We start from the raw sequence: 115343 nt of genomic DNA on the forward strand, positions 1-115343 counted from the left end.
TTTGCATGTTCATCGCATGTACTTCCAAAAAACCCAACAGATTAAGGCGGAGATCCAAGATACGAATCCGAAAATAATGACGATCTTATTCTCGCTCCAGCCATATTTCAAACTGAAATGGTAGTGAATCGGAGCCATCCGGAACAATCTCTTTTTCGTTCGCTTGTAATACCAGACCTGCAGAATGACCGATAGTTGTTCCGCTATATAGACTGAAAATAATATCGGAATAAGAATTTCAACCTTTTCAATAACAGCTAGGAAGGTTAGCGATCCGCCAATCGCAAGCGAGCCGGTATCTCCCATAAAAGCCTTGGCCGGATAAATATTGTATAGGAATAACCCCAGCAGGCAGCCAATCATCACTAACGAAAAAGTCTTAATTTCTGTTTTGTCCGAGATCATAAAGAAGAAAAAATAAGTTGGGATTGAGACGTTAATCAGCAATCCGTCGAGCCCATCGGTAAAGTTAATCGCATTCGCGGAGCCGACAATAAACAGCATCATGAGAATCAAGTATACCCACACCGGCAGGTGAATTGCTAAATGATGAAGCAGCAGAATATCGGAGCTCAAATGAAATTGAGTCAACAGAATATACAGCAATAGAATCGTAAACGCAAACTGGAATACCAGCTTTGTCTTCCCCGAAATGCCCGAAGGATCCTGAAAGGCCGCCTTCTTCATATCATCCATAAAGCCTACCAGGCTGAATAGGACAAACGTTGCTCCCAGAAAAAGCACAAGCGGACTGGGATGGAAATAAACCGAGGTAAACACGCCGGTAAGCAAAATAAGACCGGCCATCAGCGGCGTGCCGCGCTTGGCCTGATGATCCGCCGGCAGCTCAACCCGAATAGGCTGAAGCAGCTTCAGGCTGCGCAGCCCCCATATCAAGACAGGAGTAAACAAGGTCACAATAACAAATGAAATACTTAACGCAACAAGTAACGAAGTATCCACCTCAGCCGCTCTCCCCCAACCGCTAACCTGCTTTTCTCCTACTATGCTTATCCAATATTTTACTGCGGTATGATTCCATCTACAATGACTCATCAATGATAATTGCATTATAAATCTTCAAGAAAAGGAAAAAGGGAAGAACAGGACGCGCCTGTTGCTTCCCTTTTCATTTGCTTGCATCAGCCAAGATCCAACGCGCTGTTCAGCAGCTGGACATCGTCGACGAATAAGTCTACCGAATTGGCCAGCGAACCGTTCATAATGAAGATTTGAGCTATAGTCCCTCCCGAAAAGGCAGGCTCCACGTGAAAGTAGGCGGTCTTCCAGTTGTTCGCCGTGCCATCCGGCAGACGGGAAGGTATCGTAGCCAAAAGACCCGTATTCTGAAAGACAAGCCCGGTCGTAAAGTAAAAGACTCCGATAATGACCGACGGTCCAAGCCCGGAGCCGTTCTTCGACAACGAAACCATCAGCTCGAAGCTGTTGCCGTCAGGTACGCTCACGAGCTTATAGATATAGGAGCCGGACGTCCCTCCTGCAACTTGGGCGGAGTTCGAGCCTGTCGGACTGTAAGTCGAGTTGAGAGTGACAGTCCCGGAGGTTACCCATCCCGTCAGCCCCGATTCGAATCCGCTATTCGTGACATAATTAACGATACTCATCGCATGTTTCCCCCTCATAAATGGATGGTGAAGCTATCTCATTTTATGAAGGCTTGTACGGCTTGGTTCTTCCAATGGCCTGTCTTGAAGCCTATTTCATAGATTCGCTTATTCGTTAACAAACTGGCTTCCTGCTATGTTTTTGCCGCGTGCGAGCCAGACCTTAAATCCGGGATTCTTCTCCGGAATGACTCTCGCTTCGGTAGAGAAGTACCGCATGGTATAGCCGCATCTGCGAAAGGGACTGGTGTTCGCTGCTGCTCCATGAATAATTCTCGAATCATGCAAGGAGCACTCTCCAGGCTCCAGTTCGAAGTATACAGCCTCCGAATCATTCACTTTCTTAATCTGACTGTTGAAAATATTGCTGTCTTCGCTTACAGACTCATATTCAGAAAAGCCGTTGTTGTGAGTCCCCGGAATGACTCTCATGCAGCCGTTTTCCTTATTGCTTCGATCGATTGCCAGCCAGACGGTTACAATCTTGTCCATTCTGTCGATTCTGCCTTTCCAATAGGCCGAATCCTCATGCCACGGAGTCTGTTTACCCACAAACGGCTCCTTGGCTATAAAATGGCTGGACCAAAGTCCGATATTAGGGCCAATTAACGGCTCCACCAGGTCCAGCACCTCTTCGCTGAGCAAAAACTTTAACAAGCGTTCATCGCGGAAGTGCGGAGTGTCCAGCTCGCTATTCAGCTTTTTTCCTACCGCAGCCCATTGCTCTTCGAATATTTCGGATAGCTCTTGCATTTTTTCAGGTGAAAACAAAGGCTTTTTTTGAAGAAGGTACCCATTCTTCGCATAATAGGATACATCGTCATTCGTAAGCAATAAATTTGACATCATTTTCTCACTCCTTCAAATGATTCTCTGCATTCTCATCATAAATTTCTTCGTGTTTATTCAGCTACTTATCCATTCGGAGAAACGATGCATATTTTAGGATTCAGCAAAATCAACTTTATATCTACCAGGAAATCCGATATAGTCATATCAAAAAAGGTGAGATTTTATGACTGTCGAGTGGACTCCCGAAAGGTTATTGAATGAAAATTACTTAGACGCTTCCTCGCCATTTCGCATATACGAGCATTCGATTACCAACAAAATTGAGACGCATTGGCATGAATTTTTCGAAATTGCCTTTGTTCTTTCGGGCAGTGGCGTACATACGCTTAATGGCGTATCGAGGAGATTGGAGCGCGGCTTGCTGTTTCTGCTGACTCCGGCTGATTTCCATGAAATCGCACCTGACCCCGGGGAGACCATCCGCTTATACGATTTAATTTTTCTGGAATCCTTTATTAAGTACGACCTCTTAGAGCTCATCTACGCAAACTCTCCCTATTCGTATCCATTCGAGCCGAAGGAAGCCGATCAATTGGAGGAACTTTGCCGAAGAATATGGGATGAAACCCGGAACGCCGACATCGGTCACTCCATCCTTATTCAAGGAGCGCTTGAACGATTATTAATAGACCTGGCAAGGGCTTGCAGAAAATCTACTCCGGCAGCTCGTGAGGGTTCTTCCGCCCCCCATCTCCTTCATCCTTCGCTTCGCCGAGGCTTGGTCTATATGCATCATCATTTTAGAGAGCCGCTCACTCTTGCCAAGGTAGCTAATTATGCGGGTCTATCCGCCACTTATTTCAGCGAATGCTTCAGCAAGCAAGTCGGCCTGTCCTATCAGAATTACCTGCAGCAATTAAGACTGAAGTTCGCCAAATCGCTTCTGGCCTCCACAGAGCTGACGATTACCGAGGTATGCTTTGCAGCAGGCTTCAACACCGTGCCGCATTTCGAGAGAGTCTTTAAACAAACGTATCATCAAACGCCAAGCGGTTATGCAAAACAAAAGCTTAACTAGCCCCCGATTATGGGAGAAATAATCGTTCTTCATTCCAGCCAGCCACAATAAAAAGCCTCGCTTCGGCTATCCCGAAGCGAGGCTTTCAGCTTTTGCCTAGTAGCCCAAAGCTGTTTTTGCGTCTTTCCATTTTTTATTTAATTTATCGAATGCAGCTTTGAGATCATCGGCTACAATATACTCTTGAACGTAATCGCCAGTTCCGATGCCGATTTGCGCTTTGTTCGCGATTTCATTGTATTTAGGATCCGTTGCTTCGCTTTCGATTAGCGTCGGGTTCAGCGCTTGGAACTCCGCCAACTGCGGAATAGAGGATTGCGCCGACTTGTCGATTGGCATAAAGCCGGAATCTTCAACGTAGCCGGATTCTTTTACGAAGAACTCTACCCATGCTTTAGCGAGATCCTTGTTTTTGCTGTCTTTGCTTACGGCTACGAAATAGTCGGAACCAAGCGGTGCGTTGTATTTGCCGCTGTTATCGTATGGAAGAGGGAAGAAGCCGATATCCTCCGATGCTGCGCCCGCACCGATAATTTGAGGGATTACCCAGTTGCCAAGGAAATACATGGCCGCTTTGCCGCTTGCTACTTCGCCTTTGGACATTTCCCAGTTGTTCGTGTACAAGTCTTTCTCTACATAACCTTTTTCAACGAATGTACGGCCGATGGTTGCGAGCGTGCCCCAGGCGTTATCCAATTGGAACGGCGCATCGTCGGATACTTGCTTCGTAGCGAATTGCGGGTCGCCGTTTACGTACCAAGCGGAGCCATCTCCCCAATTGCCCATCGGCCATTGCGCGCCATAGTTCATGTACAGCGGCGTGATCTTCGCAGCTTTCAGCTTTTCGGCATCGGCATAAAGCTCATCGAGCGTTGTTGGCACTTTATCAATGCCCGCAGCCGCGAATGCTTTCTTGTTGTATACGATACCTTGCGTGTTAACGCCGGTCGATAGACCGTAACGCTTGCCGTCAAACAACGTGTTGTCCGCGAAATAAACGTTGTTGAACCATTCATCCGGAAGCGGCTCGAAATATTTGCCGTATTCCGATGTAGCCAGGCCTGCCGGGATCATCAATACGTCGCCGGCTTCCCCGGTCGTCAACCGGACTTGAATGTCCGTTGCATAGTTCGTAAGGCCTTCGAATTCGATCTTCGCGTTTGGATATTTTTCCTTGAACTTTGCCGCATACCGGTCGAACGTTCCATCGTTTACGTAGTCCGTTCTTTGCGTAAGTACTTTAATCGTGCCGCTCAGATCGCTTGGAGCATCCGTCGTTTCAGCATCTTTCAAACCGGCGTCGTTAGAAGCTGCAGCATTGTTAGTGCCGGAATTCGTAGCCGTTCCCGCATTGTTATTACCTGCATTGTTGCCTCCGCAGGCTGCCGTGAGGACGACTGTTAAAGCAAGAACCAACGAGACCGCAAATCTTTTTTCCATCGAAAGTTACCCCCTGCAATTCGAATTTAACAACTTCCATTTGCTTTGTTCCACGCTTTGGTATCGCTTACATCATCATCATAGCTTCTGGAAAAACAAATTCATATGAAGTTTTTTTGTTTTTATTGTCATCAATTATGCTAACATTTTTTGTTTTGTTAGGTTAGAAGACAATAGAAGACTACGATTAGGGCGTATCTCCATCAGTTCCTTCGCCCATAATGCTCGCTTATGACTGCAGCTGCGATTTTGCCATACATGCAGTAATCGTCATTGTTTGCAGCTTCCTCACTCTTATACAATCGTGCCGGCCAATCCCACAGCATATACCCCTGCATCCATTCGCGCTTCGAGCAAGCTGCGAACATGGCTTCGTAATAACGCTTTTGTTCGAGCTCGGAAGGACCTCCGGGAAGCGACCAATCATTGGGCTTCGCTGGCGAACCCTCACGGCTTGGACAACCGGCCTCCATGAAGAAGAACGGTTTGTCCCAAGACTTCACGGCCGCTTCGATCCGATCGAGCTGAGCTTCCCATTGATCAATGGGATAATAGCCGCTGGAGGAAATAATATCGACGGCATCCCACCAGGTGACCCGCTCCTCCTGATACTTGTCGCAATTATAGGTAATAAGCCCGCTGTAGATTTCACGAACCTCCGCAATTAAAGCGCGCCATTCCTTATCGCGTTTGTCGGTCTGCACCATTTCGCAGCCGATACAGAGCATCTCGCAGCCTTCCGCTTCCGCAATAGCGGCATAATGCTTAATGAAAGAACGATAAGAACGGAACCACTCCGCCCAGCTCGGTTCGCCGGGCACCTCATCATCGAAGAAATTAATGTGAGCCCGCCAAGTCCCGTTTGCACAGTTAACGACCGGCTTCAAGCATACTTTTAATCCATGCCGCTTGGCTTCCCGGATCGCCCACAACACTTCATCGTCCGTTACGGTTGGTTCATTCCAATAAGGAATCACGGTGGACTGCGGAGTTTCTTGATTGGCGGCAAGAGCGATCGCCACCCAGTTTACATTCAGCTTCGTCATCTCCGACATGGAGTGCGCAGCTTCGGGACTTGCCCAAGTGCCGCGCACGCCGGTCCACCCCCACGTCATTCCGTTCACAAATTCATTCCATGGTTTCAACGTTGATGCACTCCCTCATGAATTCCTTTTGTAGGATATTTCTTTTATTGAATAACTTAGTTCATCCCGCTACTTAACCGCGCCATTCGTAACTCCCGCAAAAATATAACGCTGGAGGAACAGGAACAGCAGCAGCGTCGGAATGAAAATTATAAGAATGCCGGCGGATATGACGTTTAATTGGGCAGCATTTGGTCCGACAAAGGAATAAATGGCTGTCGATACGACCTTCAGCTTCTGGCTCGGCATATATAAGTACGGGGTATAGAAATCGTTATAAATCGAAATGGTTTTCAGGATAACAAGCGTTGCCGTGGCAGGTCCGAGCAGCGGGAAAATAATAGAACGGTAAATCCGGAACAGAGAAGCCCCTTCCATCATCGCGCTTTCGTCCAAGTCCTTCGGAATGCTATTCACAAACTGCAAATAAATAACGATCTGAAGCACGTCTGCGCCCAAATACAAAATGATCGGACCGCCCATCGTATTGTACAGATGCAGCGATTTAATAACGCTGAACGTAGCAACCTGGGTCGTTACCATCGGAATAACTTGGGCAATCAGATACATCCCCATAATCGGCTTTTTCAGCTTGAAATCGAATCTTCCGACCGCATAAGCGACCATCGTTCCGAACAAAACATTGCCGGCAACCGCAATAACGAGAATGATTAGAATATTTTTAAAGCCCAGCCCAAGCTTGCCGATCTCGATAACCTTGCTGAAGTTCTCAAAGTTGAATAAATCAGCTGGCATTCGGAGCCCGGACTGGTAATATTCCCGCTGCGTCTTGAAGGCGCCGATAAATACGGAATACAAGGGAAAGAACACGACGAACAAGGCCATGGCCAGCGTCACGTATTTGAATATCGTAAAGGAGAATGACTCTTCTCGTTTCATCCCGTTACCTCTCCTCTCTGAACAGCAGCTTGCGTTGAATTACGATGAATACAAGCACCATGATGAGTAGTATCACTGCCATTGCGGAAGCTAGACCGAAGTTCTGGTACTTGAACGCCGTGTCCACGGTCTTAATGACGAAGGTCGATGTATCATTCGCGCCTAGCAGCATGACATATGGAATATCGAAAGCTTCGAGCGCTCCGGTCAAGGTCAGGATTAACATCAGCTCCGTTACTTTGCGGATGCTCGGCAGCGTAATGAACCGGAACTTCTGTCTGCCGTTAGCCCCGTCGATGGATGCTGCTTCGTACAAGTCGCTTGGAATGGATTGAAGCGCTCCGATAAAAATAACCATGTTGAGCCCCATGTACTTCCACATCGAGATAAAAGCAAGCGAGAAATTAACGAGATGCTTGTTGCCAAGCCAGCTCTGCTGCCAGGATTCCAATCCGATCGAGCCAAGCAGCACGTTAAGCGACCCGTATTCCATGTGATACAAGTTTTTGAACATGATCACGGTTGCAACGCTATGAAGGACGTAAGGGATGAACAACATGGCTCGGAATCCGTTGCGGCCGCGCAGCTTGCCCGTTAGGATAACGGCGAAATAGAGCGATAACGCAACCTGGATAAGTCCTCCGATAAAATAATAGAGGTTATTCTTCAGCGCGCCGAACACTTCCGGCTTCGTGAAAATTTCCTTGTAATTGTCGAGGCCGATGAAATTCATATCCCAGCTTAATCCACTCCAATCGGTCAAGCTGTAATAGACCAAGGAGATGGCTGGATAATAAGAGAAGGTCAGCGACAGCAGAACGGGAATCGTTAAAAACCCGAATAAAATAAGATAACGCTGCGTTTTATAACTGAAATTAAACAATAGGCTCCCTCGCTTTCTGTTTGATGACTGCAGGCTGAGTTGTTAACGCTTACATCATATTATAAGAGAAAGGCTCTATTAATTTAATGGACTCCGTTATTTTTTATTGTCTTCAATTTTGCTAACTTTCGCCTAACAACAACTACCTAACAATGTCACGGTATTCCTTGGGTGTTTTACCGGTCATTTTTTTGAACACTTTCGTAAAATACGCTGGATCCGCATAACCTACCATCTCTCCAATCATGTAGGTTTTCAGGCCATACTCATCGCGAAGCAGACGCTTGGCCTGTTCGATTCTCTCCGAAGTCAAATAGTCGGTTATCGTCTCGCCCGTCTCGGTTTTAAACAGCTTACTCAGATAGCTGGGCGTCAAATAGACAAGATCAGCCAGACGCTGCAGCTCGATTTCTTCCGTATAGTGCTTCTGGAGATAGGCTTTAATGGTTTCAACCGCTTTATTCTCGGAACGCCCCTGCTCAAGCGTATGGAAACGGTCGCTCATATCCGAGCGCAGTTGAGCGGCAAAGGCTCGCCAATCCTCGAAGCTCTCGGGAGCAATGTTCTTGCCGGGCTCTCCGCCAACCGACGGCTGCCGGTCAAGCCTTTGCTTTATTTCCTCGCTTATAAGCACATGCATGTCCGAGCATACTTCCCTCAGCTCATCCCAATGGAAACGGTATTGGGCACACTCCGTCAGCCAGCTCTCGAAAGCGCGGCTTGCCAGAGCAACGTCGCATACCTGAAGGGCTGGCAAAACCTCCTTATCGATAATGCGGAGCAAGCGATATCTCTCTTCCTTATGCGCCGTTTGGTTACTAACTCCCGAGCATCCGCGAAGCTCATTATTATACCAAGCCTGTTGAAAAGCGGCCGAAGCCTCGCGATAAGCCTGCCCAAGGCGGCTGCTGCCGCTAAAAACACTGCTGTATCCGATCTTTGCTTTCGTAAAGCCAGGCAATCGCTGCAGCAGCGTTACCGCCAGATCCCGCACCGTATTGGCGTGATCATTCTGTCCAATTGCGATAATGAGAGCCTGTCGCAAACTCTCGTTCCTTACGATTTTGCGTTCACGCTGCCAATCGCTAGTCCATTTCTCAAGATGCTCATCGGTTATAGCCGGATCACCGCCTACAAGCAATACGGCGTAATGCTCAGCAAACAACCGGCTGCGGTCAAGCTCGCCGCTTACTTCCTCTTTTAATAAAGCAGGCAGTTGCCTGTCTTCAGCAAAAAGCAGCAGACTGACCAAATCTTCCGATTCCAGACGTCTGCGGTTATTCTCCTGCCTGACTTCCGTCTCCACCTTCGCAAGCATACGGTTCAGTTCGTCCAAATTAACGGGTTTAAGCAAATAATCCTTAACCTCATAGCGCAGCGCCTCGCGCACGTATTCGAAATCATTGAAGCCGCTCAGGACGGCGAATTTCGCCTTTTTCCGCATGCCGTTCACTTTTGAAATAAGCTGAATTCCGGTCATTTGCGGCATTTTAATATCCGTAATAATTAAATCCGGCTCCAGATGCTCGATTTCGTCCAGAAGCTCCTGACCGCTGCCGTAAGAGCCGATAATGACGTAGTTCTCTCCTGCCTGTTCGATCAGCTTGCACAATCCGAGTCTAATTCGTTCTTCGTCATCGACTACGATAATGTTCATAAGGTCATTCCCCCCTGTTTAGATTGAATAGGAAGTTTAATGGACACCGTTGTTCCTTCGCCTGGCACGCTGTCCACCGTAATGCCGTAAGCAGCGCCATAGCGTAATTTTAGCCGCTCGTTCACATTTCTCAGACCGATGCCGCGGCCTTCCCATACCGGCATTTGCTCCGCATCGAGCATGCTTCGCAGCCGCTGCAGCGCTTTCTGATCCATGCCGCTGCCCTCGTCTTTGACGATAAAATATTGATCTCCGCCGGCTTGCCTATAACCGATTGAAATAACTAAGTCTCCCGTCTGTTCGTCGTACGCATGATTAATCGCATTCTCAACGATTGGCTGGAAAAGCAGCTTCATGACTTCGATTTTCCCAACCGCGGGATCCTCCGGCAGCTTTAAGGAATACCGCGTTCCGTAACGATAGCTTAAAAGCTGCATATACATTCTTAAATGCTCCCATTCCTGCTCGGCCTGCACGGTCTCGCTTCCGGCATGAATGCTGTAGCGGAGCTGCTGCCCGAGCAGCTGCACCATCTGCCCTACTTCCGGATCATCATTAATGACCGCAGTCATCCGAATCGATTCAAGCGTGTTATAAATGAAATGAGGATTGATCTGACGCTGCAGACTCTCCAGCTCGATTTGTTTCTTGCGCTGCTCGATCCGGTAAATATCGTCAATTAAAGAGACGATACGCGCCATCATCCGGTTAAACGCGTTGCCCACCATCCCTACTTCATCGCGCCGCTTGATGGGGAACATCACATCCAGCTTCCCGGATTGAACCTGCTTCATCAGCTTAACGAGCGAGCGCAGCGGTTTGGTTAACGCGAAAATAGTGATAAGAGAGATGACAAGGGCCAGACACATCGTGGAAATGGCAGCCGCCGTTGTATAATTGCGTGTTCGCAATGCCTCGGACTTGAGCTGCTTCTCCGGGATTGAGATCAGCATCAGCCAACCGGATACCTCCGATTTGCGGTATATGACCAACTGCGAATGATCCTTGTCTCCGATATGGAAGCTGCCTTCTTTGCCGGTTACCTGCTTAAGCAGCTCATTATCCGATAGATTTTGCAGCAAGTATTTTTGCTCACTGTCGTAAATGACGTTCTTCTGCTCATCCAGGATGAGCGTTGTTCCATGCGTCGTCGCATCCAAATCTCGCACAATATTCGTAATGACCGAAATGTTCGCATCAACGGCGATGAGTCCGATAGGGTTATAGGATTTATCAATGATTTCGCGGACAACCGTAAATACATACTGCTTGCGGTTAACCGTGGTCACTTCCTGCGTGCTGACCAGCACAGGCTTGCCATGCGCTTCATCCGCAATTTGCTGCCAGTTCCCATAATAGTCGCTTAGATTCGATCGTACGCCCCCGCTCTTTATCACATAATAGGAATTGCCGTAACGGTCGAACAAATAGATATTGCTTGTACCCTCTTTAATATTGTTCATGAAATAGATGCTGCTCTCGATCTTGCGCTGAATCTTAAGCCTGACCGTATCATCCGCTGCCGATTTGTCCGTTAGTGTCCCTTTCGCTTCAAGCTCCTTCGCGTAATAGTCGTTGGACTGTTTCAACCCGGCTTGGATCTCATCCAAATAAGACGGGATTATCGAAATTTTTTTCATATCCACCGTGTAATCGTCCAGCTTGCCGATCATCTTATCGGTGAGCTCCGATGCATAAGATACCGTGTTCCTTTCAATCGTTTGCGTGTATCGCTGCGCGGACAATAAAGTAAGCAAAGCTATGGGAACCAGAATAAGCAGCACAAAAACGATTAACAGCTTCGCTTCCATCCGCGTAGACGGCCATTCGGTCCATATTCGCAAACGGGAACTCCATTTACTCAAATTGTCATCTCCTTTAAACGGCTGACCGGTTAGCCGCCCACCGGAAGCGCTGTCGACTCGCGTATGATGAATTCTCCCGCAAGCAATATTTTTTCCTGAAGACTATCCGGATGCTCCAATCTTCTAAGAAGCATCTCCACGGCCCGGCGGCCGATTGCTTCCTTCTGGACATTAACGGTGCTCAGCGTAGGCTTAGCCCATGCGGCATCCTCGATGTTATCAAAGCCCGTAACGGAGCATTGTCCGGGAACCTGTACCGACAGCTTGCCCAGCACGGTCATCATGCAAATGGCAATGGAATCGTTCGCGCAGACAAAGGCGGTTGGAAGCCGATGCTCGTTAACCAGCTCTTTCACAATGACTTCCAGAGCCTCGGTAATTTCACTCCGATTCCCGCCTTCAAAGGTAAGAAGTCCTTCCTCCTGATTAAGCGGCAGCCCATGCTCCTCCATCATTGTTCGGTAACCGATATAGCGGTCAACGAAGCTGCGCGAATAGCGGGTATTGCCAACGAATTGCAGCTTGGTGTGACCGCAGCCAATCAAATAATTGGTGACGCGTCTCGTGCATTCCATATTATTCATGAATAGAACATCCGAAGGAATAAGCGGGTCCTCGTGATCGACGAGAACAAACGGAATGCCGAGATTCCGAATTTCGAGCAGCATTTTGGAAGCAATATAACCGACGCCAATGATGCCCAGAACGCCATTCGGATTAATGAGATTCGAGAAGTTGTCCTTGAAATTCTCGGTAACGACCAGGGCGCTTATATCGCGGTCTGCGAGCTCCTCCGTAACGCCGTCAATAATCCGTCCCCAGAAATAGGAATCCCGCGTCTGGAACCTAACTTTCGGTACGAGTAAAATGACCGTATCCCGAGTATTGGTTATGAAGGGTGACGGTTTATTCCGTTTCGCGGCGGTATTCGTTTGTTTATTGACAAAATAGCCAAGCTGGGTGGCAACGCTTACAATTTTGTCCCTCGTTTCCGCGCTAACGCCCGGCTTCCCCGAAAGCGCTTTGGATACCGCGAATTTCGAAACGCCAAGATGATCGGCGATTTGCTGCATCGTAACTTTGATGACCATGGGTTTGAGCACATCCTTTTGGCTGAATTAGCTGTATAAGCGTTATCATAACACAACTTTTGTTAGGTAAAAATGAATTTGTTTGTGCTAACAAACAAGAAAAATGCACGTACAGATGTACGTGCCTGGTTTTAGTTCACTATAGTGATTTCGTAAGCACCGATAAGATGGTCGCTCAAAAATCGAGTCCACACTTCTATTTCCTGCCCATTAGTTAAATCATCAACGGCTGCGAGTTCCCTTTTTCCATCGCTTTTCTTTTTGAAAACAAGCGTATCCTTTGTAACGACGAACCCTTTGGGTGCTTCTAAGGTCTTGTCCACGGACTCCCCTTGAAAAGTGATAGATCCTTCAAAATCGACAAAATCGATTTCTTTTTTAGACATTCGCAATTCGCTTATCGATCCAACTGACAACCAATGTTCGTCATCAGGCGCTGGGGTCCTCTTATCTTGGTAATAGAGAAAACCATATACGGACAACCCCGCTGCCAGCACAATGATGATTAGTGTAATTTTAGCTTTTGAATTTAATCCTCTCTGAGGATAACCCATTTTCCGTCCTCCCGTACCGTGGCATAGTTCGGATCAATTATGGAACCGTCCTTCATAAAGTAGAACACTTTTATCAATTTCATAGTAGAATTGTTGATTTGTAACCACTCTTTTACGGCTTCGGCTCTATTGTCGGGATCGTTTTGTATCCATAAGATTTTGTCAACCTTATCCCGCTGCTTGTAAAATGAAGTTAGAACGCCCTTCCTGTCCAACTCAGCGAATTTTGCCTCATCGTTCTTCTGCATAGCCTCAAACAAGCCCGTAATAGTCGATGCTATTTCTAATGGAACGGAACTATCAACAACAGGCGTTTGATCTCCAAACAACTGCGTTACATTAGTGGAAACCATTGCATCCGCATGTTGTAATTGTTCGTTTAACACCTTATTTTTTTCTTCATAGGCCTTTCTTTCCAATTCTAAATTGTAAGTTACCTTCAGAATCTCTTTCTTCTTAATATCCATTTCGCTTTTGGTTGAGCTGATTTCCTCTTCTTTCTCTTTTAATTCCCGATTCGTTTCATTTAATTGTAATCGGAGGATTTCGATTTTTTTGTTCTGTGCCAAGAAAATGGAGATTAGCACGGCAGCAAGCGAAACAGTGATCAACCAAGCTTTTTTAGTTATTTCCATCACACCCTTAGGCTCACGAATATTTATTATCGATTGGGCGGAATCCCCAAATTTGGCATAGCTGCTTAAACCCCAGAACTGAATAATATTAATCATTTTGTTGTAGATAGACGCAAAGCGAACGCAATATGTTTCCAAAAATGTTTAAAAATATATGATATATAATTACTGTTATAGCCAAAGAATTGCGATATGTTTCCTAATGAAACAAAACCGTAGACAGTCATAAAAACTGCCTACGGTTTTCTTTAGTTTTTTAGGAGGTAAATCTTACTCACCAATGTATGCTTAGTTATTCTTGCTCGTATTCTTATCTCTCAAAGAACCAACAATTCCAGTAATAAGTCCAGCAATGCCAATAGTAAGTCCATACCCGCCAGCTTCATTATAAGCTAGTAAAATAACTGCTCCGAACATGGTTAGTTGAATACCGAGCAGTTGAATTTGAAGAACAGTGGGACTGATGAGAGTTAAGAATATTCCTGATAAATAGACAAGCATTAGTAAAATAATTATTAAGGTTAGAATCATTAAACCAAGATGCAAGCCATTCACCCCTTTACTGAACTATCCATTGGTAGCTTAATCATTAGTTACTTTTGCGTTTATTGCAATGCGCTTTAGATGATTTAATAACCGATCACTATAAGAGTAGAGTATTATATTTTCATTTCCTTTATATACGTAGATAGTTGTTCGGTCCCATCGTTTAGTTCTTGTAATTAGAGATATCTCTTCAATTCTCCATCTTTTAGTCCTTTTAAAATAAGTATGATACATCAAGTAATCATTAGTTAACTCTACATATGATAATTTGCCTAACCCAAATAGTATAAATGCCATGCCACCGATGATGGATGAAATGCCGGCTATGACCCCAACGATTGTATGCTCGGTTATAGGTAATATTGCTAAGCAAATGAATAGAAATCCCAAAAGGACATTTTTTTTGCTTGGAGTATAAATTTCCACAGCCTTCTCCTTATCTCTTCGTCGGATTAATTTTATCATGAATTATTGAGCTGAATCCGGTATATCCAAATGATCGGAGTTGGTCAAATCCTAATTCCTTTTAGATCTCATTGTAACATTTATCCATTACAACTGCCCAGTATCGAATGAAAAGCTGCCGATCTTATACCGGCAGCTTCTTAATGATTTAATCGTCGAAGCACAGAAGCACCCTCCACGATTTTGCTTGCGATGATGATATGGTTCGGGTAATCGCCTTCGATGCTGCCAAGCTTATGCATGAGCAGCTTGACGGACTGCGCTCCCAACTCAGACGGCTGTAAATCCATTCCGGTCAAAGGAGGTACGGTCTGATGCATCATCGAAAGATCGACGCAAATGACGAATAGGGAAATATCTTCGGGAATCCGGAGGCCCAAATCCTGGATTGCGTTCATGGCGTTAAACGCCGCACGGTCGTCGTCCGCAATAATCGCTGTAACCTTCTCTTCGCTCTCCCGCAATACGCGGATTGTCTCTGCATAGCCGTAACGCAAATATTGTTCCGATTGAATTCTTGGCTTGTAATGGTGCATAGCATCCCGAACCGCTATTCGATGTTTTGCCAGTGCCTCGATAAACGCCGCTTTTCTCTCGACTGAAACGGTCATCCCTTCCGTCGCGTTCAGAAACATCAAATTCACATGCCCTCTTGCGATTAAGTAATCGCAAATATCATGTACAATCTGAACGTTATCGTTGTTTACCGTTGGCGCTTCCTTTACTTGCCCATTCAAAATTTTTCCAACCGTAACAAAGGGCATGCCGTTCATATGGAGTAAGCGAATACGCTCATCCTCTTCCGTGGGTCCGAGCACGATCGCCCCGTCTATGGGATAACTGGTCAAAGAAGGTGTTTTCACCTCCAGTACCGGAAGCATATCGAGCAGCACTCTGTAGCCGTACCTTGAGGCCTCCAGCACGACACCGTTGATGAATTGGTTATGAAAGGCGCTGAAAAAGAAATTGCCATGAGGGATGGTCAGCCCAATTGCCATCGTCTTTTTCGTCACCAAGCTTCTCGCGATGTGATTCGGGACGTAATTCAGTTCCTTGGATGCCTTGAGAACTCTTTCCGTTACTTTCTTGCTAGTCGACCGTTTTTGACTGAACACGTTGGAGACGGTTCCTTTGGATACGCCGGCAAGACGCGCCACATCGTCGATTTTCGCCATAGACAGCTTTCGCTCCTGTTCAAGCCTTAATCCGCTTGTTCGAGGCAAGTTGTTCATTCAAGCGTTCCGCCAGCTCCACAAGCGCAAGCGGCTCTTCAATTATGTAATCCGGCCGTTCCGCGGGATCGAGCGATGTTTTCGGATAGCGCGAGGTCCAGTTTAAATGCACGCTTGTAATCCCTTCCTGATTAGCTCCCCTGACGTCCCGCGACAGATTATTGCCAACCATAATAATCCTCTCCTTGTCCTGCTCGCCAAGCTCCATTGCGCCCATAGCCGCTCTAAACATGCGCGGACTCGGCTTCTCTACCTTCAACTGCTCGGAGTAGATCAGTACTTCGAAGTAATCGTATAGTCCGTTTACCGAGAGCAAATTTTTGAACGATTGGGCTAAACCGTCAGCTACGATCGCCAGTCGATAACCACGCTCTGCCAATAATCTAACCATCTCATCGGCACCGGGAATAACTTTTCCCTCTATGACCGTGCCATTCTCATCGCGTACCTCCGTACCTTCATCGATAATCGTATCCCCGCAGTCTAGAAAAATAATAAGTTCCTTCACTTCATTGTTTTTCGTCTGTTCCCCGTTCATGCCCTTGCTCCCCTCAATGTCAATTGTTCCGCGTAATGGCAAGCCGCCATATGGTTGTCTCCGATTTCCCGCAATGCGGGCACTTCTTTCATGCATCTTTCCGTCTTGTATGTGCAGCGAGGATGAAAGTGGCAGCCGCTTGGCGGATTCGCCGGATTCGGCACCTCCCCTTCCAGGACAATCCTCTCCTTCTTCCTATCCGGATCCGGCTGCGGCACGGCGGAGAGAAGCGCTTCGGTATACGGGTGTCTGGGCTGCTTGAACATGGATTCAACGCCCGCCATCTCCACCACCTTGCCCAAGTGCATGACGGCCACGCGGTCAGAAATATTCTCCACGATCGACAGATCATGCGAGATGAATATATAAGTGATTTTATATTGCTCCTGCAGATCCTTCAACAGATTAATGATTTGGGCTTGAATCGACACGTCAAGCGCAGATACGGCTTCATCGCATACGATCAGCCTCGGTTGGGTAATAAGCGCCCGTGCAATAGCGATCCGCTGCCGCTGCCCGCCGGAAAAAGCATGCGGATAACGTTTAAGATAGCTGACGTTTAAGCCCGTTTTCTCCGCGATTTCCGACACTTTCCGTTCCACCTCCGACTTAGGCAATTTAAAGTTGGCGATTAGCGGCTCGGATATAATATCGAATACACTCATCCGCGGGCTTAGCGAAGAGTACGGATCCTGGAATATCATCTGAATGTCTTTTCTGAACTTCTTCGCTTCGGCCCCCTTCAGCTTCAGGAAATCAACAGAATCGCCATTTTCCGTTCGGTAGACGACTTCCCCGGAAGAGGCATTCATCCCCCTCACGATGCATCGGCCAAGCGTAGTCTTGCCGCAGCCCGACTCGCCTACGATGCTTAGCGTCTCGCCTTCCTGCAGCTTGAATGAAATATCCTGCAGCACGCGCACGGGTATCGGTCTGCCAAACAGCGCTTTCCTGGACTTTACTTTGAATTCTTTATTGAGATTTTTAATTTCCAATAGGGGTTTGGCCATCGTCATTTTCCTCCCTGCTGCTCCGAATACAGGAAGCACCTAACCGTATGACTGTCGGATATTTGCGTGCTTGGCACGGACTGCTTATTGCACACGCCTTCGATCCGGTCTTTGCAGCGATCGTAGAAGCCGCACATTGGCGGCATATTGACTGGAACAGGTACCGAGCCTTCAATGGATTCCAGCCGTTTGGCCTTATTGCCGCCTAGTCTCGGCATGGATCGCATAAGCCCTTTTGTATACGGATGCTTCGGATTTCGGAAAATCTCCCTCATCGGAGCCTGCTCGACGATTTTGCCGAGATACATGACAGCCACTTCGTCACACATTTCCGCGATAATTCCCAAATCATGCGTCACCAATAGAATCGCCATCCCGAATTCCTGCTGCAGCCGCTTCATTAACTCCAGTACCTGGGCTTGAATCGTCACGTCAAGCGCTGTCGTCGGCTCGTCAGCAATCAGAATTTCCGGATTGCATGACAAGGCCATGGAAATCATAGCCCGCTGGCGCATCCCCCCGGAGAATTCATGCGGATATTGATCAAACCTCTTTTCCTGGTCCGATATACCGACCTTGCTCAACATCTCAAGAGCGATTCTCTTCGCTTCCTTCTTGTTCTTGGTTCGGTGGATTAGGATCGCTTCCATAATTTGATTCCCGATCGTATACATCGGCGAGAAAGCCGTCATCGGTTCTTGAAAGATCATGGCGATCTTGCGGCCGCGAATGGAGCGGATCTTGCGACCGTTTGGATCCAGCGAGAGCAAATCCAACGCACCATCCTTCGTATCTTCCGAAGAAAGGTAATCGATTGTCCCCGAAGTCTCGCACTCCTTCGGATTAATGCCGATTAACGCCCGGCTGGTCAAGCTTTTCCCGCAGCCGGACTCGCCTACGAGACCTAACGTCCTGCCCTTTCGGATTTCGAAATCTACCCCGTCAACAGCATTCATCACTCCGTTATCCATTTTAATTCGAATCTTCAAATCTTGAACACGGAGAAGCGGATGCTGCGGTTGAGCGGTCTCTGCCGTCATAAATATCCCCTCGCTATAATTTTGTTTTTGAGCTTACCGTTTATATGGATCCGCAGCGTCGCGCAAGCCGTCGCCAAGAAAGTTGAACGTTAAGACGGTGAGAATAACCGTTCCGAGCGGAATGATCTTCCACGGATACAAAGCGATATTATCAATCTTCTGCGCTTCCTGAAGCAGTACGCCCCAGCTGGTAGCAGGAGAACGAATGCCAAGGCCAAGGAAACTCATGGCCGTCTCGGCTAGAATCATGCCGGGAATCGCCAGCGTTGTTGCTACGACCAGATAGCTGATGAAGCCGGGCAGCAAATGCCTGGCGATAATTTTCGCGTCGCTGACGCCCGCGATTTTGGCGGCAACGACGTAGTCTTCGTTCCTAAGGGATATAAATTTGCCTCGTACGACCCTCGCCAGTCCCGTCCATTCAATAAACGCAAAGATGATAACGATATAGAAGTACATCCTGACGACTGGAATACGCGGAGGAATAGCCGCCGACAACGCCATCCATAACGGCAGCGTCGGGAAAGAACGTATAATCTCAATAACTCGCTGAATAACGGCATCCAGCCAGCCTCCGAAATAGCCGGACGCCCCGCCGATAATCAACCCCAAGACAAAGCTGATACCCACTCCCACTAAAGGAATGCTTAATGAAACTTGACTGCCTAGCAAAATGCGGGAAAATAAGTCTCTTCCAAGAGAGTCCGTACCCAGCAGGAAAAGGCGGCCGGGCTCCTTGACTCCGATAAGATGCGTGGAAGAAGGAATCAGACCTAGAAACTTATAGCGCTCGCCTTTCACGAAAAATTGAAGCGGATATTTCTTCGTATCGTTCGTAAACATTTTGCGCATGGTCTCCGGATCGCGCCCAGACTTCAACCCGTACACGAAAGGCCGGATATGAAACTTTCCTTCCGTATCAACGAACCGCAACTTCATCGGAGGCGCGTTCACGTATTTACTGTCGTAGTTTTCCAGTCCGTAAGGAGCTAGAAATTGAGCGAATAACGCCCCTGCATAGAGAAGCGCAAGCACGATCAGGCTGACCCGTGCGAGTTTATGCTTCTTGAACCTGACGTACATTAGCTGCCATTGCGAACTATAGTTTGCATCCTTATCCTTGGCAGGCTCAGCGCTAGACGCATGTCGTCTTCTAAATACCGATAGTCGTCTCATCGTCTACGATCCCCTGAATTCTGTACGGATTTTTGGATCCAGCCATGCGAGCAAGATGTCCGAAATCAAAGTTCCGAGCACCGTAAGCAGCGCCATGAACAATAACCAGGTCCCCGCCAGGTACATGTCCTGACCAAGCAAGGCATTAAACATAACCGGCCCTTGAATGGGCAAATTGAGAACAATCGCCGTAATCGTAGAACCGGTAAAAATCGACGTAAGCGACCACCCGAACGTGCTGACGATTGGGTTTAGCGCGGCCCTTGTCGGGTACTTAAACAAAATTTTCCGTTCCGACAAGCCCTTTGCTCTTGCCGTAACGACGTTTGGTTTATTCAGCTCATCCAGCATTTGGCCCCGCATAACGCGAATCAAATCCGCCGTCCCGGATAACCCGATGACAATGACGGGAATGACCATATGCTTCGCCAGATCTATCGCCTTGTCCATTGACCAAGGCGCGTTAACGTATTCGGCGGAGAACAAACCAAGCAGCGGGTCGCCGAACCAGGTATAAGAGAGAAACATCAAAATGACGGCCATCAAAAAATGCGGCGTTGCCATTCCGAGAAAGCTTAGCCCCGAAAAGAAGTAATCGCCTATCGAATATTGCTTGACCGCGCAGTAGATGCCGATCGGAATCGCCACAAGATATTGGAAGGCCATTGTCACCAACGACACGGTTAGCGTTAGGCCCATATATTGCTCAATGACGTCTAGCACAGGCTTGTTATAGTTAAAGGAGAAGCCAAAATCCCCTTGCAATACGATATCCTTAACCCAAATGAAGTACTGCTCGTAAACGGGACGGTCAAGACCAAGGTCCGCTCTCATCGCAGCCATGTCTTCCTGCGTGAATACTTCTCCGGCAACTGAAGCTTCTGCCGCGTAATTGGATACGTAGTCGCCGGGCGGCAGCTGTATAATGTAGAACACGATAACGGAGATAAAAAACACGACCGGGATGGCCAATAAAATACGCTTCAACGTATACTGTAGCACCTGTTATCCTCCCTTCCCTTTGACCATTATGCGTCCGCCAATCGAAGCGAATGTCTTTCGAATAAACATGCCGCCGCAAGGGCGAGCTGCGTCTCGCCCCTTGCGGCACGCTTTTATGAACTAAAGGTTACGGCTTTAAATAAAACTGTGCGGGGTGAGCCGCTCCAAGCGAACGGAACTCGTCAGCCCAAATCAGATCCTTCGGAATGTTGCCCATCTTATTCGAAGCGGCAATCAAGGTCGGCGTTGGGCCGGCATAACCGATTACCCATTGGTTTTTCATGTGCAACTTAACGATCTCATTGCTAAGCCGGTTAATCTCTTCTGGCGTTTTGGCCGCTTTGATCTGATCCCAGTACTCTAGAATTTTGGCAATGTCGCCTTCTGGTTTTACACCCTCCTTGCCTCCAGACGAAACGTACAAGCCGTATTGTCCATACCACGGAGTCAAGACGCGAAGCGGAACAAGCGCATCGGGACGGTAAGCTACGTTTACGACCGAAATGTTCTCAATGCTGACCGGTACTTGATTTGAATACTTCAATTCCTGCAGCGTCGCTTGATCGACGAGCTTCACGTTCGTCTTAATGCCCATATCCTCGTAATACTTCTTGAGGAGCTCGGTGTAATTAGCGCTATCCTCCGAAGAATCCATAATGGTGAGGGTCACGTCCGAACCGTCCGGGAACAGCCGGAAATTGTTCTTGTCGCGCTTCGTTAATCCAATCTCGTCGAGCAGCGCGTTCGCCCGTTCTGGATCGAAGCTCGACCATTGATCGGCCCAGCCTTCCTGGTAACCGACAAGCCCTTCCTGAACGGAAGCTTGGATTGGGTCCGCGATGCCGTTCGTCACGATCTCCGTAATCTCGCTGCGGTTAACGCCAATCGAAAGCGCTTCTCTAAAGCGGATATCCTGGAACAATTTGCGAAGATTAGGATCGTCTATGGTTTGGTTGAGTTGAATACCCGAAGTCATCCAAGCGGGCTGCTGCCAGGAGATAACACGGTAATCGCCCTTCTTCTCGTTTTCCTTCAATACGGTAAAATCCTGCGCTCCGAACGTAGACAAATTAAAGTCGCCTGCCAGCGTACCTAGAACTCGCTGACTCGGATCTTGGATTTTCGTTGCGACGATTCGGTCCATGTAAGGCAGCTGATTGCCTTCCGGATCCGTTTTCCAATAATACGGATTCCGTTCCATGATGAACTGATCGCTATTCGGATCGTTCTTGGCTACCCATGGCCGGAGCGTAGGAATTTGCGGATAAAGCCAGTAATAATAACCGGTTTCCTTCAGGAAAGCCGTCGTATCCTCGAAGCCCCACTGCTTGGCGATCTCCAGTGCTTTTTCCTCGCCGACAAGCTCCGGCAGAATCGTCTTGTGGAAATGGGCCGGTGCGAAAAACCATTTATTGTCGATAGCGACACGTTCTAAAAACTGAACGCTCGGATACTTATGAACGACCTTAAACGTATAATCGTCTACCTTTGTGACAGTAGCCAATGCCTTATCACCCGTAACCGGATCAACCGAGTAATAAGCATCGTAGATCGCCTTGCCAAAGGTTTCCTTCGTCAACATATGCTCCCAATAGAAAAGTACATCGTCCGCCGTAAAGGGCTCACCGTCGGACCACTTCATGCCCTCCCTAAGATGAATCGTAAACTCGGTAGAATCCTCGTTCACTTCATAGCTCTTGGCTACGTTTGGTTCGACGCCGCTGCCGTCCTTGTTGAAACGGAAAAGCGCCTCCTCCGTCGGCTGTCCGACGGACCACTTGTCACCCGGACCTGTCCAAGCCATCTTCCAATCGCCGCCGTATTGTCCGATTTCGTCAACCACTGGCTCCACCATGACGTCAGCCTGCACGGGGAGACGTTCCGACAACGGAGGAAGAGTACCACCTGCTACAAGCTTGGCGAGCATTGGGGCCTCCTTGGCCGCTGTTGTATCCGTACCACCGCCTCCGCCACCCTTGTCTTCATCCTTGTCCGTGCCCTTGTCGCTGCTCGGCTCTCCTGCCGCATTCGACGGCGCCGGCGAATTATTATTATTCGTGCACCCTGCCGCAATAATAGAGATGATAACTAATAGAACAGCCAGTAGCTTCCGCTGTCTCCTCAAATGAACCCCTCCATTCGTGAACTTTGCTTCATTGGCTATGCTGCACTCCCCTTATTTCTTGCCTTAAGCCGATTCTCGGCTGCCCGGATGAAGTCAATATTCACCTCCGCAATGTTAATTTTTTGTAAATTGTATGCGCTTTATTTGAAAGAATGTCATCTTTTAAAGCGGTTTAAAATACGAATCGCAAAAAATATAAAGCGCTTCACTAACATACCTGAACACTCGGTTTTAACCTATCCCTATAAAAAGGCGACACTTTGCAGTAAACGCCATGCCTTGATTGCGTGGAGATTAAATTTCTCTTTCAAACAAAAAAACTCCCGGAAAGGGAGTTAAGATGAAAATCTACCAGCTCAATTGAGTAAGCATAACCGGGATTATCCTACCGAGGACTGATTTGAAACGGACGGACGATTCCCCGCAAAGCATTCCTGACCCACCTGATCTTCAACGGCCTCCCCTCTTGTACATATGATGACATCACAGTCAAGATTGACGTCATCCGCGCCAAGTTGTCAACGCTTTCATTTTTCGAGACGATATTGCGCAATGTCATTTTCCAGTTTCGCTTCCATCCCCCTTAATAACAAAATCCGCTGCAGCTATAAGCTGAAGCGGATTTTGTTGCGTCCAACATGTATGTTTAATAATCTGCAGCCCGGTACTCCATCCAGTCAAAATGTGCCGGCGATATAGAGTGTACCCCATTGCCTGTTGCGTACATGGCGATAAATACACCGGTGAACCCTCCGGCTACCTCCGTAGCCAGCATTCTGCACTCCCCTTGACCCATTCGGACAGGGTCTTCCGTTTCGCTTCTGGCGAAGCCAAAAACATAATCGGCTCTATCCCCTCGAATGCTCAATACAACGGTGTCATGGGGCCACGGCATCTCGCTTTCCACCTTCCAGAGCGTGCCCAGCCTTCGGCGGAAAATCAGCTTTCGCACTCCTGCTATTTGCGTGACCGCAATCTCGTAATGGAAGCGTTCGTTCATATACACGGCGATACCCGCTTCTTCACCATCCTGCTTTGGCGCAAAGGTGAGGTGAGTACTTGCCCGGAATGAAAAATGCTGCTGTCTGCGCCCGACAAAAGAAGGAACGCCCGTTTCGTTTAAGGTATCCCCGGAGCCGTATAACGTCAAGCTGCCTTTCTTCGCGGAAAGCGACCAATTGCTTGAATCCGGCGAACGCAGGAAATTCCAGCATGGGGCAAGCGACGCGTCTTCGAAGTTATCTCTAACCGCAGGCTCCGTCTTGGGCTGCAACGGAAGATTTCCCGCAGGCATAATTTCATCGGCTGTTCCGTTATCTCCAATGATTGGCCACGCATCCTCCGTCCAAGCAACGGGGGCCAAGAAGGTCTCCCTGCCCAGATAATGATGATTGGGATAACCGGCAGGGCGAATGCCGAGGAAAACGGTCCACCAGCTGCCATCCGGCCCTTGAGTAAAGTCAGCATGCCCCGTTGCGTGAATGGATTTCAATTGACTGCGATGGGTTAGGATCGGGTTGTGCGGATATCCCTCGTATGGACCGTCCGGCCTCTTGCTCCTCGCAACGGTGACCATGTGACCGTACTCCGTCCCTCCCTCCGAGATCAGGAGATAGTACCATTCGCCAATGCGGTAAACATGCGGGGCTTCCGGATATTGACCGCCGGTTCCCCTCCACAGCAAGCTTACCTCGGACAAGCGTTCCCCGGTTTGAATATCGATTTTGCTCTGATAGACGCCTTGCCCGTTGGCATCATGAGAAGTTGTGTAATAGACGGAGCCATCTTCGTCGAAAAATAAATCAGGGTCAATACCCGGCTGGTCTACAAAGACAGGATCCGACCACCTTCCTCTCGGGTCGTCTGCGTAGACGAAGAAATTCCCCCCGCCGGATACATTGGTCGTCGTCATGAAGAACGTTCCGTTGTTATAGCGTATGGTTGGCGCGTAAATTCCGCCCGAGCTTCCGGCCTTGCTTAAATCCAATTGTTCCGTACGCGTTAGAACATGTCCAATCTGCTCCCAATTAACGAGATCCCTGCTGTGAAATAAGGGAACGCCCGGAAAATATTCAAACGAGCTTGTCACCAAATAATAATCTTCTCCCGCCCGGCAGACGCTGGGATCCGGATGAAACCCGCTAATAACGGGATTGCAGTATGACTTCACTATTTTTTCTCTCCTAGGTCGAATTTCATTAAGGTCTATTCATTCCACAGCTTGACGCGGTCCTGTACATACTTCGTAAAGCCTTTTTCCATTTTCTCGACTCCTGCATCCAGCAATTGCTTCTGGTAGTTGTCCCACATCTTATCGAAGTCTTCCGGCTTTGCCATCACCATTTGCGGAATCTGCTTCCATGTAATGTCTTTCATTTTATTGGCGAGGATGGTCACTTCGTCATCGCCTGGTACCGCTATATTCCAAGCGGCTCCCCATGCTTTGACCGGGAACTCTTCCTCTTTCGGGAACAGGTCTTTCCAGGTTGTAGCGTTATACGCCTTGAGCGTTTCCTTATCGGCGCTTGTATACGTGCTCACGATTTGCTCCGGGAAATTCTTCGTATAATAATTGCCCGTGGAATCCTTGACGCCATCACCGTAATGCGCGCCAATATTGGAATAGAAGCCAATGCCGGATTCTTGACTAAAAGCCGTATTATCGTTAATGATGCGCTTCTGAACATCTTCCGGAACTACGCGTTTGCCATCCTGGATCGTATAATGCTTGCCTTCAATCCCCCAGTTGTTAAGTACCTGGGCTTGCTCCGATGCCAGATAATCCAGGAATTTAATCGCCCTTACCGGATCTTTGCAGGATGTTGTAATGCCTACTCCCCAGCCAGCCATAAAGCCCGTGGACTGGAAGCGGTTATCTTTATAAGCGTCCGACAACATAACCGAGTAATGCCCGTAGGTTTGGTCAAGCTTGTTGTCAGCTTTCAGTGCTTTTTCGCCGTCCGCATAACCCCAATCCGCGTCGATCAAACCGATTACCCGACCGGAGGCAATCTTCGCCAGGTACTGGTCATTCTTCTCTACGAAGCTTTCTTTATCCAGCAGCCCGATGTTATACATATGGTTTAGCCACTGAAAATACTCTTTCTCGCCTTCCGTACGGTAATGATAGGTAGCTTCATTCGTTTTCGGATCAATATAATACTCGCCGTCGCCCGATTTGCCAGTCGTTTCGGCTGCCGGGTTGGTTACGGTAATATACGTATGCCAATCATCCCCGTTGAGAGTGAGTCCGATATTTTTATTCCCGTTTTCATCCGTCGGGTGCTTTTCTATATAAGATTTGATGATGTTCTCGTAATCTTGCAGCGTCTTGATCTCAGGGTAGCCCGCTTCCTTTACCGCGCGGTGCTGCAGCTCGAATCCGCCTCCCGCTACAAACGTTTGTCCGTCAACAGCCGAATAGGTCGGAATCACGTAGATGGACGGATCGTCGTTGCTGTAGCGCAGCCGATTCATTTGATCGCCAAACAGCTTCTTCAGATTCGGGGCGTACTTCTCGATCAAATCCGTCAGATCAAGCATGGCTCCCGCATCGACCAATTTGTTCAAATCCCCTTTGGGGCTGATCAGATCGGGATAATCCCCGCTGGTCGCGATGAGGGCTACCTTCTGTGCAGGATCGCCAACCGCAAACTCGGCATCAAGCGTAACGCCTGTCTGCTTTGTAATTTCTTTGCCTACATCATCCTGCATATTCCTCCAATTCGGATTGCCATCCTCGCTGAAGAACGAGAAGGTAACTGGGGAGGTCTCATTTCCCTGCTCTTTTCCCGTGTTACCGCTTACAACATTGCCATTGCCGTTATTTCCCGCGCATCCGGCCAATACGCCTACCGCGAGCGTAAAGACCATGCCCAGCTTCGAGATTTCCCCTGCTTTTACCATCCTGTATACCCCCATTTAAATTAAGATTCGTATATCGTATAAACAGGTTACCCTGCCGATACCGCTGTCAGATCAATCAGCTTTTCACCGCGCCAAGCGTCATCCCCGTAACGAAATACCGCTGCAGAAACGGATAGACCAGAAGAATCGGAACCGTAACAATGATTGTGATTGCCATTTTGACCGATTCCGGAGAAATTCTGTTCATCACTTGATTCATGTTCGTCCCGTTAACCTCTTGACCGTTGCTGCCCACCTGGGTGCTCTGCAGCACTTTCATTAACTCGAACTGCAGCGTGGTCAAATGCTCCTTCGAGCCGTTGTACAAATACGTATCAAACCAGGAATTCCATTGGCCAACCGCCAGGAACAGCGCAACCGTGGCCAGTGCCGGCAGCAATAACGGAAGAATGACGCGCCAGTAGATCGTAAAATCATTGGCTCCGTCCAGCTTCGCCGATTCCTGAAGGGCGTACGGCAGCCCGTCGATAAACGAGCGAATAATAAACACATTGAATGCGCTTACGAGTCCGGGCAGCACATACACCCAGAACGTTCCGATAAGATGCATATCGCGCATTAGAAGGTAGAAAGGAATAAGACCGCCCGATACATACATCGTTAGCGCCAGGAATAGGGATAGAAACTTACGTCCGTCGAATTCCGCCCGGCTCAGCACGTAAGCCAGCATGGAAGAACTGATAAGCCCCAGCACCGTACCGGCCAAGGTCCGCAGCACCGAAATCTTGAGTCCCGTAAGCAGCCCTGCGAACGAGAAAATAAGCGAATAATTGTCAAACGTCAAGTGACGGGGAAAAACCGTAATGCCTCCCCTTACCGTGTCGGTTGAATCATTCAGGGATATAGCCAGCACATTCAGGAACGGGTAAAGGGTACAGACCGCTACCAGCGAAATAACGAGGTAAACGATCACGTCAAAGAGCCGATCCGTCAGTGAGATGCGAACTTTCACTATTTCAATCCCTCCTTACATAATGCTTTCTTTGGTGATCTTCTTGAAAATGCCGTTCGCGACGAATAGCAGGATCAGACTTACCACGGAGTTGAAAATGTTAATTGCGGTGCCGAAGGAATAACGTCCCATTCCCAGTCCGTAGTTAAGGGCATACAGATCAAGAACTTCGGATTTCTCTTTTACCAGACTGTTCCCGAGGAGAAACTGCTTCTCGAACCCGATGCTTATCAGATGTCCGATTGACATAATCAGCAAAATAATAATCGTGGAACGAATACCCGGCAGCGTAATATGCCAAATCTGCTTCAACCTGCTTGCACCGTCAACACGGGCTGCCTCGTAGAGTTCCGGACCAATCCCGGCAATGGCGGCCAGATAGATAATGGCGTTCCAGCCGGTTTCCTTCCAAATATCCGCGCTCGTCACCAGGTACCAGAACAAATTTTCCTTGGCCATAAACTGAATCGGCTCATGAATGAGATGCAGGCCTACCAAGATTTGATTCACAACGCCATTCTCGGCTGAAAGCATCTTCGTCACAATCCCCGCAACAACCACCCAGGAGACAAAATGCGGCAGATAGGAAACCGTCTGTACGACGCGTTTCAGAAACGAAATACGGACCTCGTTCAACAGAACGGCGAAGAGGATCGGAATCGTAAAGCTCGCAATGAGCCCCATAAAACTCATCGCCAAAGTGTTTCGCAGCGCATTAAAAAATTGATCATCCTGAAATAACATCCGAAAGTTATCAAAGCCGACCCACTTCTGGTCGAAGAAGGACTTCCCTACTCGAAATTGCTGAAAAGCCATCGTCCAGCCCCATAACGGCATATAACTGAATACAAAAACAAAAATGACAAAAGGGACCGACATGTAATAAAGATACCGCTGCCGGACAATGCGCTGCCAAATGCTTATGACGGACAAATCCGCACCACTCCTCTGCTGTTTTTCCTGTTCACTTAGCATTATAATGGAGCAAATTAGACCTAATCCTTGATTTTAGGGTCTTAAAATAGCATGATTAGGACATCAAACTAGCTTACGTCATGTTTTTGAGGGGAGTTTTAAGTCTTATGACAAGCGTCCATTTAAATTGGTTTACCTCCGACGAGCAATTTCTGTTCTATATCGGATATGGCGGGCATGACGAGGACATGTATCTTCACGATCACGTGGATTTTTCCGAGCTCGTTATCGTTTTGAACGGAAATGCTACTCATATCGTAAACACCGAAGCTTCGTTTATTAAGAAGGGGGATGTCTTTGTTATTGACGGCGCTGCCTCTCATGCCTACAAGGATCCCCATGATTTCCGGATCTGCAACATCATGTACCGTCCGGACATCCTTGCATCAGCCGGCCCCGATCTGCGATCCTCCAACGGCTTCCGGGCGTTGTTCGTTCTGGAACCGTTTTATCGGAATATCCAGTCCTTCAGCAGCAAACTCAGCTTGCCGATCCCGGGCCTGGAATACGTATCCTCCCTCGTCGCCTTTATGATTGAGGAATACGCGGACAAGCTTCAGGGCTATCAGACTATGCTGCGGTCGCGTTTCATGGAGCTTGTCGTTTATTTGTCCAGGCAATATCAGACTCAGGGCCAGCAAGGAATCCAAGGAAATCTGATGCATTTGGCGAATGCGATTTCCTTTATGGAAGACCACTATCTTGAGCCGCTTACGCGTGAGCAGATTGCCGAGAAATCGGATATTTCGGTAAGGCACTTAAACCGGATTTTTCAGTCCTATTATCAAACGACGCCCTTTGCCTATCTTCTGCGCCTCCGCCTGGAGCATGCATGCAATTTGCTTAAGACAACCCATGTCCCGATTACGGAAGTTTCGTATAAAAGCGGATTTAACGACAGCAACTATTTCACCCGCCAGTTCACCAAGGTTTACGGGATGTCTCCGAAGGTGTACCGCAGGGAGCAGTTTAATTAAACCAACAAAAAAACACCGCGCTGCGTGCAGCGGACGGTGCTTCCGAAGGTTCACTTAAACATCGTGGAAATATATTTGGCGATGCTCCATTGTTAGTCGTGTCTAACAATTGGGGTGCAGTTCATTCATTGGCTGCGGTTTTGTTACTAGCGTACGTTTTCTCTTAACAATAATGGCAGATCCCACCTGTGCTTCATATTTCAAATTTGGTTCCTAAAAATTATTGAGATATATTTCTCCAGCCATTTCGCCATTTCTTGTTTCAGTGTATGACGCAAAAGTGCAAAGTCTGAAACATATCCTCGTAAAGAAATCTCGTATAAGATTCCGTCACTGTTTCTCTTAACTTCCGTTATCTTTGCGTTCAACTGTCGTACCTGTTGTCGCACTTCATATATGTCGTTATCAATTAACGTTAGCAAAATTTCGCCGGACCGAAAAAAAAGTGGAGCAAGTGTATAGCTCTCAAGTTTTATTTTATCGTTATTTCGCTTTACCATTTCACGTACAAAGGGTAAAGCACAGTGGTTTTTTATTAAACTATACTCGTCTGATGTTATATTGGACTGATCATTCATAAAAGATCACCTCTCGGTGATTATAATACGAACATTAGTTCTTATCAAGAGTCTCGCCATAAATAACGGTTAGTGGCAACAAGGATTGAAAAATAAAATTGAATTGGAGAATTTATCCCTTGAATTACGAACATGCATTCGGTATATAATAAAACAAGAACATATATTCGTCTTTTCTGGGAGGTCATTGTGTGCCCGTTATTATGTTAGCGGACTGCCAATCTTTTTATGCGTCGGTCGAAAAAGCAGCGCACCCGGAATATCGTGAGAAGCCACTTATTGTGGCTGGGGACCCGGCACGCAGATCTGGGATTGTTCTCGCAGCATGTCCCATTGCTAAACAATATGGTATAACCACTGCAGAAACATTAGGGGAAGCTTTGGGGAAATGTCCCGATGTTGTGATTATTCGTCCACATATGCAGACCTATATTGATGTGTCACTTATGATAACGGAAATATTTGAATCCTTCACAGATTTGGTCGAGCCTTTTTCTATTGATGAACAGTTTTTAGACGTAACCGGTTCCCTAAGTTATTTTGGTTCTCCAGAAGAAATTGCGCGCAGAATTCAAATTAAGGTAATGATGTATACAGGTGTTTGGATTAGAGTGGGTATAAGTTCAACAAAGATATTGGCCAAAATGGCAACTGATATATGGGCCAAGAAAAGTACTACAGGGATATTTACAATACAAAAAAGTGATGTAGAAAGCTTACTATGGCCACAGCCTATAAATAAAATGTTCGGTGTTGGTTCGCGCATGACCGCGCATTTCCAGCGAATGGGAATTACAACCATTGGGGATCTTGGTAGCCTCCCCCTGTCGGACTTCAAGCGCAGGCTGCAGGCGCGGATGGGCCGCAACAGCGATATTCAAGCGGAGCTGTTCTGGCAGACGGCAAACGGCATTGACCCGAGTCCTGTCAAGCCGAGCACGCATGACGCGCAGAAGGCCGTGGGCCACCAAATGACGCTGCCTCGCGATTACAGCAACCCGCAGGAGATCGATATCATTCTGCTGGAGTTAAGCGAGGAGGTATGCCGTCGCAGCCGTGCCAAAGGCTATATGGGTAGCGTTGTCGCAGCCGGCGCTCAGGGTGCGGACTTCGATCACCCGACGGGCTTTTTCCGTCAAATGACGGTGCCCGATCCGACCAATATTACGAAGGAAGTATTCGCCGCGGCACGGACGTTATTTTATGCAAACTGGGATCGACTTCCCGTCCGCAAGCTCGGTGTTACGTTATCTAAGCTGGTTCCCGACGATCAATATCAGCTCACCCTGTTTGGCAACAGAGAAAAGGAAAGAAAGCTGGACCGTGTCACCGATACGATCCGCGATAAATTTGGAACGACCTCGATTCTGCGGGCGTCCTCGCTGCTGGAAGCAGCTCAGGCTCGTGAGCGTAGCGTCAAAATTGGAGGACACTACAAATGAGCAAGAAACTCGAAGGCAACGGCCGCTGGGAATCTAGCCGCATGATGCTGCCTGAACACCGGGAGCAATACCTAAGTCGCAGATATGGACAACAAGAGCAAGTAAAGACAGACCTGCCCACTAAGGAAGAACTTGAATTAGTTCGAGACTACGTGTTACTGCCCATGATGCTCACGATTGTAGATAAAAATAGCACTGAGATTGGACTTACTTCTTATTCTTTGAAGAACCTGTATGTAAAGGCTTCTCAAGTCTTAATGACGCGAATTCATGCGGATTTAAGCGAGGTAAGAAAACAAATGAAGGTAAGAAACATAAGAGTGTTTCAAGAAGAGCGCGTAGATAGCGCTATTCATTATAGGTTTGTGTGTCGAGGATATGAGGATACGTTTGCCATGATGCGTGATGTTGTAAGAGCTGAGATAAGTATAAGAATCTCTAAATATGTATCAGAAATGTTTAAGCCATAAACAACTTCGAGCTGCACCCCTTAAAGTGGTCTATTAGAGACCACTTCGAGTAATGCAACCACTTCGGTGTTTCTTTGTATCGAACGCAGCTAGTACATCTTTAGACAGTCTATAAATAATTTCGATTTCTTTAATGCTTCGAGTGTGAAGCAATACTTTTAAAGAGTCCAGTGCCTTTTCTTTATCCGTGAGTTTCATGGGCCCTAATATCTCAAGAGGGCTGATTCTTAAGGCATTAATTAACCTCTCGAGGGTCTCCAGAGAAATATTTTTTCTCCCGTTCTACGCTGCCAATGTATGATTGAGGCAGTTGAACCATTTCGCCTAGTTGTTCCTGGGTAAGCCCACGATTCTTCCGAAGAATCCGGATTTGTTGCCCGATTTGTTTGATTAATTCTGCCATTTTGACCACCTCTCTTAAAGAGTAGGTAAGTCGTGTGAACAATTAAATATACTCATAACATATAAAACCATTTTATTTTAGATGTTTTAAGATCTATTATGGTGTTAAATTACATCATACGGGTGAGAATAATAACATGATTAATGCTCTTCCAAGTCAAGTGGTAATTGAGAATGTGCTTATGAGCAAAATTAGAGGAAAGATTGCCTACCAAGGAAATATTTCAGCATCAACAATAATGAATTTATTTTATGTAAAGCCATACGATGATCCTTCTGGGAAGGGGTATCAAAGACCGGTTGATTCGAAAAGAAGCCATGACTTTGCTATTTATCTTTCTAAGGGAGAAGATGCACTTTTTACCCCCATTCTACTCAATGCAGCTTCCCAATGGGAATTTGTTTGTTATGACCGTGAGAGACCGTCTTATGGGAGGTTAATTTGCAAAGGAAAGGCCTCTTTAATGGATGGTCAGCATCGTTTAGAGGGAATTCAACGTTACATTCATGAAACCAATTCTGATCTTAATGTTCCATTTCTTTCATTTCATTATTTAGATGAAGATGAAGAAGTCAAACTTTTCGATACGATTAATACGAAAGCAAAAGGAATTGGGTCTTCCTTGAGTAAATATTTGCGTAGGGATTCTGACGAACTGAGTTGGGTCGCTACACAACTATTAATTCAAAAAAACAGCCCATTTCATAATAATGGGAGTATTATTGGTAAGCGTAACAAAGGCAGGCATATCACACTTCAAAATTTATATCGAACGTTAAGTTTATTGTTCAAGGATCGAAAATTGAGTGTATTCTCTAAAGAAGAAAAGCTTTCTCTTGCCATATATTATTTTTCACAGGTTAAAGAGCTATTCCCCTCTGAGTGGATAGATTATAAGGGACAGCGCTTAACACATATAGTATGCCTAGATGCATTGTCCATCGCCGGATCTCAGGTGCTCGCAAGCTGTGTACAAGAATCGCGCAAACAACTTGAATTAACTACTGCCAGTCGACTTATTAAGAAGTTAAAAGGGATTGAATGGTCAAGCGAAGGGCCATTAAAGTATGTAAAGGGAATGAGTGGCTCAAGAACACTTGCATCTGAGTTAGTGGAGCAGATGATCGGATGATTAAAAGAGCCCAGAGAGAATACTCTGGGCCTACCTAAATGTCCCCATAAATTAAAGTGTCATCAAAACTCATATTGAAGCACCTCTATGAATGTAAGGTTTTATTTCTTACACGTAAAGTACTTAGAGAATTCGCGAAAGCAATTAAACTAACCTGCAATGCCAAATTTGATTTAACGAATAATATCGTGAAATACTCCTTCTTCAGGGTCATTGATAACAAGCCACTGTGACTGTGTGACAAAAGATACTCCCTTTCGTTCAACAAAAAGCAGCCTAACGTAATACGCCGGCAGCTATCGTATTGCTGAACTATCGTTCCCCGTCGTATTAATCATTCATTGTGTTATCAATCTACTTAGTTCTTGCTTAGCAACTTCTTCAACCCAAGCAACAAGTTTGGACAATCATTAATTCTGTATATTGTATATTCCGGATAACCACCATCAAGGGGGGTAATGTGCTCAAAACAATGGTCATGAGCAACCATTATTATTGATGAGTTATTCTTATGGTATAGTGTCATATTGCCTTTAACCTAAAAGGCGAAGGCAATGTAGTCGTTAGGATTGATATAGCTTTCGAACTCTTCATCATTACTTACATCTTCGACGTACGGCGTTTTTTATTATTTTATTCAATCCTGCCGATACTCTAGAATATCTCCAGGCTGGCAATCGAGTGCTTTGCATATCGCTTCGAGTGTTGAGATTCGAATGGCTTTCGCTTTTCCGTTTTTAAGTATCGACAGGTTCGCCATTGTAATGCCGACTTTCTCCGATAGCTCAGTAACGCTCATTTTCCGCTTTGCAAGCATGACATCAATGTTAACCACTATCATACGGTCAACTCCTGTTCTTCTTTTAGCTCGATCGCGTTTTTGAGCAGTTTCTCAAGAACTGCGGCAAATACTGCGATTACAACTGGCGCACAGGTTATAAATAGCCCGATGACCATGACGCCTGGTGCGTCTGCGCCGTCAGCTACAAAGTAGAAAAGCGGGAGATTACATGCAAACATAAGTGATACGACAACCGCCGCTCGCTTTATTTTCTTAAGCGCTAAAACAGAGGTTTGCGAAAAAGCGGTATTTGTATCGATGTACCTGAGAAGCTTAAATGCCTGAAGTAGCGTAAATGAATACGCAATAGACGCCACATACGCAGCCAAAGCGGAAAGATAAACTTTAATATCCGGAAAATCCGGCATCATACTATGCGCCATCGCTGGGAGTCCATAAAAACACATCACTAATGCAGGAATTGCCATAACAACCAGAACAACTTTTAAAAAGAGCGTCTCTTTTTTCATCTATTTCCCCTCATTTTTGATTTTATCACTTCATTTATCGTTTTACAATAAAAATATATTGTTTATTTTTTGAGCCCAACAAGTTATTTATAAAGAAGAAGCCATACGGCTTATTTGTTCCTCCTTCAAATTTGAACCAAGATACGGACATATTTATGAACCCACTTATTGAAGTTATTTGCGAAAATGATTTACTAACCTGCCCTAAATAACTCTTCTTACATTATTGCCACCGGCTATGTATAGAAGTTCTTGTCTTGAACAAATGACAAGAACTTCTATACATAAAATAAAAAAGCCGCAGTATATGCGACTTCAATTGTATAGATGTTCTTGTCGTCCGACAACGATTGTGTCACAATCTTATAATTTTATCTCTTCAATCCCCAACTTTCTTGCCACCCAAGCAGTGCTACTCGCCTGGACTAAGATGGTTAATACTATTGCCATAAAAGTTACTGATGCAATTACGTCTGCATGAGCGATATGTAATCCTGCAAGCATCCCTGACAATGCGGCCGGGATTACGCCGGTTTCGCGAACCCAAATCATAAAAAGCATTTCACGTAGTGTCCAACGGGTTTTACGATCCGGCCAAGCGGAGATAAACACGGTCAACGGACGTGCAATAAACATGAGAACAAGCACTGCAAGCAAGCTTTGCCACCAATAGTCAGCCAAAAGTCTGAAATCGACCTGACTGCCAAGAAGGATAAAAATTAACATTCGCATGATTACAGTAATGTTATCGGAGAAATGAGTCATTTCCTCCCTTTTATCGCTCATTTTCAAACCAAAATCTGAAGAATTACCCCAAATCAGTCCTGCTACAAATGTTGCCATAAAGCCGCTAACGTGCAGCAAATCCCCTATTAGATATGAACTTAAGGCAGTAACGAGCATTGCAATTGTCGTATAATCGCGCAGTATACCTACACGCGAATGAGCAACTAAACTGCTAATTATTAATCCGATTACAAGGCCTACAAAAATGCCTCCTATTGCTGTTCGTAAGAAATCCCAAGTAATGACACCTGCATTAAGTGAAGTTCCACCGGAGACAGCTGCAAGCAAGGAAAAAGTTATGATCGAACCTGTTGCATCGTTAAATGCCGACTCGCTTTCGACAGTCTCCCTCACCCTTTCGCGAATCTTCACTTGACGGAATACGGGGATAATAGAAGCTGGGTCTGTCGAAGCGATAACGGCTGCAGCAAGCAATCCATAAAGCCAATCGATGGAAAAAAGGTAGTGAATCGCAGCGCCTACAATCGCAACGGTAACGATAACGCCGGGAACACTCAACATTGCAACTGTCCAGCCAACCTTCTTGAGTCCATGGAGCTTGATATTCCTCCCGCCGTCGAACAAAATAATCGCTGAACCGACAACAAGAATCATTTGATTCGTTAACGAACTACTAGGTTCATCAATCCAATGCAATCCTTGTCCTAGCAGCATACCTACCCCTATGTAAAGGACGACATCCGGTAATTTCAACCGTGATGCAAGAACACCTGTAAGCATACCAGATGCTAAGATTATAAGTAACAATATCACTAAATAATGAATGATCGCTGTCGTATTGGATTCCATTGAGTTCGCCTTAGCTCCCTCCTTTATCATGAGTAATTTTAGCGTAGTACTTCTTCTTGAAAATTCTCAATTTGTTCGTCCTTCCCTATGACGACCATGATATCCTTCTCTTCTAGGACGTCCATCGCTGACGGTGCAATGATTACACCATCTGGTTTGTTAATGGCTAAAATACTGAAACCAAATTTTACTCTTGGATTTAATTGTTGTAACGTTTTTCCATTCAAGCAACTCGGCACAGCCATTTCCGCAATCGTATATTCTTTGGATAACGCGATATAGTCGAGCATATTTGGCGATACAAGTTGATTTGCGACTCGCTTGCCCATATCACGTTCCGGGTATACGATTCGATCAACCCCAATCCGTTCAAGAACCCTGCCATGCAGCTCACTTAGCGCTTTAGCTACGACTTGCTTAATACCCAGATCCTTCAACAAAATAGCGGTCATAATACTGGACTGGATATCATCACCAATCGCAATAACGCCATAATCGAAGTTCCGTACGCCAATCGATCTGAGCATTTCCTCATCCGTGCTGTCCGCAACGACTGCATGAGTTAAAATATTACTCATGTCTTGAACCACCTCATCATCCTTGTCGACACCCAATACTTCAAAGCCAAGGTCAATTAACTCTTTAGCGAGGCTGGAGCCGAAACGGCCTAATCCGATAACCACAAACTGTCCTTGTTTCATAAGATGCATATCCCCTAACCAATCGTAATTTTCCCCTCTGGATATCGGTACAGCTCTTTCTCAGCGCGCGGTCCAAGAGCGTAAGCTAAAGTCAGAGGACCAAGCCTGCCCGCGAACATCGTGAGACTGATTAATATTTTGCCCATTACAGTTAACTGTGGCGTGAGACCAAGAGATAAGCCGACTGTTCCGAAAGCTGAAGTCGTTTCGAACAATATCATCATGAATGGATGTTCTTCCGTTGTCGACAGGGCCATCGTTACAAAGACAACTAGCGTAAGCGATAACATCGTAATGGTTAAAGCTTTAAAAATGCGTTCTCGATGCAGCCGCATCTTAAACATCACGATGTCTTCCTTTCCGCGTATCATCGCGGCTACCGCACCGACTAGTGTTGCGAATGTAGTGGTCTTTATCCCGCCGCCTGTTGATCCTGGTGAAGCCCCGATAAACATCAGAAGAATGATGAAAAACTGTGAAGCTTGCCTTAAAGCTGCCAAATCAATTGTATTAGGGCCGGCAGTTCTCGGAGCCACCGACTGAAAAAAGGATGCCCATATTTTCCCGTCCCAATCTAGTGCTCCAATAGTCTTCGGATTCGTAAATTCGAACACAAAAATGACGATTGTGCCAATAATAAGAAGAAATGTCGTCATGGACAACACAACCTTGGAATGAAGCGAAAGTTTCCGGCGCAAACGATAATCGATTACATCTGACATAACAATAAAACCGATACCTCCAAGAATGATGAGCCCCATAACGACGAAATTTACTATTGGATCTTCGACATAGCCAGTAAAGCTTACAAAAGGAGTTCCAAATTGCCCAAACAAGTCGAAGCCTGCATTATTAAACATGGAGATGGCATGCCAAATCCCGAAAAATACAGCTTTCCCTAAAGGCATATCGAACGACCATCGAACTGTTAGTAAGATTGCACCTACCAGTTCAATTGAGAGTGAGTAGATAAGAACTTTTCGAATTAAACGCACGATTCCTTCTATACTGCCTTGATTCAAGGCCTCCTGCATAATTAGACGTTCTTTGAGGGTAATCCGCTTTCGAAGCACGATTGCAAACAGTGTTGACATCGTCATGAAGCCGAGTCCGCCGACTTGAATGAGAGTTGCAATAATGATCTGTCCTGCAATCGACCAATGACTTCCGGTATCAACCGTGACAAGTCCAGTTACGCATGTCGCCGACGTAGCTGTAAAGACGGCGTCGATAAAAGGAGTCGTGGTACCGTTTCGAGATGTAAATGGCAGCGTCAGAAGGAATCCACCCAGTAAAATGATTGCCGCAAAGCCGGTAGCCAAAATACGGGGAGGCGACCAATGGGATTTCCGAAGGAATGATAACATACATTTAACACCACCTTTCCTTATTTAAGATCATTTGATTTATTACATTAGAAACCGCACTAATTGTTTGCTTTTTACAATAGAATGCCCCGTGCTCAATATGTAATTCAACTTTTTGATATGGTTATACCGCATGAAAAAAGGTAGCCAATTTAATCCGGCTACCTTTGAATATTGGAGAAGCGTTGATGTGAAGCTGCGGTCCACGGGACGCCTGAAGTTGACAAACTTTTCGCCATAGGTAAGAAAAGCATAAAAGCATTAAGCAGCATTCTGTTTGTATGCGCGTACCGCAAATAGATATGCAATAATCATTATCCCTATGCACCACGCTAAAGCAACCCAGATATCATTACCTACCGGTTGACTTGATAATAGTGCGCGGATAGTTTCTACGATAGAGGTTACCGGTTGGTTTTCGGCGAAGGCACGAACAACTTTCGGCATCGAGTCAGTCGGCACGAAGGCAGAACTGATAAACGGCAGGAAGATTAAGGGATAAGAAAACACGCTAGCACCTTCCACTGATTTCGCAGACAATCCGGCAATCGCCGCGACCCAAGTCAAAGCCAGTGTAAACAGCACGAGTATACCGGCTACAGCTAGCCAAGACAGTACTCCTGCCGACGAGCGAAAGCCCATAATGAGTGCTACGAGAATGATAACGATAACCGAGATAACGTTGGATACCACTGAGGTCAGCACGTGCCCCCACAGCACAGTAGAACGTGCAATAGGCATGGAGTGGAATCGTTCAATAATGCCCCGTTGCTTATCCAAAAACAGGCGGTAAGCCACGTAGGCTACCCCACTAGCAATAGCCATAAGCAGTATGCCAGGCAAAAGATAGTTCACATAGTTATCCGTACCCGTTTGGATTGCTCCACCAAACACATAGACGAACAGCAGCATCATTGCAATTGGAGTAATGCAAACCGTGAAAATGGTGTCCATGCTTCGTAAAATATGGCGCATAGAACGTCCAAGCATCACGCTCATGTCACTGAAAAAATGCGCATTCATTGTTATTTCTCCTCCTTCTTACCAATAATTGCGAGGAATATCTCCTCTAATGAAGGTTGTTTTTCCACATACTCAGTCTTTGCTGGCGGGAACAATTTTTTCAGTTCCTCAAGGGTGCCATTGGCAATAATCTTGCCCTTATGCAAAATCGCAATTCTATCGGCCAGTTGTTCAGCCTCATCCAAATATTGAGTGGTCAAGAATACCGTTGTGCCACCGTTGGCAAGCTCTTTGACAATCTTCCAAGCCTCAATACGTGCCTCGGGATCAAGGCCTGTTGTCGGCTCGTCGAGGAAAATAAGCTGTGGCTTTCCGATCAGGCTCATGGCAATATCGAGCCTGCGGCGCATACCACCCGAATAGGTGGACACCTTTCGGTCGGCGGCGTCACTCAAGCTGAAGCGATTGAGTAAATCGTCCGAGACATGACGCGGGTTTTTCAGGTGTCGCAGTTTGGCGATCATGATAAGATTTTCTCGTCCAGTCAAAATCTCGTCAACGGCGGCAAATTGTCCGGTCAAACTGATTGCGTGCCGCACATTGTCAGGTTTTGATGCAACGTCAAATCCATTTATGGTGGCGGTTCCTCCGTCCTGCTTGAGTAGCGTGGTAAGGATTCTTACAATCGTCGTCTTGCCGGCGCCGTTGGAGCCAAGCAGGGCGAAAATCTCACCTCGCTTCACTTCAAAATCGACACCCTTCAGGACATCTGTGTCCTTGAAAGACTTTCGCAGACCTTTTACTTCAATTGCTTTTTCCATCCCGATATCCCCCCAATACTTTGGTCCACTCGTAACCTATTCATGTTTTTTTACCTTCTTGGCAACAGATTCTTGATAGATATCAGCGAAAGTTTTGGAATCTTTGATTAAATCATCGCAGAAAGCTGCTACATCACTGCCAGTCACTTCAAGCACGCCTTTCCTCATCGCCGCGCCCTCTTCGAAAAGATCGATAATCCCCGAGAGCAACCCCGTCCCTTCGGTTAGCTCTACTGGACCGACTTTGAAGAGATATTTTTGAATCTCTTTATAAACAATCTGATAATCTTGCGGGAGCGCTTTGACTCGCGCCACATGCGCTTTCCACTCTTTTTTGCCCTCGATAATATCTCGTATTCTCATTTTCACCCTCCTATTTACCTAATTTTTTGGCGATGTTATTGTTGAGTTGCTTGCGCCACTTGTCGCGATATGACATGGCCCCTTCTTCGCCAGCTAGTGCTAAACAGAAGCCTTTGATATCCTCACCCAGCACCTCTTGAACACTCTGACCATCCGCCGCCGTTTCTTCGAGCAAGCCAAGCACACCGTCAAGAATTGGCATGAGGTTACGACCGGTGAAATCGGAGTGCGGCCAAATATTAGAATTAATTTCCTTCCATGCCGCTTGATAATCAGCAGGCAGATTTTTGACCCGCGAGTCAAATGCTTTGAATTCTTTAGTCATGTCACTGCCAGTAATCTTTTCCCAAAAATTCATTTTCCCCACTCCTTTAACTCGTTCATTTTTAATGAAACGAACTCCCATTTTTCCCAAAACCTCTTTAATTCCACGCGCCCCGCATCGTTGATTGCGAAAAACTTTCGCGGTGGTCCCATGTCGGAAGGCTTCTTAGTGATCTCCACCAATTTATTTTTTTCAAGCCGGATCAGGATGGTATACACCGTTCCCTCTACAACATCTGTGAAACCGAATGCGTTCAGCTGCCGTGTGATTTCATAGCCGTAGGTTTCTTTACGGCTTATAATTTCAAGAACGCTGCCCTCAAGCACACCTTTAAGCATTTCTGTTAGGTTTTCCAGCACAATCACTCCTTGCTATTCTGTATGACAGGTATGCAGTGTTACTTACTACAGCTATAAAGTATCACGCAGTAGATGTATTTGTCAATCGCATGTTTTCACGAATTTTTCCATTTTTAGTTCCCTATTCATTAATTCAATAAAAAAAGGCTGCTGATGAGTGATCAGCTGCCTTTGTCTTATTCTGGACTTTCGTCTTGGGATTATTCTGCATTATCTATTGCTCTCATGTCACAGCGGCAATAAAGCCGCGCAGAGTATGAATTCAAGCGTTTCGAATTCCAAAGTATTATTCCGATTAAAAGAAAAACATCATTCTGTAGCCGTTGGATCGAAATCCGCTACGATTAATATGTCCGTGTGTCGAGCTGCACGGAGCATATAATGCACGACGGTCTCTTTGAAAAGCGTGTACCAGAGCGGTCTTCGGCATTGGCCGATGATGAGCTGAGTCGCTTGAACCTCGTTGATCCGTCGAAGCAACGTTTCCCTTATCCTTTTACGACTAGCACATTCAGCCGTCTCCATCTTGCCGCCCAAGCGTTCGCACAATTGCTTTAACGTATCCAGCCGCTTCTGATCCTCTTCCGACATCCTCGCGCTGCTATTAACGTAGAATACATGCCATTCCGCTTTCAAGCGGTGCGCAATGCGGAATCCGCGCCGGATTAATCTTTCGGATCGCGGACTCAAATCAACGCAAACGAAAATCACCTCTCGCCTTCTCAATGGCCCTCGCAGCGAATTATTCTGGTTCCACGCTTCCAATCGCTCGTCCACGTCGTCCGCGATTTCTCGGAGCGCAAGTTCTCTAAGTGCGATCAAATTACCGATTTTGAAAAAGGATCCGAGTGCTTGATCGATTTTCTCCATGGCATAAATTTTGCCGTCCCTCATGCGCTGCTGCAGCATTTGTGGCGTGACGTCGATCAACTCGACCTCGTCCGCCATCCTCAGTATCGCGTCCGGCACCGTCTCCCGGACGCGAACGCCAGTCAACTGCTCTACCGCGTCGTTTAGGCTTTCAAGGTGCTGCACGTTAACGGTTGAAATGACGGAAATCCCGCTCTCCAGCAGACGGAGAACGTCGTCGTATCTTTTTTTGTTCCGGCTGCCTGGCACGTTCGTATGTGCCAGCTCGTCGACCAGCACAACCTCAGGATGCCGCGCAATGATCTCGTCCGTATCCATTTCTTCAAGGACGGCCGACTGGTAGTTTATCTTCGCTCGCGGAACCGTCATTAGCGTACCTACTTGTTCTGCCGTCTCCTTTCGACCATGTGTTTCCAACAAGCCAATAACTACGTCTATACCCTTATTCAGAAGAGCGTTGCCTTCTTGCAGCATTTTATAGGTTTTCCCAACGCCGGGTGCCGCACCGATATACACTTTGAAGGTACCGTGCCGAATCGTTTCGATTTTCTTCTCGATCTCTGAAGAGGTTAGTCGGCGGAACGAGTCACTGCTTTGTTCAGGCTTGGCTTTGATTGGTAATACCCTTTCCCCTTCGTGCTCTGCGCGGTCTACCATGACGAATACGTCGATGTTACGCGCCCGTCTTAGCACCCGGTTCACGATGGAACCTTGCCAACGCTCCTGCCAACGGTTTTTATTCGAGTGGCCCATGACGATTCGGGTCACCTTGCGTGCTACGGCATAACGGACCAGCATCCCGGGCAACTTTCTAGCACGGGATAAGGGAAGTTCCTCAAAAGTTGCGTCGACTTTATTAACTAGTTTTTTGATAGAATTTTTAAACTGGAGCTGATTTTGCGTTAAGCTCTGCTTTGACGATACGAAGGTCACGACGATTAATTCGCCGTTAAGTCTCTTGGCGATTTGCTGGCCTCTGCGTACATGAAGAGATCCATTCCAGTGATATTGAGCGGACACGAGTATCCGTTCCGCTGCGCCGGATGGTCCAACGAGCCCAAGCTCCTCCCGGTGTTTCTCCAGAGAATCATTTACGCCTTCGGCCATCAACCTTAGTGCTAGCTCGCGAAGAACGCCAAGATTGCCCCGGCGGGAAATCGCCGGATGCGTCTTGTCGCCAAGAATCCCCTCATCGATCCGTTTCAGCATCGTTTCGGGAGATACGTCTATCAGCCTTACCTCGTCCGCCAATTCCAGCGTATCGGAGGGCACCGTTTCTTCCGCACGGATCCCGGTCATTCGATAGACGAACTCGTCCGCGCTTTCCAACTCGTAGACATTGATTGTGGTAATGATGCTTATTCCATGACTCATTAAATATTTGATATCTTCGAGACGCGTCTGAAATTTGGCGTCCTTGCGATTGCGGTGAGCTAGGCCGTCCACAAGCAGAACTTCCGGATTCCGAGCCAAGATGTCGTCCAGCGGTAAATCCTTCTGCTCCTTGCCGTCCTTCAACCAATGGATGCTTGGTACCCTTTCCAATTCTAATGTCTGCTGCACCGTTTCAAACCGCTGCATCGTGGAAACGGCGCTGATGACAACGTCAATGCCTTGTTTTTTTAGCAGATTGCCTTCCTGCAGCATATGATACGTTTTTCCGGCACCACTAACCGACCCGATGATGATTTTCAGACGACCCCGATGCAGCTTTGAAATGGAATACAAGATTTCTTCCGGCGTTTTCCGTCTATACGTCGACAACTACCCGAACCTCCTCTCTCCGGCCGTACTCTCTTCTTGACATTTTAACTGTTCCGCTAAAAATTGCCGGACAAGTTTGTTAAAAACGTCAGGCTGGCACAAATTACTCGGATCGCAAGCATCCGGAATAATTTCCATGCGTGCTCCCGGCAATCGCGTAACGACCCCCTTCATGCAATCGATACCGAATGAGGCGAAGTCTCCGGCTAAGCAGAGAGCCGGCTGGTTTATCGTTTTCAGATGCTCGGAATAATCGGCTTGACTTGCCGCCAGTCTTTGTTTGTACAACTCGATAGGTCGCTTGTCGAGCATGCCTTTTCTAACTTCGCTGTATGCCTGACTCCATCTCTGATAAGACAAGCGGATAGCCGGAAGCATCAACTCGCAAGGGGAGAAGTAGACCAGCCAACTGCAATAGGCAGCGGCCAACTGCAGCTTGCCAGCCAAGGTCGAAGATTCGATCCTGCAGAAGCTGTCGGCGATAATAATCGAATGTACCCGTTCTTTATAATGCTTGGCCAGATGCTGTACGATCAACCCTCCGTAGGATACTCCGACGAAAGCTGCTTGGCCGATGCGAAGCTCGTTCATCAGCAAAATAAGATCGAGGCATTGCGTTTCGATGATATCGCTACGAGCTTGTGTAAGTTTGCCGGATTTTCCGTTTCCCCGAAGATCGCACACGATCACTTGATACTCTTTTGAAAAAAAATCTATTTGCAGCTTAAACATCTCATGTGTTAATCCGTGTCCATGAATAAAAAATATAGGGAAGCCGTTTCCATGCGTCTCATAATAAATAGAAGTTCGGTTGACCTGTGCGACTGCCAAATGAAACACCTCTCAGACAACGGATCAGCCCTATCCGCAATCGTTTTGCGAATAGGGCTTAATTTCCTTATTTTAAAGCTTCTCTCAATGCAAGGTTAATCTTTAGTACGTTGACCCGTTTGTCACCGAAAATACCAAGGTCCCGATTTTCCGTATATTCGTCCACCAGGCTCTGCAGCTCCTGTTCCGAAATGCCGGTCAGCTTACTAATTCTCGGAATTTGCACGGTCGCAGACTGCGGCGTAATATGCGGGTCGAGGCCGGAGCCCGAGTTGGTGATTAAGGCAATCGGAAGTTGATCGATGGGAACGTCGGGATTGTCCTTCTTCCACTGCTCGATCGAAGCTTTCGTACGTTCCAGCATATCAGGGTTGGAAGGTCCGTAGTTGTTGGAGCCGGACGCCTCCGCCTTATAATCGATACTGGAGACACGACCTTGGAAGTACTTTGGATCCGTGAAGGCTTGCCCAATCAATTCGGAGCCGACGACGTTCCCCTCTTTGTCTTTTAACAAGCTTCCATTTGCCTGTGCGGGAAACAGAAGCTGTGCTAATCCCGTGCTAATGAACGGATAAGCAATACCGCACAGGATAATAAACAATATGCTCATTCTTAAGGCCATCCACAATATCGAGCCGACGGAGGAACTCTCCGCTTGGCCGTCTTTCGTTATGGTCGACATAGTTGATTCCTTCTTCCTTTTCGATTCTTTTGTATGACGAGTATTCAGCGGTTTAAATCCATACATGAACGATCAGGTCAATTATTTTGATTCCAATGAACGGAACGATTACGCCGCCTAGTCCATAAACGAGCAGATTTCGGCTCAACAGCCGCGAAGCTTTCATCGGACGGTAAGCAACGCCTCTCATTGCCAATGGAATGAGCAATGGAATAATGATCGCGTTGAAAATAAGAGCGGACAGCACAGCCGATAACGGCGAACCGAGGCCCATGACGTTCAATGCCTTCATCTCCGGAATCGCCAGCATGAACATCGCCGGAATGATCGCGAAATACTTTGCAATGTCGTTAGCGATACTGAATGTGGTCAAGGCACCGCGGGTCATCAGCAGTTGTTTGCCGATGGCTACCACTTCGATGATTTTAGATGGGTCCGAATCCAGATCGACCATGTTGGCCGCCTCTTTGGCTGCCGTCGTCCCGCTGTTCATCGCAAGTCCAACGTCAGCTTGCGCTAGTGCCGGAGCATCGTTTGTTCCGTCGCCTGTCATGGCCACAAGTTTGCCTTCAGCCTGCTCGCGGCGGATGACCGCGATCTTATCTTCTGGCTTACTCTCTGCGATAAAATCGTCGACCCCAGCTTCCTTCGCAATAGTCGCCGCTGTCAGCGGGTTATCACCTGTACACATAATTGTTTTAATACCCATGGCACGAAGTTGATCAAACCTCTCCCGCATACCGGGCTTTACCGTGTCTTTCAAGTAGATCAAACCGAATATTTCCTTATCAACGGCTACCGCCAGCGGAGTACCGCCCAGTGAAGCGACGCGGTCCGCTTCTTTACCCAAATTGTCAGGAATCGTCCCACCTTGGGCTATGACCCATTTGCGAATAGAGTCGACGGCCCCCTTACGAACCTGACGTCCGTCTTTCAAATCGATGCCGCTCATCCGAGTTTCAGCTCTAAACTCCACGAAGGTTCCACCATCGCCAAGCGAGATATCGTATGATTTGCTGTTTCTTTTCATCCAATCGAGCACCGAACGACCTTCCGGCGTTTCGTCATGCAGCGAAGCGATCGCTGACCATGCGGCTGTATCATCGCCGTTTGCTTTCCCGACGGGGACAATTTCGCTCGCCATCCGGTTACCGAATGTAATCGTTCCTGTTTTATCTAGTATCATCGTGTTAATGTCGCCGGCGGCTTCGACTGCTTTCCCGGACATCGCGAGCACGTTAAACTGGGTGACCCGGTCCATCCCCGCGATGCCGATCGCTGACAGCAAACCTCCGATCGTCGTCGGGATCAAACAGACGAGCAGTGCGATCAGAACAGGAATCTCCAACTCGACGTCGACGTAGGATGCGATCGGACCAAGCGTTACGACAACAATAAGGAAAATAAGAGTCAAGCTGATTAACAACGTATTCAGCGCGATTTCGTTCGGCGTTTTCTGCCGCTTCGCGCCTTCCACTAGAGAGATCATCCGATCGATAAACGTCTCTCCGGGATCGCTAGTGATCCGCACCTTGATACTGTCGCTGACAACCCTGGTACCTCCGGTAACGGAATTGAAATCACCGCCCGCCTCCTTAATGACCGGCGCGGATTCCCCGGTGATCGCCGACTCGTCTACAGAAGCCAGGCCTTCAATAACTTCCCCGTCACCAGGAATCATCTCGCCTTGCTTTACGATGACAATATCCCCTTTGCGAAGCTCAGTGGAGGGAATCGTCTTGACTGCGCTGCCGACGACCTTGTTGGCTGTAATTTCTTTTTTCGTCTTCTTAAGCGTATCGGCTTGAGCTTTGCCCCTGCCCTCCGCCAGCGCCTCTGCGAAGTTGGCGAAAAGTACAGTGAACAGAAGAATCAAGAACACGGTCAAATTAAAACCGATACGGTCTTCCGAGTCGAAATATCCAGGGAATATCGTCATTAGCAGCACGACTAACGTACCGACTTCAACGACGAACATGACCGGATTTTTCATCATGCTGACAGGATTCAGTTTAATGAAGCTTGCTTTAATCGCTTGGAACACTATCGGTCCCGAAAATAAGCTTTTCTTACGTTTATCGTTCATTGCGGTTTCGCCCCGTTTCCATTAGCGGATAGTCAAATGCTCGGCGATCGGACCCAGAACGATGGCCGGCAAGAAGGTCAGTGCACCGATCAGAATGATGGTACCAATCAATAAGAAGGTGAATAACGCATTGTCCGTCCGGAACGTGCCGAGCGTCTCCGGCACCCATTGTTTGCGGTTCATCGAACCGGCAACCGCCAGCAATGCTATCATGGAGATATACCTGCCGAAGAACATGACCAGGCCAGTCGAGATATTCCAGAACGGCGTATTATCTGCCAAGCCCTCGAAACCGGAGCCATTGTTGGCTGCAGATGACGTAAATTCATACAACACCTGTGAAATTCCGTGATAGCCGGGGTTCGTAATCGCCCCTTTGCCCAGGTCGGTCAGGAAAGCGATCGCCGTCGGCGCGAGGATGATGAACGGATGCGTCAAAATGGCGATTGCGATCAGTTTCATTTCTCGGGATTCGATTTTTCGTCCGAGGAATTCAGGTGTCCGGCCGACCATCAAGCCACTGATGAACACGGCGAGAATAGCGTACATGAGCATGTTAACCAATCCGACACCTTTGCCACCGAACACGACGTTCAGCATCATTTCGGCAAGTGGGACTAAACCGCCAAGCGGTGTGAGCGTATCGTGCATATTATTAACCGTCCCCGTTGTCGCCGCAGTCGTCACGGTCGTAAATAAGGTAGACTGGGCAATGCCGAAGCGGACTTCTTTTCCTTCCATGCTGCCTTGCGACGCGTCGATTCCAAGCCCGCTCAGCAATGGATTGCCGCTTTTCTCAGCCGTATAGGCAATCGTGAGGAATACGAGGAACAAGATCATCATAGCCGAGAAGATCACCCAGCCTTGCTTCTTGTTCTTGGCAAATCTGCCGTACATAAAAGGAAGTCCGGCCGCAAGCGCCCACATCGATAAAATCTCGATGACGTTTGTAGTTCCGTTCGGATTTTCGAACGGATGCGCCGAATTCACTCCGAAAAACCCGCCCCCGTTCGTTCCCAGATGTTTGATGGACTCCAGCGATGCCACCGGCCCTATTGCGATTTGCTGAGTCACGCCCTCCAGGGTCGTTACCGACAAAGTCGGATCAAGCGTCTGTGGCACATGCAGGCCAACCAGCACCAAGGTGACAAGAATGGCCAGCGGGAAAAAAATTCTTATGTGTGCTTTAACAAAATCCTCGAAGAAATTGCCGAGCGTATTGCCCTTGGTGGTGATCCCTCTGACAAAAGCTACCGCAACCGATAGACCTGTCGCTGCAGACGTAAACATCATCATCATGATGACCGCCATCTGCGAGAAATACGTTAACCCGGTTTCACCGCTGTAATGCTGGAGATTCGTATTGGTCATGAAACTGATTACCGTATTCATGACGAGCGTCGGCTCCATATTTCCGATAGCGTTCGGATTTAATGGAAGTCCGTTTTGTACGCGCAGCAACACGAAACTGACGGCGACTAGCACGACATTGGTAAGAACGAAACTGATAGCGTATTTTCTCCAGCTCATCCCTGTCCTGTTTTTCAGCCCAATGATCCAAAAGATCGGTTTTTCAATTGGACCGAATATCTTGTCCGTTCGATTTGATTCGTTCGAGAATACGTGGTACATATAATTCCCGAGCGGTTTGGCAATCAGCATTAGAATGCCGATCACGATAACAATTTGTAGGATATCCATAGCCGTTCCTCCTCAAGACTCGATCGACTGCGCGAAGCATCTCTAAAATTTTTCGGGGTGAAGCAGAGCATAAACGAGATAAACGAACAAAATACCCGTGAAAATCAATATGACCGTCATGAGCGCTCACCCTTCTCGTCGATCGTTTTATCGCACCAGACTATAAAGCCTGTCACAAGCGCGAAGGAGACGAACAAGGTAAAAATCATCCAAAAATCCATCATCTCAACACGTCCTTTACGGTTATTCGGTAAAACGTCCGAGCCTAGCATATCGCGGCGTACCTTAATTTCCTTATTGTGGATAACTTTCGCCCGCAATATGTAATCTATTCTTATCGCTCTTGGTTCCGTGGGTTCATGGCTTCCTCCTAATCATGAAATCAAGTTCATTTTGGTTATAAACATGGAGGTATCTTACTCCCTGCTAATAAACTTGTAAATCGAATAACAGACTGAATTCACTTGAATTCGGATTATTTCGTTCATTTTTATAAAACTTATTTATGAAATCTTCGGATTTATGCGTAATACTCTATATTTCGAGCGTTTTTGATCATTTTTATAGTATTTTTACACCTTGGAATGGTTTATTTTATTCTTTTTTTACAGTAATCTTAAAGAGTAAGTGACAGAATTAGGACAGGCAGGAAGTGATAACATCGTGGGCAAAATACAATCTTTATGGATACCGTGGTGGTCATACGCAAGCATTACGCTGTTGATCAGTCTCATGACAGCCATTTTGCATCCGTTCATACTTGAAATCGATTTGGTGAATATATCGCTGATCTATTTATTTCCGGTACTCATAAGCTCCGTGTTTTGGGGGTTCCGCCCCGCGATCTACTCGGCAATCGTAGCGGTGCTGGCGTTCGATTTTTTCTTCGTTCCGCCAGAGCTGAGCTTTACTGTAGAAGATTTGCGTTATCTCATTTCATTTTGTGTTTACTTGGCGGTAGCTGTGTTGATCTCCAGTCTGGCGGCAAGGCTAAAACAACAATTGCTTTATTCCAAACAAAAGGAAGCCCAAACCGCCTCCCTCTATGCGCTTAGCAGCCAGATGAGCGCTCTTACTGACATCCACGCATTGCTGGATAACGTTTCTCGTCACGTATCGCAAAACATAGGTGCGGAGAGTGCGATTTATTTGCCAGACGAACGGAACAAGTTAGTCCTGACGCACCGCTCAGACGCTCTTAGTGATTGGGGACAGAGCGAGGCAGAAACTGTCATTGCGATACTGGCATTCGAAGACGGCGAAGCGGCCGGATACGGGTCGAATATTTTAAGATACTCTCAAGGTTATTATCTTCCTTTGAAGACCGAAGACCGTATATACGGGGTGCTGGCGCTCAACATGAAGGAATTGAAAAGCGGGCTCAAGACCGAGCAGCATCAGATGCTGGAGGCGATCGGTGGTTTAGCGGCTAGCGCCATCGCTCGTGTGAAGCTAGCCGAAGAAGCCAAAATCGCTCATTTATCGGCTGAATCGGAACGTCTTCGTACGGCTATTTTGGATTCCGTATCTCATGAACTACGTACCCCGTTAGCGGCGATTATCGGCTCGTCAACCAGCTTGATCGAGAGCGATCACCTTTTCACCTCGGAGGATCGGATGGAACTGCTCACCACCATTCGGGATGGCGCGCTTCGCATGAATCGTCTGGTCATCAACCTGCTCAGCATGGTGCAGTTGGAAAGCGGTATGTTGCGTCTGAGAAATAATTGGTGCGACGTAGAGGATCTGATCGGGGTTACGCTGGCTCAAGTCAAAGATTTTCAGGAACATCGAGCGTTGCGCGTGCAGTTACCAGATAACACTCCTATGGTGATAGGCGATGAAGTGCTATTGGAGCAAATGTTAGTTAATATCGTCAGCAATGCGATTAAATACAGTCCGGATTACAGCAACATCGACATTAAGGTGTGGGAGGATAAAGATAACCTTCATATCTCCGTCTTCGATCAGGGAATCGGGCTCAGCGAAGACGAATACGTACGAATCTTCGAAAAATTTTATCGTGCCAACGCAACCAAGCAAGTGACCGGTACGGGATTGGGATTGGCCATTTGCCAAGGAATTGCAGAGCTTCACGGCGGATCAATCTCGGGTCGTCGCAATGAACCGCAAGGAACCGTGATGACAATTAATCTTCCCTTGAAAAAACGGCACGAAATGTATACTATACCTGAGGAAAAGGAGAGCGATGAATATGAATGAACTAGGAGCTCGCATACTAATCGTCGATGACGAACCGCAAATTCGCAAACTGCTTAAGGTGACTTTACACGCACATCAATATACGATGCACGAAGCGGCTACCGGAGAAGAAGGCGTCCGGCAGGCTTCCTTAATTCATCCGGATTTGATTGTTCTCGATTTGGGATTACCGGATATTTCCGGCATGGAGGTTCTTAGGCGCATACGGGAGTGGTCGAGCGCTCCTGTCATTGTACTTACTGCCAAGGATAGAGAAGAAGACAAGATCTTAGCTTTGGATAGCGGCGCTGACGATTACGTGACAAAACCTTTCGGCATGGGAGAATTGGTGGCTAGAATTCGCGTTGCTCTTAGGCATGTAGCTAAATCGGCCAATGAGCCGATTCTCAAAATAGGCGAGCTTACCCTTGATCTGGCTCAGCGAATCGTGGAATTGAATGGAGAGCGTTTAAAGTTAACGCCTACTGAATATGACCTTCTGAAGATACTTGCCTCAAACGCCGGGAGAGTGGTTACACAGCGTCAGTTACTGCAGCAAGTGTGGGGTAGTAATCATAGCGAGTCTGAAAGCCACTATCTACGGGTATATATCGGGCATTTGCGTAAAAAGCTGGAGGAAGATTCTACTCAACCGAAATTTATTGTAACCGAGCCGGGAATCGGCTATCGCTTTCTTTCCAGGGATTGAAATGAATAAAAGATTCAATGAGAACCAAATAGAATTCAGACAATATAACCTGTTTTATCCGTTTTCATTATCCGCCAACGCAAAATATGACGAAATGACACGCTAATTTATATATCGCAACATTTTACAGAACAACTAGATAGGCATATGATAAATGACAAGCCACCTACGGCTTAAATGTATTCGCTGAATGCTTCCAAAGGAAGCAGCGGGGGAACCAAATGGGATATGTCTTAAGAGATATGTTCAGGGGTGAATCCGGTAGTTCGCCTACCGGTAGGGCGACTCTCTCGTCCGAATCCGACAGCTAACCTCGTAAGCGATCAAAGGGAGAGATTGTGAAATGTCCGTTCAACTGCTTGACCCTGCGCCTGAGATCGAGAGTCGATTACAAGTCTTCTTAATCCGAGAATTGGAATTGTTCACCTGGTTCGATGATCGGATCAACGGCTATCGAATCGAACTGCACTTGTCAACAAACGCGGGTCAGTTAAGAAGCGAAGAATCTATTGACGCCCGGGAGAAGCCGGCGGATTGGTGTACTTGGTCCTATCGATTTAGAAGAATCGTAGACTCTAAGGAACCGCATTCCGTCGATTGGCTCAGGGAGCAGTTCCCAGAAAACAGCATTCAAAGCAGGCTTCTCTGCCAGGCATTTGGAAAATTGAACAGCACTCCTGCCTTCCTTCGCAATGATCTGGAAATCAAGTCCGATTTATTCAAAAAAGCATGCAGTTATATTAACCTATTCTAATATCTCATGATAAAAAGGAGCAGCCATATGGCATGCTCCTTTTTATCTGCTCTATCGTATAACAGGACAACAGTCGAATACTTGTATGCTTCCCCTATGGTAGGTAAAAAAATAAAATAAAACTGTCTTTGTAAGGGGAAGCATAATAATCTTCCGACTGCTGTCATTGTTGTTGAGCTAAAGTTCACCGAATTCCTGTAAAACGAATAATTTGGAGTTTGAACAAAGTACGATGGGGTTACGCACGAGGTCAAAAGCCTCAAAAAGCCCATCAGGAGGTCGCTCTACTATGCAGTTTAAGGCACAAGACAAGCAAAATCAACTCATTGAAAACATTACCGTTCATCACTTGGTCATTGGTGTAGATATCGCTCAAGAAGTCCATGTTGCCCGCGCTGTCAGCTTTCGCGGGATTACTTTGGGCACGCCACTCGAGTTTGGTAACCATCGTGAAGGGTTTAATCTGTTCGCACGCTGTATCCAAGATCTACTCAAATCCCACAAACTTAGCAGTGTCGTCGTTGGTATGGAACCTACCGGCCACTACTGGTTTAGCCTTGCAAGTTGGCTCCTCGATCAAGGTATAGAGCCCGTTCTGGTGAATCCTCATCTCGTCAAAAAGAACAAAGAAAACCGAGATAATACACCGTCTAAGAGCGATCATAAGGATGCACTCGTCATTGCAGACATGGTCAAAAACGGGTACTACTCCCCTGTTCGTTTCCATCCTGAAGACTACGAGGAATTGCGTATTCTAATGGCAAATCGAGAGACCATTACCAAACGACTGAACGCTGCGGTTAATCAGATTCATCGCTGGGTAGATATTGTTTTCCCTGAACTTCGCCAGGTCTTTAAAATCCTTACTTGCACCAGTGCAATTGCAACACTTAGGCTCTTCCCTCTGCCCAAAGAAATCAGTCGGTTAACTATGGAACAAGTCCTTTCCGGTTGGAAGCAATACGTAAAGCGTCATGCTGGTGTTAAACGTGCTGAATTGCTCATTTCACTTGCTAAAACCAGTGTGGGTACCACTCAGGCACTCCACGCGTACAAGCTTCATCTTGGTCAATTGCTCGAAGAATATGACCTGGTCCAACGCCAACTTCAACAAATTGAGCATGAGCTCCGAACCATTCTCGAGCGCATTCCTTATGCACAAAAACTCCTTGAAATACGGGGCATTCATGTAACAAATCTAGCTGGTATACTCGGTGAAGCTGGCGATTTAAGCGGCTATGCGCATGGGAATGCTTTACTTCGTCATGCTGGACTAAATCTAGCGGAGGCAAGCTCAGGGAAATGGCGAGGAAAGATGGTTCTCAGTAAACGCGGCCGGCCTCGCTTACGTCATTTTCTTTATCTCATGACCATGAGTATGGTCATGACATTAGAGCGGCACATCGTTTCAATGTAGAGGAAAAGAAACTGAAGAAGATGAAGTCCATCATGAAATTATGCGCTAAAGTAGCACGAATGCTCGTAGCTTTAGCTAAAAACAATACTTCATACGAACCGTTTAAGGTATTCCAACAAGCAGCTTAACAAAGTCTCACCAGCTGATGCATTCGCAGGATGACAAGATGCACGGAGTATCGGGAGATGTTCAACAAAAGGGCTCGGACCCGTTCCGTTTGAAAGACCGACCTCCACCCGTGGTTAGATGTGACGAAGGAATGAAAGAGCTATGATCCGTTGAGACATGGGAGTGAGAATCGCTAGGGCGAAGTGGAGACGTGCGTATTATGGAACAATATGGGTGATCCAAATTCACCTTTATTTCCGCATGCCCAGTTCCCCCATTTCCCAGCCACCGGCTAACCATTTATCCTTTCTTCAATTTAACTACAGGATGAAATCCTGCGAATTCATGAGCCTGAGTGAGGATAATGAATCATTTCGAGGGAGTTGAATGACCGTTTAGCATAATCAAACAGCAGCCTAATCGACTGCTGTCTAGCTACTCATTAAATTTGTTATAAGTCTACATAAGACTTAATTCAACCATGCCCGTAACTTTGGAATGCGTTGTACGATAAGCCAATCCACGATAAGAGCAGTTAAGAATGTAACACCTACTGGAGGGATTAAAACGGCGAGTACGATGATAATAACTGCCACTCCGCTTTGTAATTTGGGATTGACCGGCTTTGTCGGCGCGCCAATGCCGGAACCCTTTGGCCGGCGGCGCCACCACATGACGAGGCCGAGTATCGAAGAGGCGGCAATTGCCATGCATGCAAGCAAACATATAATCAGATTGAGAACGCCGAAATATTTACCCTCATGGAGGGAGATTCCGATCTCTATCCATTTTGCCATTGTGCCGTAGTCACTGTATCGTAAAGATGAAAGCACGTTTCCGCTGTACTGATCCACGTGAATTGTAGCTTCATCATAGACGTTTTTTGGCCACACAGATATTGTGTAGACCCCATTGTCGTCTTGTGGAAGCGCAACGCTATACCCGTCAACGATTTTTTCCTTCTGGGCAATCGCGAGTATATTTTCAATAGGCAATGATGGTACGCCACTCTCGCTTGAACGCGGAACAGGTAAGTTCTCGGCGGCCCATGGCACCTGCATAATGTCTTTGGTCGGAATCGTTGATTCAGGTCCGCCCCACATTACGCCTTCCGGGTAATTACTATCGAAGGATGTTGCCGCCTTGTCTATGTATTTTCCGGTGAATCCGGACCAAGGGAGTCCTGTGATAACAAGCATAATGATAACAATACTAAGCCAAAACATCGGCACCGCGTGGAGATCTCGAATCGTGGTTTTCCGGCCTTTGCGGAGCCGCGGCAACAATACACCCCATATTTTGCTCGCGCCTCTCGGCCACCATAAATAGAGACCTGTTACCATGAGTACGATCGCCCAGCAAGCTGATAATTCGATAAGCTTATCGCCAATGGAGTTGTCTCCGGCCATCAGGCTGCCATGAAAGTCCCTAATACGCTGAGTAAAGGTCTTTGACGGATCCAAAGACCCGACAATTGATCCATCATAAGGATTAACGAAGACGATACGGTCGCCCTCCACACTGGATATTCCGACCTCAGCAGTACGGTCTTTGGCAAAAGAAGGCTTATAGGAAGTCAGTTCGGCTTCTGGATACTCCTTCTTTACGGCTTCTAGTTGATAGGAAGGAGATAACACGGCGGTTTGCTGTGCCTTAATGCGATATAAATGATGATACATCGCGTCATCGATCTGATCTTTAAATAAATAAGCGCCGCCAGTAATGGCCAGTATAATGAGAAACGGCATAAATATGATGCCGGCATAGAAGTGCCATCGCCATATTCTGGCATACAAACCTCGGCGTACCGGCTGCTTCACCGGTGAACTCTGTTCTTTAGTAGCAAGTTCCATATTGACTACTCCCCTATTTTACTTTTTCTATGATTGACTGGTTAGAGCCGCAGGCTAATCTTTCTCTCAGAATTGTCTTTCTTCAGCGAAACAATTGCTCTCCAATCTCCGTTCATTGGAAGATAAACCTTGGTATGATATTGGCCTAATCCGCTCCTTTCCATTTGCTCTTTCATCTTATGATTCATCCCGTGCATCGACATGGAAAGATTAATTCGAACACGGTCGACATCTACCGGATTGCCTGCTGAATCTTTAATCTCCATTTTATATTCATGGGCGGTGGTATCGCCGCTGTTCGGAGTGTCCTGTATGGAGACGGTCAGATCATCCAGGAACGGACTTGATGACAGCTTAGTACCGCAGCCTGCAAGCAGGATGACCAACATTGAAAGGATTGCCGCTGCATACCGTCTAATCCGCTTATTCTTCATGATGTTTTATACCTTTGGCTAATAAATTCAGCATGGATCATTAAAGCTAACCCCTCACAAGTTGTATTTGAGAACAGTCTAGCATGGGGACAATCCCTAACACATGACTAGAAAGAGCTATATTATAGCTAGCCATGTCCAAATTTTGAACAGATCCATTTGAAATAAAAAAACCGCCCGAGAGCGGTTTAATCTTCCATTAACGGTATAGAAACATCATTAATACTGATCATTTCTTGCTGGATGACTTTATAAAGCAAACTCATACTTATGATAAGGATAAAATCCATAAACAAGATTGTTTGGGCAGGAAATTCTTGAAGAACCATAACCCCAAGCATAGCTCCCATCATTCCGCCCATTACTCCGGAAAGCATACCATCCATTACGGCAAGTATGCTGTAATAAAACCCAGAAATAATACCGAGAAGCATACCGAAGAGTACGCCAATAACAGTCGCATAGAACATATGATTCAGTAATATTCCTGCCACCGTACCGACAACGAGACTAGAATTCATAGTGACCGTCATCGCTGCCATCATTCCTAGCATTTTACTCACATGCGCTCCGTTTGTACGGGCCTGTATTACAAAAGCAATTAATACCAGTAAAACAAAAACGATGGAGGAAATGCCCGTATTAATCGTGAAAGCAGACAATCCCGAGGAACCAGGTGCCGTAACGCTATGATCATGCGCAGATACAGGAAGTGCAGGAATCATCATGACGCAGCCCATTATTCCCGCTATTACTTTACTCATCCATGATTTCACTATTCAATCATGCCCCTTACTGTCACCAGATTTTTATCCGCCTGTCACTGAACCATTATATTGTGCATCAAAATCATCTAGAATGGCTCGAAAGAGTTACTTCAACCTTACATTTTCCATAAAAATAACAGCCGCTCATCATGACGGCTGCTGTTATCTTAATTTATGCAATTTGATCAATACATTATTTATATCCTCTTTCGTAAGCATATCTCGCCAGTTGAACCCGATTTTCCATCTGCAGTTTTTGCAGTATATTCTTTAAATGGTTTTTCACGGTATGCTCAGAAATATTTAAATTGTCCGCTATTTCGCGATTGGAGGATCCGCGGGAAACCCAGCCTAATATTTCTTGCTCTCTTGGCGTTAATGGATCCCTGTATACTTTAGGCGTATCCTTGTGAGCAAATTCTTGTAAAATACGCAGTGCAAGTTCTTTAGATAAAGGTGCTTCGTCAAAAATAACGGCTTTCAAATACTCATGCCAGGCTCCAGGATTTAAATTTTTAAGCAGATATCCTTGTGCGCCTTTTTTCAAAGCTTCAAATAAATGCGTGATATCGTCAGATACCGTCACCATAACAATCTTAACGTAGGGGAAACGAGATTTAATTTCTTTCGTTGCCTCTAGACCATCCATGCCTTTCATATTAATGTCCATTAAAATTAGATCCGGCATCCATATATCTGTGAGCCGAATAGCTTCTCCTCCATTCTCAGCCTCTCCCACTAATTCAAAAATAGGATTAGAACTAAGAATAACCTTCATGCCCTCGCGTGCATGCCTATGATCATCTACAATTAGTACCCGTATTGGCTGCGTCATCGTATGGGAGCCTCCTATCTTCACCTCTCTATGTAATCTTTATTGTGCCTGAATTTATAATGCTTAACATGACTCGTTAGAGCTAAAGCCGGCCCTATATTTTGATAGTGTTCAAAAGTCTGTAACATCGCTCCGCACATCTAGCTCCATCGAGTCATTTTTTATAACTGGCGGGCTTTGCATAATAAATGAGGAGGACAGCAACAACAAGGAAACGATTGAGAGGTGAATAAATGGAATATGTTAAAGTCCGTCTCCATAAAACCTGCGAAAGTTCTCATTGTCTACCAAGACAAACGAACGCTTACGGATCTTAAACCCTTACTTGAAAAAGAAGGCTGCCTGGTAGAAGAAGCAAAAGATAGCCGTTCAGCTTTTGTTAAAATTCATCAGGCCAACTGCAGTCTCGTCGTACTCGAGGCAACTATTCCTTATCCGGATGGCACTCCTCTATGTTCCCTCATCAAGAACGAAAACGAGTTGCCTGTTATTGTATTAGCTAAGACTGATCAACAAATGGCAGAGAGCTTTCTGGCCGGTGCCGACGATTGTGTAATGATACCATTCAGTTACAAAGAAATGATTCTACGTATAAAAGCAATCATCAGACGCTATTCCATTAAGAAATCTGAAGCAGAGATTGAACTGGAGGATCTCATAAGATTTTCTCATCTGATTATTGAGCCTTCTGCCCACCGAATTCTTGCGGACCATATTCCTGTTAAATTAACCCTAAAGGAATATGAATTACTATCTTATATGGCTCGTCATCCTAATATTGTGTTAACGAAAGAGCATTTGTTTCATACGGTTTGGAAGCAGGAAACTCAAACGAATTACCGTACCATTGATACGCATATAAAAAGAATTCGGGACAAGCTGTCCAAAGTTTCGGTTGTCTCACGCAATATGATCCAAACGATTTGGGGAATTGGATATATCCTAAGGGATGTATAAAACTTGATGAAAGGAGAAATTTAAAATGATTTATTGGTTTGTATTAGGGGGGTTGTTTTTACTCGGCGGCGCTTATGTTATGCTAAACGGCGCAAAACTTGTACGAGAGGATAATGAAATTCAAGACCAGCTGTCGGCACATAAAGGGATAAACCACGAATAAGCTCGAAAGGGGCTGTCATTAGGACAGCCCCTTTCGCTTAGTTGGATTAGTTAATAGGCCAGACTTCAAGCGTTGTTCTGCCGGAATCCCTTCTTAAATTTACATTCCACCCCAACTCCGATGCCCTTTGCTTTAGAAATTTCAAACCGTAACTACCTTCCTTCCGAAATGGATTGCCTATGAATCCTTTTCCGTTATCCGAAATGAAGCACTTCCACCCTGTGTCTGAGGAATCAAGTCGTATACGAATATGATTGGCATCCACAGCATGCTTTTGAATATTATGTATGCCTTCTCTTATGAACTCAAACAGTCCATTCTGTTCTTTAACCGATAGATTCAACTCATTGATTGGCATATTGTACTCGATTTTCATAGAGGGGTCCAAATTCATTTCATTAATAATCTTGTATATGGAAGCATGACTTGGTTCAACAATGATTTCCGGTGATTGCTTTAAAGTGGTAATCGATTGCCGCACGTATTCGTTTACTTCTCTAACTGTCTTTTTTATCGATTGTAGTTGCTCCTCTTGTCCGTCGCTAAGTTTCAAATGATCCAGTTTGACGGACATCAAAAATAAAGACTGCGCAATTCCGTCATGCAAGTCCCTCGCCAAGTTTTCGCGTTCTTGAACGGCCGTCTGGAGTAACCTCGATTGATGAAGTTCTTCCTGAATTTTCTCCAATATTGCGAATAGTCGTGTGATGAAAATCAATGTAATTAAAAAGACAATTAAAGGCGACAGCCAGTTTCCTGCCCCCATTGAGATATAAGGCAATAAATATTCATGACGAATATACTCCCATAACCAGATGGTGAGCGAATGAATGATAAGTATCAACCATTTAATTTGCTTATACATTTTAGGTTTAACTCCTTGGCGAAATATCGTGTTAGATATGAATCTTACGTAGAAATGCAATACGGGAAGAAAGCTCTTCGGCGACAAAATTTAATACGTTGAAAAGGAAATGGTCTCCCCGTTAAGGATGATTTTTAACCTCCACCTGATAGTGCCTTCATTTTAACAAATCATATTCCGCTAAAAAATGGCTCGAAGGGGCTATACATTGCCTTCATCAATTCAAGTAGGCCACTTAATAAAAAGCCATATTCCGATTATAGTGTCTCATTCATGTCTCTTTACCACAAAAAACTGCCCTTTAGTATGAACGATTAACGATATGCTTCATAATTCCTCCTCAAAATAGTTTCTAGTAAATCATCACATATTGTAACTATCCTCCCTGTTAGCGCAACAAAAAAGCAGTCGATATCGGCTGCTACTTAATATTTCTCTGCGATATTAAGCTTCCGGCCTCTCTTGTTTATCCGGGTCTGTCCGGCATGTGTGCCGGAGGAATTGGTTTTTAAATTCAATCCAGCCAGCTTCGTGATCTGCTTGGGATGACGGTACTTGCGAATGTCTCCCACCTCTGCGAGAAAGCGATTGCACTTAAAGAATATGAAAGAAAAGTACATTCTTATATACAAGTTAACATTCTGATAGATTATCTTGCATACTCTCTAGCTGCTGGGTCATTTCATTTAGTATATATGGAAATACATGCACATCGAGGATCAGTGGACAAACATGCCTTATTAATAGCTTAGATAGGAGGAGTAGAATATATGCGAGAAGTCATTATTATCGGAGGAGGACCTTGCGGACTAGCAGTCGGAATGGCACTTCAAGAAAGAGGAATCGATTATTTAATTTTGGAGAAAGGGGCAATTGCCAACTCCATCTTGTCGTTTCCGTCGAATATGCGGCTGTACAGTACAAGCGATCGGCTGGAAATCGGGAATATCCCTTTTCTTTCCGATGAAGATCGGCCATTGCGTAATGAGGTTTTACGCTATTATCGTACCGTAGCCACTAGGATGCAAATGAATATATTAACGTTTCACCGGGTAACCGAAGTAAATAAACTTCAAAATGGCTACTTGGTCCAGGCAGTGGACCATCTCGGCCGTGTAGCACAGTTCGAAGCTCGCCAAATTGTTATCGCAACCGGTATTTATGATCATCCACGGTTAATGGGCGTTCCTGGTGAACACATCCCCAAAGTGCATCACTATTACACTGAGGGACATTCCTATTCGGGTAGATCCGTACTTGTCGCCGGAGGAAAAAATTCTGCAATCGAAGCAGCAATTGACCTGTACCGCAACGGTGCAAAGGTTACGCTTGTTCACCGTGGGGCTACAGTTTACCAAGGGATCAAGCCTACATTATTGCTTGATATCCGAAACCTGATTGAGAAGGCCGCATATCCTTCTATCCCGAATCAGCCGTTTCCCGCATCGAGGATGATGCTGTGCATATTAAGGGGGCTGCCGGGGTAACGAAAATTCAAAATGATTTTGTCTTCTCTCTTATTGGTTATCAGCCGGACCTCGATTTGCTTGAAAAAATTGGCGTCCAGATAGATCCCGAAACGAAATCACCGAGCTTTGATCCTGAAACCTATGAGACTAATATTCCACGTATTTTTATTGCCGGTGTAGTTGCTGGCGGTATTACGAATAAAGTCTTTATTGACGATGGCAGGCTTCACGGTCTAAGGATTGCTGCAAGGATTTGAACGCTTATTGACCGTAAATTCTTAAGGCAACCTCACTCGAACGGGATCTTTAATAACGCAAACAACCGCCCTTTGGCTATGGGCGGTTGTTGTAAAAGATTAACTAATTGAAATCCGAACGATATTTATTTCTTTAAAGATTTCGTTAACGCATCCAGATTGCTGTACATGATATCGATATAATCAATGCCTTGCTTAATATCTTCCTCCGTTAATCCTTCAATCGGATTCAGAACATCCGTCTCCGCTCCCAATTCCTTGGCAATCGTATCCGCAACCTTTGGACTTACAAGCGTCTCGAAAAAGATCGTATGAACGTTGTTTTGTTTGGCGAATTCCACGACATTAGCCATTTCTTCGGCGCTAGGCTCTTGCTCGGGCGATAAGCCCGCAATCGGAACCTGAGTTAGGCCATATTGCTTGGCCAAATACCCAAAAGCGGCATGCTGCGTAATGAAGTCTTTTCTTTTCACTTCCGCCAGCTTCGTTTTATAAGCCTCGTCGAGCTCTTTCAATTTGGCAATGAATGCATTCGCATTGTTTTCATAATCTGTTGTATTGGCCGGATCCGCCTTGACAAGTGCATCTTTTATCGATTTCACTTCATCTTGAGCAAGTACAGGGCTTAACCACACATGCGGATCCAACGTCGATTCATGATCATGCCCTTCTTCCGCTTCGCCTTCATGCCCATGCTCATCCTCTTCTTCTACGCCTTCCATCAGAGAAATACCGGCACTAGCTTGAACATCGACTCTATCCGGATTTACGGTACTTTTTAGTGCAGAGTCCACCCATTCTTCAACAATACCGTTGTATACAAATACATTGGCATCCTGAATAGCGGCCATATCCTTAGCGCTTGGCTCCCAGTCGTGCGGTTCCACGCCAGAAGGCACAAGTCCAACCACATCCGCATGATCCCCCGCTATTTGCTTCGTAAATTCAACCATCGGGTAAAAGGTAGCGACTACCTTCAGCTTCTCTCCGGATGACGCCGCCGACTCAACAGGCGTGGCCGCAGCGTTATCCGCATTTGCCGCAGTATTTGCAGCTTGGTTTGAGTTTCCGCAGCCCGACAACAGCAAGGCAGGAAAGGCCGAAATGACTAATGTTTTTTTCATCCAACTTTTCATGATTATAACTCTCCTTTTTTCTAAATAAATTTATTGATAAGTGTAAAATTTACGCTTTGATTCCGTATTTCTCACCCGGCTTCGAGCACGCAGCGTTGTCTTTTGCACCAGTACTCCCACACCTAGAATGATAAGCAGAATAATGGCGATCGTGCCTCCCGGAGGCGTGTTTAAATGATAGGATGCCGTAAGGCCCGAGAATACGCCTACAAGCCCGGCTGCGCATGCAATTCCGATTGCGGCGCTAAAGCTTACCGCTATTCGGACAGCAAACGCCGCAGGGAGAATAACAAGCGCCGAAACAAGCAATACCCCTACAATCGGCATGGCGGAAGATACGATCATGCCGGTCATGATGCTGAATAATAACGAAATCCATTTCACCGGCAGCCCATCGGTTTTGGCCGTTTCTTCATCGAAAGAAATCTGATAAAGCGGTCGCCGGAAAAAAAAGAAGAAGATTGCTCCAACCACCGCTACCCCTATCATCTGCCATAAATCCGCCGTATTAACCGCAACAACGGATCCGAATAAGTAAGAGGATAAGCTTTTGCTTGTTCCTTTGATCAAGCTCATAAGTACAACGGCGCTTGCCAGACCGCTGACCATAATAATGGCGACGGAAACTTCGCTGAAGGATTTATAGGAACGTCGAACATATTCAACCGCAATTGCGCCCAGCATAGCAACAATAAAGCCAGCAATGGAGGGGTTTATATGCAGATAGGTTCCTGCAGCGACACCGGCAAGCGAAACATGAGACAGCATATCTGCAATTAAAGCTTGACGGCGGAGCATGAGATATACGCCTAAAGTCGACGCGAGAATAGCTATTATTCCGCCAGCCCAAAATGCCCGCTGCATAAAGTCGTAGTGCAGCATTTCCATGCGCCTTCCTCCTTTCTCGTCAGTTCAATCGTCCGGTCAAGGAAGGAGCCCGCTTCGGACAACTCATGCGTCACAATAATGACCGTACGGTTGTACTGCGTAACTTGACGACGCATTTGTGTATAAAAGGACGTACGGCTCTGCAGATCCATTCCGGCAGTCGGCTCATCCATAACAAGCAGTTCCGGCTCTCTTGCCATAGCTCGCGCGATGCAGATCCGCTGCTTCTGCCCGCCTGACAGTTCGCCAATCTTGCGTCCCCTCATCTCCCACATTCCGACATCTCGCAGCGATTTTTCCACGATATCATGATCTCTTGGTTTCAATCTCCTCAGCCAGGAACCCTCTGCATACCTACCGGATCTAACAAATTCATGCACCCTGCTTGGGAAGCCGCTATTAAATGCGACGATATGCTGCGGGACGTAACCAATCTTTAGCTTGCTTCCATCCGGGTTGTGGCCTTGAAGTTTAACCTCTCCTTTTTGTGGACGAAGCAAGCCTAAGGCCAATTTTAGCAAAGTGGATTTAGAAGAGCCGTTTGGCCCTGTAACCGCAACAAATTCACCTGCAGAGACCTGAAAGGAGACATCCTCCAGACAAGGCACGTCCGTATAACCAAATTCAACCTTATCCATCGTTAACAGAACCATGATCTTTCATTCCTTCCTTGTATTATTGCTGCATGATCTGCAATACCCATAGTATCTGATGCTGATGGTTTCAAACCCGTTAGGCATACCAGAAACTAAAGGTAAATTTCCCTCTTCGAATGGGATTACTTGACCACAATGCAAGCAAATGACCTGCCGTTCAACTTCTTTATCCCGGTTTAAGCAGGCTTTAAATCTAGCACCATCCTGCAAATAAATTTGGTCCAATATACCAAGTGCAAGCAACATCTTCAGATTCCGATACACCGTATCATAACTAATGTCCGGATGCGCGGACAGAAGTTTCAAATAGATCTCTTTAGCGGAGCAATAGTGACCCGTGCTGGCAAAAATTCTTGCAATAGACTTTCTTTGTTCCGTTAAACGTAATCCTTGGCGGTTCATTGCTTCAATAATATGTTCGTAAGAATTATGCAACAACAACCCGCCCCTTATAAGTAATAATTACAGTTAACAAACAAAAAAATAAAACACTCTAAATCGTAATGTTTACGTTTTGTAGTATAGCAGGTAAACAAACAAGTATCAATATGTTCTTCGAATCTTTTAATGAATTTTGCCTCTGCCATGTCACGGATGGCAAAGGCAATAGACGTTTACTTCTTTTCCAATTCGGTAATATCCCCAAAATAGGGGTAGACGTACGGATCTTTTGGAGCATGAATCGTAGTTACTTTTCGGGTGTTTAACACAATAATTTCATTTCCATTGTATTCCTTCAGGCCAATGTCGCCCGTCAAGGTTATCCAGGTATCCTTGCTTAGGTCAGCCGCTTTGCTCCATTCTGCCATTATTCCGTAAGGCTCAGCATCCGCCGTACAGCAGGACACGGCCATACGGGAAACGGCAAACTGGTTGGCGGCCATGTTTTCTTCCCGATAAACAAAACCGCTCAAGACAACGGTTTTCCCAATAAAATTATGCCTGTACAGATCTAGGGTTGAGATATATTCAAGAAATCCTTCATCCTTCACTGTAATTACATCTTTGGTGTATAATATTTTACCGAGATCCGAAAAGTCCTTTGTATATTCATCATACGGAAATAGATCGTCAAGGCTCGGCTTGGACGTTGTATTAGCTGTAGAAGATCCCATGCCTGATGTATTCTGAACGGGTTGAGTCTTTTCAGTTGCAGCCTTCGCAGAGGGTACTGAAGCCTTCTTGATTGGCTGCTGTACGTTTTTGACAGTCAGGTTCATTCCCTTCACCGACGCTACATCGCTTCCCATAATTTTGTCGGGAAATAGAAACCCGAACAAAAGCGGAAGCAGAAACACGCTGTAAATAGCCATATTTTTCGGTAAAGAACGGGTTGGCTCGTGTCCACAGTCGCAGTCTGCGTCATGCTCGTGCTTATGGTCAGAACTTTGTAATGCCATATATACATAATAAGCGGCCAGTAGAAACAACGCGACTGCCGAATATTTAATATAAGGCATCATTCTAGGCGCCAAGTAATATTGCAGCTTATCCATTTTGACCAAATGAACGACATAGAAAGAAAATCCTCCAAGAATAACCGCGCGAATGATATGATGCACAGCTATATGCCTCTGTTCCTCCATTAACAGTTCCTCCAATCCTAATCCTGTAAGACAGACGTTACCAAAAAAGCTTCTGAACAAGCATGGAACCAACCGGAACAATAATGACGAGCAAAGCAATAATCAGCACGACAAACCTCGCCTTAAATATAGAAAGCAGCATCAAGGTTCCCTTCATATCAATCATTGGCCCGAATACCATAAACGTTAAAAGCGAGCTTGCTGAAAATGTGCCAAGGAACGAAGAAGCGACAAATGCATCAGACGTTGAACACAGGGAAAGGAAGAAGGCAAAGCCCATCATAAATAGATGGGATGTATACTCTCCTTGGCCAACGACTAGCAGCTCCGAACGAGGGATAAAGCTTTGAATAAGCGCTGCAAGTATAGAGCCGAATATGACATACTTACCCATATCGAAAAACTCGCCGCCCGCATGTCGTATCGCTTCACTAAACTTTCCGGTCTTTTTCGTGACTCGAAGTACTTTTAGAGGATTTGAAGCATTCATCGTATCCTCCGCCGTTTTCATTGGATTGCTCTTTACAAAAAAGTAGACAATAAGAGCAATAATTAAGGCTACAACCACCGCTAATCCCATTCGGGCATTTACCATCTCTGGTCTGTTGCGAAAGGCGACATAAGTAGCCGAGTAGACGATTGGATTTACGATTGGACCTGCAAGTATAAAAGCAACTCCCACATATAACGGCATTCCTTTGGCCATCAGTCTTCTGACTACCGGGATGAGACCGCACTCACAGACGGGAAACAAAATCCCCAGCAAGCAGGCGATTAGAATTCCCAGCAGCGGATTTTTAGGTATGAAGCGGCGAATCCAAGCTTCTGGTATAAATACATGCATCAGAGAGGATACGGCTACGCCAAGGAGCAGAAAAGGCAGCGTCTCAAGAACGATGCTGATTAGCATCGTCTTGAATGTGCTAATTCGAGTTGAGTTGAGTATGACATCCGGGTTTAGCCATTCAGGATGAAGACCAATACCGACTACAAGGGCTATTGCAATTATGTAAGTATACTCTGGTCTCCAGGACAATATGGTTTTCTGATTCAAGTGAACCTCCATCTATTCGTAAAGATTACTAATACATTTCAATTATATGAAGATTAAAGGCAGTTGACAATCTTCTTTTCTTAGGCAGCTCGAATTCCAGACATCCGCTACCCAGTATCTGCCGCTGTATACCTCCTTTGGCCCTATAAACATTATCCGGCTATCTGCTGATCATGTGCTCAAACCAATTATTGTCAATTGGCTGATCAAAATAATGCGTATAAAACAACGCATATGCCGTTCACTGGCATTGCTCGCACAAGCCGTATATTTCAAAACGATGATACAGTATTTTGTAATTTTCAGGTAAGTGAATCAGGCGCTCCAAGGGGCAATTTTCAATGGGAACGATACTTTCGCAACCTTGACAAATTAAATGGTGATAATGATGACTATTGCAGCTGGCTTTAAATTTCAATCCGCTGTCCATAAAGTAGAATTGTTCCACCAGTCCTAGTTGTTTCAAAATTCGCAAATTACGATATACGGTATCAAAACTAACGCCAGGGAATTTCTCAATCATTCGAACGTATATGTCTTTTGGCGACATACAGCCTTCATGTGCGATAACGATTGCCAACAGAGTTTGGCGCTGTTCCGTGATGCGGTACCCATTGCGCGACATCACTTCGAGCATTTCATTGATTTGATTATTAGAAAGCACGCCTTATCTCCCTTCCCTTCAACTAACCAATCGAAATTAACTTGACTAACCCTCATTTATCCGTAATTATTACATTTAGTATTAAGTTAGCAATTACTAGATTGTAAGTCAATATTAAACCCCGCTGCTTTGACATAAGACGATCTTCTGACTACAATTGGATAAATCGTAAAACTTACGTTTAAAGGAGGAATAGATAACTATGCAATCAAAATCCATTCTTATGCTACCGGACAAAGTCAATCGGCACCGACTTTTTGGTTCCGTAGATCCTGTCCTGGGCAATAAACCTACTACGAAGGAAAGAATGGCCGACCTGCAAAATAAAAAGGACGATTATTTGTTTCATATTGATCATGTCGGTATTAGCCGAGTTAGACATCCGATTCAAATACATTCGGAAACGTCCCCTGCTATCCAAACAAGTATTGCAACCTTGGAATTAACGACAAGTCTGCAACGGGAATCGAAAGGAATAAACATGAGTCGATTGACGGAACATCTGGAGTCCTATCGCCGGAAGGGGTTGACTGCCGATCTGTCTCTGCTGTGTCATTTCGCGCAAGAACTTGCCGAATATATGGAGGAGAACCGAGCTGAAATTACCCTTTCATTCCCATGGTTTTACGAACGAACAGCCCCTGTATCGGGGTTAACAGGATTGAACCACTCTGACGTGAGCATCAAGGTTGCGTATGAAAAAGGGAGGCCGTTTACAGCCACTGTAGGCTTACGAGTAGCCGTGACAACGCTCTGCCCATGCTCCAAAGAAATTAGCGAATACAGCGCCCATAATCAACGCGGCGTCGTATCCATGTCCGTTGTGATTGATCCCGGAACATCGTACCAGCATGACTGGAAAGTCATTCTCTTGGATGCTGCCGAATCCAACGCCAGCAGTCCTCTCCATCCCATACTAAAGCGTCCAGATGAAAAAAAGGTAACGGAAGGCGCCTACGAGAATCCCCGTTTCGTGGAAGATATGGTTCGCCTTGTAGCCGCAGACTTGTATGAAATGGAAGACGTACAGGCTTTTACTGTTGAATGCCGTAATGAGGAATCTATTCATCTTCACGATGCCGTAGCCTCAATCACTTACGACAAGCGGAAAACCGTGCACTGATGGTTCTCATTTTCCCAGAATGGCTTACATTATGGATCGCTGTACGAAGTGATACTGGCGCGGCAATTATGGTGATATTGAACAGCATGAGACTTTTAAAGCTAAAAACAAACCTATCAGGAGGTCAAAATTAGTTGGAGACAATTCCGGTATATGTGCTTTCGGGTTTTTTAGGCAGTGGAAAAACAACTCTTCTAACAAAAATGCTTGATTATTATTTGCAGCAGAACATGAAGCCAGCCGTCGTCATGAACGAAATCGGCGATGTGAATTTGGACGGAATGTTGGTCGATGATAATGTACCCATGGCCGAAATGCTTAACGGATGCATTTGCTGTACCATACGAGATGATTTAAGCAAGGGCCTGCTGTCCATTGTAAGAACGGAGCAACCAGATGTTATTATTATCGAATCTACCGGCATAGCCAACCCTTTAGAGCTCATTGAGGGGATTACCAATACTTCTCTTATTGTCGGGATTGAACTGCAGCTTGTAATAACGGTGGTCTCTGCACCTCATTTCTTGGACGCGTCCCGTGGACCAAAAGGTAAAACCGTTCGATTAATGCAAGAACAAATACGGTGCGCAGATCTAATTCTGATAAATAAAACCGATTTAATAGTACAAACAGATTTCGATGAAATGAACAATTCTCTCCGGGAATTGAACCCTAAAGCAAGAGTCGAGGAAACAATAAGGTGCAACATCGAAATCGATTCTCTGATGCAAATGACAAGCAATAATAAGCAAACTCCTGCCTCCGAGCAGGAGATACCGAAAAATAAGCCGTTTCATATCCTTTCCAATCGCGGCCAACACCATCATACCCACAATCATGTGATGGTCTCTACGCATTACTTCGAACAACCGATAGATCAACATAAGTTTGAAGAACTGTTTGGTCAATTGCCGAAAGAAGTTTATCGTGCCAAGGGCTTCCTCCAGTTTACTAATAGTGATCATCGCTTTTTATTCCAGTATGCTTATCGGGAACTGGAGATTGTCAAATTTGATACAAAACAAGAGGTTCAAAACGTCGTTGTTTTTATCGGTGAACATTTCGATAAAGAACTAGTGGCTCAGGCAATACGTGAACTTGCATCAGGGGAAGGAGGTGAATTCCTATCATGATTATTACATCAACCGCAAGAGACGCTATTCAGGTGTTGCTTGACCAACACAAAGTCAATGGATTAAGGGTTGTTTCTGAAGGAATGGGCTGTAGCGGACCTAAAATAGGGCTTATTCTAGAGGAATTAGATCAAGAAGAAATTACGAGCATAATTAATGGTATACCTGTTGCAATAGAAAGACAAATCAGAAAAGAAAGCAAAAAGATAAAGCTTGATGTTAAAAACGACCAATTGGTTATGTTGGGAACGGATAGCTGCTGCTGAACTTATCTCTCTGGAAAAAGCCCCTTCAACATCATTCCCGCTATAGGAATGACTCGAAGGAGCTTATCCTTGTCACGATATCCAGAAACAGTCCTTCGCTGTCCAGCTCCACAAAGTCAAGGTGTTGTTGTCCCATGCATCTGGCCGTCTTTATAGATCTCTCTCATCACATGGCGCAATTCCGGTATGATAATCCGGCTCGTTGCAAGCCGAACGGCACCCGTGGAACCAGGCATCGAGAATACGGCCTTTCCCCTGCACACGCCTGCGATAGCTCGGCTCAATATCGCTGCCGTTCCAATATCCTCGGCATAACTCAAATAACGGAATAGCTCGCCAAACCCTTGCAATTCCTTATCCAGCAAATCTCTTACCGCTTCGTATGTTGTATCCCTGAAAGCGATACCCGTGCCTCCATTAAGCAGAATGGCTTCCACGGCTTGGTTCGCAACTCCGTTTTGGATAGCCGATTGAATATCTGAATACTCATCCGGAACGATTTGGTATGCACATATCGCAAATCCCGACGCTTCTAGGAGTTCGCGTAGCAGCCCGCCGCTCTTGTCCGACTCCGGGGTCCTAGTGTCCGACACGGTAATAATCATGCAGCTCACTGATTGGGGGCTTTCATTTCGATGCTGCTCAACGGATGTTTCAATCAATCGATTCTCTCCTTTAAATGCATCTTTAATCGTAAAAGATGGCAATACCTATCCCGTCATTCGAGTCGACACCAGCTCAGCCTCTAATCCGTTCTTTACAGGGAAGCAAAAAATAGCCGATAAAGGCGGCCGAGTAGATCGATTCAAACAGCGGGTCTCACAAAAAAATAACAATTCCACCAGTCAGCTAGGCGGAAAGCGTCAAATAAAAAGGGGATGTCCCATCGTCATTTTCATGACTTCTGGGATACCCCTTTCATTTAACGAGTTTCTCGATGAATCGTGTACTTTTTTAGACGCGGCGAATACTTTCTAAGTTCAATTCTTTCGGGAGTCGTACGTTTGTTTTTGCTTGTTGTGTAATTGCGATCTCCACATTCCGTGCAGGCAAGCGTAACCGTTACTCGCATATACAGTTCCCTCCTTTCCTTAAGATCCGGCCTACATTATTTAAACTGCTCTTCCATTTGCACGTCCGATTGATTAGGGAACTCGTCATGCAGCAAATTCCAATCCATCATTAATTCATCACCAGTCAATAAACATTGATCTAATTCGTTTGTGATAGCCGAGCGGTTCAGATCAAGACCGATAAATACAATTTTGTTCACTCTATCGCCGTATGGCTCGTTCCAGGATTCAGCAATGGATGGATCCTCAAGCAATAGCTCCTTCTGCTCCGCTTCCGAAAGCGCCGCAACCCATTTACCTGCCGGTCCGAACTGGATAGATGGCCCAGCCTGGCTGATGTTCTGTGCCATATCGTTGCGCGTGGCGAGCCATACGATTCCTTTCGCACGTACAATTTCTTCCGGCCATTCACTCATCCAGTTCATTAATCTTTCCGGATGGAACGGCTGTGCCCGTTCGTATACAAAGGAGGAAATGCCATACTCTTCCGTCTCCGGCGTATGATGCTCCTTCGCCATTTCCTGCATCCAGCCTGCTGATTGGCTGGCCTCATCGAAATTGAACAAGCCGGTATTTAAAATCTCAGCCGGATCAACTTGACCACGGTTGGAACGAATAAATTTGGCGCGAGGCTGGAGACTCCGAAGCACCGTTTCCAGCTCCTCCAGCTCTTTCTCTTCAACCAAATCGCATTTATTAAGAATCAATACATCACAGAATTCGATCTGATCAATAAGCAGATCAACGACTTCTCGAGTATCATCCTCAGCAACCTCCTGCTTCCGGTCGAGCAATGTCTCGCCGGAGGAGAAATCGTTCCAGAAACGATAAGCATCTACAACGGTAACCATGCAATCGAGCTTGCAGAATTGGGTAAGATCAATGCCCTGCTCCTCATCAATGTAAGAGAATGTCTGCGCCACTGGCACTGGCTCACCTACACCAGTCGATTCGATTAGAATATAATCAAAGCGCTGCTCCATAGCCAATCGCTCCACCTCTCGAAGGAGATCCTCCCGAAGCGTACAGCAGATACAACCATTGGACATCTCAACCAACTTCTCGTCGGTGCGCGACAGTCCCCCTCCACCTTGAATCAAATCCGCATCAATGTTAACCTCGCTCAGATCATTCACGATTACAGCAACTCTCATGCCATCCCGGTTATTCAGAATATGATTTAAGATCGTTGTTTTTCCCGCTCCTAAATATCCGCTTAATACGGTTACAGGCAGCTTTTTTTCAAAACTCACTATAGACACCTCGTTGTTTAATTGTAATATTTACGTTTAATTAATTGTAACAATTACTATTAATTAAGTCAACACTTCTGAACTGCATAAAAAAATGGAGAGCGCATATGCTCCCCATTTCCTTTATTGACACTCTTCGCAAAGGCCATAAACTTCAAAACGATGACGCAATATTTTAAAGCTGCCGGGTAATTTGACACCAAGATCCATTGGACAATCGTCAAATGCAAGTGTTTTTTCACAATTGACACATATTAAATGATGATGGTGATGGGTATTACAGCTTTCCCTAAATTTGAGTCCGCCATCTATAAAATAAAAATGCTCAAGTACACCCATCTCGCTTAACATGCGAAGATTCCGATAAACCGTGTCGAAACTGACATTAGGATAATATTGAGATAATTGGTCATATACATCTTTCGGCGACAAATAACCGTCATGGTCGACAAATATTTGAGCTAATCTTTTTCGCTGCTCTGTAACTCTCCAGCCATTCCTAGACATCGTGTTGACCATTTCCAGTACTTTGCTGTGTTTATCCATAAGATTCTGTCCTTTCGCCTGACTTATCTATTCCTTAAGCATACCAAAAAAACAGAAAAAGTTTCAATACAATAACAGAAAAGCAGTCCAAAACCTGTTGAACAGATCCCGAACTGCCTTCCTTGTTTTGCTATGGCTTCTGAGCGCTTATAAATAAAGGCTCACATTGAAGCTTTACCTCTTGCAATCCATGCATCAATTTGGTTTCTTTGTCACATGTTGTCATATTAATGAAACCAGCTGCCTCTAATTCCAACGCCACCTCGTTATACAGCAACCTTGAATATGGATTTCGTTTGGATATCCCCTGACGCTTGATTTTAGCCTGTCGATGAGGTTTTCTCCCACTTGAAAGCTGCGATTGAGCGAACGGGAATAAATTTCTGGCATTCCAGTCGCCGTCCCAGATCAAAACCCGTCCACCAGACTTCAACACTCGTCGCCATTCCTTAAATACAGCTTGCCGACTATCACTTAAGCTGCCCAACAGGTTGCGGCAAACCATTACATCAAAGTGTTCTGCATGAAAAGGAAGATCCTCGGCGAATCCGTAAACAAAAGAGCAATCAAGACCCATTGATTTTGCTCTAAGCTCTGCAATGCGAAGCATTTCCTCTGAGAAATCAAGTCCCGTTACCCGATGTCCTAATTGTGCCAGATGAATAGCCAAAAAACCGGAACCGGTTGCTACGTCGAGTATTTGAAGCTCCTGCTTATTACCAAGCATAGCTTGCAGCTTTTGTTGCCACTGCTGCTGATACTCTAAAGCATTCATTAGTTTATCCATTCGTCTCGCATACTGCTGAGCACGATTATTCCAGCTTTCCCGCATTATCGTATTCATCTCTTTTAGAACCCTGGCAATGGATCCTTTAATAATCGCCAGTTGCTTTCCATTTCTTCGTCAGACAAGAGGGCTGCATCCAACGAACTAGTAATGGCATCCTTATCCAGCGCAATACCAATAAATACAAGCTTGGTCACCCGATCTCCCCATTTATCGTCCCAGTCCGTAGATTTGGGATACTCTTCTCCGAAATAAACACGTCGTTCATCCTCTGATAGCGAAGCAACCCATAAGCCAGCTGGCGACAACTGCCTCGATACGCCAGCTTGACTGAAGGATATGGCCATATTATTACGAGTCGCCAGCCACAAAAGCCCCTTGGACCGCACGATCTCCTTAGGCCATTTCGCCATCCATTTCAGCAGACGCTCTGGATGGAACGGAATTTTACGGTGATACACAAAGGAAGAGATTCCATATTCTTCTGTTTCTGGCGTGTGATGCTCCTTCTGAAGCTCTTGAATCCAGCCTGCGGATTGGCTTGCTTTCTCAAAATCAAAAAGCTGGGTATTAAGAATTTCCTTGGGATCGATCTTCCCATGGCTGGAACGAATCATTCTCGCCCCTGGCTGGAGTCCCCTAAGAGCAGTCTCAAGCCTAACGAGCTCTCCCTCGCTGACCATATCGCATTTATTAATAATTAATACATCACAAAATTCGACCTGGTCGGTAAGCAGATGCACCACATTTCTTGTATCTCCTTCTCCTGCCTCTTGATTGCGATCTGCCAATGATTCTCGAGATTGGAAATCCTGCCAGAAATGATAGGCATCAACTACCGTTACCATGCAATCGAGCCGTGTATACTTCGAAAGATCAATGTTCTGGTCCTCATCTACATACGTAAAGGTTTGAGCAACCGGCAATGGCTCGCCAATCCCTGTCGATTCGATCAGGATATAATCAAATCTCTTCTCCAGTACAAGGCGTTCCACTTCCTAAAGCAGATCATCCCGCAGCGTGCAGCAAATACAACCATTGGACATTTCCACCAGACTCTCTTCTGTCCGGCTTAAGCCGCCGCCGTCTCGAATAAGATCGGCATCAATATTGACTTCACTCAGATCGTTCACAATAACCGCTACCCTCAATCCTTCTCTATTATTAAGAACATGATTAAGGATGGTTGTCTTGCCGGCACCTAGATAACCGCTTAGGACCGTTACCGGGATTTTGTCATCATGAGATTGTAAGCTCGTATCCATATTGTTGTCCTCCTTGAATTAATGCTGCCAACCGACAAGCAGCATAATGATGATTGATGATACTATTGAGGTGACCATTTGTTTTCCGGCTAGAGAGAAAGCAAACGTAAAGCCAAATTCTTTGCGTACGGTCCACAAAGTAACGAGACATGCGGTGAGCGTGGAAGCCAAATAGACCAGCACAAACAATTGTCCTGCGCTCATGGCATCCAGAAGTGCTCCTTCGCTGTGATTCAATACAAGCAGACCGTCTTTTCGAAGAATCGAGAAGATAATCGCGCTTGCTGCTTCCTCGGGAAAATGAAGCCATTGCATAAATGGCGCTGCTAATTTAGAGAGCCCGTTCATCCATCCTGCTATTTGCAGCACGGTTGCAATGAAACAAATAAGCAGAAAGATCGGCATCGCTTGCAAGATAAATTGTTTGACAACCGTATGGACTCTCCAGCTAACTGCACGCCACTGAGGTTTTTGAAGAAAGGTTTTGGATATATAGTACTCGCTTGGCTGCAACGTAGACTTCCGGTTCCAAATACGGTTATGTATGACGCCTACGATTCCTAATGAGAAAATATAAGGCAGGAACAGCAAAGGATAACCGGCCGAACTAAAGATAGACAATGACGCCCCGATCTGATAGCTGCAAGCTGAACCAAAGGTAATCATGGTTACGCATGATTTGCGCGTGCAGGCGCTGCAGGCACGGCTTTGGAAAACCGCAACGACATTACAGCCAAAGCCGGTTAGTATAGGAAGCAGATCACGGCCATTAAGACCAACCTTCCGCATCCAGCCATCAAGAGAGTCGGTAATGCGATCCTTTATCCCGCTCTCCTCTGTAAGAGCCGTGCTTATCCCGAGAAAAATAACGACGGGGAATGCCCACAGAAAGGAATACCACCCCAGAGTGACTATCCCGTAATCACCAATTAAAAGGGTTTGAAGCGGCGGCGGCGAATTCGCAAGCAGACCTTTAACGGGCTCGATCACATTCCTGTCAATTACAGGTTGTAACCATGCGGACAGCAGGTACGCCAGTAATACCGGCAGAGCAAATAATAGAACGACTCCGATCAGTGAAAACGGCCGCCCCCATAGCGGGTGTTCAAGCACAGTCGTCTGCGGCTGTATGACAGGGTGCATAGGCAAAAGGCGCATTGCTTTCCGGCGTATCGCCTTGGCACTTGCTGCCGCTTGTTGAAGCTTTGTCTTGTCTAGGTCCTGCAAGCTTCTTGCATTTACCACACTGACCGGAATACCAAGCCAATCCTCATAATAACTAGCCAGTTCCGACAGACCGATCCGCGTTTTATCAGCAAAAGTTAAAATCAAAAATACCTTTTTATTCGTCAAATTCACTTCTTCAAGCAGCAATGGCAGCTCTACCTTGGCATGTGTCGCTCTAACCACTAAAGCTACGATATCCGCATCGTATATGGCATTAATGGCCTCACGCGTTGTTTCGCTGTCATCTTTCATCCGAATGCCGGGCACATCAACGAGTTCAAGAGAGGAAGAAGCCCACATCCCTTTCCGAGTCATAACGGTGGACCCGCGAAAATTGCTCTCCTCTCCAGTCTCGTGACCCGTAAGTCCACGAAACAATGCGGATTTGCCGGATGATTCAAAGCCGATAAGGAGGACGGCTCTTTCTGCTTCATGAGTATGAATCAGCATTTACAGTCCTCTCCACAGCACGACAGATCGGACAGCATCATCCCTTGATCCCGATATTGCTGCAGCACGGTCGTATCGACATCCATTCGGGCAGCTATGGCTTCGGCAATGACACCAAATCTTTGGCGGAATTTATAGATGAAGCAAAACAATAGCTGACCGTGGCTAACCGATGGTCCCGACACAAACAAACCTGGCGTGAGCGTTGATTCATCCTTTTCAGTAAGCAGCACTCCTCCTTGCGGATTCTGCTCGAACATATGCTTGATCATGGTCAAGCTGCCTTGGAAGCCGGTTGCGAGAATAGGCGGATGAGCCGTCTTCACAAAACGCTCCCCTCCTTCGATGTTCTCGCAAAAGAGAAGATAACCTCCATCCTCTGTTCGTTCGATCCAATGCACCTCATGTCCCGGGAGTAGTTGAATCTGCCCATCTTCTACGCGATTAAGCCTATCCTTCGTAAACGGTGAGAGCTCAACGCTGGGATCGCTGCTGCCTTTCTCTAACCAACGGCCATTCCGATCTATGATGGTTACCTTTTTGCCTAGCTTAGCAAGGTGTATGGCAGCATCCGCACCACTCTCATAGCCGCCAATAATAACGGTCTCATCACCGGCGATTTCAGACCACTCCCGTATGAAGCTGTTATGCAGCGCATATTCGGCTCCAGGGAAACCATCCAATCGCGGATATTGGAATTCGCCAGCAGCCCAGATCACAAATCGGCTTCGCATAACGCCGGCCGAGGTATTCAGCTCAAATCCTTCACCCTCCAGCCGGCGCACTTCAATAACATCTACTCCTGTCTGGACCGGCAGCTCCTTGTACGCTGCCACAGCCTGCAAATAATCAGCGTAGTCTTCTCCGGAAGGATGCTCCGTACCAAGGGTATAAGCCGGCGAGGTATGAATCGCAATGGCATTTAGATCGAGCATTCCGTAGGCATTGCTAGTAAAGGAAGGAGTGATCATCCGCATCTCTTTAGGCCACTGCAAGAAGGAAGAACCAATCTCTCCTCTTTCCAGAATCGTGAAATTCACCGCTCCTAGATCTTGCAGCACACAGCCCATTCCAATGCCGGCAGCGCCCCCTCCTACGATGACACAATCATAATGGTTCATTCCTGGCACCTCTTTAATTGTAATTTTTACGATTATAAATCGAAACATGTTATGAAGGCAGCAAAAATACTATCCGCCCTTGCGAGTATAGCGATGACAGCCGTCTCTTATTCGTAATTATTACACATTACAACAATACGTAACGATTTGCAAGACTAACCATAACCCAAAACGAACTTGCGACGCTAATGACCGTTTGGGGTTATGGTTATCTGCATTCTTATTGCCACTAACTAGCTAGTGCCGGTTGATACCTCTCCTCGCCGATTATACGCAACAGCAATCATGAGAGCCCCTAGAATCGAGCAAATCAAATACATATACGAATAAGAGGTTAGGTCAACGAGCGGCCCCATTGCAGCGCTTCCAAGCGATACTCCCAAATCTGCCATGGCGATGAATAATCCCAGAAGCACATTTCGATTAGCTTGCGGAAGGACGAACGATAAATACGTGGTTAGCGTCGGATACAAGAGCGCCTGCGAGATTCCCATTAGACAAGCGCTCATATAGAACAGGATTGCTCCGAAGGAGAATGAACTGCTCATTCCTACTCCCAGAGACGATGCAGCAACCAAGAGCATAATCAGCATCATATAGCCGGAATGCCATTTTCCGTCTGATGGGATCTTTTTCCTCAAGTAAAATCGGGCCGCGACAATGGTGCCTGCCTGCAGCATCAGATAAACGGCAGCGTTGCCGCTTGGAATCTCCGCTGCATACAAGGGAATAAAGGTCGTAATGGCTCCAAATATGACGGATGCGATCAACATGAGGATACTGCTTCTGAATAGATAGGGATTGCTAAACAGCTCGGCGAAGGATCGGAAAAAGGGCTGCCTCTGTACCGCCGGTTTGGAGTCAGCTCCTTGGGATCGATCTATTCGAATACTGAAGCCCGCAGCCCCGGTAAAGACAACAATAGCCAGCATCGTCCATGTGAAGGAAGACATGTTCCCTGACTGCCATATTCCCACCGCCAATAAGGGACCTATTACATTAGGTATGGAAGCGAATAAGGAATAAAGCGATATCCCCTGCGAACGCTCCTTCTCCGGCAATGCATCGATGATGCCAAGCTGAAGCGCCATCGAGAAAAAGGCTGTACAGGTTCCTTGCAGCGCACGAGCGATAAAGTAGCCTTCCAGTCCTGTAAATGTATATAGGATGAGAGCTATTCCGTTGATGATGAGGATTGCTCGCAGCATTTGTACGGGTCCTCTTTGCCCAATGATGTGACCCGCCCACGGCCGGAACAGCATCGTTGTGAACAGGTACGCTCCCATGATGATCCCGATCTCCGTGTTGCTTGCTCCCAAGGAATCGCCTTTTAAAGGAATAATAACGTTTAGAATCGAATTTGCGCTAAAATATAATACCGTTAATCCGTATAAACGCAAAAACGGCCAAGACAATGCTCCTCTCAATGCCCTGCTCCTTTCTCTCTAAGCTTATGCCAACATCATTTGCAGCATTTTCTTCGCATACGGCGATTGAACGTCCTTCAAGTGTTCAACGCTGACGATCTCTTCGATCTGACCCTCTTTCATGATCATCACTCGATCACAAAGAAAAGCAGCTGCCCGGATATCATGCGTAATAAAAATGTAGCCAAGCTTATCGGTTTCCTTTAGCTTCTTCAACAATTCCAATACTTGCATTTGAACAGATCCATCCAATGAGCTAATCGCTTCATCCAATACGATGCACGGGGCTTCAGTCGCGATCGCTCTTGCGATACAAACTCTCTGAATCTGACCTCCGGATAATTCAAGCGGGTATTTGCTCCGGCAAGCGGGATCTAGGCCCACATGCTCCAAGAGACCATTGATTTTGCTGTCGTGTGTACGACGGCTGCCTGCTTTCATTTGGAGGGGCTCCATAATCGCCTCTTCAACCGTAAAATAAGGGTTAATGGATGACGTATAGTCCTGGAATACGGCGCTTATGGATCCCTCGAGCTGGACAGAGCCGCTGTCCGGCTTCTCCAAGCCTAACAATAATCTCCCTAATGTGGACTTGCCGCATCCGCTCTCCCCGATAATGCCCAGACATTCTCCTTGCTTGTATTGGAAGCTGATATTTTGCAAGACTTTCTGCCTTTCGCGAGAGAATAAGCCGCCCTTCTTATAGGACTTACCGACCTGATCAACCTTAATCATATGCGGGCCCTCCAACAACCTTCTGGAAATGCTCATCCAGCTTCAGCTGCGAGGATACCAGAAACCGCGTATATTCATGCTTGGCTTCCGTGAACAGAATAGAGGCATCCCCCCGTTCGACAATGATGCCGTTTCGCATCACGAGAACCACATCTGCAAGCTTTCTGACCACGCCCAAATCATGGGATACAAAGATCATGGAGCACCCCACTTGCTCGCGCAATTGAGCGAGCTGTTCCATAACCTCGTATTTGGACACCGTATCTAGTGCCGATGTTGGTTCATCCGCGATAATGAGATCAGGCTCCAATACGATCGCAAGGCTAATCATGACCCGCTGAAGCATTCCCCCTGACAGCTGGTGAGGGTACTTGTTCATGACTTCCACCGGATTTTGCAGTCTTACGCTTAGCATCGCCTGCTTCATTTTCTCAACGATTTCAGCTTGGCTCCAGCCATAATGATGTTTCAGCGTATCTCTTAGATGTACGCCGATGACACTTGTCGGATCAAATGCACGCATGCCATTCTGCAAAATCATATAGATCTGCTTGCCTCTTTTCCGTCTCATCTCCGCTTCGCTAAGCTGATTTAATCGAATCCCTTTAAACACAATCTCGCCGGATTGGCGGATCGTTTTTTTGTTGAGATTCATAATAGCCCTGCAGGTAAGAGACTTTCCGCTGCCGCTTTCGCCGACGATCGCCATGCAGCTCCCTTCCTTCATTTCAAACGAGCTGCTTGGGACTAATACTTTGTTTGTTATGGCATCCCATAGGCGTAAATTCGTTACTTGCAGAAGACTCACCCTAGGTCACCTCTTTCCCTTGCAGAATCGTCTTTGCAACTCTTTGCTTTTTGTTTGCGGCAGACGTTAATCTTGGGTTTAAAGCAACTTGAAGCGCATCGGTAAGGAAATTAACCGCGGATACAAATAGGATGGTCGCAATGCCGGGGGCCAGCAGCAATTCAGGCCGTGAGAACATGACTTCTCGTGCCTCGTTTAACATCATTCCCCACTCCGCGGTCGGAGCTTGAACGCCTAAACCAAGAAAGGAAAAGCCGGATAACTGCAAAATCATTGAACTGAAGGCGCTGCTGGACGTTACGGCAATATCCGGAAGCGAGACGGGGACGATATGCTTCCACATGATCCTGAAGCTGCCCCTTCCAAGCGTCCTGGAGAACTTCACGTAATCCGCATCGGCATATTGCATTACCGAGGTTCGGATGATGCGCGCAAACCATGCCCATTTCATGAGGATAAAGGCGAGGAGAATATTTGTGAGACCTACCCCGAGAATGCCGATAATCGCCAAGGTCATGACATAGCCGGGGAAGGACAGCATAATATCGCAGACTCTCATCAGGAAAGCATCGATTTTACCTCTGAAATAACCCGCTATAAATCCTATGATGCAGCCAATTCCTACTGTAAGACCAAGCGTAACCAATACCCAAAGAACGCTGGGCCGGATTCCGTAGATTAACCGGGATAAAATGCAGCGTCCCAAATGATCGTTGCCAAGCAAATATTCCCACGAAACAGAAGCGAATCTCAGATTCATATGAACCTCTTCCGGATCGTTTGGCGCTACCCAAGGAGCGAGTACTCCGGCTAGAATCGTGCTCGTAATGATAAACAAAGACAGACAGCCCAACTTATCCTTCAATAGATAATGAATTCGTTTCATCAGACATGTTCCCTTATTTTAGGATTTATGAACGCGTTAATGATATCTGAGAAGGTATTAACGACAACAAAGGATGCAGCTAATAGTAGAACGTAGGCTTGGATGATTGGGAAGTCTCTGCTCAAAATGGATTTGACGCTTAACATTCCAAGTCCCGGCCAAGCGAAGATATTCTCAATCACAACCGTACTTCCCAACATGATGGGAATAGCCATGCAAAACACCGAGACGGCTACCTGCAAGGAATTTCTTAAGATCCGAATCCGGATCCGGCTTTCAGGCAACCCGCATGCCCTGCCGTACAGCACATAATCTTCGTTCATATTCGTAAGCATAGAGCTCCTTACGATCCGGAAATAAATCCCGGCGTAGCTGATCGTAATAACGCTGACTGGAAGAAGATAGCTTTGAACCGAATTCATGCCATTAGTCGGGAGCCAGTCGAGCTTGACGGAGAAGTACCAGACTAACAGCGCTGCAAGCAAGTAAGAAGGCATAGACGTCAAGAAGAACGCAGCGCCTCTAATGGTTCGATCGATCATTCGACCTTCTGTCAGTGCGCAAAGGATGCCTACTCCAATGGACACAGCAACAACTGCCACTACTGAAATCACCGTCAACTGTAAAGTGTTCCAAAAAGCCGGCGCGAGCATGGACCACACCGATTTGCCGGTGACATAGGAATCGCCGAAATCAAGCTGCAAGCAAGAGAAGAGCCAATCGAAATACCGGATAAGAAAAGGCTGATCCATTCCAAGTGCCGTTCTTGTTTCCTCAAGCAATTCCTCGGTTATTCGTGGGACGCCTTGCGCATGCAGCACAACCTCGGCCGGATCCATTGGAGAAAGCGCGTTTAACACAAAGGTGATGAAAGAAATAATGAGCAGCATCGGAAACGCAAGCATGGATCTCCTAAAGATATAACGCCCCATTTGTTATCCTCCTTTCGTTTGATAAGCGACCGCGTTTAGTACAAGAAAGGGGGATTTCCCCCTTTCTAGATGGTAGATTTATTTAAAATGCATTTTTTCAAAAGGCAGCTCGTATTGGGTTTGCTTGAAAGAGATCCCTTGCAGAGCAGCAGGCGCGACGACCGTCACGCTGCCGTTTGTAATCGGAATAAACACCGCTTCGTCATGAACAATCGTTAGAATGTCCTTATACAGCGATTGGCGAGTTTCTTCATCGGTAGAGACCATCACTTCGTCGATTTTTTTGTAAAGCTCATCGGCTTGTGCGATTCCGCTTGTCGTATGTTTATAGGCTGCATCTGAAGTAAAGGATGCAATCGTGCTTTGCGGATCGTAGGCAAGCCCCCATGTCTGATTAAACAGCAAATCATATTCCCCGGTTGATCTTCGGTTAGCGATAGAGCTGGACTCTTCACCGAGTAGCTCCAATTGAACGCCAATCCCCTTCAACGTGTTCTGAAGCAGCTCGGCTTCTGCCTTTTGAGAGGAAGAGCTTGCGTCATAGTAGAGGTTCAAGATCAATTCTTTTCCGTCTTTCTTTCGAATCTGATCTCCGCCTTGCAAGCTCCAGCCCGCTTCGTCCAGCAGCTTTGCAGCCGTCTCTGTGTTATAGCCCCGTGCCTTCAGCTCAACATTGGCGTAATTGACGTTTGATGAGAACAAGGTTTCGGCAGGAGCTTCTACACCATCGAAGAGCTCTTTGCTAATTGTCTCTCTGTCAATGGAATACCAGATCGCTTCGCGAACGGCCCGATCTGCTGCTGGACTATCTTTTTTGCTGCTATTGGCCACGATCATTTTCGTATTCATCGGTTCGCTGCGTACAATCTGAAATTTCCCTGAATCTGCCAGCGTGTTCATGGCTTCAACGTCAATGCTGTCGGTTCCGCGGTCATCCGTAAATACGAAGTCGACTTCCCCTTTTTGCAGTGCCAGGAATGTTGTCTCTCCTGCCGGCAGCACTTTAGCCGTCAATTTCTTGATGGCTGGCGCGCCATTCCAATATTGCTCATTGGCTTCCAAGACCGCGTATTGATCCGTCTTGTGATCCGTCAGCTTATAAGGGCCCGTACCGTTATACCCGTTAACGCCGTCCTTCGTCTCGCCATTCTTGAAATCATTCGGCGAAATAAACACGTATGGTCTCGTCATGGACAATTCGAGCAAGGTGGGATAATAAGGCTCCGATAATACGAGCTCTACGGTATGCTCATCGATAACCTTGGTTTCCACGAGCTTAGCAGACAGTTTAATCCAAGCATGTTTAGCTGCATTGCTCTGCACCGCATCGATATTTTTCTTCACGGCCTCCGCGTTAAACGGCGCCCCGTCATGGAAGGTTACGTTCTTCCGCAGATGGAAGGTGTATACTTTGCCATCCTTGGAGATTTCCCACGATTCCGCCAGCAAGGGTTTAATGCCTTCCGGCGTATTCTCTACTAACGATTCGTATACAATGCCTTGCGCCCACATGGAGCCTGGATAGAGGTGAGGGTTCATGTCGTTGATGTCTTTCGCTGTAGCAAATACCCGCTCTTGTGGTGCTTCATTCTTGGTATTTTCGGTGCTGTTAGTAGTGTTGTTGGAGCTGCAGCCCGCTAATAAAACTGTCACAAGCAATAAATAAATGAGAATAAACCGTTTCTTAACCATTTCCTATTCCTCCAGATCTACTTGTCAGCGAATGTCTAGCGAATTGCTCGCCGATTCTTCGCCAATCCTCTTCAAAGCTTTGAATGATGAATGCATCTGATAATCGTTCGTCTTTTAACCTTTGAACGGTATCCCTTACTTTGCTTTCATAGGTTGCAATAAATTTATCGAGCGTCGGAGTATTCGACCCTGTTATTCGTGCCATACCCTGTATCATTTTGACCCGGTAATAATCTTCTTTGGGCATGCGGGGAATGTCCCAATTCCCTTCCTTGTTCACAAAGATCTGTTTAATGGGAACGGCCGAGAAATCGAAATATCTCCCCTCATGATCCGGCTCGGAGAACGGGTCAATTAATAAGGAGGCATAACGAACGAATAACAAATATTCTTGATGGATGGGAGGCAAGCTGGTGAATTGATCGATCTCATGCCGGGACAAGCTCTCCAATCGTACCGGGTAGTTATCATCCGTCATAAATTTCAGAAGATTTACGGGGCTTAATTCCATCTTCTCCAGCATGATAGAGATCTCTTTCCAGTAACAGCGCATATCCCGTATGAGCTGGGAGGTGATTGGCCCTTCAGGGTAAAGTTTGTAAACGTATTTCTTCACCTCTTCTTCTTTAAAGACAACACGTAATGAGAAATCATTCATGAACAGCGGCGGGTGAACGTACAAGGAAATATTTCTCGATTCCGCTTCGATGGGAGAATCCAGGACATCTAAGACAATGCCTATATAGCGATATAATTCACGAAATTTTCCAAGGTTGGCTGAAGCGGTCCGAGAAGATCCCGCATAGATCTTATTCTTAACCCCGGTCGTCTTCACTTCATTGGTCGGTAGGTTCGAAGTCCAACGCGTATCGCCTAAGTATGTAGAAAAGCTGATGACTTCCGCTTCCGGTTGAATGTCCTTTATATAATGTCTCACTAAGCTATTTGATCCGAGAGTAGGCGAGATCAGCGCGATGCACTTAACATTGCTCAGTATCTGATCGTCGATTTGTTTGAGAGCCTCTATATAAGCATCCGTTGTTACCGTCAATATAACGGTATCCCACCTGCCCGTTACAGCTGCTAAACCATGAAAGACTTCATCAACCCGGCACCTTCCGGCCAGCTTCCGATGCTTCTCATTTTGAACGGCAACATCAATCCATTGATCGCTCTTGCTTAATGAGGAGAATAGGGAGGCGGAACGAACCGATTCCCGGCCTGCGATTGCCACCCTGCTCTTTGCATAGGTTTTTAACAAAAGGGCAGTTTGAATGCTCACTGGCCCCGTTCCTACTACCAAAACCCGATCGAGATCACTCATACAGCCCTCCTGTAGATGGCGACATCAAACACATGCTTCGGATGAAGAATGGTGCCCGTAAGCTCCCACTTACGAGGATCCGTGTCTTGCTTCGGATAATTGAATAACGATTTCAATTGATTGCCATATCTCATTGCCACAACCACATGCCCATTAGTCAAGGAATGCAGTTCGTCGAGCAGGTCGTACTTAAGGGCTACCGTTGAACTGAAGATGATATGGGTCACTTCCTTCATGTCCTCAAGCTGCGCAAGGAATTTGTTCTCCAATCGAACATTTAAACCATTCCCCAGCCTGTCGATCACCTTTCTGCCCAATTTAATGGCCTCCGCATCAATATCGATGCCAATCACTTCAGCCCCGGTCTGCTTGGCAATATAGAGCGGAGTCATCGGGAATGAACCGGAGCCCACTAATAAAACCTTCGAATCGGAGCTAATCTGGACTCCTCCGAATTCCTCTCTGATACTGGACTCGATATTACTGAAATATTCGGTCCCGTCGGCTTCGCCGCTTAGCAATCTGAGCGCCCGAACCTTTTCCATCATAGCAACGCATAGGGCAGAGGAATCTCTTAATTCCATGGCTAGAGATGAAAACTCGGCGATGGACTGCTGCTCAAGCCGTTCCCATTCTAGGTGGTTGTTCTCGTTAAGGATAAAAGCCGAATAGTCGTTAATCGTCTTCTCTAATTCCGAGCTATCCGGAAGTGATCCCCCGTATGACTTCGCCAGAGCAACAAACTTTCTATGGAAATCAACTAAGCATTGCTGAAATTTCGTGACTGTTTGCATCCCTTCCACTCCCTCCGGATTCGATAAAGGCTTTGCCTAACGCGACAATCCCGACAGCACCTTCTATTGCAAGACTTGTTATTCCTTGCTCGCTGTAATCAGCCGAGACAAAAATAGTACCGCCAGGCTGCGCGATATCACAAGCGACATCGGCCTTTCTTTTCCAAGATAAATAGGCACCTATTGAAGCCGTTCCGGAGCCGCATCCTTTCTCCCATACCATGCTGTCAAGTTCCGGCAAATAAATGAGCGGATTCATCCTGCTGGATTGTGGCTCGAACAATAAGACGCCGATTAAATTAGTCCCTGGCGTTATTCCCAGCAGTCTTGCTAATCCTTCAGCTTTTTCCCTCCAGCCCAGGCTGAAGGACTCCACTTCAATGACGATATGGAAAAAGCTTTCGTACCTTACAATCGCAATGCTCAAATCCTCGCCTTCGTAATAAACCGATTTTTGCTCCACCTTGCCCGGGAGAGGCATGGTTACCCGACAAAAATACGTTTCATTCACCTTGCTCACGCGGCATGGGACTAAATGTTCCGATCCTGAGCTTTCCAATGAAAGCTCCATTATGCCGCTCGTTTGAAGTCCGTTCTCTATGGCCAAATATGCAGCCATAGCCATGCATGCATTACCGCAAAACTCACCTCCTGCCATTTGCAAGCTGCCATGGGCTCCCTGTTTGGTTGGCCTGCAAATAAAACCAACTTGTTCCGCATGAACGCTGTCGTAAGACATTAATCGTGAAGCAATGGGTATGTAGTCGTTCCTGGGATGACTTGTCGTTACAAGAATAGTCATATTTTGTGTGGGACTGACTTTCACAAAATCGATCTCCTGTTTCATTTCACCATTCCCTTTGTTTAATTGTAATAATTACGATATAAAAACAAGCAATTGCTTTCCCTAACAAGGATTCCTCAATGCGAGATGAAATTCTGACTACAAATATTGGGTGTTTAATTGTAATTATTACGATATGAGGATAACAGGGAATGATTATCTTTGTCAATTCATTCTTTTCAACGGAATAACCCACATGCTCGGACCAATATAACAGGCCTGATCAACAAATACACGAACTACAAATGGGGCTAAGGCAACGGAAAACCCCAATGTTTCTTAATTAAGTATCAGTTTGAACAAAAAGTGGTGTGGGATTGTTTCACTTCCCACACCACTTTTTAATTCATTTTTTTATTTATGAGGGAGCTGCTGTACGTAGCTGTCGGATAAATGGAGCAGCTCGAGCGCTCTGTCGTACTCGTCCTTGGTTACGCCGCCATCCTTTGTTTCAGTTCCGTCAGAGATTTTATGATTGGTGCCGTCATCAAAGCTAATACCCGGGATATACAGGTTCTTGTTATCAATAACCGATCCGCTTGGCAGGAAGTGACGCATCGGAAGCAGCTCGGAACTTTGGTTCAGAAGGTCTTCGCCAAAGTGAATCTGATTCTGCAGGGATGCCCCCACCAAGTTCGCAACCGTAGGAAGAATATCTATTTGACCGCCAACTTGATCAATTTCGGATGGTTGAGTTACACCCGGAACGTGCATAATAAGCGGGATGTTGAACATTTCGGTATGACCGTAGTCCGTACCGAGCATTTCTCTCATCAATGCTTTCTCGTTATCATCCAGGGAATACAGCGGCAAACCTTGATGGTCACCGTACATGAGGACAATGCTGTCATCCCACAAACCGCTCGATTTCAGACCGTCGATAAATTGGCCAAGCGCATAGTCGGCATAATTCTGTGCTTTCAGATACCGGGTTACGAGCATGTCATCCTTGAATTCCGCCGGAAGCTCAATCCGATACTTGGAAGTCGGGATGTTGTACGGATGATGCGCACTCATTGAGATAACTTGCGCGTAGAAGGGCTTATCGGCTTGACCCATCTTCTCAAGTTCAGGAAGTGTCTTCTTATACAGCACTTCGTCCGAAGCCCCGAAGGCTACATGATCTTCATCGCCATAAAAGGCTTGGTCATAGAATTTGTCCCAACCGATTGCCGAGTAAAGCTCTCTTCGATTCCAGAAATCAACGGCATTCGTATGGAATGTAGCCGTTGCATAACCGCTCTCTTTCATTAGCTTAGGCAAGCTTGGCAAGGCCTTATCAACGTTTACGTCAGTTGCTGCTTTATGCTTCGGAACATACAGCGATGTGTTCACCACATATTCAGCATCGGAAGTTGTTCCTTGACCAACCATCGTATAGAAATTTTTATAATGGGCTGTTTCTTGAACCAGCTTATTCATGTTTGGCGTAATTTCTACGCCGCCTACTTTAAGACCAATCAGGAAGTCCTGGTAGGATTCCATTTGCAGAATAATAACGTTTTTGCCTTTTGCGGCACCAAAGTATTTCGGCGCTGCCGGCTCAGTAATACCTTTGAGTTCATTAATCTTCGCTTGCGTGATTTGATTCATCGGAGTAAGTTCTTCGTTTTCCATCATCTTGTCCACAATGTTGTATACTTCATAATCAAGCAAACCCATTTCCTCGGCCTGCTTGTTCTCGTTCATACTGGCACGATTTGGCCATACGTTCACAAGACATACAGTAATAGACAAAGCAAATGCAGCCATCCAAAGCTTACTTCTTTTCGGACGCATATCTACGATTTGCCGCGCTTTTTTGAATTTCGGTAGAACCAGAACAACAGCAATCACGACAATATCCAGGAATATCAGCAAATAGTAAGGGTCTAACAAGGAATAAGTGCTCTCACCAACTTGGGTTACTTTATTGGCTTGTGTTAGAGCGTCAGCTGTCACGATAATACCGTAATACTTATAGTACATTAGAATAGAGAAATATAAGACCGTAAACAGCAGATTAACAATCAGGTAGTAGATCATCTTGCGTTTGCCTGCGAAAAATTCGATCAAACAGAATACCGCAAAGAAGAACGGTAATTCGGTTAGGAGCGTCAGCCACGAGAACCCGTTCCCAAATACGACGTCTCGGGCCACGATACTCTTGATCAACAGGATAAGCGTGAAATAATAGAATCTTCTATTTAGAAATCTAGTTATTAAAGACACCCTTTTCATCCCCTTTCTTTTTCCTATCTGTTGCAGTTCAAGGAGCTTTCCATAGATCTATAGTAAAATCCACGTTTTCTTCCATGTATTTATAAACATCCGGTTCGTTAAGAAGCTGCATGCCAACCGACTTGCTCATAATCGCATGTAAGCTTGAGGACAAGAATTGTCTGGACGCTATCCGGAAATCGAGATCGCGAATCTCGCCTCTCTTGTGCCGGTTCTTAAGAAATCCCTCGAATATTTCGCTCTGCTCGCGGAGCAGCATGGTTAATTGCTCGGCTTCCTCAAACCCCAGAATATCATTCTCGCGAAACAAAATCCTTGTTAAATCCATGTCTGCCGTGAACAACTCATACAAACGGCGCTTGATCGTAATCATTGCGTCTCTCAAATCGAGGTCTTCGATGACGAGGCTGATTTGTTGTATTTCATTTCTGCGGTGCTCAAAGCTCTCACGCAGCAGTACCGCCATGATTTCTCGCTTACCGCCCGGAAAATAATGATAAAGGATACCGTCGCCCATCCCGATCTTCCTCGTAATTTCTCTTACCGGGGTGCCATGGTATCCTTTCCTCGCAAATAATAATTTTGCAGCCTCTAGTATTTTTTCACGTGTTTCAGCCGCTTGTTCTTTTCGGATGTTGCGAGACATCATCGCCACCTCCTATTTCACTGAACGATCGCACAGCGGAATTTTATCTTAATACTTGTCTGATGTCAATCGATCTGCCAAAACATCACAAAATCTCCTAACTTTTTCGCTTAGCCGATTGCCTTTGACAGATCATTCCGATGTAATTATTGGGGAGTATTTCAGTTGTCTTGCATTTCATTATAGCAATGCGTATATTGTTAATAGTAATGATTACTAGCTGAAGTCATAAGCTATTATTGGAGGTTTGCGTGAAAACTCTACTACAATTAAATACGATATTTCTGAGTATGATTATGGAAGCCATTCCGTTCATCCTGCTTGGCGTTATTGTCTCCGGCCTTATCCAGACCTTTGTTACCGAACGCTGGATCGCTAGAGTCATGCCAAGAAATCGATTTGCATCCACGCTTGTCGGTTGCGGAGTTGGCGTTTTTTTTCCTGCCTGCGAATGCGGGATCGTTCCTATTACGAGGCGTTTGCTAGGTAAAGGCGTCCCTCTTCATGCGGGCATCGCCTTTATGCTAACCGGGCCGATTATTAATCCTATTGTGTTATTTGCCACTTTTATGGCATTTGGGAACAGCTGGAGAATGGCATTGATCCGGGCCGGATCGGCTGTCGTAGTCGCATTTATCGTTTCTATAGTCATTTCTTATTTGTTCCCTCAGCTCCCTTTTCGCGCCTCGCATGCGAATGGCATGCAGGAAGCCGCTGCTGCGCTTGAGCCGGCGGCAGCACCAGCTGCTGCAAAACCGCCGCTCCGCACGCAATTGCTAGGTGTCATGACACACAGCATTGAAGAGTTTTTCTCGGTCGGCAAATATCTGGTGCTTGGAGCACTTATTGCCGCCGCGATGCAGACCTATATTCCAACAGCGTCGCTCATCCATCTGGGCAGCAATGCTGTAACGTCATCGCTGGTTATGATCGGGATGGCTTTTGTCATGTCGCTCTGCTCGGAAGCGGATGCCTTCATTGCTTCCTCCTTCCGGGGAAGCTTCTCCGTTGGAGCCATCTCGGCCTTCCTTGTTTTTGGCCCAATGATTGACATTAAGAACACGCTGATGTTGCTTGGTGTTTTCAAAGGCAAGTTTGTGGTGACCTTGATTGCTCTCGTCGCGACCTGCACATTGTTGGTATCGTTGCTTGTGGGGAGGTTATTCGGATGATCCGATTGTATATTTTAGGCGGTTTTGCGTTCATGCTTCTTGAAATGCATATAAGGGGCGATTTAAATAAGTATATAAACATGAGGTACTCGTATTTATCCACGAGTGCGATCATCCTGCTAACCATTCTTTTCGCATTCGAATTCATTCGGATTTACCGCAAAGAACGCGCCGATAAGGCAGCCGCAGAGCTGGGACACCATCATCATCACGATCAACATGACCATCATCATGATCATAGCCATAATCACGAGCACGGACATGCTTGCGCCTGCCAAGATCATGACCATCATGGGCACGACCATCATCATTCCAAGGTCGGACAATGGTTTAGTTACGTCTTTTTGCTGATACCGATTCTGACCGGATTGTTCCTTCCTGTGCAAACGCTGGATTCCAGCTTTCTGAAGGCGAAGGGATTTTCTTTTCCGAATATTGATTACTCCGCGGACAATCCGGGCAATCATCAGTTTCTGAAGCCGGATACCAGCATTTTCTATGGGGAAGACGGTTACAAGAAAATCGCTAACAAAGAACTGGCTCAATTTACTGGCAAGGAGCAGCTGATTTTTAACGATAATGACTATTTGAAAGGATTAGAAGCCGTCTATAATCACCCTCAGGACTTTATGGGGAAAACAATCGGGTTTGACGGCTTTGTCTACAAGGGAGAACAAATCGACGATACGCACTATTTTGTGTTCCGTTACGGCTTTATTCACTGTGCTGCTGACTCAGGCGTATTCGGCATGCTGGTGGAGTTCCCCAAAGGCACCGATCTGAAGAATGATGACTGGGTTCATGTCGTGGGCACTTTGAGCTCTGAATTGTATCAGCCTTTCAAACAAACGATTCCCGTACTGAAGGCATCCGCATGGAATCCTATCGACTCACCTTCTGATCCGTATGTTTATCGTAATTTTTGATCTTAACTGAAAGGGAGACGATTGGTTTTGCATAACGGATATAGATGGAGATCATTTCTGGGCAAGCCCTTCTTGATTTTTTCCATCATTATGATTTTCAAAATGCTGCTCGTCTGGTTTATTGTATTTAACGGTGGAACAAAAGATTTATTTAAAATGCTTCTGACTGGCATTGCCTCCATTGGGTTTATTTTCTGCCTGATTGAATCTTTCGCTTACCGAAAAAAGCTTCTCACCTATTTGATCAGCGATCTGATTCTTACCGGCATTTACTTTGCCATTATTATGTATTACAAATATTTTGGCGTGATTGTTACTTATCACGAGCTTCGCCAGGTCAACCAGGTATCCGAAGTTAACAGCAGCGTCATTTCGCTGATGGATCCCTATTTTCTGTTTATCTTTACGGATATTGTAGTCGCCTTCGCGCTGATGGCATTCAGCCGCCGATTTCGTGCCTGGGGCAAAATGTTATCCTTCCGCGAAGGACGCAGCTGGTTTGCTGCCGGTCAGGTGCTTGCGCTTGCTGCCTGCACTGCCGCCATCCTTCCGTACCGGCAGGATATGAATGAATTTCAGCAGGCTAAGAACATGGGTATCCTGAATTATGAGGTCTATGCCACCTTTGCCTCCTCCAAGGACCTGCCAATAGGCGCGGAGAAGGTTACTCCGGCGATGGTCGAACAGGAAAAAGGCAGCGCTGAGCCAGCTCAGCCTGCCTATTGGGAAGCGGCCAAAGGGAAGAATGTCATCATTATTCAGTTGGAAGCTTTCCAGAATTTCTTAATTAATCTGAAGATAGACGGCAAGGAAATTACCCCCAACATGAATAAGCTCGCGGCGGAAGGTTTCTACTTCCCTCATTTCTTCCAACAAGTTGGACAAGGCAATACGGCCGATGCCGAATACGTGGTGAACACTTCGCTGTACGTACCGCCAAATGGCGCGGCTTCCGAGGTATATGCCAATAAAGAGCTGCCAAGCATGCCGAAAGCTTTTGCCGCAAACGGCTACCAGACGGCTACCTTTCATACAAATAACGTTGTGTTCTGGAACCGTGACCAGCTCTATAAAGCTCTTGGCTGGGAGAAATATTATGATGACGGGTTCTTTGGCAAAGAAGATCCTGTGGCTTTTGGTCCGTCCGATGAAGTACTGTATGCCAAGACATCCGATGAGCTGGCACGGATGCAGCAAACCGGCAAGCCGTTCTATGTGCAATTGATCTCTATGTCCGGGCATCATCCTTTCCGGATACCGGAAAGCAAGTATAAGATGGAGCTCCCGGCCCGTTATAAAAATACGCTGGTCGGCGACTATATCGAAGCCCAGAATTATGCGGATTACGCACTTGGCCAATTTATCAATGAGCTGAAGCAAAAAGGCATCTGGGACAACAGCGTTATCGTTCTATACGGTGACCATCAAGGTCTGCCGATTTATTCGTTGAACAATAACGAGAAGAAGCTGATGAAAGAAATCTACGGCCGTGACTATGCGCTGCCGGATATGATGAATATACCGCTTATTATGTCCGTACCAAACGAAAAGTCTAAAGTATTCCAGCAGGTCGGCGGACAATCGGATATATTCCCGACGGTGTCCAACCTGATTGGCGTATCGCTCAAGGATCAGGTACATTTCGGTCAGGATCTGCTGAATCATACAACAAACATTCTGCCAGAACGTTATTACCTGCCATCCGGTTCATTTATTTCGGATAAAGGTGCTTTTGTACCGGGCTCCGGTTATACCGACGGCATCACGTATCCGTTAGAAGGTGGCCCAGTTACTACACCGCTTGATAGTAAAGGTACGTATACGGTTGCTCATCGACTGATCAGTATGTCTGACGAATATGTTGCTTCACTTCCGAAAATAAGCGATAAGGACGTCAACCCGCAGAACAACAACAAGATGGTTGAGATAACGAAATAAAGAATATAGCTGAAGAAAAAATGGTCATGCAGGTTTGTGCCTGCATGACCATTTGCTTTAAATGCAAATAATTTCATCAGAAGAGAACGAGTCCTACCAAGCAATACCATTTAATTTAGGTTTGTATCCAGTATAGGGAATATTCCTTAAGCTAATCTCGCCGGTCAAGGTAATCCAGGAATCCTTGCCTAGATCGGCCACTTTGCTCCACTCAGCCATAATTCCATAGGGCTATGCATCTGCATGCATCTGCCGACAACATGACATGACCATACGGGACACAACAAATCGGCTAGAAGCCATATCATCTTCGCGGTATACGAAACCGCTGATCACTACGGTTTTTCCAATAGTTGAGAAAAAGCAACCTGCCATAATGGCGGTTGCTTCATCCTGGGTTGCTTGATGGAGCTAACGTTCTCCGTTAGTTGAGAACAAATTATACCAATACTAAGTTTCCCCTTGATTCCAACGTTCGTTAATAATTGAGACTAAGGTTTTTTTATCTAAAAAAATATCTTTAAGTGAGACAATGGAGTGCCATGAATAACCTGTACTGACATCAAATAAACACTCATCGTAAATTAAGCTTATAAGTAATTCCTGGTTAGTTCTATCATGGCGGTAAATTGTATTTGAAACTTTATTATAGATATCGATCTCGTAATACATAATATGATCCGCCGCTCGTTCAATTGTTAATTGCCCAGTAAGGCTTGAGAACCAAGCATAGAATGATTTCCGACTCTCCTCAAATCCTTTTTCACCTTGTTCATCTGCTTTAAATAATTTTCGGAATAAAGTTTGTTCCGTTACTAAAATCCCATTATGATCTGTCAAAGAGTTCTGCGAAATACGCCTTACCATCTCACCCCAAACTTTTTTATAAGATTCACGAAAATGCTTATCCTCAAGAAGCCCCCAATGAGTAGTTTCAAGAGATGGAAATTTAAGCACCTCATCTTTGCTAGAAATAAACGCATTTTGTATATAGATTAAGTAGTTTAGTGAGTACGGAGCAAAAGACTTTATTGTGAAATTACTCAATTAAACTCCCTCCTTTATTTCTACCCACTTATCTTACAATTAATGGATGCGGTTATTCAACTATCCTGCCCGTTAACGTAATAAAGCTGCCAGTTGCATGCCGGCAGCTTTATTCGTTCGGCTATTCAACTATCGTTCCCCGTTAGCTTAATGAAGTAGTGTCAGTTTAAGACTTTATTATCAGGGTCTAGAACTTTCTTTTCTTCTGACAGTGCTCTGAAAAACATTTATGTACAACGCCAAAAGCTTCTAAGACCTTGAGTTTACGGACTTCTATATTTTTGTACAATATTCTAAGGTAGTCTTGTTGCCATCTTGGCCAGAATCTTGTTGGAGCTGATGCCTACCCGGGCCCATACGCCGGTGTAGAGCATAATCTTGGTCTGGATCTGCGTTGCAATTTCTTCGGGAGAGCCGAAGTAAGACAAGGAACCGGTAACGTCCAGGAACTGTTCGTCGATGGAGAAGGGCTCCACCAGATCGGTAAACGAACGAAAAATGTCGGTAATCATTAGCGAGACATCGATATAAGCTTGCATCCTCGGCTTGATAATGACGAGGTGCGGACATTTGCCCAGCGCCTCGCCAAGGGTCTCGGCGGTTGTCACGCCGTACTGCTTCGCAAGCGGACAAGCTGCCAGAATAATGCCCGAACGCCTCGAAGGATCGCCGGCCACAACGACCGGATCGTTCTTATATTCATATGCCATGAAAAAGAAGCCTAAAGTTCCGATTGGAACATCAGGCTTCTTTTCGTTTTCAAGGATGCCCCTCCTGCCTCAGCTGCTGGGCAGCAAGCACGGCAAGCTCAATTTTGTTCAGCAGCAGGCCGTATTCGTTCGTCAACTCGAAGCTGCGGGGGAGCTTCAGCTTTCGGAAATACGGCAGGATGCCGTCAGCCGAGCCGAACCAGTCTTCCCGCTTCGCGGTCTCGAGCTTCTGGTTCGCCCAGGCATCGCGAAGCTCCGGGCTGTAGAGAGGCGCGGCTCCCGGCAGAAGCTTGCCGCCTAACAATCGCTCCTTGTACAGCGCTGTGGGCGGCTCCCGGCGTACCCGGGCGAACAGATGCGGGGCATAGTCCGCCCTTGACCCGGTATGGCGCCCATTCGCCGCAAAGGTCAGCGCCCCCTCCCGCACCCGGGGTACGCCGAATAAAACGGCATACAACGATTTGCCGAATTCGATCCGTTCGGACAGATCGTCGAAGTCCTCCATAATTAATCCCGCCAGCCGCAGCTCCCGCTCCCCTTTGGTATAGTGGTACGGGAACATCACCGCGTTCAGCTGCAGCAGCGACTGCATGCCGAAGAAAAGGGTGTCGAGTACGTTTTTGCGGAAATAATCGTCCTGTACTACCCGCTGCTCAATGAAATGCTGCTCGTTCACAATAAGCGCCACCGTTAGAGGCACGGAATCGCGTCTTCGCCAGAATTGCTTCCATACCGGCTTCATAAACCGTGTTATCCCAAAGGCCGGAAGCAGATGAAACAACGGACGCTGCACGCGTACGCTTTCCTCATAGAGCAGCAGCTGCGGATAAGCATCGCCAAAAATAAACGTATTCGCATGCTCTAGCAGCAAGAAGACCGACTGGCGCTTATCGCCCGGGAGCAGCTGCGGCAGCCATTCGCCTGCCAGATCCGTCATATTCCACCCGCCGTTGCGGGATACGAGATGGGCCAGCATCGCCCAGTGCAGCTCCGGATGCCGTTGATACATCAACCGGTAGGCTTCCGTCCGCGTCACGTTATTGCGGTTCAGACGGGAGGTCTCCGCCCGAATCCGTTCGATAAGGATTTTCTCTTGCCCGCTCCATTCGCCGGTCACCTGCTCCGCCTGCTGCTCCTCCAGCTTCCGCCATTCTCCCTCCAGCTCGGCGACCGCATCCTCGGCAAGCTGCAGCGGAGCTGCTTCCGCGAGCATCTCATGCGAAGCCTCGAGGCCATGCCATTTGCCCACCGCATAATCCCATGCGGCGGCAGGCAGAGAAAAGAACTGTTTGATTTTACGAAGCCGTAGTCCGAAGCGGCCGCGCCCTCTCCCCCTGCTTAACATCGACCGCCCTCCTCTATCCTGGTAACACAAGTATTTGCCGTCAGGCCGCCTGTTCATGCATAATAAAAAGCAAAGAACGGGCGTGAAGCATATGCTTTCCCAAAAAACGTTTTAGGAGGACTGGCCATGTGCGGAAGATATACCATCACCGTATCGCTCGAGGAACTGATGATTCGTTATATGATCGGCGAGACGAAGGTGCCTTACCATCGTCCCAAATATAACGTGGCGCCTGGCCAGCAGGTGCTTGCCATTATTAATGACGGTCAGCGCAACCGGCTGGGCGAGCTGCAGTGGGGGCTTGTTCCGCCTTGGGCGGACGATCCGAAGATCGGCAATAAAATGCTCAATGCCCGCTCCGAGACAGCCGCCGAGAAGCCGGCCTTCAAGACGCCTCTCCGCCGCAAGCGCTGCCTGATCCCGGCAGACGGCTTCTACGAATGGAAAAAGACGGACGGCGGCAAGCAGCCAATGCGTATTGTCCGCAAGGACCGCTCCATCTTCAGCATGGCGGGTCTATACGAGTCGTGGCTTGCGCCGGACGGCACAACCACCGTTAGCACCTGTACCATTATGACGACCTCTCCCAACGAGCTGATGGCCCCGATCCACGACCGGATGCCCGTGATTTTGCGCCAGGAGGACGAGCCCTTCTGGCTCGACAGGACCGTGCAGGACCCGCAGGCCTTGCAGCGTCTTTTCCTGCCGTATGCGGCGGAAGAGCTCGAAGCCTATCCGGTATCCCCAGCAGTAGGAAGCGTCAAGAATGACACCGCCGAATGCATCGAACCGGTAACCCCGGGCGGCCAGCTGCATCTCTGGTAGTCGACGGGCAAAGAGCACCACCCATCTGCTTTATAAACTCCATGTAGGCAGCATCGCCAAATAAAAAAAAGCCGACCGCAAAGCGGTCAGCGGAACATCCCCCATAGCTTCAGCAAATGGAAGGTGTTGTTTGGATCTATTTTTTGCGCAAGGACAAAATCGATAATCTGTTCTTCCTGAATATCCGTCAGCGGTTCCTGTAAAATAGAAGTCGCTGATTTCACCAGCTTCCGCACCTTTACCCGGTCCTGCAGATCATACTTCGTGACATTGCCCAGCAACAGCCGTATCCGGTCCTTAACGACCGGATTTTTTAATTTGAATTTGACGCGTTCGACCAATTGCGGCCGAATGCCGTACTTTTGGTAACTCACCAGCCTTACACCTCCATCCGGCATTCCGATGATTCGATCGTTTAACTATATGCCGTAAGAGGGAAGATATTGCTTAGTCGAGCTGTTCACCTTGAAAAATTTGATCCTTCAGCAGCTGAACGCGCATCCGTTCGAATGTCGGATTCGTCCAGAAATCATCCCGTCCGGCAAGCTCCGCCGCATCGTCGCGGGCAAGCTCCAGCATCTCGTAATCCGCCGCCATATCCGCGATCTTGAACTCCGGCAGGCCGCTTTGCTTCGTCCCGAAGAAATCCCCCGGTCCCCGCAGCTCCAGATCCCGGCGAGACACCTCAAAGCCGTCGTTGGTCTCCGTCATCACCTTCATCCGCTCGCGTCCGTTCTCCGACTTCGGATCCGCCACGAGCACGCAGAACGATTGATGCTCCCCGCGCCCGACGCGCCCGCGCAGCTGATGCAGCTGGGAAAGCCCGAACCGCTCCGCGTCCATGATAATGATAAGCGTGGCGTTCGGAACGTCGACGCCAACCTCAACTACCGTTGTGGCAACCAGCAGCTGCGTCTCGTTGGCACCAAACGCGCGCATCACTTCTTCCTTCTCGGAAGCCGACAGCCGGCCATGCAGGAGCCCCACCTTCAAATCCGGAAAAGCCTGCTGCATTTGCACGTACAAATCAATCGCATTTTGCACATCCAGCTTGTCCGACTCCTCGATCAGCGGACAGATGACGTACGCCTGGCGTCCCTCTCCAACCTCGCGCCGGATAAAACCAAGAACGCGGTCCATCATGTCATGCTTGACCCAATACGTCTTAATGGCTTTACGGCCGTGCGGACGCTCCTTGATCGTGGACACATCCATATCCCCGAACGCCGTAATGGCCAGCGTTCTCGGGATTGGAGTGGCCGTCATCGTCAGCACATCGGGATTCAGCCCTTTGCGGCGCAGAATACTCCGCTGGTTCACCCCGAACCGGTGCTGCTCGTCCACCACAACTAACCCCAGGCTGCGGAAAAAGACATCGTCCTGAATAAGCGCATGCGTGCCGACAAGAATATCGATCATGCCCATCTGCAGCCCGGCAAGCACATCGCGGCGCTTCTTCTCCGTCAAGCTGCCCGTCAGGAGAGCGACCTCTATGCCCGTGTCCGCAAACAGCTTCTGCAGCGAGCGCAAATGCTGCTCGGCAAGAATCTCCGTCGGCACCATTAGAGCCCCCTGATGGCCGGCTTTGATCGTGCAATACAGCGCAATAGCCGCAACGACCGTTTTGCCGGATCCGACATCCCCTTGAAGCAGGCGGTTCATCGCCGCCGGTTGGCGCATATCCGACATAATCTCGTTAACAACCTTCTTCTGGCCGTCCGTCAGCTCGAAAGGTAGCGTAGCCGCAAAGTTGCGGATCGTCTCCCCGTTCACCTGATGAACAATGCCGTCCCCGCGTTTCCGCGTTAAAGAACGGTAAGCCTGAAGCTTCAGTTGAAAAAGAAACAGCTCCTCATAGACCATCCGCCGGCGGGCTTCGAGACCTTCCTTAACCTCTCCCGGATCGTGGATCCGCTGTACGGCATCCCGCCTTGCCATAAGCCCGTGGCGCTCGACAAGCTCATGCGGCAGCACTTCCTCAATCATGGCGCCGTATTGAAGAAGCGCCTGCTTGATCGTTTTGCGCATCCAGGCCTGCGTAATCCCTCCGCCCACGGAATAAACCGGCTGAAGCGTGCCCGACTTCACCATGCCGGCAGACTTGTCCGCAAATTCGGATTCCGACACGGTCATCTGCAGGCGCTGCTGCTCCCATTTGCCCGTCAGCATAATTTCTCTGCCCGGCGTCAGCTGATTTTGCAGAAAATGACGGTTGAACCAGACCGCCGTCACCAGCATATGATTAACCTCGATTTTGCAAGTCAGGCGCGATTTGTTTTTGCCGTACCGCTGCAAAATCCCGTTTCCGCGAATCGTTCCCTGCACGGTCACCTTCTCGCCGTCTTTGATCTCGGCAAGCTCCCGGATGCGGTAATCTTCGTATCGAAATGGAAAATAATCCAGCAAATCGGCGACTGTCTGAACGCCAAAGGCGTGAAGCTCTTCTTCCTTCGGAGCGCTCACGCCTTTAATTTGCCGGACCGAATACTGTTCCAGCGTCATTGTTCTCTACCTCACACTCTGCGCATGAACACAGCCATCGTGCCGGGACCCACATGGGTTCCGATTACGGCACCGACGGTTGCGTATTCAACCCCTTGAACATTGAAGCGGGCTTTAATCAGCTCGAGGAATTCCAGAGCAGCTTCCTTATTCGTGTTCCAGGCGATTGTTACAATAACCGGATCCTGGCCGCAGGCATCGCCAAGCATATCCATAATCCGCGCCATTGCTTTTTTCGTACCGCGCATTTTATCTACGGCATACACGTAGCCTTCTTTGTCGAGCGACAGGATCGGCTTAATATTAAGAATAGATCCGATAAGAGCCGAAGCTTTGCCGATCCGTCCTCCTCTTTGCAAATATTCAAGCGTATCCACGAGAAAATACAGCTGCGTTTCCCGCTTCATCCGCTCGATTTCGGTCATAATCGCTTCTTTCGAAGCCCCTTCCCTGGCCATTCTGGCTGCTGCTACAACGCGCATGCCATAGGCGTAAGAAGCTGTTTTCGAATCGATAACCGTAATATCCGGGTCTCCGTCAATCATCGAGCTGGCGATAACGGCCGACTGGTAAGTTCCGCTGACCGCGCCCGACAAATGAATCGAAATAATCGTTGCCCCGGGATCCTCCCGCAATATGCGTTCGTATACCTCTTGGTACTCCATCGGCGATGGCTGGGACGAAGTAGGCATTGCCGGCGATGCCGCTACCTTCTCGAAAAACTGCTCCGTATCAATCGTAACGGCATCATAGTAAGTCTCTTCCCCGAACAGAATTTTCAGCGGAACCATCTCAATGCCAAGCTCTTGCCTCAGCGCGAGTGGAATGTCCGATGCGCTGTCGGTCACGATGCGTATGTTCCCCATACGTCCCCTCCCAACTTATTATGGCTATTCCATAGCGAACAAATATGGATATAAAGGCTGGCCGCCGGCATGAACCTCAAGCTCAATATCCGGGTATGCCTCCTCAATCCATTCGCATAGTTCGGCTGTATCGGATTCCTTCGCGTCCTCGCCGGTCAGGATCGTCAGAAGCTCGCCGCCCTCTTCGGCCATCGCCGCCATCAGCAGCTGGCAAGCCTCAAGCAGGGTTGGCTTGGAAGAGACAATCGTCTTCTCTTTAATCCCCATATAGTCGCCTTCCTGGATGTCTACGCCGTCGATCGACGTATTCCGTACCGCCTGCGTCACTTGGCCGGATACGACCTGCTCCGCCGCGCTCTTCATCCATGCCGCGTTGCGTTCCGCCGATTCCTCTTCCTTGAAGGCAAGAATCGCGGCCAGGCCCTGCGGAATCGTTTTTGTCGGAATAACCGTTACCTGGCGTCCGCTCAGCTCCGCGGCTTGCTCTGCCGCGAGAATAATGTTGCTGTTGTTAGGCAACAGGTAAATATGCTCCGCCGGCAGCGATTCAATCGCGTTCACGAAATCCTCGGTGCTCGGATTCATCGTTTGTCCCCCGGACAATACGATATCCACCTCGTTGCCGAGGAAAATGTTCGCGATGCCTTCGCCAAGCGCAACCGCAACGATGCCAAATGGCGCAAGCTCATGCAGCTGCTCAGGCGCGACCACCTGCGCAGCCGGTCCTGCCAGCAGCTCCGTCGACGAAATGTCGCCGGTGAGCGCGTACTCGGGTACCGGTGCAAAAGGCTCAGCCGCCGCTTCATGCTCAAGCAGGTCGCGGTGCTGTTCCCGCATATTCAGAATATGGAAGTCCGTCAGCTCGCCGTAAGCCATTGCAAGATTCAATACATCTCCAGGCTTGCGGGAATGGACATGCACTTTGATAATATCGTCGTCGGCAATAACGAGAATCGAATCGCCGTCTTTTTCAAGCGCCTTCTTGAAAGCGTATTCATTAAAAAACGCTGCAGGTTTCCCGCTGATTTTGCGATTAATAAAGAATTCCATATCGTACAGGAACTCGATATCCTCCGTCGCCAGCTTCGATTGCGCGGATGCCGGCACGGACGGTTTTAAGGCGGACGACGGCCTGTTCGCCGCAGCCGGTTGCGCCGCAGCCGGTTGCGCCGCAGCCACTTCTTCCGGTGCTGCCGCTTCGGACGGGAATGCGAATACCTTCTCCTGAATGGTACCGCTATGCGTCAAATATTGAACAAAGCCCTCGTAAATAAAGACGAGACCTTGTCCGCCGGAATCAACGACGCCAACCTGCTTCAATACCGGCAGCAGATCCGGCGTGCGCTGAAGCGCTTCATTTGCCTTCGCATGAATCTCTTGCATCAGTTCAACGACATCACTCGTTCTGCGGGCATACTGAACGGCATGCTTGGCCGCTTCTCTTGCTACCGTAAGAATCGTTCCTTCGACTGGCTTCACGACTGCTTTATAAGCCATATCGACGCCGTTTTGGAAGGCGGCGGCAATCTGCAAAGTCCCGGCCTCTTCCAGGTTGGAGAGCGATTTGGCAAAGCCGCGGAATAACTGGGACAAAATAACCCCCGAGTTGCCCCTCGCCCCCATCAGAAGTCCTTTGGACAATGCTTCAGCTGCCTTTCCCAAATGGTCGGATGGCTTGTTCCGCAGTTCACGAACCCCCGAGACAATCGTTAGATTCATGTTCGTACCCGTATCTCCGTCTGGCACCGGAAACACATTTAATGCATTAACCCGGTCTACATTTCTTTCTAAATATTCCGCACCGAGCAGTGCCATGGCGGTAAAATCAGATCCGTTAATGGAGCGCTTACTCAACGACAATTCCCCTTCCTAAAAGAATTGCAAAAGCAATTCTAACTTCGTAAGCATTGACTACGTAGATACCCTTACGTCTTGAACAAATATATGGACCTGGTCCACTTGAAGACCAATTACATCATTGAGGACGTATTTAACCTTGTTCTGTATATTATGCGCGACTTCGGAAATTTTCGTGCCGTAGCTTACGATAATATGCAATTCAATATGAAGCTGTTCATTCTCCCGGCGTACCTCGACGCCCTTCGACATGTTCTCTCTGCCGAGCAGCTCGGCGATGCCATCCTTAAGCTGTTTGCGGGAAGCCATCCCGACAAGCCCATAACAATCCATGGCTGCAGAGCCTGCAATCACTGCAATGCAGTCATCATTCACAATTATCTGTCCAAGCTCGTTCTTAATCTGCAGTGGTATGGGAATACACTCCTTTACCGTAAATAATATGGACTAAGGATTATTGTACTATAAACCGCTTGATTATAGAAGGGCGCAAGGCAAAAACGATGACAAAATCCATCATTTCATGTACATTTAAGTTGCTGATACACAACAATTGTGATACGATAGTCAAGTATGTTTATGTGCAGGCTTGACCCAGGTATTTTTAATACAGCTTGTGCTAACAATGCAGCTAATGGCTCAAAAAGCAAACTCTAAGCGCATGCTTGCAGGAAAGCCTCGCTTTCTTGCGGCACAACCTTAAGGAGGTGTACTCATGTCCCGCAAATGTTTCATTACTGGTAAATCGCCTGGTACAGGCAACCATGTATCCCACGCAAACAACAAAAACCGTCGTTCTTGGGGTGTAAACGTGCAAAAGGTTCGCATCTTGGTAGACGGCAAACCGAAACGCGTTTATGTCAGCACACGTGCACTGAAATCCGGCAAAGTAACTCGCGTTTAATTGACGGATTCCAAACGAGCGGTCTAGCGCAAACGGCTGACGCCGTCATTCTGGCGGCGCAGCGAACGTTTCGCTATGAAATATAAGCGTCGTATACTTGTTTATACTTTCTTATATTTAGACAAAAAGCACCTGAGCTCAGGTGCTTTTTCTTTGTTCAATTCTCCGGAATGCAACCCGCCCTCTTACACGGAAATAGTGGAGCCGTTTCACTCTCCGGATCGGAACGCCTACCGCCGGCACTAAATGGCGGACCGTTCCGCCTTGAATTCTAAGCATTATAAGCTGACCCTATAATTGGGCTTAGAATTCTCCGGATCGGAACGCGTTTTACTGCTTATAGACGCAAAACCGTTCCGCCTTGAATTCAAAGGATTATAAGTTCACCTTTATGATCTCGCTTAGAATTCTACGGATCAGAACGCCTCCCGCCGCTTCTACAATGGCGGGACCGTTCTGCCTTGCCCACGATCGTTCGTTAAGCCGTGCATCGGACCTAGTTTTTTTGGAAGGTATTCAATATTGCTTTTACGAATCCGCCCAGAAATTTCGGCAGTTTGATCGTGTAAAATTTCATGCCCATCCCTCCTCAGACACGCTCATCGAAATTGGATGTGTACCAATAATGAAAACGCAAAAATGGCTACACGAACCTTCGTTCATGTAACCATCCTATGCGATGCTAAGCTGTCCTATTCCAAAGCGCCGGCTAGTATTCTATTAGCCTGCCGGCATCGGATTATCCCGCATATAAACCACGATTGCGATGACAAGAGCCGTGGCGAAATAAACGATTATTGCGGAAACGATAAAGGAAATCCGCGGTCCCCAGGTAGAGAAGCGCTTAAAGCATTTAATGGCGATAAAAAGAGCCACCAGGGAGAATACGTACTTGATAGGCGAGCTGATGGCCGTAAAAAGCCCTAGCAGAACGCCTGCTGTTATCGCGTAAAAAGCGATCCAGAACAGTTTCTTCCAAATACTTTCCTCTAACTCGAAATCTTCATCCACACTCGTTACCGAAGCGCAGCAATCGCGGCCGCGCGATCCCTTTCCCCGAATACGGCGTTGCCTGCTACAAGCACGTTCGCACCGGCTTCTACAACCTGCTTGGCAGTAACGCTGTTAATACCGCCGTCCACTTGCACGTGAACATGGCCGAGGCCGCGTTCGTTAAGCTTTTTGCGAAGCTGGCGAAGTTTATTGAGCGATTCCTCGATAAAGGCCTGTCCCCCAAAACCAGGGTTAACCGTCATAATGAGGATCAGGTCAACATCCCCCAGAATATGTTCCAGAACCGATAACGGCGTGCTTGGATTAAGCGCAACGCCGGCAGGCAGACCCAAATCCTTAATCTGCTGGATTGTGCGGTGCAGGTGCACCGTTGCTTCGGCATGAACCGTAATCCGGTCAGCTCCCGCCGCTGCATAGCTCGGAATCGACAGCTCCGGGCGTTCGATCATCAGGTGCACGTCAAAAGGAAGCTTTGTAGCCGGACGTACGGCCGCGATAACCGGAGGACCGAAGGTTAGGTTCGGTACGAAATGACCGTCCATCACATCGACGTGAATCCAATCCGCTCCGGCCTCTTCGGCTGCTTTAATCTCTTCTCCAAGCCGCGCGAAATCCGCCGACAGGATAGATGGTGCGATAATTGCCATATGGTTTAGTACCTCCGCTTTCTCTCTTTCATTTCCGTCATAAACGTCAAATAATTCTGATGGCGGCTAGGCGCAACCGCGCCCTCCTCTACCGCCTTCAGCACTGCGCATCCCGGCTCGTGCACGTGGGTGCACGCCCGGAATTTGCAGTCCGGCGCAAGCTCGCGCATCTCACGGAAGCAGTACCCCAGATCCTCAATGCCAAGCTCCGTGAAATCAAGCTGGCTGAAGCCTGGCGTATCCGCCACGTAACCGCCGCCTATTTCGACGAGTTCCACGTGGCGCGTCGTATGCTTGCCCCGGCCGAGTCTGTTGCTGATCTCGTTTGTCTCAAGCTCAAGGCCCGGTACAAGAGCATTCAGCAGCGAGGATTTGCCCACGCCCGATTGGCCCGCGAAGACCGCTACATGCCCTTTAAGTCGGCCATGCAGCTCCTCAACGCCTACGCCCTGGCGCGAGCTTGTGCCGTATACTTCATAGCCAATAGCCGTGTAAATCCGGTTCACCGCTTCGGCAGCGGCTATGGCTTCTTCCGTCTCCTCGCCGTCCTGCTCCAAGTCCTGCTTGCTCAAGCAGAGCACCGCTTCAATACCCGAATGCTCGATGTGCACAAGGAATTTGTCAAGCAGCTGCAAATTCAAGGTAGGCTCCGTCACGGAGAAGACAAGGATAGCCAGGTCTACGTTGGCGACAGGCGGACGGATCAACTCGGAAGAGCGGGGCAGGAGTTCCTCTACCGTGCCCTCGCCGTTCTCCGTTAAACTGTACACCACGTCATCGCCGACTAGCGGCGTTAAGCCTCTCTTCTTGAATACGCCGCGAGCACGGCATTGTACCGTCTGCTCCGGCGATTCCGCATCATGCGGCAATACGTAGTAATAACCGCTGAGCGCCTTGACGATTCTTCCCTTGGCTTCACTAGTGCTGCTCATCTGGAGTGCCTCCGTTGTCGTTGCTATCTGTCGGATCCGCATTTGCCGGCTGATCCGGATTTTTCGTTTTCTCTGTCGGGTCGGTGCTGGTCTCCGTATCCGTGTTGCCATTACCGTTATTATTACCGTTATTACCGTTATTGCCATTGCCGGAACCCGGTATCGTGAGCGAAGAGGAATTCGAGCCCTGGGCCAGCTCCTCGTAAGTGATCGTGCGCGTATCCACGAATTGACCGTCCCGGTATACCGTCACTCTGGCTTCCGTATTTGGCGCCAAAATAACCTGTACGGGGAAGGATTGGGTATCTTGAATTTGGCGTTTGCCCCACTCGATGTCCTGACCGCGAGCATCGGAATACACAATGCGGATTTCGCTTGTTTTCCCCGCTTCGGCCGGCGATATCGTTACGTTGAACGTATGGTTCTTCGCGTCCTTAGGAGGACCCGAGCTTACGGTAATCGTTATTTTCGAACCCTTAGGCACCGGATCGTTCGGCTTGAATTGATCCTGGTCAATGACGAATCCTTTGCCTTGCGTGTAGCTCGGCTCTTCCAGAATATCGTCATCCTGCAGGACCAGCCCGTTAGACTTCACGATATCTTTCGCTTCGGCAACGGTATGGCCGATCAGATTCGGCATTGGAATCGTTTCGCGGCCTTTGCTCACCATAAACTTGACAGTCGCCGTCTTCGGATCGAATTGCGAACCAAACTCCGGCGTCTGACTAATGATCGTGTCCGGATCCTGGTCGCTGAATACTTGCTCCGCTGAAATCTGATCTTCAGGTACTCCTAGTGCCATCAAATCATCTTTGGCCTCCTGCAGCTGCTTGCCCTTATAGTCGGCTATTTTCTCCAGCACGGCACCGTCGCTAACGGACAGCTGAATCCAAGAGCCTTCCTTCACGCGCATATTGGCCTTGTCCTGCTCAAAGACCTCACCGGCAGGCACATCGCCCATAAACTCGTGAATAACGGGCTCCTTGACCCTAAGTCCGGCTCCCTCGATCATAGACCGAGCCACATCCTCCTGCTTGCCAACCACAAAAGGCACGTCCACTTCCGGCACGTCAAGCTTGTTCAACAAAGCAAAGAAGCCCCAAATAATCAAACCCAAGATGACGAGGGTTACCGCTACAATCGTTGTGGGACGCTTCCAGCCTTTAGGCTTTCCGCTTGCTTTCTCGTCTTTCCATTCCGTTTCCGTCTGACTTGAGGCAGCCGTCGCCTTGTTTGCCCGTTCAAGTGGAACGGAGGCTTCGACAGGCGGAACAGGCGTTAATTCGTACTGCGGCGCGGAATTGAGCATATCACCCCGTATCGCAGGCATCACGCGGGTCTCATCGAGATCGCTGCCGCTCGTGAACGTCGCCTTCGGTTCGCTCAAGCGGCTTGGCTTGAGGCAAGTATCCAGGTCGTTCAGCATCTCGCGGGCCGACTGATAGCGTTCATTCGGATTTTTGCGCATCGCGCGCAATATAACGTTTTCCACGCTCTGCGGGATATGAGGGTTCACCTTCCTGGGCTCCTCGAACTCCTCCTGCAGATGCTTAAGCGCAACGCTGATCGGGCTTTCCCCGAAGAACGGAAGCTTTCCCGTCAGCATCTGGTAGAGCACGATCCCTAGGGAGTACAGGTCGGATTTCTCCCCCGTACTTATCCCTTTGGCATGCTCGGGCGAGAAATAATGCACCGAACCGACAACCGATCCGGTCTGCGTAATCGTAGAGGAAGTTACGGCACGGGCAATCCCGAAATCCGTTACCTTCACTCTTCCGTTTTTGCCGATCAAGATGTTATGAGGCTTAATATCGCGATGAATAATATGATTCTGATGGGCGTGCTCCAGCGCATCGCCAATCTGCACGGCAATCCGCACCGCTTCGTCGGCCTGCAGCGGCGCACGCTCATGAATGATTTCGTTAAGATTATGACCCTCGATATATTCCATTACGATGTAATGGGTATCCTCTTCCTGCCCTACATCGTAAATACTGACGACATTAGGATGGGATAGAGCGGCAGCCGACTGCGCTTCCCTGCGGAATCTCCGAATAAATTCCTCGTCATGGACGAATTGCTGTCTCAGCACCTTTACCGCGACGTTACGGTTCAGCAGGATATCATGCGCTTTATAGACAAGCGCCATCCCGCCTCCGCCGATTCTCGTTAAAATTTCATAGCGTCCACCTAGTTGATGTCCGATCATCCGTTGTCACCTCCTCGATAAGCAGCGCTTTCCTCCTGAAGAAGCACGACCGTAACATTGTCGTCTCCTCCGGCTTGCAGCGCCAATTGAATGAGGCGATCCGCTTTATCATCCAATCCCAGCCCTTCCTCACGAACCGTCTGCAGCATATCTTCGTCGCTGACCATATTGGTCAGACCGTCGCTGCACAGCAGCAATACATCGTTATCGGACAAGGCTGCGGTATAAATATCTACCTCGACTTGCGCGTCCGTACCAACGGCACGCGTAATAACATTGCGGCGCGGGTGATGCGCCGCTTCTTCCAGGCTGATCTGGCCCGATTTGACCAGTTCGTTGACGAGGGTATGATCCTCCGTCAGTTGCGCAATTCCATCTGCGGTAATGAGATAGGCGCGGCTGTCCCCGATATGCCCGATAATCAATTGCTGTTCCCTGTACAGGGCAGCTACGATTGTCGTTCCCATATTGTAGTACTGCTCGTTGCGTGATGCCATATCGTAGACGACGTCATTAGCCATGACAAGCGCCTGGCGAATCAGCATTTTCCCCTCTTGCATCGATAAATCCGCCTTCGACGCGCTCTTCTCAAGCATGTCTCTGAACGTATTAACCGCCAGCTGGCTCGCTACATCCCCGGCTTGATGGCCGCCCATTCCGTCGGCAACAATCGCTAAAGTAATGCCGTTATCCAGCTGTCCTACCCACGAACGATCTTCGTTAATATGACGAATTCGTCCGACATCGCTTCGGTTTGCCGTAATCAACCGTGATCACCTCGTCGTGGACTCCATATGTTTCGCCCTCAATTGGCCGCATGCAGCCGCAATATCATGGCCTTGCTCCCTGCGGATCGTGCAATTGATTTTGTTCTTTTCCAGAATGCGCTGGAATTCGAAAATGTCATTGCGCGGCGTGCGTACATAGTTCCGCTCCGGCACGTGGTTAACCGGGATCAGGTTGACATGGCACAACATGCCTTGAAGCACGTCGGCAAGCTCCTGCGCATGCTCGGCCTGGTCGTTAACGCCGCCGATCAAGGCGTATTCAAACGTGATGCGGCGGCCGGTCTTCGCAATATGATTGCGGCAGGCTGCCATTACATCCTCAAACGGGAATCGGCGGTTAACCGGCATCAGCTTGGATCTGAGCTTGTCATTAGGCGCATGGATCGAGATGGCCAGGTTGATCTGCGTATTCTCTTCCGTGAATTTATACATGCTTGGTACGATACCGCTTGTCGAGACGGTGATATGGCGCTGGCCGATATTCAGACCCTTCTCATGAATCATAATACGCAGGAAGGTCATCGTGGCGTCATAATTCTCGAATGGTTCGCCGGAGCCCATAATAACGATGCTTGATACGCGTTCTCCGGTTGCATCCAGCATCTGCTGGGCCGTTACCACTTGCGCAACGATCTCGCCCGCGGTCAGATTGCGTTTCAGGCCGCCAAGCGTCGAAGCGCAGAAGGTACAGCCGATCCGGCAGCCGACCTGCGTCGTTACGCAGATGCTGTTGCCGTAATCATGGCGCATGATAACGGTCTCGATCGCGTGGTTGTCATGCAGGCCGAACAGGAATTTGACCGTACCGTCCTTCGACTCGAATCTCGTAATTTCCGACAGCGTCACGAACTGGAAAGACTCCTCCAGCTTCTCGCGAAGCGGCTTCGGCAGGTTGGACATGTCCTCAAAGCTCTTCACGCGCTTCACGTACAGCCAATCGAACAGCTGTCCGCCGCGGAAAGCCGGCTCGCCGTTCTCTTTCATCCAGTCTTGAAGCTGATCTAGGTTATAGTCATAAATTATTGGTTTCATCTTCTTATTATCACACCTGACTCTGAAATAGCGCGCCCGTTATGCCGGCGCTGATGATTTATTTTACCACAAACGCCCATGCCGAGCCACAAGGGGCCCTACGGGCGTCTGCGGAGACGTGCAATGAAGAAGCCGTCGCTGCCGTAATGATGCGGAAGCAGCTGCGCTTGTCCGTCAAAAGAACGGTCGACAACGCCTTTCTCGCGTAGGGGCGCGAGAGCTTCCTCCGGCCATTCCGCGTCAAGCTGGAATTCGGGATGCTCCTTCAGGAAAGCCGCCACCTGTTCTTCGTTCTCCGCGCTTTCGATCGTGCAGGTGCTGTACACCAGCGTTCCGCCAGGCTTAACCAGCCCTGCAACAGCCCCGAGCAGCCTGCGCTGAATCGCCGCGATCTCGGCGACATCGCCCGCTGTTTTGGTCCATTTGATTTCCGGCTTGCGGCGGATAACGCCAAATCCCGAGCATGGCGCATCCAGCAGCACCGCATCCATCGAAGCCATAGCAAACCGCTCGCCGAGCTTGCCGGCGTCTTCGGTAATCGCCTCGATATTTTGAAGGCCGAGACGTACCGCCTGATCGACAATAAGCTGGCGCTTATGCGGATGAAGGTCGTTGGCGTAGACCTTGCCTTTGCCGCCCATTAGCTCCGCCATATGGGTTGTTTTCCCGCCCGGCGCAGCGCAGCAATCCAGCACCTGCATGCCTGCCTTAGGCGCGACCACTTCGGCGACCAGCATGGAGCTTTCGTCCTGCATTGTCCAGAGGCCGTCGCGGAAGCCTTCCGTATCGGCAAGATTGCCCCCGCGCCGCACCACGATACCGGCAGGCGCAAGTCTTGAAGCCTCGGCATCGCCGCCCTGTTCGGTCAACAGGCTCAGCACCTCGTTTCGCGATGAGCGGAGCGGATTGACGCGAACGCTGGCATGCGGCGGCTCATTGCCCGAAGCGCAGATCGCTTCGGCCGTTTCCGCGCCGTACGCTTTGACCCAGCGTTCAACCAGCCACTCCGGATAAGAATGCCTGACGGAGATCCGCACCACGGGATTCTTGTCCACGATGGCGTCAACCGTCAGCTCCGCACGGTTCCGGTCAATGCTGCGAAGAATGCCGTTCACCATTCCTGAAATTCCTTGATGTCCTCTGCGCTTTGCAATGGTAACCGCCTCGTTCACCGCAGCATGGGCCGGAATACGGTCAAGATACAGCAATTGATAAGCGCTCATGCGCAATAGCTGATGCACCCAAGGCTCCAGCTTGCGCAGCCCTTTGGACGCGAATTTGCCAAGCCAATGATCCAATGTCAGCTGGCGCTGAATCGTTCCGTATACCAGCTCGGTTACAAGAGCAGCGTCCGCGCGCTGCAGCTGTGCATCCTGAAGGACACGGTTGAGCTGCAGGTTGCTGTACGCACCGGTCTCCGCCACCTTCACCAGCGTATCAAGCGCAAGCTCGCGCGGCGTACGGACGCGTGCCGGACGCTGTTCCTTGCGCCCCTCCGGTCCGGGTCCACGGCCTTGGCCTTTTCCGCCTGGCTTCCGCTTTGGCTGCGGTTTTAAAGATTCCCGTTCGCTCATGCCTCGCCACCGCCAAATACGGCGCCGGAAGACAATCTTGCACCCGGCAGCCAGTCCGCAATCGTCATAACCCGCTTGCCTGCAGGCTGCACTTCAAGCAGGCGAAGCAGCCCGTCACCGGTCTGCACGTCAATGCCGGAGGTGCTTGCCGCAACCACGGTACCCGGAGCAGCTGTTCCGTTGCCCGCCTTGCCGTCAGGCTTCGCGCATGCCCATACTTTAAACACTTCGCCGTTCAGGTATGTAAAAGCGCCCGCCATCGGAGACAATCCGCGTACCTGGTTGTAAATGCTGCGCGCCGGCTTGCTCCAGTCGATCCGCTCGTCCTCGCGCGTTAAGTTTGGCGCGTACGTAGCCAGTTCGTTATCCTGGGGCTCGGCCTTCAGTTCGCCTGCGATCAGAGCGGGAAGCGTCCGTCCCAGCAATTCGGCGCCGGCAGCGCTCAGCTTCTCGAACAAAGTACCCGAAGTATCCTCATCCGTAATCGGAACTTCAACCTTGCTGATCATATCGCCGGTATCGAGTCCTTCCGCCATGTACATAATCGTTACGCCGGTTACCGTCTCGCCGTTAATAATCGAGCGCTGGATCGGAGCGCCGCCGCGGTAGCGCGGCAGCAGCGAGCCATGCACGTTGATGCAGCCAAGACGCGGGATGTCAAGCAGCGCCTTCGGCAAAATTTGCCCGTAAGCGGCCGTGACAATCAGATCCGGCTGAAGCTCGGCAATGGCCGCAACCGCTTCGGGGCTGCGCATCCTCTCGGGCTGAAGAACCGGCAGGCCAAGCGCAAGAGCCGCTTCCTTCAGAGGAGGCGGCGTCAATACGCGTTTGCGTCCTTTCGGGCGGTCCGGCTGCGACACGGCAGCGACTACGTCATAGCCCTGCTCGATCAAAAGCCGCAGAGAAGGAACGGCGAATTCCGGCGTTCCCATAAATACGATACGCATTCCTTTACTCGCCGCCTTTTCTTTGTCTTGCCGTAATGTCGTATACATTTTGCGCAATATCCGTGAACAGAATGCCATTCAGGTGATCAATCTCATGCTGGAACGCAACCGCAAGGAAGCCGCTTGCCTCCACCGTAAACGGATTGCCTTCCCCGTCCTGCCCGTTTACGACGATGCGCTCGTAACGTTTCACGTCGCCGTTCAGGTTAGGGATGCTGAGGCAGCCTTCCGGACCAACCTGCTCGCCTTCTTTTTCAACGATAACGGGATTAACCATCGAGATGAGACCGGTCTCGTCGCCGATATCCACAACGATGACGCGCTTCGAGATGCCGATCTGCGGAGCCGCAAGCCCAACGCCGTCCGCGTCATACATGGTCTCTGCCATATCCTTCAGAAGCTTCTGAAGATTGGAGTTGAATTTCGTTACTTCCTTTGCCGTCTCGCGGAGCACCGGATCGGGTTCTTTCACAATAATACGAATGGCCATGGCCGTTACCTTCCTTTACAATCGTTATCTATTTATAAAATGACTTGTGGGTCGACATCGATGCTGAACTGCGCCTGCTTTGCCGGCGAGCCCTCCACAAAAGGCGCCATTGCATGCCTTAGCAGCGCGGGTACGTCGATGTTTCCACGATATTTTATCACACATTGAAAACGGTAGCGATCTTTCATTCTGGAAATGGGCGATGCGACGGGCCCAAGAATATCCATTGCCCTCGGCAGACCGCCTTCAAGCGGGCCAAGAACCCCCTCATCCGCCGCTAATTCCCTAAGCCGCTCGGCAAACTGTTCGCTGACCGAAGACAGCAGAGGCAGCTGCTCATGCGACATCGTCACCAGAACCAGCCTGCAAAAAGGCGGATAGCCCATTACGCTCCGGTGCTTCAGCTCTTCCCGCACAAATGCGGCGTAATCATGATGCTGGGCGGTAAGGATAGCGTAATGCTCGGGAGAATACGTCTGGATGATAACCTCCCCGGGAAGATGATGGCGCCCGGCGCGCCCGGCTACCTGCGTCAGCAACTGGAACGTCCGCTCCGCCGAACGGAAGTCCGGCAGATTGAGCGACGTATCCGCGGCTATTACGCCAACCAGCGTAACGTACGGAAAATCGAGCCCCTTCGCGACCATCTGCGTGCCCAGCAGCACATCGGCTTTCCGCTCGCCGAATTGCTTCAGCAGCTTCTCGTGGGAATGCTTCTCGGAGGTTGTATCCACATCCATCCGGATTACCCGGATTCCCGGGAACAGCTTCGCCAGCTCTTCCTCTACCCGCTGCGTCCCTGTCCCGAAATAGCGGATATGCTCGCTGCTGCAGGACGGGCATTCCTTCGGAGCCAGCTCGGCATGCCCGCAATAATGACAGCGCAGCGCCCGCGAT

111 protein-coding genes, 5 pseudogenes and 1 riboswitch (1 of these 117 only partly in view) are annotated in these 115343 nt (G+C 47.5%); of the genes and pseudogenes, 22 read left to right on the forward strand and 94 right to left on the reverse strand.

Going from position 1 to position 115343, the window contains the following annotated elements; genetic code table 11:
• Positions 1-9 precede the first annotated feature (9 nt).
• From mraY to CFI03_RS13370, 3 genes are all read right to left on the reverse strand, one after another.
• Positions 10-963: a phospho-N-acetylmuramoyl-pentapeptide-transferase gene (gene mraY / locus CFI03_RS13360; protein WP_248757601.1), complete on the reverse strand. Its 954-nt coding sequence runs from the start codon at positions 961-963 to the stop codon at positions 10-12.
• A gap of 179 nt (positions 964-1142) precedes the next feature.
• A complete protein-coding gene (locus CFI03_RS13365; RefSeq protein ID WP_248757602.1) occupies positions 1143-1625 on the reverse strand; it encodes an NTTRR-F1 domain in 483 nt (160 codons plus the stop codon).
• Between the two features lie 108 nt (positions 1626-1733).
• Positions 1734-2474, reverse strand: a complete 741-nt coding sequence (locus tag CFI03_RS13370) for a phytanoyl-CoA dioxygenase family protein (RefSeq protein ID WP_248757603.1) — start codon at positions 2472-2474, stop codon at positions 1734-1736.
• A 166-nt stretch (positions 2475-2640) separates the two neighbouring features.
• Here CFI03_RS13370 and CFI03_RS13375 point away from each other — a divergent pair, with 166 nt between their 5' ends.
• Entirely contained in the window at positions 2641-3495 is an 855-nt protein-coding gene (locus tag CFI03_RS13375) for a helix-turn-helix domain-containing protein (protein ID WP_248757604.1), read from the forward strand.
• Between the two features lie 96 nt (positions 3496-3591).
• Here the strand turns inward: CFI03_RS13375 and CFI03_RS13380 are convergent, their stop codons facing one another.
• The 21 genes from CFI03_RS13380 to CFI03_RS13480 form a co-directional block, all read right to left on the reverse strand.
• A complete protein-coding gene (locus CFI03_RS13380) occupies positions 3592-4935 on the reverse strand; it encodes an ABC transporter substrate-binding protein (RefSeq protein ID WP_248757605.1) in 1344 nt (447 codons plus the stop codon).
• Between the two features lie 203 nt (positions 4936-5138).
• Entirely contained in the window at positions 5139-6050 is a 912-nt protein-coding gene (locus tag CFI03_RS13385) for a glycoside hydrolase family 113 (protein WP_248757845.1), read from the reverse strand.
• Positions 6051-6149: 99 nt separating this feature from the next.
• A complete protein-coding gene (locus CFI03_RS13390; protein WP_127493357.1) occupies positions 6150-6980 on the reverse strand; it encodes a carbohydrate ABC transporter permease in 831 nt (276 codons plus the stop codon).
• A 4-nt stretch (positions 6981-6984) separates the two neighbouring features.
• Positions 6985-7863: a carbohydrate ABC transporter permease gene (locus tag CFI03_RS13395; protein WP_248757606.1), complete on the reverse strand. Its 879-nt coding sequence runs from the start codon at positions 7861-7863 to the stop codon at positions 6985-6987.
• A gap of 142 nt (positions 7864-8005) precedes the next feature.
• Positions 8006-9520 (reverse strand): response regulator transcription factor, encoded by a 1515-nt coding sequence (locus CFI03_RS13400; protein ID WP_248757607.1) that lies wholly within the window; start codon positions 9518-9520, stop codon positions 8006-8008.
• Positions 9517-11385 carry a sensor histidine kinase gene (locus CFI03_RS13405; protein WP_248757608.1) on the reverse strand — a complete coding sequence of 623 codons (1869 nt, stop codon included), beginning with the start codon at positions 11383-11385 and terminating at the stop codon, positions 9517-9519. Before CFI03_RS13405 ends, CFI03_RS13400 begins: the two co-directional genes overlap by 4 nt.
• Before the next feature lie 29 nt (positions 11386-11414).
• Positions 11415-12476, reverse strand: a complete 1062-nt coding sequence (locus CFI03_RS13410; RefSeq protein ID WP_248757609.1) for a LacI family DNA-binding transcriptional regulator — start codon at positions 12474-12476, stop codon at positions 11415-11417.
• Between the two features lie 131 nt (positions 12477-12607).
• Positions 12608-13030: a hypothetical protein gene (locus CFI03_RS13415; RefSeq protein ID WP_248757610.1), complete on the reverse strand. Its 423-nt coding sequence runs from the start codon at positions 13028-13030 to the stop codon at positions 12608-12610.
• The gene (locus tag CFI03_RS13420; protein ID WP_248757611.1) at positions 13006-13761 is read right to left on the reverse strand and encodes a hypothetical protein; all 756 of its coding nucleotides are present in this window, start codon (positions 13759-13761) and stop codon (positions 13006-13008) included. Before CFI03_RS13420 ends, CFI03_RS13415 begins: the two co-directional genes overlap by 25 nt.
• 192 nt (positions 13762-13953) lie before the next feature.
• Complete coding sequence (locus tag CFI03_RS13425; protein WP_248757612.1) at positions 13954-14211, reverse strand: hypothetical protein; 258 nt, start codon at positions 14209-14211, stop codon at positions 13954-13956.
• 605 nt (positions 14212-14816) lie between these two features.
• Positions 14817-15908, reverse strand: a complete 1092-nt coding sequence (locus CFI03_RS13430; RefSeq protein WP_248757613.1) for a LacI family DNA-binding transcriptional regulator — start codon at positions 15906-15908, stop codon at positions 14817-14819.
• On the reverse strand, positions 15871-16446 hold the full coding sequence (locus tag CFI03_RS13435) for an HAD family hydrolase (protein ID WP_248757614.1): 576 nt from the start codon (positions 16444-16446) through the stop codon (positions 15871-15873). The genes CFI03_RS13430 and CFI03_RS13435 overlap by 38 nt, the downstream gene beginning before the upstream one ends.
• Entirely contained in the window at positions 16443-17456 is a 1014-nt protein-coding gene (locus CFI03_RS13440; RefSeq protein ID WP_248757615.1) for an ABC transporter ATP-binding protein, read from the reverse strand. The genes CFI03_RS13435 and CFI03_RS13440 overlap by 4 nt, the downstream gene beginning before the upstream one ends.
• 2 nt (positions 17457-17458) lie before the next feature.
• Entirely contained in the window at positions 17459-18496 is a 1038-nt protein-coding gene (locus CFI03_RS13445; RefSeq protein ID WP_283094520.1) for an ABC transporter ATP-binding protein, read from the reverse strand.
• A gap of 33 nt (positions 18497-18529) precedes the next feature.
• Positions 18530-19672: an ABC transporter permease gene (locus tag CFI03_RS13450; RefSeq protein ID WP_248757616.1), complete on the reverse strand. Its 1143-nt coding sequence runs from the start codon at positions 19670-19672 to the stop codon at positions 18530-18532.
• A gap of 3 nt (positions 19673-19675) precedes the next feature.
• Positions 19676-20674: an ABC transporter permease gene (locus CFI03_RS13455; RefSeq protein ID WP_248757617.1), complete on the reverse strand. Its 999-nt coding sequence runs from the start codon at positions 20672-20674 to the stop codon at positions 19676-19678.
• A gap of 127 nt (positions 20675-20801) precedes the next feature.
• Entirely contained in the window at positions 20802-22799 is a 1998-nt protein-coding gene (locus tag CFI03_RS13460) for an ABC transporter substrate-binding protein (protein ID WP_248757618.1), read from the reverse strand.
• A gap of 646 nt (positions 22800-23445) precedes the next feature.
• Positions 23446-24969 (reverse strand): glycoside hydrolase family 43 protein, encoded by a 1524-nt coding sequence (locus CFI03_RS13465; RefSeq protein WP_481857676.1) that lies wholly within the window; start codon positions 24967-24969, stop codon positions 23446-23448.
• A 35-nt stretch (positions 24970-25004) separates the two neighbouring features.
• A complete protein-coding gene (locus CFI03_RS13470; protein WP_248757619.1) occupies positions 25005-26705 on the reverse strand; it encodes an ABC transporter substrate-binding protein in 1701 nt (566 codons plus the stop codon).
• A gap of 76 nt (positions 26706-26781) precedes the next feature.
• A complete protein-coding gene (locus tag CFI03_RS13475; protein ID WP_248757620.1) occupies positions 26782-27678 on the reverse strand; it encodes a carbohydrate ABC transporter permease in 897 nt (298 codons plus the stop codon).
• Between the two features lie 15 nt (positions 27679-27693).
• Positions 27694-28557, reverse strand: a complete 864-nt coding sequence (locus tag CFI03_RS13480) for an ABC transporter permease (RefSeq protein ID WP_248757847.1) — start codon at positions 28555-28557, stop codon at positions 27694-27696.
• A 203-nt stretch (positions 28558-28760) separates the two neighbouring features.
• Here CFI03_RS13480 and CFI03_RS13485 point away from each other — a divergent pair, with 203 nt between their 5' ends.
• The gene (locus CFI03_RS13485; protein WP_201001101.1) at positions 28761-29630 is read left to right on the forward strand and encodes a helix-turn-helix domain-containing protein; all 870 of its coding nucleotides are present in this window, start codon (positions 28761-28763) and stop codon (positions 29628-29630) included.
• Positions 29631-29830: 200 nt separating this feature from the next.
• On the opposite strand, the gene CFI03_RS13490 is transcribed toward CFI03_RS13485, so the two are convergent.
• The gene (locus CFI03_RS13490) at positions 29831-30208 is read right to left on the reverse strand and encodes a YhjD family protein (RefSeq protein WP_248757621.1); all 378 of its coding nucleotides are present in this window, start codon (positions 30206-30208) and stop codon (positions 29831-29833) included.
• Between the two features lie 203 nt (positions 30209-30411).
• Between CFI03_RS13490 and CFI03_RS13495 the strand changes: the two genes are divergently transcribed.
• Both CFI03_RS13495 and CFI03_RS13500 read left to right on the forward strand, forming a co-directional pair.
• A complete protein-coding gene (locus tag CFI03_RS13495) occupies positions 30412-31650 on the forward strand; it encodes a DNA polymerase IV (RefSeq protein ID WP_248757848.1) in 1239 nt (412 codons plus the stop codon).
• The gene (locus CFI03_RS13500; protein WP_248757622.1) at positions 31647-32120 is read left to right on the forward strand and encodes a YhjD family protein; all 474 of its coding nucleotides are present in this window, start codon (positions 31647-31649) and stop codon (positions 32118-32120) included. The genes CFI03_RS13495 and CFI03_RS13500 overlap by 4 nt, the downstream gene beginning before the upstream one ends.
• A gap of 235 nt (positions 32121-32355) precedes the next feature.
• On the opposite strand, the gene CFI03_RS13505 is transcribed toward CFI03_RS13500, so the two are convergent.
• Complete coding sequence (locus tag CFI03_RS13505) at positions 32356-32523, reverse strand: helix-turn-helix domain-containing protein (RefSeq protein WP_248757623.1); 168 nt, start codon at positions 32521-32523, stop codon at positions 32356-32358.
• 136 nt (positions 32524-32659) lie between these two features.
• On the opposite strand from CFI03_RS13505, the gene CFI03_RS13510 reads away from it, so the two are divergent.
• Positions 32660-33655: a DGQHR domain-containing protein gene (locus CFI03_RS13510; protein WP_248757624.1), complete on the forward strand. Its 996-nt coding sequence runs from the start codon at positions 32660-32662 to the stop codon at positions 33653-33655.
• A gap of 637 nt (positions 33656-34292) precedes the next feature.
• On the opposite strand, the gene CFI03_RS13515 is transcribed toward CFI03_RS13510, so the two are convergent.
• From CFI03_RS13515 to kdpF, 16 genes are all read right to left on the reverse strand, one after another.
• Positions 34293-34496, reverse strand: a complete 204-nt coding sequence (locus CFI03_RS13515) for a helix-turn-helix domain-containing protein (RefSeq protein ID WP_113035934.1) — start codon at positions 34494-34496, stop codon at positions 34293-34295.
• Positions 34493-34966 (reverse strand): DUF2975 domain-containing protein, encoded by a 474-nt coding sequence (locus CFI03_RS13520; protein ID WP_219834129.1) that lies wholly within the window; start codon positions 34964-34966, stop codon positions 34493-34495. Before CFI03_RS13520 ends, CFI03_RS13515 begins: the two co-directional genes overlap by 4 nt.
• Before the next feature lie 363 nt (positions 34967-35329).
• Positions 35330-36562: a cation:proton antiporter gene (locus CFI03_RS13525; RefSeq protein ID WP_248757625.1), complete on the reverse strand. Its 1233-nt coding sequence runs from the start codon at positions 36560-36562 to the stop codon at positions 35330-35332.
• 38 nt (positions 36563-36600) lie between these two features.
• Positions 36601-37263 (reverse strand): potassium channel family protein, encoded by a 663-nt coding sequence (locus CFI03_RS13530; protein WP_248757626.1) that lies wholly within the window; start codon positions 37261-37263, stop codon positions 36601-36603.
• A gap of 14 nt (positions 37264-37277) precedes the next feature.
• Positions 37278-38630, reverse strand: a complete 1353-nt coding sequence (locus CFI03_RS13535; RefSeq protein ID WP_248757627.1) for a TrkH family potassium uptake protein — start codon at positions 38628-38630, stop codon at positions 37278-37280.
• A 261-nt stretch (positions 38631-38891) separates the two neighbouring features.
• A complete protein-coding gene (locus CFI03_RS13540; protein WP_248757628.1) occupies positions 38892-39653 on the reverse strand; it encodes an ABC transporter permease in 762 nt (253 codons plus the stop codon).
• 2 nt (positions 39654-39655) lie between these two features.
• Positions 39656-40414, reverse strand: coding sequence for an ABC transporter ATP-binding protein (locus CFI03_RS13545; protein WP_248757629.1), 759 nt, complete (start codon positions 40412-40414; stop codon positions 39656-39658).
• Between the two features lie 36 nt (positions 40415-40450).
• The gene (locus CFI03_RS13550) at positions 40451-40777 is read right to left on the reverse strand and encodes a DUF1048 domain-containing protein (protein WP_248757630.1); all 327 of its coding nucleotides are present in this window, start codon (positions 40775-40777) and stop codon (positions 40451-40453) included.
• 10 nt (positions 40778-40787) lie between these two features.
• The gene (locus tag CFI03_RS13555) at positions 40788-41135 is read right to left on the reverse strand and encodes a DUF1048 domain-containing protein (protein WP_248757631.1); all 348 of its coding nucleotides are present in this window, start codon (positions 41133-41135) and stop codon (positions 40788-40790) included.
• Positions 41132-41440 (reverse strand): PadR family transcriptional regulator, encoded by a 309-nt coding sequence (locus tag CFI03_RS13560; protein ID WP_283094531.1) that lies wholly within the window; start codon positions 41438-41440, stop codon positions 41132-41134. Before CFI03_RS13560 ends, CFI03_RS13555 begins: the two co-directional genes overlap by 4 nt.
• Positions 41441-41770: 330 nt before the next feature.
• A complete protein-coding gene (locus CFI03_RS13565) occupies positions 41771-44095 on the reverse strand; it encodes a universal stress protein (protein WP_248757632.1) in 2325 nt (774 codons plus the stop codon).
• Positions 44096-44935 (reverse strand): alpha/beta fold hydrolase, encoded by an 840-nt coding sequence (locus CFI03_RS13570; RefSeq protein WP_349292474.1) that lies wholly within the window; start codon positions 44933-44935, stop codon positions 44096-44098.
• 58 nt (positions 44936-44993) lie between these two features.
• Positions 44994-45608, reverse strand: a complete 615-nt coding sequence (gene kdpC / locus CFI03_RS13575; RefSeq protein WP_248757634.1) for a potassium-transporting ATPase subunit KdpC — start codon at positions 45606-45608, stop codon at positions 44994-44996.
• A gap of 52 nt (positions 45609-45660) precedes the next feature.
• Positions 45661-47694 (reverse strand): potassium-transporting ATPase subunit KdpB, encoded by a 2034-nt coding sequence (kdpB, locus tag CFI03_RS13580; RefSeq protein ID WP_248757635.1) that lies wholly within the window; start codon positions 47692-47694, stop codon positions 45661-45663.
• Between the two features lie 21 nt (positions 47695-47715).
• A complete protein-coding gene (gene kdpA, locus CFI03_RS13585; RefSeq protein WP_248757636.1) occupies positions 47716-49395 on the reverse strand; it encodes a potassium-transporting ATPase subunit KdpA in 1680 nt (559 codons plus the stop codon).
• 42 nt (positions 49396-49437) lie between these two features.
• The gene (kdpF, locus tag CFI03_RS31430) at positions 49438-49515 is read right to left on the reverse strand and encodes a K(+)-transporting ATPase subunit F (RefSeq protein WP_397334277.1); all 78 of its coding nucleotides are present in this window, start codon (positions 49513-49515) and stop codon (positions 49438-49440) included.
• Between the two features lie 543 nt (positions 49516-50058).
• Between kdpF and CFI03_RS13590 the strand changes: the two genes are divergently transcribed.
• The 4 genes and pseudogenes from CFI03_RS13590 to CFI03_RS13605 all read left to right on the forward strand — a co-directional run bounded on the left by CFI03_RS13590 (position 50059) and on the right by CFI03_RS13605 (position 54605).
• Positions 50059-51618 (forward strand): ATP-binding protein, encoded by a 1560-nt coding sequence (locus tag CFI03_RS13590; RefSeq protein WP_248757637.1) that lies wholly within the window; start codon positions 50059-50061, stop codon positions 51616-51618.
• Positions 51605-52306, forward strand: coding sequence for a response regulator (locus CFI03_RS13595; protein WP_481857679.1), 702 nt, complete (start codon positions 51605-51607; stop codon positions 52304-52306). Before CFI03_RS13590 ends, CFI03_RS13595 begins: the two co-directional genes overlap by 14 nt.
• A gap of 174 nt (positions 52307-52480) precedes the next feature.
• Positions 52481-52644, forward strand: a riboswitch (cyclic di-AMP (ydaO/yuaA leader).
• 5 nt (positions 52645-52649) lie between these two features.
• Entirely contained in the window at positions 52650-53060 is a 411-nt protein-coding gene (locus tag CFI03_RS13600) for a hypothetical protein (protein ID WP_248757639.1), read from the forward strand.
• 289 nt (positions 53061-53349) lie between these two features.
• Positions 53350-54605: pseudogene (locus tag CFI03_RS13605) on the forward strand (IS110 family RNA-guided transposase).
• Positions 54606-55055: 450 nt separating this feature from the next.
• On the opposite strand, the gene CFI03_RS13610 reads toward CFI03_RS13605, so the two are convergent.
• The 4 genes from CFI03_RS13610 to CFI03_RS13625 all read right to left on the reverse strand — a co-directional run bounded on the left by CFI03_RS13610 (position 55056) and on the right by CFI03_RS13625 (position 58474).
• On the reverse strand, positions 55056-56438 hold the full coding sequence (locus tag CFI03_RS13610) for a PepSY-associated TM helix domain-containing protein (RefSeq protein ID WP_248757640.1): 1383 nt from the start codon (positions 56436-56438) through the stop codon (positions 55056-55058).
• Positions 56439-56479: 41 nt separating this feature from the next.
• A complete protein-coding gene (locus CFI03_RS13615; RefSeq protein WP_248757641.1) occupies positions 56480-56872 on the reverse strand; it encodes a FixH family protein in 393 nt (130 codons plus the stop codon).
• Between the two features lie 188 nt (positions 56873-57060).
• Positions 57061-57648 (reverse strand): hypothetical protein, encoded by a 588-nt coding sequence (locus tag CFI03_RS13620; RefSeq protein WP_248757642.1) that lies wholly within the window; start codon positions 57646-57648, stop codon positions 57061-57063.
• A gap of 184 nt (positions 57649-57832) precedes the next feature.
• The gene (locus tag CFI03_RS13625) at positions 57833-58474 is read right to left on the reverse strand and encodes a response regulator (protein ID WP_248757643.1); all 642 of its coding nucleotides are present in this window, start codon (positions 58472-58474) and stop codon (positions 57833-57835) included.
• A 225-nt stretch (positions 58475-58699) separates the two neighbouring features.
• Here CFI03_RS13625 and CFI03_RS13630 point away from each other — a divergent pair, with 225 nt between their 5' ends.
• Positions 58700-59431 carry a response regulator transcription factor gene (locus CFI03_RS13630; protein ID WP_248757644.1) on the forward strand — a complete coding sequence of 244 codons (732 nt, stop codon included), beginning with the start codon at positions 58700-58702 and terminating at the stop codon, positions 59429-59431.
• Between the two features lie 25 nt (positions 59432-59456).
• On the forward strand, positions 59457-59594 hold the full coding sequence (locus CFI03_RS13635; RefSeq protein WP_248757645.1) for a hypothetical protein: 138 nt from the start codon (positions 59457-59459) through the stop codon (positions 59592-59594).
• Positions 59595-59640: 46 nt separating this feature from the next.
• Here the strand turns inward: CFI03_RS13635 and CFI03_RS13640 are convergent, their stop codons facing one another.
• Both CFI03_RS13640 and CFI03_RS13645 read right to left on the reverse strand, forming a co-directional pair.
• Complete coding sequence (locus CFI03_RS13640; RefSeq protein WP_248757646.1) at positions 59641-60459, reverse strand: sensor histidine kinase; 819 nt, start codon at positions 60457-60459, stop codon at positions 59641-59643.
• 449 nt (positions 60460-60908) lie between these two features.
• A pseudogene (locus CFI03_RS13645) lies at positions 60909-61043 on the reverse strand (transposase); the annotation flags it as partial.
• Positions 61044-61229: 186 nt separating this feature from the next.
• Between CFI03_RS13645 and CFI03_RS13650 the strand changes: the two are divergent.
• Both CFI03_RS13650 and CFI03_RS31085 read left to right on the forward strand, forming a co-directional pair.
• On the forward strand, positions 61230-61946 hold the full coding sequence (locus tag CFI03_RS13650; RefSeq protein ID WP_283094522.1) for an NAD(P)-binding domain-containing protein: 717 nt from the start codon (positions 61230-61232) through the stop codon (positions 61944-61946).
• Complete coding sequence (locus CFI03_RS31085; protein ID WP_349292475.1) at positions 61919-62185, forward strand: NAD(P)-binding domain-containing protein; 267 nt, start codon at positions 61919-61921, stop codon at positions 62183-62185. Before CFI03_RS13650 ends, CFI03_RS31085 begins: the two co-directional genes overlap by 28 nt.
• 125 nt (positions 62186-62310) lie before the next feature.
• Here CFI03_RS31085 and CFI03_RS13655 read toward each other — a convergent pair whose 3' ends face one another.
• The 7 genes from CFI03_RS13655 to CFI03_RS13685 form a co-directional block, all read right to left on the reverse strand.
• The gene (locus tag CFI03_RS13655) at positions 62311-63321 is read right to left on the reverse strand and encodes a metal ABC transporter substrate-binding protein (RefSeq protein WP_248757647.1); all 1011 of its coding nucleotides are present in this window, start codon (positions 63319-63321) and stop codon (positions 62311-62313) included.
• Positions 63322-63351: 30 nt separating this feature from the next.
• On the reverse strand, positions 63352-64209 hold the full coding sequence (locus CFI03_RS13660) for a metal ABC transporter permease (protein WP_248757648.1): 858 nt from the start codon (positions 64207-64209) through the stop codon (positions 63352-63354).
• Positions 64155-64862, reverse strand: coding sequence for a metal ABC transporter ATP-binding protein (locus tag CFI03_RS13665; RefSeq protein ID WP_248757649.1), 708 nt, complete (start codon positions 64860-64862; stop codon positions 64155-64157). The genes CFI03_RS13660 and CFI03_RS13665 overlap by 55 nt, the downstream gene beginning before the upstream one ends.
• A 6-nt stretch (positions 64863-64868) precedes the next feature.
• Complete coding sequence (locus tag CFI03_RS13670) at positions 64869-65300, reverse strand: Fur family transcriptional regulator (protein ID WP_248757650.1); 432 nt, start codon at positions 65298-65300, stop codon at positions 64869-64871.
• Between the two features lie 179 nt (positions 65301-65479).
• Positions 65480-66451, reverse strand: coding sequence for a TIGR03943 family putative permease subunit (locus tag CFI03_RS13675; RefSeq protein WP_248757651.1), 972 nt, complete (start codon positions 66449-66451; stop codon positions 65480-65482).
• A gap of 37 nt (positions 66452-66488) precedes the next feature.
• Entirely contained in the window at positions 66489-67505 is a 1017-nt protein-coding gene (locus CFI03_RS13680; RefSeq protein WP_248757652.1) for a permease, read from the reverse strand.
• Between the two features lie 241 nt (positions 67506-67746).
• The gene (locus CFI03_RS13685) at positions 67747-68169 is read right to left on the reverse strand and encodes a Fur family transcriptional regulator (protein WP_248757653.1); all 423 of its coding nucleotides are present in this window, start codon (positions 68167-68169) and stop codon (positions 67747-67749) included.
• A gap of 202 nt (positions 68170-68371) precedes the next feature.
• Between CFI03_RS13685 and folE2 the strand changes: the two genes are divergently transcribed.
• The 3 genes from folE2 to CFI03_RS13700 all read left to right on the forward strand — a co-directional run bounded on the left by folE2 (position 68372) and on the right by CFI03_RS13700 (position 70691).
• Complete coding sequence (folE2, locus tag CFI03_RS13690; protein ID WP_248757654.1) at positions 68372-69292, forward strand: GTP cyclohydrolase FolE2; 921 nt, start codon at positions 68372-68374, stop codon at positions 69290-69292.
• Between the two features lie 134 nt (positions 69293-69426).
• The gene (locus tag CFI03_RS13695; protein WP_248757655.1) at positions 69427-70425 is read left to right on the forward strand and encodes a CobW family GTP-binding protein; all 999 of its coding nucleotides are present in this window, start codon (positions 69427-69429) and stop codon (positions 70423-70425) included.
• Entirely contained in the window at positions 70422-70691 is a 270-nt protein-coding gene (locus tag CFI03_RS13700; RefSeq protein ID WP_248757656.1) for a hypothetical protein, read from the forward strand. Before CFI03_RS13695 ends, CFI03_RS13700 begins: the two co-directional genes overlap by 4 nt.
• A gap of 116 nt (positions 70692-70807) precedes the next feature.
• On the opposite strand, the gene CFI03_RS13705 is transcribed toward CFI03_RS13700, so the two are convergent.
• Positions 70808-71296 carry a MogA/MoaB family molybdenum cofactor biosynthesis protein gene (locus CFI03_RS13705; RefSeq protein WP_481857680.1) on the reverse strand — a complete coding sequence of 163 codons (489 nt, stop codon included), beginning with the start codon at positions 71294-71296 and terminating at the stop codon, positions 70808-70810.
• Here CFI03_RS13705 and rpmE point away from each other — a divergent pair.
• A pseudogene (gene rpmE / locus CFI03_RS13710) lies at positions 71295-71519 on the forward strand (50S ribosomal protein L31); the annotation flags it as partial. The gene CFI03_RS13705 and the pseudogene rpmE overlap by 2 nt on opposite strands.
• A 94-nt stretch (positions 71520-71613) precedes the next feature.
• Here the strand turns inward: rpmE and rpmG are convergent.
• From rpmG to CFI03_RS13800, 18 genes and pseudogenes are all read right to left on the reverse strand, one after another.
• Positions 71614-71763 carry a 50S ribosomal protein L33 gene (rpmG, locus tag CFI03_RS13715; RefSeq protein ID WP_248757658.1) on the reverse strand — a complete coding sequence of 50 codons (150 nt, stop codon included), beginning with the start codon at positions 71761-71763 and terminating at the stop codon, positions 71614-71616.
• 36 nt (positions 71764-71799) lie between these two features.
• On the reverse strand, positions 71800-73020 hold the full coding sequence (locus CFI03_RS13720; protein ID WP_248757850.1) for a GTP-binding protein: 1221 nt from the start codon (positions 73018-73020) through the stop codon (positions 71800-71802).
• A gap of 120 nt (positions 73021-73140) precedes the next feature.
• Positions 73141-73563, reverse strand: a complete 423-nt coding sequence (locus CFI03_RS13725) for a Fur family transcriptional regulator (RefSeq protein ID WP_248757659.1) — start codon at positions 73561-73563, stop codon at positions 73141-73143.
• Positions 73564-73693: 130 nt separating this feature from the next.
• A complete protein-coding gene (locus CFI03_RS13730; RefSeq protein WP_248757660.1) occupies positions 73694-74407 on the reverse strand; it encodes a class I SAM-dependent methyltransferase in 714 nt (237 codons plus the stop codon).
• 5 nt (positions 74408-74412) lie between these two features.
• Positions 74413-75615 (reverse strand): annotated as a pseudogene (locus CFI03_RS13735) (GTP-binding protein).
• An 18-nt stretch (positions 75616-75633) separates the two neighbouring features.
• The gene (locus CFI03_RS13740) at positions 75634-77292 is read right to left on the reverse strand and encodes a nucleoside recognition domain-containing protein (protein WP_248757661.1); all 1659 of its coding nucleotides are present in this window, start codon (positions 77290-77292) and stop codon (positions 75634-75636) included.
• Entirely contained in the window at positions 77286-78413 is a 1128-nt protein-coding gene (locus CFI03_RS13745) for an NAD(P)/FAD-dependent oxidoreductase (RefSeq protein ID WP_248757662.1), read from the reverse strand. The genes CFI03_RS13740 and CFI03_RS13745 overlap by 7 nt, the downstream gene beginning before the upstream one ends.
• Positions 78414-78646: 233 nt before the next feature.
• On the reverse strand, positions 78647-79840 hold the full coding sequence (gene cntE, locus CFI03_RS13750) for a staphylopine family metallophore export MFS transporter CntE (RefSeq protein WP_248757663.1): 1194 nt from the start codon (positions 79838-79840) through the stop codon (positions 78647-78649).
• Between the two features lie 24 nt (positions 79841-79864).
• Positions 79865-80575 carry an ABC transporter ATP-binding protein gene (locus CFI03_RS13755; RefSeq protein ID WP_248757664.1) on the reverse strand — a complete coding sequence of 237 codons (711 nt, stop codon included), beginning with the start codon at positions 80573-80575 and terminating at the stop codon, positions 79865-79867.
• Positions 80568-81383, reverse strand: coding sequence for a staphylopine uptake ABC transporter ATP-binding protein CntD (cntD, locus tag CFI03_RS13760; protein WP_248757665.1), 816 nt, complete (start codon positions 81381-81383; stop codon positions 80568-80570). The genes CFI03_RS13755 and cntD overlap by 8 nt, the downstream gene beginning before the upstream one ends.
• A 1-nt stretch (position 81384) precedes the next feature.
• Positions 81385-82269 (reverse strand): staphylopine uptake ABC transporter permease subunit CntC, encoded by an 885-nt coding sequence (cntC, locus tag CFI03_RS13765; RefSeq protein ID WP_248757666.1) that lies wholly within the window; start codon positions 82267-82269, stop codon positions 81385-81387.
• Entirely contained in the window at positions 82269-83201 is a 933-nt protein-coding gene (gene opp1B, locus CFI03_RS13770; protein ID WP_248757667.1) for a nickel/cobalt ABC transporter permease, read from the reverse strand. The genes cntC and opp1B overlap by 1 nt, the downstream gene beginning before the upstream one ends.
• 78 nt (positions 83202-83279) lie before the next feature.
• Entirely contained in the window at positions 83280-84893 is a 1614-nt protein-coding gene (gene cntA, locus CFI03_RS13775) for a staphylopine-dependent metal ABC transporter substrate-binding lipoprotein (protein WP_248757668.1), read from the reverse strand.
• Positions 84886-86217, reverse strand: a complete 1332-nt coding sequence (locus CFI03_RS13780; RefSeq protein WP_248757669.1) for an opine metallophore biosynthesis dehydrogenase — start codon at positions 86215-86217, stop codon at positions 84886-84888. Before CFI03_RS13780 ends, cntA begins: the two co-directional genes overlap by 8 nt.
• A complete protein-coding gene (locus CFI03_RS13785; protein WP_248757670.1) occupies positions 86214-87011 on the reverse strand; it encodes an SAM-dependent methyltransferase in 798 nt (265 codons plus the stop codon). The genes CFI03_RS13780 and CFI03_RS13785 overlap by 4 nt, the downstream gene beginning before the upstream one ends.
• Complete coding sequence (locus CFI03_RS13790) at positions 86974-87858, reverse strand: histidine racemase CntK family protein (protein WP_248757671.1); 885 nt, start codon at positions 87856-87858, stop codon at positions 86974-86976. The genes CFI03_RS13785 and CFI03_RS13790 overlap by 38 nt, the downstream gene beginning before the upstream one ends.
• 351 nt (positions 87859-88209) lie before the next feature.
• The gene (locus CFI03_RS13795; protein WP_248757672.1) at positions 88210-90075 is read right to left on the reverse strand and encodes an LTA synthase family protein; all 1866 of its coding nucleotides are present in this window, start codon (positions 90073-90075) and stop codon (positions 88210-88212) included.
• Between the two features lie 28 nt (positions 90076-90103).
• Complete coding sequence (locus tag CFI03_RS13800) at positions 90104-90724, reverse strand: TetR/AcrR family transcriptional regulator (protein ID WP_248757673.1); 621 nt, start codon at positions 90722-90724, stop codon at positions 90104-90106.
• A gap of 248 nt (positions 90725-90972) precedes the next feature.
• Here CFI03_RS13800 and CFI03_RS13805 point away from each other — a divergent pair, with 248 nt between their 5' ends.
• From CFI03_RS13805 to CFI03_RS13815, 3 genes are read left to right on the forward strand one after another with little or no spacing between them, the layout of a single operon-like run.
• On the forward strand, positions 90973-91893 hold the full coding sequence (locus tag CFI03_RS13805; protein WP_349292476.1) for a permease: 921 nt from the start codon (positions 90973-90975) through the stop codon (positions 91891-91893).
• Positions 91890-92819 carry a TIGR03943 family putative permease subunit gene (locus CFI03_RS13810; protein WP_248757674.1) on the forward strand — a complete coding sequence of 310 codons (930 nt, stop codon included), beginning with the start codon at positions 91890-91892 and terminating at the stop codon, positions 92817-92819. Before CFI03_RS13805 ends, CFI03_RS13810 begins: the two co-directional genes overlap by 4 nt.
• Positions 92820-92846: 27 nt before the next feature.
• On the forward strand, positions 92847-94757 hold the full coding sequence (locus tag CFI03_RS13815) for an LTA synthase family protein (protein WP_248757675.1): 1911 nt from the start codon (positions 92847-92849) through the stop codon (positions 94755-94757).
• Between the two features lie 231 nt (positions 94758-94988).
• Here CFI03_RS13815 and CFI03_RS31330 read toward each other — a convergent pair whose 3' ends face one another.
• The 4 genes and pseudogenes from CFI03_RS31330 to CFI03_RS13830 form a co-directional block, all read right to left on the reverse strand.
• Positions 94989-95132 carry a TIGR03943 family putative permease subunit gene (locus CFI03_RS31330; protein ID WP_349292477.1) on the reverse strand — a complete coding sequence of 48 codons (144 nt, stop codon included), beginning with the start codon at positions 95130-95132 and terminating at the stop codon, positions 94989-94991.
• Positions 95133-95207: 75 nt separating this feature from the next.
• Positions 95208-95804, reverse strand: a complete 597-nt coding sequence (locus CFI03_RS13820; protein WP_248757676.1) for a hypothetical protein — start codon at positions 95802-95804, stop codon at positions 95208-95210.
• A gap of 305 nt (positions 95805-96109) precedes the next feature.
• Positions 96110-96505 (reverse strand): annotated as a pseudogene (locus tag CFI03_RS13825) (Y-family DNA polymerase); the annotation flags it as partial.
• Between the two features lie 58 nt (positions 96506-96563).
• Positions 96564-97859 carry a DUF2515 domain-containing protein gene (locus CFI03_RS13830; protein WP_248757677.1) on the reverse strand — a complete coding sequence of 432 codons (1296 nt, stop codon included), beginning with the start codon at positions 97857-97859 and terminating at the stop codon, positions 96564-96566.
• 126 nt (positions 97860-97985) lie between these two features.
• Here CFI03_RS13830 and CFI03_RS13835 point away from each other — a divergent pair, with 126 nt between their 5' ends.
• Positions 97986-98684, forward strand: a complete 699-nt coding sequence (locus CFI03_RS13835) for an SOS response-associated peptidase (protein WP_248757678.1) — start codon at positions 97986-97988, stop codon at positions 98682-98684.
• 86 nt (positions 98685-98770) lie between these two features.
• Here the strand turns inward: CFI03_RS13835 and CFI03_RS13840 are convergent, their stop codons facing one another.
• The 5 genes from CFI03_RS13840 to CFI03_RS13860 form a co-directional block, all read right to left on the reverse strand.
• Positions 98771-99058, reverse strand: coding sequence for a stage VI sporulation protein F (locus CFI03_RS13840; protein WP_127493404.1), 288 nt, complete (start codon positions 99056-99058; stop codon positions 98771-98773).
• A 73-nt stretch (positions 99059-99131) separates the two neighbouring features.
• Complete coding sequence (gene recG / locus CFI03_RS13845; RefSeq protein ID WP_248757679.1) at positions 99132-101186, reverse strand: ATP-dependent DNA helicase RecG; 2055 nt, start codon at positions 101184-101186, stop codon at positions 99132-99134.
• A gap of 11 nt (positions 101187-101197) precedes the next feature.
• A complete protein-coding gene (locus CFI03_RS13850; protein WP_248757680.1) occupies positions 101198-102052 on the reverse strand; it encodes a DegV family protein in 855 nt (284 codons plus the stop codon).
• A 24-nt stretch (positions 102053-102076) separates the two neighbouring features.
• The gene (locus tag CFI03_RS13855; RefSeq protein WP_248757681.1) at positions 102077-103906 is read right to left on the reverse strand and encodes a DAK2 domain-containing protein; all 1830 of its coding nucleotides are present in this window, start codon (positions 103904-103906) and stop codon (positions 102077-102079) included.
• A 57-nt stretch (positions 103907-103963) separates the two neighbouring features.
• Positions 103964-104323 (reverse strand): Asp23/Gls24 family envelope stress response protein, encoded by a 360-nt coding sequence (locus CFI03_RS13860; RefSeq protein ID WP_015845316.1) that lies wholly within the window; start codon positions 104321-104323, stop codon positions 103964-103966.
• Between the two features lie 301 nt (positions 104324-104624).
• On the opposite strand from CFI03_RS13860, the gene rpmB reads away from it, so the two are divergent.
• Positions 104625-104813, forward strand: coding sequence for a 50S ribosomal protein L28 (gene rpmB, locus CFI03_RS13865; RefSeq protein WP_015845317.1), 189 nt, complete (start codon positions 104625-104627; stop codon positions 104811-104813).
• Between the two features lie 496 nt (positions 104814-105309).
• Here the strand turns inward: rpmB and spoVM are convergent, their stop codons facing one another.
• The 11 genes from spoVM to priA form a co-directional block, all read right to left on the reverse strand.
• Positions 105310-105390 carry a stage V sporulation protein SpoVM gene (spoVM, locus tag CFI03_RS13870; protein WP_010345573.1) on the reverse strand — a complete coding sequence of 27 codons (81 nt, stop codon included), beginning with the start codon at positions 105388-105390 and terminating at the stop codon, positions 105310-105312.
• Positions 105391-105533: 143 nt separating this feature from the next.
• Positions 105534-105824, reverse strand: a complete 291-nt coding sequence (locus CFI03_RS13875; protein WP_127493412.1) for a hypothetical protein — start codon at positions 105822-105824, stop codon at positions 105534-105536.
• Positions 105825-105829: 5 nt separating this feature from the next.
• A complete protein-coding gene (gene rpe, locus CFI03_RS13880) occupies positions 105830-106474 on the reverse strand; it encodes a ribulose-phosphate 3-epimerase (protein WP_248757682.1) in 645 nt (214 codons plus the stop codon).
• A gap of 5 nt (positions 106475-106479) precedes the next feature.
• Positions 106480-107406: a ribosome small subunit-dependent GTPase A gene (gene rsgA / locus CFI03_RS13885; RefSeq protein ID WP_127493417.1), complete on the reverse strand. Its 927-nt coding sequence runs from the start codon at positions 107404-107406 to the stop codon at positions 106480-106482.
• Positions 107393-109615, reverse strand: coding sequence for a Stk1 family PASTA domain-containing Ser/Thr kinase (gene pknB / locus CFI03_RS13890; protein ID WP_248757683.1), 2223 nt, complete (start codon positions 109613-109615; stop codon positions 107393-107395). Before pknB ends, rsgA begins: the two co-directional genes overlap by 14 nt.
• Entirely contained in the window at positions 109612-110382 is a 771-nt protein-coding gene (locus CFI03_RS13895; protein ID WP_248757684.1) for a Stp1/IreP family PP2C-type Ser/Thr phosphatase, read from the reverse strand. The genes pknB and CFI03_RS13895 overlap by 4 nt, the downstream gene beginning before the upstream one ends.
• Before the next feature lie 6 nt (positions 110383-110388).
• Positions 110389-111435 carry a dual-specificity RNA methyltransferase RlmN gene (rlmN, locus tag CFI03_RS13900; RefSeq protein ID WP_127493423.1) on the reverse strand — a complete coding sequence of 349 codons (1047 nt, stop codon included), beginning with the start codon at positions 111433-111435 and terminating at the stop codon, positions 110389-110391.
• Positions 111436-111533: 98 nt separating this feature from the next.
• The gene (gene rsmB, locus CFI03_RS13905; protein WP_248757685.1) at positions 111534-113009 is read right to left on the reverse strand and encodes a 16S rRNA (cytosine(967)-C(5))-methyltransferase RsmB; all 1476 of its coding nucleotides are present in this window, start codon (positions 113007-113009) and stop codon (positions 111534-111536) included.
• The gene (gene fmt, locus CFI03_RS13910; RefSeq protein ID WP_201001131.1) at positions 113006-113956 is read right to left on the reverse strand and encodes a methionyl-tRNA formyltransferase; all 951 of its coding nucleotides are present in this window, start codon (positions 113954-113956) and stop codon (positions 113006-113008) included. The genes rsmB and fmt overlap by 4 nt, the downstream gene beginning before the upstream one ends.
• A 4-nt stretch (positions 113957-113960) precedes the next feature.
• Entirely contained in the window at positions 113961-114446 is a 486-nt protein-coding gene (def, locus tag CFI03_RS13915; protein WP_127493429.1) for a peptide deformylase, read from the reverse strand.
• 32 nt (positions 114447-114478) lie between these two features.
• On the reverse strand, positions 114479-115343 hold the 3' end of the coding sequence (gene priA / locus CFI03_RS13920; RefSeq protein ID WP_248757686.1) for a primosomal protein N'. Its footprint extends 1637 nt past the window's final position; the window shows 865 of its 2502 coding nt (coding positions 1638-2502); the start codon falls outside the window, past its right edge; its stop codon occupies positions 114479-114481.

Source organism: Paenibacillus sp. ATY16, assembly GCF_003399985.2.
Lineage (GTDB): Bacteria > Bacillota > Bacilli > Paenibacillales > Paenibacillaceae > Pristimantibacillus > Pristimantibacillus glycanilyticus.

Excerpts from the sequence above, each read along its gene's own strand:
- CFI03_RS13365 (WP_248757602.1), bottom strand. The coding sequence starts at position 1,625 with ATGAGTATCGTTAATTATGTCACGAATAGCGGATTCGAATCGGGGCTG.
- CFI03_RS13370 (WP_248757603.1), bottom strand. The coding sequence starts at position 2,474 with ATGATGTCAAATTTATTGCTTACGAATGACGATGTATCCTATTATGCG.
- CFI03_RS13375 (WP_248757604.1), top strand. The coding sequence starts at position 2,641 with ATGACTGTCGAGTGGACTCCCGAAAGGTTATTGAATGAAAATTACTTA.
- CFI03_RS13380 (WP_248757605.1), bottom strand. The coding sequence starts at position 4,935 with ATGGAAAAAAGATTTGCGGTCTCGTTGGTTCTTGCTTTAACAGTCGTC.
- CFI03_RS13385 (WP_248757845.1), bottom strand. The coding sequence starts at position 6,050 with ATGACGTGGGGGTGGACCGGCGTGCGCGGCACTTGGGCAAGTCCCGAA.
- CFI03_RS13390 (WP_127493357.1), bottom strand. The coding sequence starts at position 6,980 with ATGAAACGAGAAGAGTCATTCTCCTTTACGATATTCAAATACGTGACG.
- CFI03_RS13400 (WP_248757607.1), bottom strand. The coding sequence starts at position 9,520 with ATGAACATTATCGTAGTCGATGACGAAGAACGAATTAGACTCGGATTG.
- CFI03_RS13410 (WP_248757609.1), bottom strand. The coding sequence starts at position 12,476 with ATGGTCATCAAAGTTACGATGCAGCAAATCGCCGATCATCTTGGCGTT.
- CFI03_RS13415 (WP_248757610.1), bottom strand. The coding sequence starts at position 13,030 with ATGGGTTATCCTCAGAGAGGATTAAATTCAAAAGCTAAAATTACACTA.
- CFI03_RS13420 (WP_248757611.1), bottom strand. The coding sequence starts at position 13,761 with ATGATTAATATTATTCAGTTCTGGGGTTTAAGCAGCTATGCCAAATTT.
- CFI03_RS13430 (WP_248757613.1), bottom strand. The coding sequence starts at position 15,908 with ATGAACAACTTGCCTCGAACAAGCGGATTAAGGCTTGAACAGGAGCGA.
- CFI03_RS13435 (WP_248757614.1), bottom strand. The coding sequence starts at position 16,446 with ATGAACGGGGAACAGACGAAAAACAATGAAGTGAAGGAACTTATTATT.
- CFI03_RS13440 (WP_248757615.1), bottom strand. The coding sequence starts at position 17,456 with ATGGCCAAACCCCTATTGGAAATTAAAAATCTCAATAAAGAATTCAAA.
- CFI03_RS13445 (WP_283094520.1), bottom strand. The coding sequence starts at position 18,496 with ATGACGGCAGAGACCGCTCAACCGCAGCATCCGCTTCTCCGTGTTCAA.
- CFI03_RS13450 (WP_248757616.1), bottom strand. The coding sequence starts at position 19,672 with ATGAGACGACTATCGGTATTTAGAAGACGACATGCGTCTAGCGCTGAG.
- CFI03_RS13470 (WP_248757619.1), bottom strand. The coding sequence starts at position 26,705 with ATGGTAAAAGCAGGGGAAATCTCGAAGCTGGGCATGGTCTTTACGCTC.
- CFI03_RS13480 (WP_248757847.1), bottom strand. The coding sequence starts at position 28,557 with ATGTCGGTCCCTTTTGTCATTTTTGTTTTTGTATTCAGTTATATGCCG.
- CFI03_RS13485 (WP_201001101.1), top strand. The coding sequence starts at position 28,761 with ATGACAAGCGTCCATTTAAATTGGTTTACCTCCGACGAGCAATTTCTG.
- CFI03_RS13490 (WP_248757621.1), bottom strand. The coding sequence starts at position 30,208 with ATGAATGATCAGTCCAATATAACATCAGACGAGTATAGTTTAATAAAA.
- CFI03_RS13495 (WP_248757848.1), top strand. The coding sequence starts at position 30,412 with ATGTTAGCGGACTGCCAATCTTTTTATGCGTCGGTCGAAAAAGCAGCG.
- CFI03_RS13500 (WP_248757622.1), top strand. The coding sequence starts at position 31,647 with ATGAGCAAGAAACTCGAAGGCAACGGCCGCTGGGAATCTAGCCGCATG.
- CFI03_RS13505 (WP_248757623.1), bottom strand. The coding sequence starts at position 32,523 with ATGGCAGAATTAATCAAACAAATCGGGCAACAAATCCGGATTCTTCGG.
- CFI03_RS13510 (WP_248757624.1), top strand. The coding sequence starts at position 32,660 with ATGATTAATGCTCTTCCAAGTCAAGTGGTAATTGAGAATGTGCTTATG.
- CFI03_RS13515 (WP_113035934.1), bottom strand. The coding sequence starts at position 34,496 with ATGATAGTGGTTAACATTGATGTCATGCTTGCAAAGCGGAAAATGAGC.
- CFI03_RS13520 (WP_219834129.1), bottom strand. The coding sequence starts at position 34,966 with ATGAAAAAAGAGACGCTCTTTTTAAAAGTTGTTCTGGTTGTTATGGCA.
- CFI03_RS13525 (WP_248757625.1), bottom strand. The coding sequence starts at position 36,562 with ATGGAATCCAATACGACAGCGATCATTCATTATTTAGTGATATTGTTA.
- CFI03_RS13530 (WP_248757626.1), bottom strand. The coding sequence starts at position 37,263 with ATGAAACAAGGACAGTTTGTGGTTATCGGATTAGGCCGTTTCGGCTCC.
- CFI03_RS13535 (WP_248757627.1), bottom strand. The coding sequence starts at position 38,630 with ATGTTATCATTCCTTCGGAAATCCCATTGGTCGCCTCCCCGTATTTTG.
- CFI03_RS13540 (WP_248757628.1), bottom strand. The coding sequence starts at position 39,653 with ATGAATGCGCATTTTTTCAGTGACATGAGCGTGATGCTTGGACGTTCT.
- CFI03_RS13545 (WP_248757629.1), bottom strand. The coding sequence starts at position 40,414 with ATGGAAAAAGCAATTGAAGTAAAAGGTCTGCGAAAGTCTTTCAAGGAC.
- CFI03_RS13550 (WP_248757630.1), bottom strand. The coding sequence starts at position 40,777 with ATGAGAATACGAGATATTATCGAGGGCAAAAAAGAGTGGAAAGCGCAT.
- CFI03_RS13555 (WP_248757631.1), bottom strand. The coding sequence starts at position 41,135 with ATGAATTTTTGGGAAAAGATTACTGGCAGTGACATGACTAAAGAATTC.
- CFI03_RS13560 (WP_283094531.1), bottom strand. The coding sequence starts at position 41,440 with ATGCTTAAAGGTGTGCTTGAGGGCAGCGTTCTTGAAATTATAAGCCGT.
- kdpC (WP_248757634.1), bottom strand. The coding sequence starts at position 45,608 with ATGTCGACCATAACGAAAGACGGCCAAGCGGAGAGTTCCTCCGTCGGC.
- kdpB (WP_248757635.1), bottom strand. The coding sequence starts at position 47,694 with ATGAACGATAAACGTAAGAAAAGCTTATTTTCGGGACCGATAGTGTTC.
- kdpA (WP_248757636.1), bottom strand. The coding sequence starts at position 49,395 with ATGGATATCCTACAAATTGTTATCGTGATCGGCATTCTAATGCTGATT.
- kdpF (WP_397334277.1), bottom strand. The coding sequence starts at position 49,515 with ATGACGGTCATATTGATTTTCACGGGTATTTTGTTCGTTTATCTCGTT.
- CFI03_RS13595 (WP_481857679.1), top strand. The coding sequence starts at position 51,605 with ATGAATATGAATGAACTAGGAGCTCGCATACTAATCGTCGATGACGAA.
- CFI03_RS13600 (WP_248757639.1), top strand. The coding sequence starts at position 52,650 with ATGTCCGTTCAACTGCTTGACCCTGCGCCTGAGATCGAGAGTCGATTA.
- CFI03_RS13610 (WP_248757640.1), bottom strand. The coding sequence starts at position 56,438 with ATGGAACTTGCTACTAAAGAACAGAGTTCACCGGTGAAGCAGCCGGTA.
- CFI03_RS13615 (WP_248757641.1), bottom strand. The coding sequence starts at position 56,872 with ATGAAGAATAAGCGGATTAGACGGTATGCAGCGGCAATCCTTTCAATG.
- CFI03_RS13625 (WP_248757643.1), bottom strand. The coding sequence starts at position 58,474 with ATGACGCAGCCAATACGGGTACTAATTGTAGATGATCATAGGCATGCA.
- CFI03_RS13635 (WP_248757645.1), top strand. The coding sequence starts at position 59,457 with ATGATTTATTGGTTTGTATTAGGGGGGTTGTTTTTACTCGGCGGCGCT.
- CFI03_RS13640 (WP_248757646.1), bottom strand. The coding sequence starts at position 60,459 with ATGTATAAGCAAATTAAATGGTTGATACTTATCATTCATTCGCTCACC.
- CFI03_RS13650 (WP_283094522.1), top strand. The coding sequence starts at position 61,230 with ATGCGAGAAGTCATTATTATCGGAGGAGGACCTTGCGGACTAGCAGTC.
- CFI03_RS13655 (WP_248757647.1), bottom strand. The coding sequence starts at position 63,321 with ATGAAAAGTTGGATGAAAAAAACATTAGTCATTTCGGCCTTTCCTGCC.
- CFI03_RS13660 (WP_248757648.1), bottom strand. The coding sequence starts at position 64,209 with ATGGAAATGCTGCACTACGACTTTATGCAGCGGGCATTTTGGGCTGGC.
- CFI03_RS13665 (WP_248757649.1), bottom strand. The coding sequence starts at position 64,862 with ATGGTTCTGTTAACGATGGATAAGGTTGAATTTGGTTATACGGACGTG.
- CFI03_RS13675 (WP_248757651.1), bottom strand. The coding sequence starts at position 66,451 with ATGGAGGAACAGAGGCATATAGCTGTGCATCATATCATTCGCGCGGTT.
- folE2 (WP_248757654.1), top strand. The coding sequence starts at position 68,372 with ATGCAATCAAAATCCATTCTTATGCTACCGGACAAAGTCAATCGGCAC.
- CFI03_RS13700 (WP_248757656.1), top strand. The coding sequence starts at position 70,422 with ATGATTATTACATCAACCGCAAGAGACGCTATTCAGGTGTTGCTTGAC.
- CFI03_RS13705 (WP_481857680.1), bottom strand. The coding sequence starts at position 71,296 with ATGATTATTACCGTGTCGGACACTAGGACCCCGGAGTCGGACAAGAGC.
- rpmG (WP_248757658.1), bottom strand. The coding sequence starts at position 71,763 with ATGCGAGTAACGGTTACGCTTGCCTGCACGGAATGTGGAGATCGCAAT.
- CFI03_RS13725 (WP_248757659.1), bottom strand. The coding sequence starts at position 73,563 with ATGGATAAACACAGCAAAGTACTGGAAATGGTCAACACGATGTCTAGG.
- CFI03_RS13730 (WP_248757660.1), bottom strand. The coding sequence starts at position 74,407 with ATGAATACGATAATGCGGGAAAGCTGGAATAATCGTGCTCAGCAGTAT.
- CFI03_RS13740 (WP_248757661.1), bottom strand. The coding sequence starts at position 77,292 with ATGCTGATTCATACTCATGAAGCAGAAAGAGCCGTCCTCCTTATCGGC.
- CFI03_RS13745 (WP_248757662.1), bottom strand. The coding sequence starts at position 78,413 with ATGAACCATTATGATTGTGTCATCGTAGGAGGGGGCGCTGCCGGCATT.
- CFI03_RS13755 (WP_248757664.1), bottom strand. The coding sequence starts at position 80,575 with ATGATTAAGGTTGATCAGGTCGGTAAGTCCTATAAGAAGGGCGGCTTA.
- cntC (WP_248757666.1), bottom strand. The coding sequence starts at position 82,269 with ATGAAACGAATTCATTATCTATTGAAGGATAAGTTGGGCTGTCTGTCT.
- opp1B (WP_248757667.1), bottom strand. The coding sequence starts at position 83,201 with ATGGGGCGTTATATCTTTAGGAGATCCATGCTTGCGTTTCCGATGCTG.
- cntA (WP_248757668.1), bottom strand. The coding sequence starts at position 84,893 with ATGGTTAAGAAACGGTTTATTCTCATTTATTTATTGCTTGTGACAGTT.
- CFI03_RS13780 (WP_248757669.1), bottom strand. The coding sequence starts at position 86,217 with ATGAGTGATCTCGATCGGGTTTTGGTAGTAGGAACGGGGCCAGTGAGC.
- CFI03_RS13785 (WP_248757670.1), bottom strand. The coding sequence starts at position 87,011 with ATGCAAACAGTCACGAAATTTCAGCAATGCTTAGTTGATTTCCATAGA.
- CFI03_RS13790 (WP_248757671.1), bottom strand. The coding sequence starts at position 87,858 with ATGAAACAGGAGATCGATTTTGTGAAAGTCAGTCCCACACAAAATATG.
- CFI03_RS13795 (WP_248757672.1), bottom strand. The coding sequence starts at position 90,075 with ATGAAAAGGGTGTCTTTAATAACTAGATTTCTAAATAGAAGATTCTAT.
- CFI03_RS13800 (WP_248757673.1), bottom strand. The coding sequence starts at position 90,724 with ATGATGTCTCGCAACATCCGAAAAGAACAAGCGGCTGAAACACGTGAA.
- CFI03_RS13810 (WP_248757674.1), top strand. The coding sequence starts at position 91,890 with ATGATCCGATTGTATATTTTAGGCGGTTTTGCGTTCATGCTTCTTGAA.
- CFI03_RS31330 (WP_349292477.1), bottom strand. The coding sequence starts at position 95,132 with ATGGCAGGTTGCTTTTTCTCAACTATTGGAAAAACCGTAGTGATCAGC.
- CFI03_RS13830 (WP_248757677.1), bottom strand. The coding sequence starts at position 97,859 with ATGTTAAGCAGGGGGAGAGGGCGCGGCCGCTTCGGACTACGGCTTCGT.
- CFI03_RS13835 (WP_248757678.1), top strand. The coding sequence starts at position 97,986 with ATGTGCGGAAGATATACCATCACCGTATCGCTCGAGGAACTGATGATT.
- recG (WP_248757679.1), bottom strand. The coding sequence starts at position 101,186 with ATGACGCTGGAACAGTATTCGGTCCGGCAAATTAAAGGCGTGAGCGCT.
- CFI03_RS13850 (WP_248757680.1), bottom strand. The coding sequence starts at position 102,052 with ATGGGGAACATACGCATCGTGACCGACAGCGCATCGGACATTCCACTC.
- rpmB (WP_015845317.1), top strand. The coding sequence starts at position 104,625 with ATGTCCCGCAAATGTTTCATTACTGGTAAATCGCCTGGTACAGGCAAC.
- spoVM (WP_010345573.1), bottom strand. The coding sequence starts at position 105,390 with ATGAAATTTTACACGATCAAACTGCCGAAATTTCTGGGCGGATTCGTA.
- rpe (WP_248757682.1), bottom strand. The coding sequence starts at position 106,474 with ATGGCAATTATCGCACCATCTATCCTGTCGGCGGATTTCGCGCGGCTT.
- rsgA (WP_127493417.1), bottom strand. The coding sequence starts at position 107,406 with ATGAGCAGCACTAGTGAAGCCAAGGGAAGAATCGTCAAGGCGCTCAGC.
- pknB (WP_248757683.1), bottom strand. The coding sequence starts at position 109,615 with ATGATCGGACATCAACTAGGTGGACGCTATGAAATTTTAACGAGAATC.
- rlmN (WP_127493423.1), bottom strand. The coding sequence starts at position 111,435 with ATGAAACCAATAATTTATGACTATAACCTAGATCAGCTTCAAGACTGG.
- rsmB (WP_248757685.1), bottom strand. The coding sequence starts at position 113,009 with ATGAGCGAACGGGAATCTTTAAAACCGCAGCCAAAGCGGAAGCCAGGC.
- fmt (WP_201001131.1), bottom strand. The coding sequence starts at position 113,956 with ATGCGTATCGTATTTATGGGAACGCCGGAATTCGCCGTTCCTTCTCTG.
- def (WP_127493429.1), bottom strand. The coding sequence starts at position 114,446 with ATGGCCATTCGTATTATTGTGAAAGAACCCGATCCGGTGCTCCGCGAG.